At 69.7% G+C, this 85862-nt stretch carries 68 protein-coding genes, 2 rRNA genes and 1 pseudogene (1 of these 71 running past the window's edge); 21 read left to right on the forward strand and 50 right to left on the reverse strand.

The window, feature by feature from the left end; translation table 11 throughout:
• Positions 1 to 16: the 3' portion of a glycosyltransferase family 4 protein gene (locus IE302_RS35640; protein ID WP_191258928.1), read on the forward strand. 1217 nt of this gene lie to the left of the window's left edge; the window shows 16 of its 1233 coding nt (coding positions 1218–1233); the start codon falls outside the window, past its left edge; its stop codon occupies positions 14 to 16.
• A 925-nt stretch (positions 17 to 941) separates the two neighbouring features.
• On the opposite strand, the gene IE302_RS35650 is transcribed toward IE302_RS35640, so the two are convergent.
• Both IE302_RS35650 and IE302_RS35655 read right to left on the reverse strand, forming a co-directional pair.
• The gene (locus IE302_RS35650; RefSeq protein WP_191258847.1) at positions 942 to 1121 is read right to left on the reverse strand and encodes a hypothetical protein; all 180 of its coding nucleotides are present in this window, start codon (positions 1119 to 1121) and stop codon (positions 942 to 944) included.
• Between the two features lie 3 nt (positions 1122 to 1124).
• Positions 1125 to 2816 carry an MmpA family trehalose lipid delivery protein gene (locus IE302_RS35655; protein ID WP_191258848.1) on the reverse strand — a complete coding sequence of 564 codons (1692 nt, stop codon included), beginning with the start codon at positions 2814 to 2816 and terminating at the stop codon, positions 1125 to 1127.
• A 70-nt stretch (positions 2817 to 2886) separates the two neighbouring features.
• On the opposite strand from IE302_RS35655, the gene IE302_RS35660 reads away from it, so the two are divergent.
• Together IE302_RS35660 and IE302_RS35665 are read left to right on the forward strand one after the other, a co-directional pair.
• Positions 2887 to 4098 carry a lipopolysaccharide biosynthesis protein gene (locus IE302_RS35660; RefSeq protein ID WP_191258849.1) on the forward strand — a complete coding sequence of 404 codons (1212 nt, stop codon included), beginning with the start codon at positions 2887 to 2889 and terminating at the stop codon, positions 4096 to 4098.
• 114 nt (positions 4099 to 4212) lie between these two features.
• Positions 4213 to 5148 (forward strand): hypothetical protein, encoded by a 936-nt coding sequence (locus IE302_RS35665; protein WP_229908140.1) that lies wholly within the window; start codon positions 4213 to 4215, stop codon positions 5146 to 5148.
• Here IE302_RS35665 and IE302_RS35670 read toward each other — a convergent pair.
• A complete protein-coding gene (locus IE302_RS35670; RefSeq protein WP_191258850.1) occupies positions 5116 to 9108 on the reverse strand; it encodes an alpha-(1->3)-arabinofuranosyltransferase in 3993 nt (1330 codons plus the stop codon). The genes IE302_RS35665 and IE302_RS35670 overlap by 33 nt on opposite strands.
• 95 nt (positions 9109 to 9203) lie before the next feature.
• On the opposite strand from IE302_RS35670, the gene IE302_RS35675 reads away from it, so the two are divergent.
• Complete coding sequence (locus tag IE302_RS35675) at positions 9204 to 9908, forward strand: class I SAM-dependent methyltransferase (protein ID WP_191258851.1); 705 nt, start codon at positions 9204 to 9206, stop codon at positions 9906 to 9908.
• On the opposite strand, the gene IE302_RS35680 is transcribed toward IE302_RS35675, so the two are convergent.
• From IE302_RS35680 to IE302_RS35700, 5 genes are all read right to left on the reverse strand, one after another.
• Positions 9902 to 11647: a hypothetical protein gene (locus IE302_RS35680; protein ID WP_191258852.1), complete on the reverse strand. Its 1746-nt coding sequence runs from the start codon at positions 11645 to 11647 to the stop codon at positions 9902 to 9904. The genes IE302_RS35675 and IE302_RS35680 overlap by 7 nt on opposite strands.
• Positions 11648 to 11655: 8 nt before the next feature.
• The gene (locus IE302_RS35685; RefSeq protein WP_191258853.1) at positions 11656 to 13239 is read right to left on the reverse strand and encodes a substrate-binding and VWA domain-containing protein; all 1584 of its coding nucleotides are present in this window, start codon (positions 13237 to 13239) and stop codon (positions 11656 to 11658) included.
• Between the two features lie 102 nt (positions 13240 to 13341).
• Positions 13342 to 15456, reverse strand: coding sequence for a putative bifunctional diguanylate cyclase/phosphodiesterase (locus IE302_RS35690; protein ID WP_191258854.1), 2115 nt, complete (start codon positions 15454 to 15456; stop codon positions 13342 to 13344).
• A 105-nt stretch (positions 15457 to 15561) separates the two neighbouring features.
• On the reverse strand, positions 15562 to 16611 hold the full coding sequence (locus IE302_RS35695) for an alpha/beta hydrolase (RefSeq protein ID WP_191258855.1): 1050 nt from the start codon (positions 16609 to 16611) through the stop codon (positions 15562 to 15564).
• 76 nt (positions 16612 to 16687) lie between these two features.
• Positions 16688 to 18031, reverse strand: coding sequence for a cytochrome P450 (locus IE302_RS35700; RefSeq protein ID WP_191258930.1), 1344 nt, complete (start codon positions 18029 to 18031; stop codon positions 16688 to 16690).
• A gap of 172 nt (positions 18032 to 18203) precedes the next feature.
• Here IE302_RS35700 and IE302_RS35705 point away from each other — a divergent pair, with 172 nt between their 5' ends.
• On the forward strand, positions 18204 to 19019 hold the full coding sequence (locus IE302_RS35705) for an SAM-dependent methyltransferase (protein ID WP_191258856.1): 816 nt from the start codon (positions 18204 to 18206) through the stop codon (positions 19017 to 19019).
• A gap of 526 nt (positions 19020 to 19545) precedes the next feature.
• Here IE302_RS35705 and IE302_RS35710 read toward each other — a convergent pair.
• Positions 19546 to 20034: a hypothetical protein gene (locus IE302_RS35710; protein WP_191258857.1), complete on the reverse strand. Its 489-nt coding sequence runs from the start codon at positions 20032 to 20034 to the stop codon at positions 19546 to 19548.
• Between the two features lie 125 nt (positions 20035 to 20159).
• Between IE302_RS35710 and IE302_RS35715 the strand changes: the two genes are divergently transcribed.
• Positions 20160 to 22871 (forward strand): AfsR/SARP family transcriptional regulator, encoded by a 2712-nt coding sequence (locus tag IE302_RS35715; protein ID WP_191258858.1) that lies wholly within the window; start codon positions 20160 to 20162, stop codon positions 22869 to 22871.
• Here the strand turns inward: IE302_RS35715 and IE302_RS35720 are convergent.
• The 8 genes from IE302_RS35720 to IE302_RS35755 all read right to left on the reverse strand — a co-directional run bounded on the left by IE302_RS35720 (position 22864) and on the right by IE302_RS35755 (position 33807).
• The gene (locus IE302_RS35720) at positions 22864 to 23661 is read right to left on the reverse strand and encodes an alpha/beta fold hydrolase (protein WP_191258859.1); all 798 of its coding nucleotides are present in this window, start codon (positions 23659 to 23661) and stop codon (positions 22864 to 22866) included. The two genes, IE302_RS35715 and IE302_RS35720, sit on opposite strands and share 8 nt — an antisense overlap.
• A 69-nt stretch (positions 23662 to 23730) precedes the next feature.
• Positions 23731 to 24879 (reverse strand): epoxide hydrolase family protein, encoded by a 1149-nt coding sequence (locus IE302_RS35725; RefSeq protein ID WP_191258860.1) that lies wholly within the window; start codon positions 24877 to 24879, stop codon positions 23731 to 23733.
• Between the two features lie 71 nt (positions 24880 to 24950).
• Entirely contained in the window at positions 24951 to 27311 is a 2361-nt protein-coding gene (locus IE302_RS35730; protein ID WP_191258861.1) for a polysaccharide lyase 8 family protein, read from the reverse strand.
• Between the two features lie 107 nt (positions 27312 to 27418).
• Positions 27419 to 28876, reverse strand: coding sequence for an aldehyde dehydrogenase (NADP(+)) (locus IE302_RS35735; protein WP_191258862.1), 1458 nt, complete (start codon positions 28874 to 28876; stop codon positions 27419 to 27421).
• 15 nt (positions 28877 to 28891) lie between these two features.
• Complete coding sequence (locus tag IE302_RS35740) at positions 28892 to 30040, reverse strand: hypothetical protein (RefSeq protein ID WP_191258863.1); 1149 nt, start codon at positions 30038 to 30040, stop codon at positions 28892 to 28894.
• 4 nt (positions 30041 to 30044) lie between these two features.
• Positions 30045 to 31301 (reverse strand): glucarate dehydratase family protein, encoded by a 1257-nt coding sequence (locus IE302_RS35745; protein ID WP_191258864.1) that lies wholly within the window; start codon positions 31299 to 31301, stop codon positions 30045 to 30047.
• A gap of 2 nt (positions 31302 to 31303) precedes the next feature.
• Positions 31304 to 32248 (reverse strand): 5-dehydro-4-deoxyglucarate dehydratase, encoded by a 945-nt coding sequence (locus tag IE302_RS35750; protein WP_191258865.1) that lies wholly within the window; start codon positions 32246 to 32248, stop codon positions 31304 to 31306.
• Between the two features lie 47 nt (positions 32249 to 32295).
• Entirely contained in the window at positions 32296 to 33807 is a 1512-nt protein-coding gene (locus tag IE302_RS35755; RefSeq protein ID WP_191258866.1) for a sodium:solute symporter family protein, read from the reverse strand.
• Between the two features lie 154 nt (positions 33808 to 33961).
• Here IE302_RS35755 and IE302_RS35760 point away from each other — a divergent pair, with 154 nt between their 5' ends.
• From IE302_RS35760 to IE302_RS35780, 5 genes are all read left to right on the forward strand, one after another.
• Positions 33962 to 34780 (forward strand): IclR family transcriptional regulator, encoded by an 819-nt coding sequence (locus IE302_RS35760; RefSeq protein ID WP_191258867.1) that lies wholly within the window; start codon positions 33962 to 33964, stop codon positions 34778 to 34780.
• 35 nt (positions 34781 to 34815) lie between these two features.
• Positions 34816 to 35640 carry an NAD-dependent epimerase/dehydratase family protein gene (locus IE302_RS35765; protein WP_191258868.1) on the forward strand — a complete coding sequence of 275 codons (825 nt, stop codon included), beginning with the start codon at positions 34816 to 34818 and terminating at the stop codon, positions 35638 to 35640.
• A 39-nt stretch (positions 35641 to 35679) separates the two neighbouring features.
• Entirely contained in the window at positions 35680 to 36057 is a 378-nt protein-coding gene (locus IE302_RS35770; protein WP_191258869.1) for a hypothetical protein, read from the forward strand.
• Positions 36058 to 36146: 89 nt separating this feature from the next.
• The gene (locus IE302_RS35775) at positions 36147 to 36464 is read left to right on the forward strand and encodes a hypothetical protein (protein ID WP_191258870.1); all 318 of its coding nucleotides are present in this window, start codon (positions 36147 to 36149) and stop codon (positions 36462 to 36464) included.
• Between the two features lie 6 nt (positions 36465 to 36470).
• Positions 36471 to 37472, forward strand: a complete 1002-nt coding sequence (locus tag IE302_RS35780; protein ID WP_191258871.1) for a hypothetical protein — start codon at positions 36471 to 36473, stop codon at positions 37470 to 37472.
• Here the strand turns inward: IE302_RS35780 and mptB are convergent.
• A complete protein-coding gene (gene mptB / locus IE302_RS35785; RefSeq protein WP_191258872.1) occupies positions 37469 to 38878 on the reverse strand; it encodes a polyprenol phosphomannose-dependent alpha 1,6 mannosyltransferase MptB in 1410 nt (469 codons plus the stop codon). The genes IE302_RS35780 and mptB overlap by 4 nt on opposite strands.
• Before the next feature lie 100 nt (positions 38879 to 38978).
• On the opposite strand from mptB, the gene IE302_RS35790 reads away from it, so the two are divergent.
• Together IE302_RS35790 and IE302_RS35795 are read left to right on the forward strand one after the other, a co-directional pair.
• Entirely contained in the window at positions 38979 to 39638 is a 660-nt protein-coding gene (locus IE302_RS35790; protein ID WP_191258873.1) for a response regulator transcription factor, read from the forward strand.
• 17 nt (positions 39639 to 39655) lie between these two features.
• A complete protein-coding gene (locus IE302_RS35795; protein ID WP_191258874.1) occupies positions 39656 to 40684 on the forward strand; it encodes a sensor histidine kinase in 1029 nt (342 codons plus the stop codon).
• Between the two features lie 7 nt (positions 40685 to 40691).
• Here IE302_RS35795 and IE302_RS35800 read toward each other — a convergent pair whose 3' ends face one another.
• The gene (locus IE302_RS35800; protein ID WP_191258875.1) at positions 40692 to 41171 is read right to left on the reverse strand and encodes a MarR family winged helix-turn-helix transcriptional regulator; all 480 of its coding nucleotides are present in this window, start codon (positions 41169 to 41171) and stop codon (positions 40692 to 40694) included.
• Positions 41172 to 41225: 54 nt separating this feature from the next.
• Here IE302_RS35800 and IE302_RS35805 point away from each other — a divergent pair, with 54 nt between their 5' ends.
• Entirely contained in the window at positions 41226 to 42419 is a 1194-nt protein-coding gene (locus IE302_RS35805; RefSeq protein WP_191258876.1) for a multidrug effflux MFS transporter, read from the forward strand.
• A gap of 285 nt (positions 42420 to 42704) precedes the next feature.
• On the opposite strand, the gene IE302_RS35810 is transcribed toward IE302_RS35805, so the two are convergent.
• From IE302_RS35810 to cmk, 10 genes and pseudogenes are all read right to left on the reverse strand, one after another.
• Positions 42705 to 43691 carry a peptidylprolyl isomerase gene (locus tag IE302_RS35810; protein ID WP_191258877.1) on the reverse strand — a complete coding sequence of 329 codons (987 nt, stop codon included), beginning with the start codon at positions 43689 to 43691 and terminating at the stop codon, positions 42705 to 42707.
• A gap of 60 nt (positions 43692 to 43751) precedes the next feature.
• Positions 43752 to 46046 (reverse strand): glycosyl hydrolase family 95 catalytic domain-containing protein, encoded by a 2295-nt coding sequence (locus IE302_RS35815; protein ID WP_191258878.1) that lies wholly within the window; start codon positions 46044 to 46046, stop codon positions 43752 to 43754.
• Entirely contained in the window at positions 46043 to 48349 is a 2307-nt protein-coding gene (locus tag IE302_RS35820) for a glycosyl hydrolase family 95 catalytic domain-containing protein (RefSeq protein ID WP_191258879.1), read from the reverse strand. Before IE302_RS35820 ends, IE302_RS35815 begins: the two co-directional genes overlap by 4 nt.
• Before the next feature lie 127 nt (positions 48350 to 48476).
• Positions 48477 to 49283: a tyrosine-type recombinase/integrase gene (locus IE302_RS35825; protein ID WP_191258880.1), complete on the reverse strand. Its 807-nt coding sequence runs from the start codon at positions 49281 to 49283 to the stop codon at positions 48477 to 48479.
• Positions 49284 to 49356: 73 nt separating this feature from the next.
• Positions 49357 to 50301, reverse strand: coding sequence for a hypothetical protein (locus IE302_RS35830; RefSeq protein ID WP_191258881.1), 945 nt, complete (start codon positions 50299 to 50301; stop codon positions 49357 to 49359).
• Positions 50302 to 50460: 159 nt separating this feature from the next.
• Positions 50461 to 51876: a M1 family metallopeptidase gene (locus IE302_RS35835; protein ID WP_191258882.1), complete on the reverse strand. Its 1416-nt coding sequence runs from the start codon at positions 51874 to 51876 to the stop codon at positions 50461 to 50463.
• 198 nt (positions 51877 to 52074) lie between these two features.
• Positions 52075 to 55977: a Pls/PosA family non-ribosomal peptide synthetase gene (locus IE302_RS35840; protein WP_191258883.1), complete on the reverse strand. Its 3903-nt coding sequence runs from the start codon at positions 55975 to 55977 to the stop codon at positions 52075 to 52077.
• Positions 55978 to 56238: 261 nt separating this feature from the next.
• Positions 56239 to 57720: a ribosome biogenesis GTPase Der gene (der, locus tag IE302_RS35845; RefSeq protein ID WP_191258884.1), complete on the reverse strand. Its 1482-nt coding sequence runs from the start codon at positions 57718 to 57720 to the stop codon at positions 56239 to 56241.
• A gap of 3 nt (positions 57721 to 57723) precedes the next feature.
• Positions 57724 to 58399, reverse strand: a pseudogene (locus tag IE302_RS35850) (lysophospholipid acyltransferase family protein).
• Complete coding sequence (cmk, locus tag IE302_RS35855; RefSeq protein ID WP_191258885.1) at positions 58396 to 59100, reverse strand: (d)CMP kinase; 705 nt, start codon at positions 59098 to 59100, stop codon at positions 58396 to 58398. Before cmk ends, IE302_RS35850 begins: the two are co-directional and overlap by 4 nt.
• Here cmk and IE302_RS43120 point away from each other — a divergent pair.
• Genes IE302_RS43120 through IE302_RS35870 form a run of 3 tightly spaced genes read left to right on the forward strand, consistent with a single transcriptional unit; the run spans position 59060 to position 61144 of the window.
• Positions 59060 to 59443 (forward strand): DUF4267 domain-containing protein, encoded by a 384-nt coding sequence (locus tag IE302_RS43120; RefSeq protein ID WP_268246793.1) that lies wholly within the window; start codon positions 59060 to 59062, stop codon positions 59441 to 59443. The genes cmk and IE302_RS43120 overlap by 41 nt on opposite strands.
• Before the next feature lie 15 nt (positions 59444 to 59458).
• Positions 59459 to 59941 carry a cation:proton antiporter regulatory subunit gene (locus IE302_RS35865; RefSeq protein ID WP_005153480.1) on the forward strand — a complete coding sequence of 161 codons (483 nt, stop codon included), beginning with the start codon at positions 59459 to 59461 and terminating at the stop codon, positions 59939 to 59941.
• Between the two features lie 6 nt (positions 59942 to 59947).
• Entirely contained in the window at positions 59948 to 61144 is a 1197-nt protein-coding gene (locus tag IE302_RS35870) for a cation:proton antiporter (RefSeq protein WP_191258886.1), read from the forward strand.
• Between the two features lie 89 nt (positions 61145 to 61233).
• Here the strand turns inward: IE302_RS35870 and IE302_RS35875 are convergent, their stop codons facing one another.
• The 7 genes from IE302_RS35875 to xerD form a co-directional block, all read right to left on the reverse strand.
• The gene (locus IE302_RS35875; protein ID WP_191258931.1) at positions 61234 to 63102 is read right to left on the reverse strand and encodes a Xaa-Pro dipeptidyl-peptidase; all 1869 of its coding nucleotides are present in this window, start codon (positions 63100 to 63102) and stop codon (positions 61234 to 61236) included.
• A 97-nt stretch (positions 63103 to 63199) separates the two neighbouring features.
• A complete protein-coding gene (locus IE302_RS35880; RefSeq protein ID WP_005153474.1) occupies positions 63200 to 63952 on the reverse strand; it encodes a pseudouridine synthase in 753 nt (250 codons plus the stop codon).
• On the reverse strand, positions 63942 to 64631 hold the full coding sequence (scpB, locus tag IE302_RS35885) for an SMC-Scp complex subunit ScpB (RefSeq protein ID WP_191258887.1): 690 nt from the start codon (positions 64629 to 64631) through the stop codon (positions 63942 to 63944). Before scpB ends, IE302_RS35880 begins: the two co-directional genes overlap by 11 nt.
• Positions 64628 to 65563, reverse strand: a complete 936-nt coding sequence (locus IE302_RS35890; protein WP_191258888.1) for a segregation and condensation protein A — start codon at positions 65561 to 65563, stop codon at positions 64628 to 64630. Before IE302_RS35890 ends, scpB begins: the two co-directional genes overlap by 4 nt.
• Positions 65563 to 65988 carry a cobyrinic acid a,c-diamide synthase gene (locus IE302_RS35895; RefSeq protein WP_191258889.1) on the reverse strand — a complete coding sequence of 142 codons (426 nt, stop codon included), beginning with the start codon at positions 65986 to 65988 and terminating at the stop codon, positions 65563 to 65565. The genes IE302_RS35890 and IE302_RS35895 overlap by 1 nt, the downstream gene beginning before the upstream one ends.
• The gene (locus IE302_RS35900) at positions 65985 to 67010 is read right to left on the reverse strand and encodes a ParA family protein (protein ID WP_191258890.1); all 1026 of its coding nucleotides are present in this window, start codon (positions 67008 to 67010) and stop codon (positions 65985 to 65987) included. The genes IE302_RS35895 and IE302_RS35900 overlap by 4 nt, the downstream gene beginning before the upstream one ends.
• 92 nt (positions 67011 to 67102) lie before the next feature.
• Positions 67103 to 68005 carry a site-specific tyrosine recombinase XerD gene (xerD, locus tag IE302_RS35905; RefSeq protein WP_191258932.1) on the reverse strand — a complete coding sequence of 301 codons (903 nt, stop codon included), beginning with the start codon at positions 68003 to 68005 and terminating at the stop codon, positions 67103 to 67105.
• Between the two features lie 118 nt (positions 68006 to 68123).
• Between xerD and IE302_RS35910 the strand changes: the two genes are divergently transcribed.
• Complete coding sequence (locus IE302_RS35910) at positions 68124 to 68630, forward strand: DUF1707 domain-containing protein (protein ID WP_191258891.1); 507 nt, start codon at positions 68124 to 68126, stop codon at positions 68628 to 68630.
• Between the two features lie 80 nt (positions 68631 to 68710).
• On the opposite strand, the gene IE302_RS35915 is transcribed toward IE302_RS35910, so the two are convergent.
• Complete coding sequence (locus IE302_RS35915; protein WP_191258892.1) at positions 68711 to 69337, reverse strand: NUDIX domain-containing protein; 627 nt, start codon at positions 69335 to 69337, stop codon at positions 68711 to 68713.
• Positions 69334 to 71034, reverse strand: a complete 1701-nt coding sequence (gene pyrG / locus IE302_RS35920; protein ID WP_191258893.1) for a CTP synthase — start codon at positions 71032 to 71034, stop codon at positions 69334 to 69336. Before pyrG ends, IE302_RS35915 begins: the two co-directional genes overlap by 4 nt.
• 88 nt (positions 71035 to 71122) lie before the next feature.
• On the opposite strand from pyrG, the gene aroA reads away from it, so the two are divergent.
• The gene (aroA, locus tag IE302_RS35925) at positions 71123 to 72409 is read left to right on the forward strand and encodes a 3-phosphoshikimate 1-carboxyvinyltransferase (RefSeq protein WP_191258894.1); all 1287 of its coding nucleotides are present in this window, start codon (positions 71123 to 71125) and stop codon (positions 72407 to 72409) included.
• On the opposite strand, the gene IE302_RS35930 is transcribed toward aroA, so the two are convergent.
• The gene (locus tag IE302_RS35930) at positions 72406 to 73332 is read right to left on the reverse strand and encodes an aminoglycoside phosphotransferase/kinase family protein (protein WP_191258895.1); all 927 of its coding nucleotides are present in this window, start codon (positions 73330 to 73332) and stop codon (positions 72406 to 72408) included. The two genes, aroA and IE302_RS35930, sit on opposite strands and share 4 nt — an antisense overlap.
• A 23-nt stretch (positions 73333 to 73355) precedes the next feature.
• Complete coding sequence (locus IE302_RS35935) at positions 73356 to 74033, reverse strand: GntR family transcriptional regulator (protein ID WP_191258896.1); 678 nt, start codon at positions 74031 to 74033, stop codon at positions 73356 to 73358.
• A gap of 149 nt (positions 74034 to 74182) precedes the next feature.
• Between IE302_RS35935 and IE302_RS35940 the strand changes: the two genes are divergently transcribed.
• Together IE302_RS35940 and IE302_RS35945 are read left to right on the forward strand one after the other, a co-directional pair.
• Positions 74183 to 75625, forward strand: a complete 1443-nt coding sequence (locus IE302_RS35940; protein WP_191258897.1) for an NCS1 family nucleobase:cation symporter-1 — start codon at positions 74183 to 74185, stop codon at positions 75623 to 75625.
• Entirely contained in the window at positions 75625 to 76347 is a 723-nt protein-coding gene (locus IE302_RS35945; protein ID WP_191258898.1) for an aspartate/glutamate racemase family protein, read from the forward strand. The genes IE302_RS35940 and IE302_RS35945 overlap by 1 nt, the downstream gene beginning before the upstream one ends.
• Positions 76348 to 76410: 63 nt before the next feature.
• Here IE302_RS35945 and IE302_RS35950 read toward each other — a convergent pair whose 3' ends face one another.
• The 10 genes from IE302_RS35950 to IE302_RS35995 form a co-directional block, all read right to left on the reverse strand.
• A complete protein-coding gene (locus tag IE302_RS35950; protein WP_191258899.1) occupies positions 76411 to 77358 on the reverse strand; it encodes a copper transporter in 948 nt (315 codons plus the stop codon).
• On the reverse strand, positions 77355 to 78539 hold the full coding sequence (steA, locus tag IE302_RS35955) for a putative cytokinetic ring protein SteA (RefSeq protein ID WP_191258900.1): 1185 nt from the start codon (positions 78537 to 78539) through the stop codon (positions 77355 to 77357). Before steA ends, IE302_RS35950 begins: the two co-directional genes overlap by 4 nt.
• A 103-nt stretch (positions 78540 to 78642) precedes the next feature.
• On the reverse strand, positions 78643 to 80439 hold the full coding sequence (gene recN / locus IE302_RS35960; RefSeq protein ID WP_191258901.1) for a DNA repair protein RecN: 1797 nt from the start codon (positions 80437 to 80439) through the stop codon (positions 78643 to 78645).
• A gap of 104 nt (positions 80440 to 80543) precedes the next feature.
• Positions 80544 to 81455 (reverse strand): NAD kinase, encoded by a 912-nt coding sequence (locus IE302_RS35965; RefSeq protein WP_005153433.1) that lies wholly within the window; start codon positions 81453 to 81455, stop codon positions 80544 to 80546.
• Positions 81452 to 82267, reverse strand: coding sequence for a TlyA family RNA methyltransferase (locus IE302_RS35970; RefSeq protein WP_191258902.1), 816 nt, complete (start codon positions 82265 to 82267; stop codon positions 81452 to 81454). The genes IE302_RS35965 and IE302_RS35970 overlap by 4 nt, the downstream gene beginning before the upstream one ends.
• A 4-nt stretch (positions 82268 to 82271) precedes the next feature.
• A complete protein-coding gene (locus tag IE302_RS35975) occupies positions 82272 to 82451 on the reverse strand; it encodes a hypothetical protein (protein ID WP_038511536.1) in 180 nt (59 codons plus the stop codon).
• Positions 82452 to 82527: 76 nt separating this feature from the next.
• Entirely contained in the window at positions 82528 to 83517 is a 990-nt protein-coding gene (locus tag IE302_RS35980; protein ID WP_191258903.1) for an HAD-IIA family hydrolase, read from the reverse strand.
• Positions 83510 to 85306, reverse strand: a complete 1797-nt coding sequence (locus tag IE302_RS35985) for a hypothetical protein (RefSeq protein ID WP_191258904.1) — start codon at positions 85304 to 85306, stop codon at positions 83510 to 83512. The genes IE302_RS35980 and IE302_RS35985 overlap by 8 nt, the downstream gene beginning before the upstream one ends.
• A gap of 166 nt (positions 85307 to 85472) precedes the next feature.
• Positions 85473 to 85589, reverse strand: a 5S ribosomal RNA gene (rrf, locus tag IE302_RS35990).
• Positions 85590 to 85671: 82 nt separating this feature from the next.
• Positions 85672 to 85862 (reverse strand): 23S ribosomal RNA (locus IE302_RS35995); the annotation flags it as partial.

Below are 85862 nucleotides of genomic sequence, written 5' to 3' on the forward strand. Positions count from 1 at the left end.
CGAACGCCACGCCTGAGCGGCCGCTGGCGGCGGGAAAGAACGCGATCGAGGTGACCGCGTCCGCCGCCGAAACGACGCCGAGGTTGGAAACCAGGTAGGTCGAACCGAGCCTGCCCGCCAGCAGCCGCGTACCCAGCCTGGCGATCCTGCTGCTGCGGGCGGGGAAATCGGGTTCCGGCGGCTGTGTGGCGAGCAGTGCGCCGACTTCGGCGACGGCGGGATTCGCGCCGAGCCGCAGGCGGAAGAACGCGCTGTCGTGCACGGGTTCCGGTGCCGCGCCGCCTCGCCAGGAAGCACCCACCGCCGCCACCACCCGGGCGGTTTTCCTGCCGTGCCGGGCATTCCACGTCTCGGTCAGTTCGGCGGCCGCCGCCGCGAAGGCGGGCGACCCGAACCGCGAGCGAGGGAGGATCCTGGCGCTGAACACGTCCCCTGAGCCACTTTCGGCCCTGTCCGGGGTGATCCTCGCCGGAGGCGCGAAAAGCGCCTCAGCGAGCCGTTGGAAGGCGGACTTGAGAAAGGACCGGTCCGCCGTGCGCGCGCCGATCCCTTTGGCCGCGGACGAGACCGGGACGTCGAGGGCGAGTCCGAGGACGGCGAGCAGGCCGAGACCGTCGAGCGCGCCGTGGTGCGCGGCGATCAGCACGACGGGTTCGTCGATGCCGACGGCGACGCGGAGCAAGGGCGCGCCGCGTTCGTACGGCGCCTCGGTGAAGCGATCACGGATCGCCGCGAGTTCTTTCCCGGGAACGGCTTCGACGTCGGGGGCGGCCCCGAGCCACGGTCGTTCCCCGGCCGCGACCGCCAGCCGCATCCGCACCTTTTCCGGCGTCAGGACCGAAGAAAGCCTCGCCTCCAGGAGAATGCTCCAGGAAACGGTGGGGTCGCCATAAAGCCCGACGACCCGGCTGGCGTGGTCGGAGGCGAGCTGGGACACCGGCTCAGCGGTTGCCGTAAATGACGTACTCGGGGCTCGAGTTCGGGTTGTACTGTTCCTTGATCTTCGCCTGCACCTGGGGCGCGGCGTCCGGATCGGCGGAGTTCGTCAGCGCGTAACTCCCCCCTGCGGCCGTTGCGAGCCCGATGATGACGGCGGCGGCCGCGCCGATGAGGGTGCCCAAGACCTACTCCTTCCGCGACAGGGAATTCCTGCGTCGGCTCAATGTACGCACCGGTAACTTAAGGCACAACAGTGCGGCGGCGATCGACACCAGCGCTACTCCGTTTGCCAGCAGCACGGGGATCGGTGATCGCGTTCCGCTCATGACGGGCGCACCGGGAGTGCGGTAGAGCGTGAGCCACTCACCGGACCACACCGGTACCGCGCCGGTCAGCAACCGCGGATCGACCCGGCCCGGCGTGCCGTGTTCGACCAGGATCCAGCCGATTCCCGCCGCCGCCAGGTCTTCGGGCGACTTCGCGGCGCGGACACGGTCCATTCTGGAATCCTCGCCGCCGATCACCTCGCCGCCGACCCGCAAGGTGTCGTCGACGAGGACGGTCTCCGGCAGCGCCCGCGGCGCCGGGTCCAATTGGGTGCGGTGGTCGTTCCAGGCGAACCTGCGGAACGTGGACAGCGGCAGCGTGACGACGTCGCCGGGCCTGCCGTCTTCGGCGAGTACACGGTGGACGGCGTTCCAGTCCTCCGGGTACCGCACGGCCTCGATCTTCCCCCAACCGCCCCAGGCGAGATCGGGCATGGTGAGCAAGGGAAAGAGCGCGGCGGCCACGACGAGCGCCCCGCGCGCCGCCCCGGTCCTCAGCCGCGCGACGGCGGCCTCGACCGCGAGCGCGAATCCGAGCGCGACCGGAAGCGCCCACCAGGCGACCCATTTCTGCGCGTCCCGCAGCAAACCCGCGCCGGGTACGTGTCCCATGGCCCAGGACAGCGCGGGCTCTCCGAACGGCAGCGTCGCCAGCGCGGCGAGCACGACGCCGAGAACTCCCAGTAACAGCAACGCTCTCGCCGGCGGTGTCCCCCACCTTCGAGCCAAGGGACGAAGTCCGGCCAGCGCCACGGCGATCGTGACGAGGATCAGCACCGGCGCCATCGGCCCACTCCGGCTGCCGGGAACGACGTCGCCGTTCCAGATACCCCCGAGTCCGAGCACGCTCAGGATCGCCGGGCCCCAGCTTTCCGCGCGGGCGCTGAACGCGGCCACCCCGGCGGGATCGGACAGCGTGCCGCCGTCGTGCAGGAGTGTCGGCACGAGCCACGGCAGGTTGAGCACGACGGCGATACCGACGGTATGGCCGAGTTTCCGAGGTCCGGCCAGGACGATCGCGGTGAGCGCGGCCAGTACGCCGCCGGGTGGGGTGAGCACCGCGGGAGCGCAGGCGAGCACCAGCCGCGCGAGCGCCCTCGGCTCGCTTCCCCGCAGGGAAAGCGCGGCGCGCACGATCCACGGAAGGCAGGCGTAGGTGAGCAGAAGCGGCCAATGCCCGATGAAGAGCCGTTCCGCGAAATAGGCCGTCCACGCGTACCCGGTGGCGGCGACGATCCGCGTACCGAGTTGCTCCGTCGGGACCAGCCGCGCTGCGCCGTACGCCGCCCCGAAGAGCGAGAGGAACAAAACGATTTTCTGGACGAGATCGCCGGGAACGACCGTGGTCGCGAGCGCGATCACGGCGTCGGCGGGGACCGAACGCGGCAGCGCGGAACCGAGGCCGAGCGCGTCCGGGACGAGGGACTGGCGCTGGGCGAACACCATGTCGTAGCTCAGGACGAAGCCGCGTCCGAGCACCGGGAGGAACACCAGCAACGCCAGCCCCGCCGACACCGCGGCCAGGACGAGGCGTTCACGCCGTGCGTCCAATTGCTTCTTCCCTTCCCGCCTCGATCGCGGCTATGGTCGCGGAGATTACCCGCCGGTAATGGGAGCACCGTTGAGCGTAGACGTCGAGGTCGATCAGACCAGGACCGACAAGCGTGTCGCGGCAATCCTCGTTTCGCTCGCGCTGGCGGCCAACAACGCCGGCGCCTACGCGCTGAGCATCGTCGCCGCGCGGCTGCTCGCGCCGGGCGCGTTCGGTGAGCTGAGTTCGCTGCTGGCGGTGCTGGTGATCGGCGTCGTGCCCGCGATGGGCCTGCAGACCGTGGTCGCGCTGCGGGTCGCTCGGCTGCGTTCGGCAAAAGAGCCGCAGGACAGCGGGACGCTCCTGGCGCTCGGGCTCACGACGAGCGCCATCGTCGCGGCCATCGGCCTGATCCTGGCGCCGGTCCTGGTCTTCGTGCTGCACCTGGGTTCCGTGGTACCCGCGCTGCTGCTCGCCGTCACCCTGGGTCCGCTGACGCTGCTCGGTCTCTTCCACGGTCTGCTGCAGGGCAGCGGCCGGTTCGCGCTGCTGGCCGGGCTCATGTCGCTCGAAGGGGTGGGCAAGGTCGGCGGGTCGCTGATCGGGCTCGCCCTCGGCGGCGACGCCACCGGCGCGCTGGCCGGGACCGCGATCGGCTCGTACCTGGTGATCTTCTGCGGCTGGATCCTCTGTGGACGGCCACGACCGCGGAAGGCGGGCTGGCACGCGGGCGAAGTACTCCACGCGGCGCAGGCGATGCTGGCGCTCGTCCTGCTGGTGAATCTCGACCTGGTGCTGGCGCGCCACACCCTCCCCGCGAACGAGGCGGGCGAATACGCGCTCGGCGCCATCGTCACGAAAATCGCCTACTGGCTCCCTCAGGCCGTCGGTGTCCTGGTGCTCCCCCGGTTCGCGAACGGCGACGACCGGCGCCGCATCCTGCCCGCCGCCCTCGCCGTCTGCGCCGCCCTCGACGCCCTCGTCCTCCTAGTCTCGCTCGTCGTCGGCCCGCGTCTGCTCTCCTTCATCGGCGGCTCCGGCTACGCCGCCAGCACCATGCCCGTCTGGCCGTTCGCCCTCGCCGGCTCGATGCTCGCGCTGGTGCAGATCCTGCTGTTCTCCCGCCTCGCCGCGGGCGACCGGCGGGTGACCGTGCTGATGTGGACAACCGTCGTCGTCGAAACGGTGCTGGTGACCACTTGGCTGCACTCTTCGGCCACTCAGGTGGTGACCGTGGCTGCTTGCTGTGCCGGGGGTTTGGCTCTGTCCGGCGCCTTACTGGAGCTCCGGTCACGCCGGTGACCGTGTGGATTTTGTTGCGTTCAACGCTCCAAAATCCACACAGTCACGCATCAAAGGTCCGGTCACGCCACCGGTTCGTCGTGTTCTGTCGGTGATCGACTCCATGCTGCTTCGGTGCGACGAGGAGACTGGGCGCGCCACCCACTGATCACCACCGGTTCGCCGGTGGTCACGGCGAAGCAACTCGAAGCCATCGGCATGGCACGCAGCACGATCTCACGACGCTGCGAACCCGGCGGGCGGTGGCGGATACTGCTGCCCGGCGTCGTGCTGCTCGAGAACGGCGAGCCGACAAGTGAACAGAAGATCCTGGCCGCGCTCCTGCATGCCGGTGGGGGCTCGATCCTGACCGGCGTACACGCGTTGGCGCGCTACGGCCTGCACAACCTCCCGGCCACCGATGAGGTCCACGTTCTGGTCCCGGGGAACCGCTCGACCGCCAGCTCAGGCTTCGTCCACATCGAACGGTCACGCCGCCTGCCGAAACCCCGGGAGAGAGCCGGTGTCCCGACCGCTCCCGTGCCCCGGGCGGTGATCGACGCGGCTCGGAGAACACCGGACAAGGACGCGGTCACGGCGATGATGGCCGAGGCCGTCCAGCGGGGTTTCTGCCTGCCTCGATCGCTCGCCGACGAACTCGACGAAGCTCGCCGGGGAAGCAGCTTACGAAACGCGCTCCTCCCGATCCTGGGCGGCGCTCGTTCGGTCGCCGAAGCCGACGCCTGGCACCTGTGGCAACGGTCGGATCTGCCCGAGTGTCGTTGGAACGTCAAGATCTTCGACGCGAACGGCACCTACATCGCGCAGCCGGACGGCTGGTGCGACGAACTCGCTTTCGCATGGGAAATCGATTCCCTCGGTTACCACGCCGGGGACGCCGGCTTTCGCGACACACTCGCGCGCAACGCGCGTTATGCCGCGGCCGGGATCGTCGTCCTCCAGACGCTGCCTTCCCGGCTTCGCTCGGAGCCCGGCACGGTCGTCGCCGAACTCCGGGCAGCGCTGGAGACCGCGCGGCTACGTCCTCGTCCCACCCTCCGGCTCGGGTGACCGCCCCGCGAACCAAGGCACGCACATGGCCACCATCGCCGCCGCGGCCAGCAGCAGCGAAGCCTGTGTCACCGGACCGTAAGCCCACTCCTGGCCGTGCCCCAGCAGCCGCCCCGCCACCGCGACGAGCGTGCCCGCGACCATCCCGCCGAAAGCGAGGTACCGCGGCGCGCGTTCGCTGAACTGGCGGGCCAGCAGGACGGCGATCAGGAGCACGATCGGCAGCATCCCGCCCAGGACGGCCAGCAGTCCGATGAGCACGACCGGGACCACCCGCCCGGAACCCGCCTCGACGGACCCGCGCCTCCGCCGGATCGGCCACAGCACACCGATCAGCACCGCCAGGATCGCGACGGCGCCGATCAGCAGGCCGGACCGGTACTTCCGGTCCGGGGTGAACTCCAGCTGGACGACACCGCCCGAACCGGCGGGCAGGATCCACGCCTGCTGCCAGCCGTCGACGCGCGTTTTCGCCAGCGGGGTCCCGTTCAGCGAAGCGGTCCAGCCCGCGTTGGCGTTCTCCGGAACGGCCAGGATGGACTCATCGCCACCGCCGACGGTGACCGAGCGGGACGTCGCCTCCCAGGAGTCCACGGTGACGGTCCGGTGCCCGGCGGCTCCGAGAGCCTGCCCGACGGGTTTGAGCCAGAGGTTCTGGACCACGAAGGACTCGGCCCGGTCGGTGCGCAGTTCGTGCCCGCCCGCCGCCAGCTCGACACCGCCCTGCGAATCGGGACACGCGGACAGCGTCAGCGGCCGGTGCGCGGTGAAATCGGCGAGGGTGCCGCGCACGGACGTGTCGTAGTCGAGGCCGTTCAGATGGACGTTCGGCCCCGATCCGCACGGCAGCGTGAAATCCGCGGCCGGAGCGGGAAGTTCGGCGCCGGTCAGGGAAAGGCTTCCGATGCCCAGCGAGTTCCGGGTCCGCTGGTCGTCGTCGAGGCCCGCGAACGCGATCTTCAGCTGCGAAGTGTCCAAGGGCGGGAAGGTCGCCGCGCCGGACGAGTCGAGTTCGACGGAACGGCTCGCCGTCGGTGTCGTCAGTTCCAAACGCGAAGGCGCGCGCGGATCCGTGGCGACCCGGATCCCCGAGATCGTCTGCGGTTTCTCCCAGTCCAGGGTCATCGTCGGCCGCAGGTCGGTGACGTCGGGCTGCCAGGCCGTCGCGGGATTCCCGTCCACCGCGGCGAACGCGCTCGCCGACGGATCCCCGCCCAGTTGCGAAGTCGCCGACACCCGCACGCCGGGCAGGGCCACCGGAACGCGGCCGCCTGCGGCAGGCAGCACGGTGCCGCCGAACTCGTAGGCGCTCTGCGACGTCGTCGAGAACAACCGCCGGATCCCGTCCGGTTCCTCACCGTCGCGCGCGGCGGAAGCGTCGCACCGCACGTGCCCGGCGTCCGGCACGCACGCGTACCTCGGCTGCTGTCCCCGGGTGAACGCGAAACCCGGCGCGGTGCCCGGCCCCAGATCGGCCGGGACTTCGAGAGCACGTTGCGGTTCGGCGCCGGGGATCTTCAGCTCCGAGATGCCGACATTGCCGTCCTGCCTGCCGACCACGAGCGAGAGCAGCGTGATCCGCACCTTCCGCGTCACTCCCGCCGGCGCCGGGTAGGGGTGCGCCCCCTCGCCCCGGACGACCTGGTGATCGACGGAACCGTTGTCCGTGGTGATCCGGATCCGGGTCGGCGGCCAGCCGACGCGGATGTCGTCGACCATCGCCAGGTCGATCGAGTTCACCAGCCGCGGGGTGTCCAGTTCGACTTCGAGCCATTCCCCGATCGGACCGGTGAAACTCGAGGAATGCCAAGCGGTGCGCGGATCCCCGTCCAGCGCGGCGAACGGCTGGTGGCTCGGATCCGAACCGCCGAAAGCGTCCGCGAACGACGCCGCCGTCGACGCGGTCACCGAGCGGATCCCCCGGTACGCGGCCACGGTCTGGTGCTGCTCGCCCGGGAACGGCAGGACGTCCAGCGCGGCCCGCTGCTGTCTCGGCGACTCCCCCGCGGTCAGCGTCTGGCTCAGGTTGTCCCGCACCCCGCCGACGTTGCGTTCGGCGCGGCGCAGCCCGTCGGTGACCAGCCGCGGTCCGGTCGGCGAACCGCCGTCCCCGGTCAGCACCGTCGGCGTGCCGGGGTCGAGCTGTCCGGAACTCAGCAGCGGCAGCAGGTTCTCCGGGCCACCGCTCACCGTCGGGACGTCTTTCGCGGACGTCGCGGTGACCAGCGGCACCGGCTGTTGCACCTCGAAGATCTCCAGCGGCCCGAACTGGGCCGATTTCTCGATCCCCGGCGACCCGGCCAGCCCGGCGCGCAACGTCGTGAAGTCGGGGGCGCCGACCTTGGCGCGGTCGATGTCCCCGCGCAGCAGAAGGAACCGGTAGCCGGAACGCGCGAGCAGGGCGGCGAGCCCGGGATCGCCTCTGCCGTCGGCCAGCGCCGCGTCGATCGAGTCCATCAGGCGGGTGTTGCCCTCCGAGCCCAACGGGACCTGGTTGCGCACGGCCCACGGACTGTCCGCGATGGCCTGCGCCGGTTCGTCCACCGTGCGGCCCCAGTCGTATTCGCCGAACCCGGTCGCGGGCAGCAGCAGCGTGCGCGCCGTCGCGTCGGTCCTGGCGACGTGGCCCATCGCGTCGTACCAGTACCCGGGCACCTCGTCCCAGCCCGGACCCGGCCGCAGCGTCAGCAGCCACACCGGTGCGGCCATCGCCACCACCAGCAGGGCGCCCAGCGCGGGCCGCAGATTCCGCCGCACCGCCGGCGCGGCGCTCGTGATGCCGTGCACGAACGCCAGCATCAACGGCAGGCGCAGCACCGGCTCGAACTTGTGGACGTTGCGCAGCGGCGCGAGCGGGCCGTCGAGCAGGTGCCGCACGGGTTCCGCCAGCGGGCTGTCGAGCGTCCCGACATAGCCGACGGTCAGCAGCGTCAGCCCGGTCACGACGCCGAGCACCAGGAACCGCCGTTCGGGCAGGCCGCGCCGCGCGAGGCCGAACAGCCCGACCGCAGCCACCATCCCGGTCGCCGCCATCAGCACGGGATTGTCGATCAGCGCCCAGCCCGACGGCCACCACGGCGTGCCCTGGACGACGTAGGCGACCCACTGGTTCGTGCCGCGCAGCACTTCGAACAACGACATCGGCGCCGTGGTGTTCGTCGCGGATTCGATGTAGTCCAGGAACGGCAGGCTGTACTGGCCGAGCAGCACCAGCGGCAGGATCCACCACAGCATCACCCCGGCGACGAAGACGAACCACCAGATGACGAGTTCGACGTGCGTGCTCCGCCATTTCCGGGTCAGCAGCCACAATCCGGGCAGCACGAGCGCCATCACGACCATCGCGCCGTTGATCCCGCCCATGCACAGCACGGCGAGCGCGGACAACCCGGCGGCTCGGCGTGGCGAGCCGATGCGATCGGCGAGGATCAGCGGCAGCAGCACCCACGGCAGCAGGACGGCGGGCAGCATTTCCGAGGACAGCGAACCGATTTCGGTGACCATCCGCGGCGCGAGGGCGTAACCCACTGCTCCGATCAGCCGAGTCCGTTCGTTGCCCATTTTGAGCGCGCGGGCCACCAGCAGGGCGCCGCCGAACGCGACCGAGAGCAGGATCGCGCACCACAACCGCTGCGCGATCCACGCCGGGATCCCGGCGGCCTGGCAGACCGCGAAGAACGGTCCCATCGGGAACAGGTAGCCGTAGGCCTGGTTCTGCAGTTCCCCCGCCGTCGCCTGGGGATTCCACAGGTGCAGCGCCCTGCCGAGGAACGCCAGCGGATCCACGGCGAGGTCGAGTTTCGTGTCGAACGTCGTCCTGCCGGGACGCTGCAGAAAGGACAGCACGGTCAGCGCCAGCACGATCCATGTGCTCGGCTTCTTGACGAGCGTGCCCGGCGAAAACCGACGTCCGGATCGCCGCACCGTCTCGCGACCCGTTCGTTCGCCGGTGGTTACCATCCGGTAGATACTAGGCGGAAACGTGGCTACTATGCGCCTACCCATTCGTCCCCGCGGCCTAAGCAGGTGCTCCCATCACTCAGAGCCGGAGACCTTTGACAGACGGTTTCGAAGAAGCGTGGTCACTCGCCGAGCCCGTCAAGGGCTGGATGACGCGGGATCAGGGCCTCGCCTTGTGGAACGCGGCGTCCCGCCTGGAAAAGGGCGATCTCATCGTCGAAATCGGGAGCCACCAGGGCCGGTCGACGATCGTGCTCGCCAGTGCCGCCCGGACGGTCGGCGCACGAGTGGTCGCGGTCGACCCGTTCGTCGACGGGCGGCTGTTCGGCGGATCCCCGACGCGCAAACGATTCGAGGCGAACCTGCGGAAAGCGGGCGTCGAAGACGTCGTCGAACTCGTGGCGGAGTACAGCACGAAGCTGCGGCCGCGCTGGGACCGCCCGATCCAGCTGCTCTACATCGACGGCAAACACGACTACTGGACCTACACCGACGACCTGCGCTGGTCCACGAACCTGGACGACGGTAAGGAAATCCTGGTCCACGACTGCTTTTCCTCGATCGGTGTCACCCTGGGCACGATCGCGAAAGTCCTCTTCGGACGGCGCTACACCTATCTCGACCGCGCGACGTCGATGGCCCGGTTCCGGCTCACCCCGCCGTCGGCCAAGGACAGGCTGCGCGTGATCGCCCAGTTGCCCTGGTTCCTGCGCAACGTCGGGATCAAGATCTTGCTGCGGCTGCGTTTGGCGCCGGTGGCGAAGATCTTCGGCCACGACAGCCCGTACGACCCTTACTGAGTCAGCGGCCCGCCGACGTCGACCTTCGCGAGACAGACGGGAGCCCCCTTGGCGGACAACCGGAACCCGATCTTGTCGAACAGGCCTTCGATCGGCAGGTACATCGTGTGCAGGCCGGGCTGGAACCACACCGGCACGCGCGTCCCGTCGCGGTCCACGACACCTTCCCCGCCGTCCGCGGTGAAGTAGTCGATCCGCAGCAGGTGACGGCCGAGAACGGGCCTGTCCAACGGAACCCGGACCAGTTGCTCGCCGACGGCGTACCCGCATCCCGCCACCGGACCGGGCAGGCCCCGGGAAATCGATTCCACGCCGGTGATCGTCCTCGCGGTGCCCGAATCGTCCAACAGGGACATCCGGCCGGTCGGCTGGTCGAACCGGAATCCCGGGATCAGGCCCACCACCCGTGAGACACGGGCGTTCTCCCCGAACCAGCCGTGCAGGATGTCGTTCGGCACCGACGTGTCGTACAGGACGAGATCGGGGTCCCGCTCGATCGACGCGCGCGCGTTGGCGAGGAACTCCCGGGAGTGCTCGAACCGCAGGCCCGGCGCCAGGCGGGAGAAACCCACGGCGGAGCTCACGATCAGGACGAGACTCAACGCCAGGGCGATCGGGCGTTTCGCCTGGGACGGCGAGGGACCCGAAGGCCGGTCGAACGGTTTCGGTTCCAGGAAGGCGAAAGCGAGGCACAGCGCGACGACGAGCGTCAGATCGGCGACGTAGCGGGGATCGCTGCCCAGTCCTGGACCGACCTCGGTGAGCCGGGTGGCCGCCGAAAGACCGACGTCCGCCGCGAACACCAGGGCCGCCAGCACCCACGCCTTCCGGGCCCGCGGTCCACCCACGCGGATCCCGGCGACCAGCACCGCGACGGCCACGAGCAGCAGCAGGATCCGCACCACCACGGGGGAAGCGGCGAACGTCGCACCGGGTCCCGGTCCCGACCACGGCCCGCCCGCCAGCCCCGGTACCAGGGTGTCGCCGAGCATCCGGCCCGTCATGTCCGCGATCGTGCCGAGGTTGACCGGACCGCCGCCCTGCCCGACCTGGCTCGTCGTCAGAGCCAGGAAAACGGCGGCGTACCCGGCGAGGACGACGGTGAGAACACCCATGAGCACGAGGTGGCGGCGCAGGGAAACACCGAGCAGCACGGTGATCCCGGCGACCAGGACCGGGATGAAGACGGCTTTCTCGTAGAAGGCGAGCCCGAAGACGGTCCAGGCCACGGTGGCGATCGCCCAGCGACCGCCGTCGGCGAGATAGCGCACGTGCGCGTGCAAGGCGGCGGTGGCGGCCAGGAGCACGGGCGCCAACTGAAGGGCGTACGCCCACCACAACGTCGGGACGAGCAGCAAGGTCGACGTCGTGAACATCGTGAACGGGACCAGAATCCCCCAGCGGCGCCCGAAACAGCGCACCAGCACCGCCCACAACAGCACCGAAGACGCCGCCTGCATTATCAGGACCGGCGCCATCAGCACGGCGAAGTTCAGCGGGGCCCAGGCCGTCAGCAGGTCGGCGAGCAGGAATCCGCCCGGCGCGAGATGCCCGTGGTAGTCCTGGAAGTAGTAGCCGAAATCGAACGGGCCCGACTTCGCCGCGTGGTAGGTGATGACGAAGTCGTCTTGCGCGAGGCTGCCGCGTAGCGCCGCCCAGACGTGCAGAGCGAACGGGATCACGCCGGCGACGATCGCGGCGATCGTGACCGGCGAAGGTCTCTTCCCCCGGACAACCACGTCTTGCCTCAATTCTTGCAGGTCGGCGGCTGGCACATGATCTTGCTCAGCGCCTGGTAGAAGACGTCCGAGATCTTCCGCGGATCGGGGGTGGTGAACGAATCCCCGCCGGTGGCGGTGGAAACCTGCCGGAGCTCGGACGCGTCGATGTCCGGACCGATGCCGATCCCGATGACCGGCAACGGTTTCCGCGGGTCCTGAAGCTCGCCCAGCTCCTCCAGCAGCCGGGGCAGCCCGATCGTGTCGCTGTCCTCGTTGCGCCCGTCGGTGAGCACGACGACCAGGTTGATCCGGCCGGGTTTCCAGTTCTGCCTGGCGTTCTGGTACGCGGCGAGGATCGAATCGTAGAGGCCGGTCGCCCCGCCCGCCTTCGGCCGCACCGCCTGCAACCGCTCGACACCGCCCGAGGCCTTCTGCTCGGCGATCGTCTTCATCGGCAGCAGGACCCGGTGGTCCTTGTCACCGTCCAATTTGGTCGAGAACAGCCACAGCCCCAGTTCCGTGGTGGGTTTGAACAGCCCGAGGCCCTGCGTCGCGGCCTGCAGGGTGAGTTCCATCCGGCTCTTTCCCGTCCCCGGCACGGCGGCGGCCATCGAACCGGAGACGTCGAGCAGCACCTGGACCCGGGCGCTCAGGTTCGTCCCCGCCCAGGCCTGCAGGGCGGCGTACAAGTCCGTCACGGGCGGGGCACCCGGCGGACTCGGCGCCGGATCGGTCCGGGTGTCCCGCGCCCGCGGTACGGCGAACTGACCGTTCGGCGCCCGGAATCCCGCGTCGGCGAAGGTCGCGGCGGCCATCGGGTCGAGCAACAGCCGCAGGAAGCGTTCCGCGGCGCCCCTCGACGCCTCCGAAGCCTTGGGCAGCACGACATACGGGTAGTCGAACCCCTGCACCGGCACACCCGGGTACGCCGCCACGAGATTCCGGGCGAGGACGGCCTGTTCGGTCACCGGGAAAGCGGCCGTGGCCTGGCCGGGCGCCGGGTTCAGCTTCCGCATGGCGGCGGTGAAGGCGGCCGCGGGATCGGCCGCCTTCTCGGTCAGCTTCCGCAGGCCGAGCAGCGTGGCGACGCCCAGCGGATCCCGCGCCGGATCCGGCATCCCGACCGGGGAACCGTCGAGGATCTCTTGCCAGGCAGGGGTTTTCCCCGGCCAGCCGAGCCGTCGCGCGGTCTCGTCGGGAAGTCCCAGCACCACCGGGGAATTCGCCACCGACTGACCGGATTCCGGCAGGTTCCACGCGCCGGCGTCCCTGGCCTGCGACAGCATCGTGCTCGACTCGGGGATCCAGACGTCGGGCCCGCCGGAGGTGGTGGTCCCGAGCAGGTCGGCGGTCTCGGCCGACTCGCTCGCGGTCACGGTGACACTGAAGCATTCCGTTTGCGGCACGGTCGCCGCGAGCCGCGTGAGCACCGGGGCGATGTCGGGCGCGGCGGTGATCCCGACCGGCGTCAGTGCGTCACAGCCGTTGCCCGCCAACCGGGCCCGGAGATAGTCGACGCCCCACCAGGCGCCGAGCGCGATCACCAGCAACAGGCTCAAGACGACGACGGGCGCGGTGAACCGCCCACCACGCCTCGGGCCAACCTGCATGCGCGTGCCTCCGAGGTGCGGTACGGGATCTGGGATGTTGCCCAATCCGCCCGCGCACGTCAACCCTCCGGTAACTTAGCGCGCCTCGCTACGGCAAACGGCCTAACCGAAGTAGCGTCCGGCCCCGATGTGGGCACCGGCCGACTGCCACCAGCCCGCGTCGCCGGTCGAATCGATCCCGTCCGCGATCACGGTCGCGCCCGCGACGTTCGCGGTCTCGATCAGGTTCCGCAGCGAACGCTCCGCCAAGGGTTCCGTCCGCCGCTCCGCCAGCCGGGGAGCGATCCGGACCGTCCGTACGGGGACGTCCACCAGGCAGACGACGTCACCGGCCACGCCGAAGTCCTGCAGTTCGGCGTCCACCCCGATCTCGGCGAGGAGGTGCAGGTTGTCGACGGTCTCCCCGAGTTCGGCGAGCACGGCACCGGCGGGGAAGCCCAGCCTCAGCCGCGACGGCCCGAGCCCGGTCGAGGTGAGCACGGTCCGCACCGACCCGACGAGGTCGGGATCCGCGGCCTGATGCGGCGTCATGCCCACGACCATCGGGAGCCTGTCGTCCGATTCCTCGCACGCGGTGCGGATGAGCCATTCGCCGAGCGGCACGATGAGTCCGGTCTCGTCGGCGAAGCGGACACAGGTGTCGTGACCGATCCGGCCGTGGCGCGGATGGTTCCACGCGAGCCGCGCCTCGATGCCCGCGGGAGTGCTGTCCGCGAGCCACGTCAGCGGCCGGAAGCAGACCTCGATCTCGCCGGTCTCCCAGGCACCGGCCATCGAGGCGGCCAGGCCGAACTCGTGCCGGTCCCTGGTGTCGAGGGCGGAATCGGACAGCGCCCACTGCCGGTAGCCGTTGGCCTGAGCCCGGCGCAGCGTCATGTCGGAGACTCGCAGCAGTTCGTTCGGCGCGATGTCGCGGGGCGGCCGGTGGACGACCCCGACGCAGGCCGAAACCGCGACCCCGCTGCCGCCGTCGAGGTAGACGGGTTCGGACAGTTCCTGGTTGATCATGCCGATGACGGTGGCGACGTCCGGGCTGGTGGCGGTGTTCTGGATGAGGACGCCGAATTCGTCACCGCCGATCCTGGCAACCAGCGCGTCCTCGCCGCCCACGACGGCCCGCAGCTTCGCGGCGACGTTCTTCAGCAGGTCGTCGCTCTGTTTCTGCCCGAGACCGCCCGCGATCAGCGAGAATCCGTCGAGGTCGAGGTGGTAGACCGTGACGCCGAAGGCCGGGTCCGCGTGCCGCAGCGCCTTCTCCAGGCGGGTGCCGAAGAACTGCCGGTTCGGCAGGCCGGTCAGCGGATCGTGCAGGGCCTGACGGCTCAGCTGCCGCTGGAGCAGGGAGACGTCGGTGTCTCCGTCGACCAAGGTGATCAGCTGCTGGGCCTCGCCCGCCGGATCGCGTATGACGGCGCCGGTGAACCCGGCCCACGTCGGTTCCTCGTCGTCGGTGACGAGTCTTCGTGACAGTTCGAGCCGATGGCTCTCGCCGTCGAGCAGCTTCCGGTAGCCCTCGCGAAGGCCGTCGGCGTCTTCCGGATCGACCAGGTCGTAGAGGTTGAGCCCGGTCAGGTCGGCGACGGGCCGGTTGAGCATCTCGGCCAACGCCGGGTTCACTCGCTGGACGCGACCGTCCACCCTGGTGACGGCCACCCCGGTCTTCGAACCGGCGAACAACTGCTCGAAGCGCGCCTGTGTGAGGACCAGTTCGCGCCGGGTCTCGCGTTCGAGGGTGACCAGCGTGCGGCTCAGATCCTCTTGCTGCGTCTGGATGCTCTCGCGCAAGGCCTCGCCGTAGCCGGACGCGAGCGCGCCGAGCACCTGCAACACCCGTTCGGGGAGCGACTTCACGCTCCGCAACTCCGGTTCGTGCAAGAGCCCCTTGCCGAGTACATCCATCGTGCGACGCAGGCTGTCCGGCCCGACGCACCTGAGCGCGACGAGCCGCGCGCCCGCCTCGGCGGCCTGCGCGGGCTCGGCGTCGTCACTCAGCACCGCCGCGAAGACCTCGTCCAGCAGCGCGGAGAAATGCTCCTCGATCTGGGCATGGGTATACGGAAGGTACGCCGTACCGGTGACCAGGTACGCCCATTTGCGGGCGAGCGTGGCACGGGTCGGCGCGGCGTTCTTCCGCTTCGGGGATGCGGAGGATGAAGTTCTCTTCGGGGCGTCCGGCGATACGGAGAACTCATCGCCGTCCGGAAGTGGGGCAGTCACGTCCGCCGGTCCTGGGGTCGTTTTCGTATTCCGTGGTGGAGAAACATCCTCCACGATTTTCTGACCGTACTCACGGTTTACCGGTCACCCAATCGGGTGGTAACCCTACGGTACTGCAACACCGACCTTGTCCCTCAGCCATTCGCGCGTGGCGTCCCGGTACAGCGACGCGTTGCGGTGCAGCGCCAGCGAATGTCCGGCACCGGGCAGAACATACGTGGAAAGTTCGGCCTCGGGCCCGTAGTACGGCGCTTCCGCCGGACGCAGGCTCGCGCCGCTCGAACAGTCCCGGAGCGCGAACAACCCGCAGAACAGGATGTCCTTCTCCCCGACCGCCTGGAAAACGGGTACCCGGATCGCTTTCGTCGCGGGCAGGACGATGCCGAACACGGCGACGGTTCCCATTCCCGGGACCGAAACCTGATCCTTGGTCGCCTCGTCGGCGGCAATGACCTGCGGGTCGGTATTTTCCGTCGCGTAGAACAGTCCGGCGCGCGCTCCCGGTTTCGTCGTGAAATAGAGCGGATCACTGCCGAGCGAACCGAGCTGGCCGTCCACGAACGCGGGCTGCAGGCCGAAGAGCACACCGAAGGTCAAGGCGGGCACCGACGGCAGGTGCGTCATACCGCTGAGGATCACGCCGTCCACGTCCTGATACGTCGACGCCTCGGCCGCGACGATGCCCGAACCGACCGAATGCCCGACGATCACCACCTTCGCGAACGGCGTGCCGCCGACCCGGCCCGCGCGCAGATGCCCGACCACCTCGTGCATCGAGCGCGCCAGCGCCGGCAGCAGGAGCGGGAGGCTGGGCGGTTTGCTGCTCCCGCCCGAGCCGAGCTGATCCGCCGCGAAGGTCGCGTACCCGTGTTTGGCCATGTCGCGCTGATACGAATAGCGATCCGGGTCGTAGGGCAGGTCCCAGTAGGCACTGTTGTAGGTGCCGCCGTGCACCAGCAGCTGGACGGCCTCGGGCGCCGGGCCGTCAGGCAGGCAGAACCGGCCGTGCACCGTCGCCGGTCCACCGAGCGGGCCGGTGACCGGCAGATCCACGTCGGAACAACGGATCTCGACGGCGGCGGCCGGGGCGGCGACCAGGAAACCACCGAGGAGCGCGCAGCACGCGGCCACCGCGGTGGCCAATTTGAGCGGCATTCTCACAGAACCCTCTCCGGAATCGGAACGCTCGGAAGGAGCATGAACCCTACACCCGGTAACCGAACACTCACCGTCAGGCTGGCGTTCGCGGAATCACGGTCATCGGCAACCGGTTCGGCTGCATGGTCGCTTTGATCTTGGGAAAGACCTTCACCCCTGGTAGCGGCTCCAGCCGCCATCGCGCGCCGATCGTCGCCGCGACCAAAGCGATCTCCGTGGGAGCGAACTGATGCCCCGGGCACAGCCGGGCGCCGGCACCGAACGGGATGAAGGCGCCCTTCGGCACTTCGGCGGCGCGCTCCGGCTCCCAGCGATCCGGGTCGAACCGCTCGGGTTCGGGGAACCAGCGCGGATCGCGGTGCAGCGTGTGCTGGCTGACCGCGACCTCGGTACCGGCGGGAATCCGCACACCGCCGAGTTCGACGTCCTCCCGCGCGCGCCGCATCAGGATCACCGGCGGGGTCCGGCGGACGACCTCGTTGATGATCCGTTGCGTGTACTCCAGGCGCGGCAGGTGTTCGAACCGCGCGGGCCCGCCGTCGAGCACCTCGTCGACCTCGGCGTGGAACCTGCGTTCGATGTCCGGCCGCGCCCCGATCTCGTGGAAGAACCACGCCAGCGCGACGGCGGTGGTCTCGGCGCCGGTGGTGAGGATCGTGATGACCTCGTCCTCCACCTGGCGGTCGGTCATCTTCTCGCCGGTCTCGTCGTCCTTGGCCAGCAACAACATCGACAGCAGATCGCCTTGATCGCCACCCTTCTCACGTGCCTTCAGGACGGCGTCGCCGATGACCCGCCGGAGCCGCGCGGCCGCGGCGTCGAACTCGCGGTTGGCCGGGATCGGCAGCCGCTCGACGAACTTCGGCGAGAAGGCCCGGACCATGACGTACTTCAGCATGATCGGGATCGACCGCTGGATCTCGGCGAGCGCCTCGACACCGAGTTCGGTGGAGAACAGCGTGCGCCCGGAGATGGTCAGCGCGAGATCCTGCATCCGCCGGTCGAATTCGACCACCTCGCCGGGTTTCCACGAGCCGGCGAGGTCCACGGCGAGTTTCGTCATCGTCGTCTCGGCGTAGAGCGCGATGCGGCTTCGCTGGAAAGCGGGCAGCATCATCCGCCGTTGCCGCTGGTTGAAGGCGCCGTTGGAGGTGGCGAGCCCGTCCCCGAACAGCGGCCGCATCTTGTCGAACACGATGCCCTTGTCGAACTTCCCCGCGTCGACGGCGAGCAGCCGCCAAGCCAGTTCCGGGGTGGTGACGAGATAGACCGGCATCGGGCCGAAGTCGAGCCGGACGACGTCGCCGTGCGACCGCAGGGACGACAGCAGTTTCAGGGGGTCACGGAGCATCGGCACGGTATGCCCGAGCAGCGGCCAGCGGCCCGGTGCGACAGCGACGTCCGGAGGTGGTGCCATCGTGCTCGTCTCCCGTGCCTGGACGCTGAACCCGGTCACCTTAGGACCGCGCGACCGCGGACGGGAGTTCCGCGGCCGCACATCCACACGATCGGACGATGGCAGCCGGTTCCCCGATGCCGGATAGACTGCTGTGCCCCAACGGATTCCCCTACGAACGGCGGCGACGACGGTGACTTCGAACCTGAGCTGGGTACCTCCCGAGGTCGACACGACGGTGCCGAATCCCGCCCGGGTCTACGACTACTGGCTCAACGGCGACCACAACTTCCAGGCCGACCGTGACCTCGGCGAACAGATCCTGAAGATCATGCCGGGGATTCGCGACGCGGCCAGGCTCAACCGCGCCTTCCTGCGGCGTGCCGCGCTGCACATGATGGAGGCGGGGGTGCGGCAGTTCCTCGACATCGGCTCCGGGATCCCGACCGTCGGGAACCTCCACGAGATCGTCCAGCGGATCGACCCGTCCTGCCGGGTGGTCTACGTCGACCGCGAATCCGTCGCCGTCGCGCACGCCAAACTGCTGCTGCGCGGCAACGACCGGTGCGCGGCGATCCAGGCCGACCTCCGCGACGCCAACGACATCCTCGACGCGCCGGAAACCCGGGAGCTGCTGGATCTCGACCAGCCGATCGGGCTGTTCATGTTGCTGCTGCTGCATTTCGTGCCGGACTCCTGGGATCCGCACGCGATCCTGGCCCGGTACCGGGAACGCCTCGCCCCCGGCAGCTTCCTCGCCATCTCGCACGTCGCCGCCGACGCGGACTCGAGCGGCCTCGACGAAGCCATCGAGGCGTACAAGAGCACCCAGAACGACCCCATCCCCCGGACCCACGAGCAGGTGCTCTCGTTCTTCGAGGGCTTCGACGTCGTCGAGCCCGGCGTCGTCGGCTGCGCGATGTGGAACCCGCAGGGGGCGGGCGACATGTCCAACGACCCGGAGATCAACTCGCTGCCGTACGCGGGGGTGGGCCGGAAGCCTTCGTGAGTGGCGATTCGGGTTCTCTTGAGGAGAAGGTCGAAGGTGTCGTGTTCAGGCGAGTTGGGCGATCATGCGTGATCAGGCGGCGATGACCCGTGATCAGAGACGGATCTCGCGTGATCAGAGGACGTTCGCCGTGTTCGCCGTCTGATCACGCGAGTTCCGTTCCTGATCACGCGAGTTACGTCTTCGCGCCCGTGAGGCGTCGGTGCGGTTGGTCGTAGGTCACGGTGTGCGTGTCCCGAGCGCCACGCTGGGGACACTCACCGTCTCGAGCGTGGCGCTCGCGACGTACTGCCTTGACGTCCGGCACCGGATGTTCCCAATGTCGCATTCGAGACACTCAACGTCCCAAATGCGACATTGGGAACAAGGACCGAGAACAGGCGACCCGGCGATGTTGCGAAAGCTTCTTCCGCAACGTTGAAGGTTGTGAAAGCCACTTTCACAACATCCACGCAGGCACGCCCGCACGCGAACATGACACCTCTGCCCTACCCCTCATTTACCCGAATCGCCACTCACGACCCCCTCAAGGCAGCACGTCGGTCACGGTGTCCTTGATGACCTGCCACCTACCGTGCTCCCGCACCAGCGTCAGGCTGATCGTGTAGTGCCGGTCGACGTTCTGCGACGGCACCTTGTAGTAGGCGTCGAGGATCGCGAAGCCCATCTTGCAGTCCTCGACGACGGTGTGGGTCACCGTCCACGGCATGCTGTACTCGTACGGGAGCTTGAACTGCACGTCGACCACCGGCTGCACGTTGGCCTCGTAGCCGATGAACAACTGCCCCTTGCGCCCGACGGTCACCATGTTCTGGTGGATGATCGCCCGGTAGCGGGCCTCGTCGCGTTTGTTGTAGCTGTCCATGTCCTCCCAGACGGCGCGATCGAACGCGCGCCGGCAGGCCTGCCGTTCGCTCTCGGCCTGCTGCTCACCGGCCGCCGCCGCGGCCGGTACGCCGATCCCCGCCGCCGCCACGACCAGTCCGGCCAACGCCGCGTAGTACCGCTTGCGCATGGGGTTCTCCTCAATCACGTCCCGTACTTCTTCCACCGGCAGGTTCGCCGGACGGCGCATCACAGCTGCATCACTTCCGCACCGGCGCGGGCGCGGGGCCGGTTAACCTCGCGGGAGGGGGTGTGATGGAGTTCCGGATACTCGGGCCGGTGCAGTGCCGCAACGGCGCGCGGCCGGTGAAGCTCGCGGGCCCGCGGCAGGAACGCATCCTGGCCGCGCTGCTGCTCGGCGCCGATCGCGTCGTCTCGGTCTCCCGGCTGGTGGACGTCGTCTGGGACGAGGATCCGCCCGCCACGGCCGTCCGCCAGATCCGCAACCTCACCACCGCCCTGAAGCGCTCCCTCGTCGCCAAGGGCGCCGGCGAAGACGTCCTGGCCGCCGAGGGGCCCGGTTTCGTGCTGCGGCCGGGCACTTTCGACCTTCGCACGTTCGAGGAGCACGTCTCCCGCGGCGAGTTCCGTGAGGCGCTCGGCTGCTGGCGCGGACCGGCTCTGTCCGGTGTGGACAGTATGGCGCTGCGCGGCGCGGCCGACGAGCTCGACGAACGCCGTCTGTCCATTATGGAACGCTGTCTCGACGAGGAGATCGCCGCCGGCGAGGACACCGTCGCGGAGCTGACGGCACTGGTCGCCGAGCACCCGTTCCGCGAGGCGTTCACCGGGCTGCTCATGCGCGCGCTGCACCAGCGGGGCAGGCAGGCCGACGCGCTGAACGTCTACCGGCGGACGCGGACACGGCTGGTGGACGAACTCGGGATCGATCCCGGCCCGAAGCTGCGCGAGCTCTCCGAGCGGATCCTGCGCGACGAGCCGGAGTACGGCAAGGCCCGGTGCTTCCTCCCCTACGACGTCCCGGATTTCACCGGGCGGGAGGCGGAGATCGGCATGCTCCTGGACGCCGTCCGGCTCGGCCGCCCGGTGGCCGTCGACGGGATGGCCGGTGTCGGCAAGACCTCGCTCGCCGTCCACGCCGCGCACCGGCTCGCCGCCGATTTCCCCGACGGGCAACTGTTCGTGGACCTGCACGGTCATTCCCCTGCCCGCGAACCACTCGCGCCGGAGGCCGCGCTCGAAGCCCTGCTCGGGCAACTGGACATCCCGGCGAGCCGGCTCCCCGGCGGCGTGGACCGGCGGGCCGAACTGTGGCGGACCAGGACGGCGGGCCGGTCGCTGCTCGTGGTGCTCGACAACGCCGCGAGCGCGGAACAGTTACGACCGCTCCTGCCCGGTTCGGCCACGATCGCCCTCGTCGTCACGAGCAGGCGACGGCTGTCCGCCATCGACGGAGCCGCGTCGATCAGCCTCGAAGTCCTGCCGGACGAACAGGCAAGCGCCCTGTTCGCGACGGCGTCGGGACGACCGGACTCGGGGGTGGCCGCGTTGTGCGGGAACCTGCCGCTGGCGATCCGGATCGCGGCCGCCCGGCTGCAAAATCGTCCACAGTGGACCGTGGAAACCCTCGCCGAACGGCTGGGCTCGGAACACGACAGGCTGGCCGAGCTCAAGGTCGCCGGACGCGACGTGGCCGCGGCGTTCGCACTGTCCTATCGGGAACTCGACGCCGCGCGAAAGCGTATGTTCCGTTTACTGGGAAGGAATCCCGGTGCCGACATCGGTGTGCCCGCGGCGGCCGCGCTGGCAGGCACCGGCGAGCAGGAGGCCGAACGGCTGCTCGAAGATCTGCTCGACGCCCACTTGCTCAGGCAGCCCGCGCTGGGCCGGTACTCGTTCCACGACCTGATCGCCGAGCACGCGCGCGCCGTCGCTGACGACGGGGAAACCGCCCCGGCGCTGATCAGGCTGCTCGAACACTACAGCGGCGGAGGCGACTCCGGCTGGTACGAGGCGGAACGGGCCAACCTGGTCGCGGTCACCCGTCACGCCCTCGACGCCGGTCACGACGAGCACGCCTGGCGGATCGCCGCGGACACCGCGGACCATCTCCGCGAGAGCGGGCATCTCGACGAGCTGCTCGCCGTGGCACACACCGGCATCACCGCCGCCCGCCGGAACGGCGACCCGCACGCGATCCAGCTGAGCCTGGCGAGCCTGACCCTGGCGTTCTGGGAAAACGGGAGGCTCACCGAGGGAATCGGCTGCGCGCTGGAGCGTCTGGACGTCGTCCGCGCGTCCGGTGACCGGGTGGCCGAGGCGATCGCGCTGTCCAGGGCGGGCGCCCTGCACGGCATGCTCGGCCGCTACCCCGAGGCCATCCGGTTCTATCGCGACGGGCTCGCCATCGAGGACGAGACCGCCGGCTGCGAAACCACCGCCACGTTGTGGACCAATCTCAGCAACGCGCAAGAGGTCCTCGGCAGGCTGGACGAAGCGCTGGTCTCCGCCCGGAGAGCGGTGGTGCTGCGCGAGGATCCCCGCGGCATGATCCTGAGTTCGGCCCAGCTCGGCCTGGTCTTGGCGCGGCTCGGCCGGTTCGGCGAAGCGTACGACGTCATCGAACGCTCGATCACCGCCTCGCGGGACCTCGGCTACCTGTTCGGCGAAGCGTGGAGCCGGATCGACCACGCCGACGCCCTGCTCCTCGCCCACCGGCCCGGCGAAGCGCGGGAGCAGGCCGGACGCGCGTGCGAGATCCTCGCCCGGCTCAACCATCCGCTGCTGCTGGCCATGGCGGCCAACAGCCTGGGCACCGCCTGCCTCGCGCTCGGCGAGAGGCCGGCGGGGCTCCGGCAGCACCGCCTCGCGCTCGAAACGGCGAGACGGATCGGCTATCGGCTGCAAGAGGCCCGCGCGCTGGCCGGGATCGGGCAGTCCCGTGCCGCGCACGACCTCTACACCGCGATGGGCCTGCCCGCCGAACCGCTGAAGGTGGTCACCTGAGGAATTCGGTGAGCAGGCCGCGCAGGACGTCCGGCTGACGGAGGACGCCGTGGTCCTGTCCCTCGACCGTGGCGTGCCGCGCTCCGGGGACCGTATCCGCGACCGCGCGAGCGGCGGCCCGCATCCAGGCGTCGCTCTCCCCGCCGTCCAGCACCAGCGTGGGCACGGAGATCTTGGCCAGCCTGCCGGCGGGCAGCACGTTGCCGGGGCCGCACAGCGCGAGGTCGTAGGGCAGCGTGTGGGCGAGTCCGGCGAACCAGGCCCAGAACGCGTCTTCCCGCATCCCCTTGACGACCTCGGCCGGGGTGTCCGTCCCCTCGACGAGGAAGAGTTCCGCCGCGCCGTCGCGGTCGCCGTCGGCGATCAGTGCCCGGACGCGGTCGAAGAGGTCGGCCCCCGGCCTGGGACGGCTGTCGTCCACGACGTACGGCGGCTCGTACACGGCGAGGCTGGTCATGGCGACGCCCCGGGCGGCCGCCTCCAGTCCGAGGACGGCTCCCGACGAGTGCCCGAAGACCGCCGCGGAACCGCCGACGTGGTCGATCACCGCGGCGAGATCCTCGACCTCGCGCTCGACCGAGTAGACCGCGCCCGCGCCGCTGTCACCCCGCCCGCGCCGGTCGTAGGCGATCGCGGTGAAGTCCGGCGCCAGCGTCGCGGCCAGGCCGGCGAGGGTCGTCCGGTCGTTGAACGCGCCACCGGCCAGGATCACCGGCGTGCCCTCGCCTGTCCGCTCGAAGGCGATCGGGGTGCCGTCGGCCGAGGTCACGGTCTCGAACGAGGTGGTCATCAGGTCCTCCAGGGGGTCACTTGACTTTAGCTTCGTCCCCGGGTCGGAGCCGACGACCACCTCTCGACATCATTTCCGGAGATTTCCGAAGAATTCCCGGAGCTCGGTCACCACGTGGTCCGGGACGGCCATCGCGACCATGTGACTGGGACTTTCGTGATCGGCCCAGCGCACGATGTCGTTCTTGCGCGAGGCGATCTTGCGCAGGACGGACGGCCCGCCGTGCGAGACCCCGGTCGGCACCACCGTCTGGTCGATCGGCATCGCCGCCGCGCCCTCGTAGTACGGCCACAGCGAGGTGGCGCCGGTCCCGGTCAGCCAGTACAGCGTCGCGTTGGTGAGCAGCAGGTCGCGGTCGATCGGCTCGGCGGGCGCAGCGCCTTCGGGCCAGCCGTCGAACTCCTTGAACCGTTCGACCAGGTAGGCCAGCTGCGCGACCGGCGAATCGAGGAAGCCGTAACTCAGCGTCTGCGGCCTGTTCGTCAGGTACGGCGCGTAGCCGCTGCCGCCCGCGAAGCGTTCCATCAGTCCCGTCAGCTCGGCTTGGTCCTGTTCGGTGAGCCCTTCGAAATCGGCCGGGTCACCCATCGGGACACCGAGTCCGGACGTGATGTGCGAGCCGATGACGTGCTCCGGCGCGTGCACCGCCAGCTGGGGCGTCACGAGCGCGCCGGCGTCGTTCCCGTGCGCGCCATAGCGTTCGTAGCCGAGGCGGCTCATCAGCGTGGCCCACGTCCGCGCCACCCTCGCGATGTCCCACGGCCGGTCGTCGGCGGGTTCGGGGAACGGCGAGAAACCGAAACCCGGCAAGGACGGCGCGACGACGTGGAAGGCGCGCGAAGGGTCGAGACCGTGGGCTCGCGGATCGGTGAGCGGTCCGAGGACGTTCAGGAACTCGGCGATCGAGTTCGGCCAGCTGTGCGTCATGATCAGCGGGATCGCGTCCGGTTCCGGCGACCGGACGTGCAGGAAGTGCACGCGCTGGCCGTCGATCTCGGTGATGTACTGCGGAAACTCGTTGAGCTGCTTCTCGGACGCGCGCCAGTCGTAGCCGTCGCGCCAGTACTCGGCCAGGTCCTTGAGGTAGGCGACCGGGACGCCCCGGCTCCACTCGGCACCGGGCAGCGCCGACGGCCAGTGGGTGCGGGCCAGCCGGTCGGTCAGGTCGTCCAGATCGGACTGCGGGATGTCGATGCGGAACTGCTCGATGTCGGTCATGAAGAGACCGTAAGGGCCATTCAGGCCAGATCCTGACCTAAATGGCCCCTACTGGCCAGGCATTCAGTCCTCTAGATGCGGACGACCTGAGTCGCGCCGAAGGTGTCCTTCACCGGCACCTCCACGGTCTTACGCCGAACGGTCACGCGTACGACGTCCTGCCGCTGCGTCGGATCCGAAACGGTCAGCTGCCAGCCGTTCCCCGTCCGCCCCAGCGCCACCGACGCCGGTCCGGACACCGACACCTCGTCGACCGAGCCGGCGGCGAAGAAGTTCGCGAGCAGCGTCGCGTCCCACAGGCGGACCGCCTGCACGGTCGCGGTGTTGGACCGCACGCGCCACGACCAGGCCGAGGCGATCGTCTCCAGTACCGACGCGGTGGGCAGGACGGCGTAGGCGTAGCTCGCGCCCGAAGGAGCGGCCCCGTGCTCGATCACCAGCTTCTGGTAGCGCCGGGTGTAGGGCACCGTGGTGCCCTTGGTGTTGGCACCCTTGTCGACGTCGCGCCAGGTCCCCGTCCGGTCCTCGCGCAGCGCGGTCACCTCCGCGTCGTCGAGCAGGACGTACCCGCCGACCTTCTCCAGATGCAGCCAACGCTTGCGCCGCAAGGATTCCGACCCGTCGACGAGATGGCCGTCGGCGAGCAGGACCCCCGAGCCGTTCTCGCCGAGGTTGCGGTTCTCGATCGTGGTCCGGATCCGCTCGCCGGAGGCATCGGTGATCCCGGCACCGAGGCACACCACCCCCGACGGCGTGAAGAACCACGACTTCTTCGCGGTCAGCGTGCCGTCCTGCGAGACGAAGTCGAGGGCGTGCGCGCCGTGCCGCGCGTCCCAGCGGACCCCGCCGCAGTGATCCTTGCTGGTCAACGGCACCGACTCGAGTTTGGGGAGCGCCCCGCCCTTGGTGGTCGTGCCCGGCAGTAGTTGCGGATCGACGGTCGGCCAGTAGGCGTCGGTGAAGTGGTCCTTCGCCTTGGGCAGGAACAGATACAGCGCACCGTCGCCGACGTGCCAGCCGTGCAGGTTCATCGAGTTGATCGACTCGTACCGCGAGATCCGCGTCGAGGCGACACCGAGCGAGGCCGACCAGCCTTCGCTGATGTGCACCATCCGGTCCTGCTGGCCGAACACCCGGTGCGTCGCGACCGTCGGCGCCGGGCGGATCCCGGTCGCCAGCAGCTCCTGCGCGAACTCGACGCCGGGGATGCCGACGAGGTCGGGTCCCGGCGCGAACCGCTCGGGGTCGGGGATCTTCAGGTACGGCGCGAAGGTGTCCTCGGTGATCCACTTCGCGGCGAGCCCGCCGAGTTCCTCCTTGCGTTTCCCGCTCGCCGACCTCGCCAGCAGCACGACGGCGCCGGTGAGCTGGTGCCCGATGTCGTGCGCGGATTCCCCTTGCCGGGAAAGGAACCGGCCACGGACCGACTCCATCAGCGCGCCCGCGTGGACGAAGGGCGCGAACGTGTCGGAGACCAGCGCGTACGCCGCGTCGCGGACGTCGGCGGGCAGTTCGAACTCCGTGCCCTTGGTGACGTGGATGGCGGACGCGACGGCGGTGAGCAGGATGATCCCGTAGTGCCCGGGATACGGCACCGAATCGTGCTGGAGGAACGAGCCGTCGGTGTGGAAGCCGTCCCCGGCGGCGCGGTGGAGCTTGGCGATGACGCTCGCCGCTCCCCCGCCTTCGACGTCGGTGAACGCCCCGGCACCGCGCTTGATCCGTTCGGCGTCGCCGAGCATCGCGCCGGAGACGATCGAGATCGTCGACTTGTCCGCGCGGTTGGCGCCGGTCTCGACGACGCTCGGGTTGTTCGTGCGGAGGTTCGGGTTACCGGAGAACTTCAGCACCGGTTTGAGGTAATTGGCGAGTTCGTCCTGGGTCAGCTCGTCGGCGACCGTCGCGAGGATGTGGAGCAGATAGAGCGGGATGCCGATCTCGTAGGTGTACCAGTTGCCGATCTCGGCGGTCTTCTCGCTGTACTGATCGCTGGTGTACAGCAGATCCAGTGCCGCCTTGATCCGGCCGAGCACGCCCGCGTCGCCGGCCAGCGCGCCGCCCGGGGTGCCCCAGTTGACCGTGATCGCACGGAGCCGGGCGTACATCGACGTCGTGTAGTCGCTGCCCGGGCCGAGCGGGAGGTCTTTCCACAGTGGACCGCCGCCGACCGTCATGCTGTCGTGGTAGGACTTCGCGACCCTGTCCAGGTTCGCCAGCGCGGCGGTGCGTTCCGCCGACGGCCGGTTGATCCCGGTCTGGAGTTCGCGGTAGCCGGTGACGATCGAGGCCATACCGGCCGTCCCCGCCGCCACTGCGGACGCGGGCCGGGCTGACGAAGGGCTCGCGAGAGCGGTCGTGAGTGCGACCGAAGCGGCCGCTGCCGCGCCTCCCCGCAAGGCCGTTCTCCTGTCGACGTAACCGAATCCGGGCATGACGGAGCCTCCCAAAGGGTCGAAAGACAGCGATCAGGGGCGGCGGGTGGTGGGGCCTCGTGAGTGGCGATTCGGGTTGGAACCCGAATCGCCACTCACGACGGTTTCTAGCGTTTCCCGTCGGTCCTGCGGGGCAGGTCCCACGGGTTGTTCTCCTGCAACGGTTCCGGCAGCAGCGCGTCGGGGAAGCCCTGCCAGGCGATCGGTCGCAGGAACCGCTCGATCGCGGCGGTGCCGACCGAGGTGCTGGTCGGCGCGGTGGTCGCCGGGTAGGGACCACCGTGTTCCTGTGCCCAGGTGACCGTGACGCCGGTCGGCCAGTCGTTCCACAGCAGGCGGCCGGCGACGCGGGTTAGTGACGGGAGGACCGGGCGGATCCAGTCCACATCGGACTCTTCGCCCTGGATGGTCGCGGTGAGCCCGGGTTCCATCACGCCGAGCAGGCTGATCAGCTCGGCCTGGTCGGTGTAGGTGACGATCAGCGACGCCGGGCCGAAGCACTCCTCGCGGACCGTGTCGCCGTCGGCCAGGAAGTCCTTGGCGGTGGTGGCGAGCAGCGTCGCGCCGTGCGAGATCCCTTCGGCGCCACCGGACTCCGACAGCACCTCGACGCCCTCGACGTCGCTCAGCTTCGCCAGTCCGTCGGCGAAGCCCGCCGCGATGCGCTCGTTGAGCATCGGCTGCGCCGGGATCGCCGAGACGGCCTCGCGCAGCGTGTCCTCCAGGCCGTGTCCCTCGGGCAGGAACAGCAGTCCCGGCTTGGTGCAGAACTGCCCGGCGCCGAGGGTGAACGATCCGGCGTACGCCTTCGCGATCGCCTCGCCGCGCGCGTCGATGGCCGACCGCGTGACGACGACCGGGTTGACGCTGCCGAGCTCGCCGTAGAACGGGATCGGCGACGGCCGTGAGGTCGCGATGTCGAACAGCGCGCGCCCGCCAGGCACCGAACCGGTGAACGACGCCGCCTGGACCCGCGGGTCCTTCAGCGCGGTCACGCCGTTCTGCTGGCCGTGGATGACCGCGAAGATCCCCTCCGGCGCACCGGCCTCGACCAGCGCGTCACGCAGGATCTCGCCGGTGCGGGCGGACAGCTCCGGGTGCCCGGAGTGCGCCTTGAGCACGACCGGGCAACCGGCCGCCAGCGCCGACGCGGTGTCGCCACCCGCGACGCTGAACGCGAACGGGAAGTTGCTGGCGGCGAACACCAGCACCGGTCCGATCGGGGTGAGCAGCCGCCGGATGTCCGGCCGCGGCCCCATCGGCCACGCGGCGTCCGCGTGGTCGACGGTGGCGCCGAGGAACGACCCGTCGGCGAGCACCTCGCCGAACAGGCGCAGCTGGAACGTCGTGCGCTTCAGCTCGCCCTGCAGCCGGGGGGCGGCCGGGAGATGCGTCTCCTGATTGGCCAGCGCGATCAGTTCGTCGGCGGACGCGTCGAGGGCGTCCGCCGCCGCGTTCAGCCATCCGGCGCGCTGGGCTGGGGTCGCGGCCGCCGCCGTGCCTGCCGCATCGGCGGCGGCCGCGAGGATCTGTTCGAGCGTGGCGGGATCCGTTGCCTGGCTCATGGGTTCTGCTTTCTCCTAAACGAGTTCTTGCGCGGCGCTGACGGCGGCGATGAGATCCGCCCAGCGCCCCGGGCCGGCGAGGCCGAGGTGGTACAGGTGCAGTTCGGTGGCGCCTGCCTTGCCGAGTTCGGTGGTGTAGGCCTCGATGTCGGGCACCGGGCTCGCCGCCACCGCGGTGATGTAGCTGCCGACGGCGACCTTCTCCGGCAGCTTCGCCCGTGCCGTCGCGACGGCGCCCACGCTGGGGTGGCCGGGTACCCAGTTCTGCAGCACCACCGCGTCGACGTCGTCCGGGGCCGACGGCGTCAGCCCCGGCAGCGCGCCGGTGACCCACGGGTCCATCGCCCCGTGCAGCACGATCCGGGGCCCGGACGGGATCTTCGCGAGCACGTCGCGCCGCAGCGCGTCGGTCGCCTTCTGGCGGGTGTCGAGCAGGACCTGCCGCAACGTGGGCAGGATCTTGTCCTCGGTCGCGCGGAGGTCACCGCTGTCGATCAGCCGCCGGACCTCGGCCCGCAGCTTGCCCAGCGCCTTCGCCGGGTCCTGACCGGCCGCGGCCCAGGCGTCGAGACAGGCGTCGCAGCAGCAGATCGACAGCAGCCGCGCCACCGCGGGCGACCAGACGCCGTCGGTCTTCTCGTGCTGGTGCTGATGCACGGCGCCGAGTGGGCCGCACGCTTCGAGGACGACCGTGGCGAAATCGAGCCCGGCGAGACTTTCCGCCGTCACGTTCGCCGCGTACTCACGCACCTCCGGCTGGCCGGGGCACAGCGCCCACGGGTACCGCTCGCCGAAGCAGTTCCGCACGGTGAAATCCGGGAACTCCGTGCCCAGCAGCGAATTGTGGGTCAGCACGAGCCACGCCGCGGCCGGGATCCCCGCCTCGTTCAGCGCCCGGACGGCGTCGCCCGCGCTGTCGCGGCTCTCGACCCAGTCCGGCTCGGCGGGCTTCAGCTCGCCCCAGGCCTCGTCGCGCACCGGCCGGTACAGCGCCGCGTGGCGCGCGACGACCGACGTGCGCTCGGGCGACCAGGGTGTCGCCGCGCGGGCGCTGTGGTACGACACGGCGACGGCGACCTCGTCGACGCCGAGTTCCCGTACGCGCTCGACGAAACCGGGATCGTCGACGACGTCCCAGGGGTAGGCGTATCCGGTGACCTTCACCCCGTCACCACCGTGCCGTGTTCGGGTCGAAATTTCCGACGAACTTCCGCATATAGGTCACGTCATCCCGTTTGGTCTGTCCACTTCGGACATAGTCTTCATGGGCCCGCGCCAGCGCGTCGGGGTCGAGCTCGACCCCCAGCCCCGGCTTGTCGGGCACCGCGACCGCACCGTCGACGAACTCCAGCGCACCCGGGGCGATGACGTCGGCCGTCTTCCACGGCCAGTGGGTGTCGCAGGCGTAGGTCAGGTGCGGCGTCGCCGCGGCCACGTGCACCATAGCGGCCAGGCTGATCCCGAGATGACTGTTCGAATGCATGGAAAGGCCCACGTCGAAGCATTCCGCCGTGATGGAGAGGGCCTGGGTGTCCCGCAGACCGCCCCAGTAGTGATGGTCCGAAAGGATCACCCCGACCGCCCGCTGCCGGAAGGCAGGCTCGATGTCCGCGAAGCGCACGACGCACATGTTCGTGGCCAGCGGCATGTTCGCCTTCTCGGCGACCCGCGCCATGCCCTCGATGCCCGGCGTCGGGTCTTCGAGGTACTCCAGGACGCCGTCGAGCTCCTCGGCGACCCGGATCCCGGTTTCCGGCGTCCAGGCCGCGTTCGGGTCGATCCGGAGCGGGTGGTCCGGGAACGCCTCGGCGAGCGCGCGGATCCCGGCCATCTCCTGGTCGGGGTCGAAGGCGCCGCCCTTGAGCTTGATGGAGCCGAAGCCGTACTCGTCGACCATCCGCCGTGCCTCGCCGACGAGCGCCTCCGGCGTGGTCACCTCGCCCCACGAGTCCTCCTCGGCGCCGAGGTGGGCGCCGAACTTGTAGAACAGGTAGGCGGAGAAGTCGACGGCGTCGCGCGCCTTGCCGCCGAGCAGGTCCACCACCGGCCTGCCGAGGTAGTGGCCCTGCGCGTCGAGCGCGGCCACCTCGAACAGCGAGTACACGCTGGCGACGGTCTTGCTGACCGAGAACCCGCCGGTGAGCCCGTGAGCGTCGGCGAAGACGACCTCGCCCAGCGTGGTGGCGACCTTCCGGCGGAGGCCGGGCAGGTCGAACACGTCGTGCCCCTTGAGTTCCGGCAGCACCTTCCGGACCTGGTCCAGGAACGCGAGGTCACCGTAGGACTCGCCGAGGCCGACCACACCGTCCTCGCAGATCAGCTGGACGACACCGCGCAGCGCGAAGGGCTCGTGCACCCCCATCGCGTTGAGCAGCGGCGGGTCGGCGAAGGCGACCGGGGTCAGGACGACGTCGAGAACCTTCATCTTCAGGCACCGGCCTCGACGGACTTGAGGACGGAGAATCCGTCGTCGACGATCTTCTCCAGGCGGGCGACCTGGTCGGGGGTCGGCTCGACCAGCGGCGGCCGGACCGAGCCGACCTTGTCCCCGCGCGACCGGGCGGCGGCCTTGACCAGCGACACGGCGAAGCCCTGTCCCTCGTCTCGCAGCGCCACGAGCGGCAGATAGAACCCGGCGAGCAGGGCTTCCATGACCGCGTCGTCCTTCTCCGCGAGCGCGCGGTGGAAGCGGGCCGCGATCTCGGGGGCGAAGCAGTGCACGGCCGAGGAGTAGCGCGCCACGCCGATCGCGGCGTAGGCACGGGCGGAGACCTCGGCCGTCGGAAGACCGTTGAAGAACAGGAAATCCCGGGCGCGGTCGGTGCCGGCCGAGCGGATCGAGGTGATGATCCGGCTCATGAGCTCGACGTCGCCGAAGCCGTCCTTGAGACCGACCACCGACGGGATGTCGAGCAGTTCCACGGCGGAGTCCGGGGTGAAGACACCGGTGGAACGGTGGTAGACGATCACCGGGATCGAGGAATCCCCGACGGCGTACCGGACGTGGTCGACCAGCCCGGACGGCGGACCGGTCACCAGGTACGGCGGCAGGAGGAGGACGCCGTCCGCGCCGCCCGCCTCCGCCGCCGCGATCCCGGCACGGGCCGTCGCGGCACCGCCGCCCGCCCCGACCCACACCGGCACCCGACCGGCGACGACCTCACGAGCCTTGCGCAGGATCGCTGCGTGCTCGTCCGGGGACAGCGAGCTGAATTCGCCCGTACCGCAGGCGACGAACAGCGCGCCGGCCCCGGCGGCCACGTGGCTCTCGACGGTTTCCGCGAACGCGTCGAGGTTGAGTTCCAGCCCCTCGGTGAAGGGGGTCAAGGGGAACGCCAGTAGGCCGTCGAGCTCGATCTTGGTGGGTGCCATGGATTTCTCTTTCGTTCTTATCGGTTGATCCCGGGTTCGGGTCCCGGTCAGGCGGGCACGGTGGTGCCGTCCTGCGACTTGCGGGGTGCGACTTCGTCGTCACGGTCGATGGTGTCGATGATCTCGTCGGTGGAGGCCTTGCGCTCGGGCATGAGGTAGCCGAGCCCGATGAACAGCGCCAGCGAGACCAGGATCGGGGTGGACACGGTGACCGCGAGGGTGGCGTTGTAGCCGTAGTAGGCGATCGCGTAGGCGATGAGACCGCCGGCCCACGAGATCAGCGCGGCGCGGGAGCCGGAGCGGCGGAACGCCGGGAGCATGCCGAGCAGCAGCGGTACCGAGATCGGGCCCATCAGCGCCGCGACCCAGAGCACCACGATCCCGAGCACACCGCCGAGTTTCTCGGCCTGCGTGGCCACCACCATGGTCAGCACGACGAAGATCACCGTCGAGATCCGCGCGGCGAGCAGCCCCTGCGATTCGGTGAAGTTCCGGGCCTTCTTCCACAGCACCGGCATCATGTCGCGCGTGATGACCGCGGAGATCGCGTTGGCGTCGGAGGAGACCATCGCCATGGTGTGCGAAAAGATCCCGGCCAGCACCAGCCCGACCAGCCCCGGCGGGAGGAACGTCGTGGTCATGATCGCGTAGGCGTTGTTGGGGTTGGAGATGTTCGGGATCAGCAGCGGGGCGGCGAACATCGGGAACATCATCACCAGCGGCCACACCAGGTACAGGATCGAGGAGAGCCGCGCGCCGCGACGTGCTTCGTAGGTGTTCGGCGCGGCCATGTAGCGCTGCGCCAGGTTCCACATACCGCCGTTGTACTCCAGCGTCTTCACCAGCACGTAGACGAGCAACACCACGGTGGTGAACTTCGACGTGGTCGGGTTGAGGTGGGCGGGCGGGAGGTCCCCCCACACGGTCCACAGGCCCGAGACGCCGCCGAGCTTGTCCAGCACGACCCACAGCATCACGATCGCCGCGATGGCCTGGATGACGAACTGGCCGAAGTCGGTGAGCGCGTCGGCCCAGAGACCGCCGACGGTGCAGTAGATCAGCGTGATGGTGCCGGTGATGATGATGCCCCAGGTGTAGGGCACGCCCGCGAAGACGTTGAGGATCGTCGCGACCGCGAACCACTTGGCCGCGATGTCGAAGATCTTCAGGAGGCTGCCGCTCCAGGCCAGCGCTTGCTGGGTGGGCACGTTGAAGCGCTTCGCCAGGTACTCGAGCGGCGAGGCGACGCCGAGCTTCGAGCGCAGCCGGTTCCACCGCGAGGCGAACAGCCAGCTGCCGATGCCGACGCCGATACCGATGCTGGCCATGCCCCAGAAGTAGACGGTGATGCCGTCCGTGTAGGCGACGCCCGCGTACGCGACGAAGAGGACCGCGCTGTAGCCGGACATGTGATGGGAGATCCCGGCCAGCCACCACGGCATCTTCCCGCCGGCGGTGAAGAAGTCGCTGACCGTGTTGACCCGGCTGTGCGACCACAGCCCGATCACCACCATCAGCACGAAATACGCGGACACCATGATCCAGTCCAGCAAATGCACCGCTGACTCCTTTCCGCGTTCACGAAGGCCCAGCCCGACCTGTTCACATCCATGAACGGAGTCTGTTATAGTGATTATGTTCATCCATAAGAACGCTGTTCGGGACGCTAATATGGCCAGGGTCACAAGTCAACGGCCGGTTGGAGGAGTGCGGATGCCGCAGCAGGAAGCCCCCGCTGTCACGGTGGAGAACGGTGCGTCCGCCGCGCCCGAACCCGCCGGGGTCAAATCGGCCCGGCGGGCGATCGATCTCATCGAGACCTTCGCCGCGAACGACGTGTGGCTCTCCCTGTCGGATCTCCACGCGCGGACCGGTTTCCCCAGGTCCAGCCTGCACGGACTGCTCCGCACCCTGCTGGAAGCAGGCTGGCTGGAAGTCGACACCAACACCGCCCGCTACCGCCTCGGCGTCCGCGCGCTGATCTGCGGCACGGCGTACCTGGACCGCGACCCGGTCGTCCCGTACGCGACCGAGGCCTTGGAGCGGATCCGGGAGAAGACCGGTTTCACCGCGCACTTCGCGCGCCGCGAGGGCACCGACGTCGTCTACCTGGAGACACGCGAGTCACGGCACTCGACACATCTCGTGTCCCGCGTCGGCCGCACGCTGCCCACCCACGCGACCGCGCTGGGGAAGGCCTTGCTGGCCGAACTGACGCACGACGAGATCGACGGGCTCCTGAGCGGGGACCTGCGGGCCCTGACCCCGAACACCATCACCACTGCCGAGGCCCTGCACGCCGAATGCGCGAAGACCCGCGAACGCGGCTACGCGGCGGAAGTCGAAGAAGGCAGCCTCGGTGTCCGGTGCGTCGCGGCCGTGATCCCGTACCGCATCCCCGGCACGGACGCGATCAGCTGTTCCATGCCGGTCACCGAAGTCACCGACGCCGACGCCCAGCGCGTCGGCGAGCTCCTCGCCGAAATCACCGCGGAACTCGGCCAGCAACTGCGCCGCGCCGGCATCCGCTGATCATCCGTACTTTCCTTCACTGACAAGGGGTTCACATGGCAGACCAGCGCGTCCTGATCACCGGCTCGGCGGGCATCGTCGGCACTCTGATGCGGTCGAGGCTGCGCCGCTCCGGCCGGGTGCTGCGGCTGCTCGACCTGGCCGCACAGCCCGAGGCCGCGGGCGGCGAGGACGTCGAGCTGATCACCGCGTCGGTCACCGACCCGGAAGCGATGACGAAGGCGTGCGCGGGCGTCGACGCGGTGATCCACCTCGGCGGGCACAGCCGCGAGAGTTCGTGGGAAGCCACGCTCGACGTCAACATCAACGGCACCCACACCGTCCTCGAAGCCGCGCGGGCGGCCGGCGTGCCGCGCGTGATCCTGGCCTCCAGCAACCACTCCGTCGGGTTCCGCCGCAACGACGAGGCGGGCGAGAACGGTCTCCCCGCCGACTCCACGCCCCGGCCCGACACCTATTACGGCGTCAGCAAGGCTGCCATCGAAGCGCTCGGCAGCCTGTACCACTCGCGGTTCGGCATGGACGTCATCGTCATCCGGATCGGCTCGTGCTTCGAAAGCCCGCTCGTGCTCGGCCCGCGCGGCCTGACCACCTGGCTCTCCCCCGACGACGGTGCCCGCCTGTTCGAGGCCTGCCTCAGCTATCCCTCCCCCGGCTACCGGCTGATCTGGGGCGTCTCCGACAACACGCGCAGGATCTACTCGCTCGCCGAAGCCGAGGAACTGGGCTACAAGTCGCTCGACAACGCGGAGACCTACGCCGATCAGCTGGCGGACATGCCCGCGCCGACCGGGGTGGCCGCCGAGTACGTCGGCGGGCCGTTCTGCACCGCTCCGTTGGGGGCACACAACCCGCTCTGACTCACCGGACACGGCCTAAACTTCCGGCAGGGAGGTCTCATGGCTCTGGAACCCGCCTTCTCGGCGGACGTGTTCCGCGCGGCGGCGTCGCGGCAGGACGTGCCGCCACGCCTCGCTCGCGCGGCCGACGCCGTCCTCGAAGGGAAGTTCACCTGGGAGGACGTCGCCGCCGGGACCTGTGAGCACCCGCTGGCGCTCGCGCTCTTCACCCCCAAGGCCAAGAAGACGCTGTGGCCCGCGCTGACCGCGGTCGAGACCGAGCTCGCCACCGCGGAGCCGGGGGAAGAGCCCGCTCCTCCCCCGCCGCCGCCCCGCGCACGGCGGGCTCCCGTCGCGGACGACGACTTCAGCGACGTCACCTACCTGGAGGATCTCGCCGAGCCGCCCAGCCATCCCGGCTGGCCGCGCCGCCTCTGAAACGCACCCGGCCGGGTGTCCGAAAGCCACTCACCGGGGTCGCCGGTTCCGGTACCTTGACCGCACCTGGTGTGACATGGAGGGGCGAAATGACACATAGTCGAGGTTTCAGCGTCGAGGTCAGCGCACTGCGCCGCGTCGCGTCCGACACCGAGGACGGGCTGCCCGGGGTGTCGGCCAAAGTAGGCAACGCGTCGAAGTCGATGCGTGATCTGTACGTCCAGCCGCAGGCCGCGTTCGGCGGCGACTCGGCGGGCGTCGCCCTCGGGCAGAAGCGCAACGCCCTGCTCGCGGCGCTGATCACCGGCGGCATCGCGGTCTCGGACTCGGTGGGCCAGGCGGCGGAGCGTCTCGACGTGGTCGCCGACGCCTACGAGCGCATCGAGCGCGAAGTCACCGGGAAGTAGGCGGCCATGACACTCAACGACCTCGGCCCCGACGCGTTGCTCGCCCACTACAACCGGATCGCCGCGAAGATCCGCGAGGAGTGGCCGCACGACAACCCGGGCATGTCCAACGAGGAATCCGGTGTCCTGCTGGGCTTCAACGAATGGAAGAAGGTCGCCATCGACGGCGACGTGAGCGCCTTCGCCGACGCTCAGCGAGGGGCGGTCTTCGGCAAACGGCAAGCCTTCCTCAGCGCCCGATCCCGGGTCCAGACGATCCGGGACCACACCATGATGGACTGGAAGGGCGAAGCGGCCGACGACTTCAACTCGTATCTGAACACGGTCGACACCTACCTCGGCGATTTCGTCGGCGGGAACATCAAGGCCGGGGACCCTGAGGGGTACATCCCTCAGGTCTCCGCGGTGGTGGACATGGTCTTCGCGGTCCAGCTCGCGTTCAAGAGCGACCTGAAGGAGGTCGCCCTCGCCCTGGAAGCGGCGATCGACCGGATGGACGACGTCGGTGTCGACTACCGGCCGGCCGCGATCTTCGGGCTGAAGCTGGCGATGATCGTGGTCAAGCAGATCCCCAAGGCCGACCTCGTGCTGGAGGTCGCCGACCTGATGTGGGACACGGCGGGTATGCCCGATCTCAATCTCGAAAAGGCCGAGAAGAAGGAGATCACCGGGCACGAGATCATCGGGGTGCTACGGTCGTTCGACGCCGTGTTCCGCGACCTCGTCGCCAAGCACAGCGAAAGCGTCTCGGCGGTGTCCCGTCACGCGGACCAGCTGCTGTCCGATCTGGAGTCGAGCACCGAGCTGACCAAACTGGCCGCCGCGCTCAGCAAGGAGCTGCCGACCTGGAACGGCCACGACGGGAAGTCGCTGAAGGACCTGCTGTCGCTGGGCAACCAGCTGGAGACCCCCGCGATCAACGACCGCGCCGGCAAGGAGAAGGCGCCGGAAATGCCCAAGGAGAAAGAAGAAAAGCCGCACCCGCCCGGGCCACCGACCGGAACCTAGGCGCTCAGAGGAGCCTCGCCAGGGCGTCGGCCGAAGCGCTGCCGGGTTCCGGGTGAGAGACGATGATCACCTGGTCCCCGGCGGCTCAGCACACCGACACCCGCGGAGACCACCAGCAACACCCCGAATCCCCACGGCGGCAACAGGGTCGCCCCGTCGGGATGGGTGCTCACCACCAGCCACGTCGAGGCGGCGGCTGCGACCGCGACACACCAGCCAGGCCACGCGGCCGCCGCCCCGAGTACCAACGGCCAGGCGAAGTACCAAGGAAACGCCACCGGTGCCAGCACCACCGCCGCCAGCAACGCCACCGCCGCCCCACGGACCGCCGTCGCGCCACCCGCCCGCGAACGCCACCACAGCCACGTCACCAGACCGGCGAGAGCGACCCAGCCCGCGATCCGGCACACCGCGACGGCGTCCCCGAAGCCGGGCAGTACCGCCCGGACGATCTTCCCGAGCGCCGTCGGGATCGACAGCCACGGTTCCAGCCACGAATTCCCGCTCAGCGCCCGGATCCAGCCGAGGTCGACCCCGGCGACCACGGTGCACAGCCCGAACGTGAAGACCACAATGGACACTGCCGACGCGGACACGGACAAGAAGCCGCGCGTGCCTGGCCGCCGCGCCGCCCACACCCACACCAGGAACGGCAGCGCGACGGCCGCGGGGATCTTCACCGCGGCGGCCAGCGCGACCAAGGCGAACCCGGTCTTCGGCGCCTCGGTGAGCACGAGCGCCGTGCCGGCCGCGAGCAGCCCGATCATCAGCAAGTCGTTGTGCCCGCCGGAAACCACGCAGAGCACCAGCAGCGGATTCGCCACCGTCAGCCACAGCGCCTGTTCCGGCCGGGCACCGAGATACCGGCACAGGACAGGCAATGCGGCACAGAGCGACGCCAGCCCGGCCACCATCGCCAGCCGGGTCAGGAAAGTGCCGAGGACCAGGTTCTCACCGGTCACGGCGAGCACGCTCTTCACGATCAGGATGTGCAGCGGCCCGTACGGCGACGAGAGGTGCGACCAGCCGCCGGCAGCGTTGTCGGTGACCGGGCCGGGCACCTCGGCGGGCACGTGCGTGTACGGGTCGAGACCGGCGTGCGCCACCGCGCCCTGCGCGAGATAGGTGTACAGATCCGTGCTGAACAGCGGTGGCGCGCACAGCAGCGGGACGCACCACAGCCAGGCCGCTCGCACGACCTCGCGCGCGCTCGCCAACCGTCCTAACCGGACCCAAGCCGTCAGCATCAGGGCGAGCCCGAGGTAGAGCACGGCGGTGGCGAGCATCCGGCCGTGCCCGGACGGCACGGGACCGTGCCGCAGTGTCGCACCCGCCCCGAACGCCCCGAGCGAGACCAGAACGGATCCGCCCAGTCCCACGGCCGCGCTCTTTCCGATGAAGATCATGCGACAGGTCTAGGCGGTGGGTGATCCAGGGCCGTTAAGGTCGATTTTTATCGGCTCTTTATCCGTCCGGAGTTCTACTGAGGCACGTGGGGAATGGTTGATGCGGGTACTCGTGGCCGAAGACGAGCGGATGCTGGCGGACTCCGTCACCGAAGGCCTGCGGCACCTAGGCATGGCGGTGGACGTCTGCTACGACGGCGACGCGGCACTCGAACGCGTCATGGTCAACCGGTACGACGTCGTCCTGCTCGACCGCGACCTCCCCAAGGTGCACGGCGACGAGGTCTGCCGGAGGATCGCCGAAGGTGACGGCGAAACCCGCGTCCTGATGCTCACGGCGGCTGCGGGCATCCGGGACCGTGTCGACGGGCTCGGCCTCGGCGCGGACGACTACCTCACCAAGCCGTTCGCCTTCGCCGAACTCGTCGCCCGGGTGCACGCGCTGGCCAGGAGAGCCCGTCCGGCGCTGCCGCCGGTGCTGGATCGGGCCGGGGTCGAATTGGACCCGGCGAAACGGTTCGCGTCGCGGGACGGGCGGCCCTTGTCGTTGTCTCCCAAGGAGTTCGCTGTCCTGGAAGTATTGCTGCGGGCCGAGGGACGGGCCGTGAGCGCGGAAGAGCTGCTGGAGAAGGCATGGGACGAGCACGCCGACCCGTTCACGAACACGGTGCGGGTCACGGTGATGACGTTGCGGAAGAAGCTCGGGCCACCGCCGGTGATCCACACCGTGTCCGGCGCGGGTTACCGGCTGGGTACCTGAGGCGGTCGCGAGGGTCGGTGCGGGGCCGCGTCGAACTGGTCCTCGCCGGTGCGTTCCTCGCCCTCCTGCTGCTGCTCTACCCGCTCGCCAGGTCGGCGGGCATGGTGCTCGGGACCTTCGTGGACCGGGACTTCTGCCCGCGGGGCACCGGCTGCGCCGACACGGTGGGCGGGCTCGGGTGGGCTCTGCCGCTCATCGCGGCGATCGTGCTCGTGATCTTGATCAGGCGTCCAGTGGCATCGTGGGTGATGCGACCGTTGCCCGAGCTCACCGCCACCATCGAACAGCTGGGGCCGCAGAACCTGGGCCAGCGCATGCGGCTGGAACAGACCGACGGCGAAGTGCGAGAGCTGGCCGTCGCGGTGAACCGCATGCTCGACCGGGTCGCGGTCGGTTTCGAGGGGCAGCGCCGGTTCGCGGCGAACGCGTCGCACGAGCTGCGGACACCGCTCGCGGTGCAGCGGACACTCGCCGAAGTCGCGATGGTCACCGGTGGCGGCGAGGAGGTCCATCGGCTCGCGGCGCAGCTGCTCGTGGTCAACGACCGCAACGAGCGGCTGATCGAAGGGCTGCTCGTGCTGGCCGAAGCCGACCGGGGGCTGCCCGGCACGATCCCGGTGCGCCTGGACGAGCTGGTGGATTCGGTGCTCGCGAAGTTCGACGAGCGACTGGCGGAGAACGAGCTCACCGTGCGCCGCGAAATCGCCGAGCGCGCCGTGCCCGGCGACCCGCTCCTACTCGAACGGCTGATCGTCAACCTGGTGCACAACGCGATCAAGTACAACCACCCGCACGGCTGGATCGAGCTGATCGTCGGGGACGAGCCCGCGCTGAGCGTGCGCAACTCCGGCGAGCGCGTGCCCGCCGAAGCGGTCGACACGCTGTTCCAGCCGTTCCGCCGCCTCACCGCCGACCGCACGAACCACCGCGACGGAGCCGGGCTCGGACTGTCCATCGTGCGCTCGATCGCCCTCGCGCACCGCGGCCGGGTGTCCGCCGTTCCCGGCGAGGACGGCGGTCTGCGGGTCGACGTGATCCTGCCCTGACCTCGCGCTATCCGGATTTCCCGGTGGTGTCCGAAGTCGCCAGGGATTTCGCGGTCAGCTGCGTTTCGATCCGCCGGAGGACCGAGGTCACGGCCTCGATCTCGTCCGTATCGGACACGATCCCGTCGAGCAGGCCGCTCCAGATCTCGCGGAGCTGCCGCAGGTTCTCGTGCGCGCGGGCGGTGGGATAGAGCCGGATCCGCCGGGCGTCGTCCTGGTCGGTTTCGCGGTGCACGAGGCCCTTCTTCTCCAGCCCTCGTACCGCCCGGCTGAAGTTGCTGGAGATCAGCTGGGTGGCCTCCGCCGCGGCGCGGGCCGACGTGCCCGGGTTCCGGTCGATGAACCGCATCACGGCGCTCTCCAGCGGCGTCCACGGCTCGGACGCGAACTCTCTGCTCGCGAACTCCTTGGACGCGTGGATCTGACGGCCCACCGCCAGGATCAGGTCGGCGAGTTCGAACAACCGCGACGTTTGCTCATCGTCCACCGGGCAATGGTACATTTGCTGTCAGTTGATAGCTATCATCTGACAGGAGAATCGGTGGACACATCGGTGGACACTCAGTCCCGCGGCACCATCCCGGTCCCCCTGCTGCTCGTACTCGCCTTGCTGGCCAGCGTCGCCCCGTTCGGCATCGACCTCTACCTGTCGGCGTTCCCGCGGATGGCGGCCGACCTGGAAACCAGCGACACGGCCATCCAGCTGACCCTCACCACGTTCCTGCTCGGACTCGCGGCGGGGCAGCTGATCTTCGGTCCCGTGTCCGACCGGTGGGGCAGGCGCGGACCGCTGCTCGCCGGTTCGGCGGTGTTCGTCGTCGCGAGCCTCCTCGCGGCGACCGCGCCCACCATCACCGTTCTGCTGGCCGCGCGGCTCCTGCAAGGTCTGAGCGCCGCCGCGGGCATGGTCATCGGTCGCGCGGTCATCGCCGACCTCGCCACCGGCCGGGCCGCCGCCCGCGCGTTCAGCCTGATGATGATCGTCGGCGGGGTGGCGCCGGTGGTCGCACCGCTGCTGGGCAGCCTGCTGGTCGACGCGATCCACTGGCGCGGAGTCCTCGGCGTCCTGGTCGCGCTGGCCGTCGCGATGCTCGCCGGATCCGCCGCGATGGTGCGGGAAACCCTGCCTCGGGAACGGAGGGGCACCTCCGGCAATGGCGGATTCCGGGCGCTTCGCAGCCGCGCCTACCTGTCCCCCACGCTGACGCTCGTCTTCTCGTTCGGGGTACTGATGGCCTACATCTCCGCGTCGCCGTTCCTGTACCAGTCGGTCATCGGCATGAGCGCCGTCGGTTACGGCCTGATGTTCGCGCTCAACGCCCTCGACCTGGTGCTGAGCAGCGCGGCGGCGTCACGGTTGCTGCACCGCGCCGAACCGCGCCGCGTCCTCACCGGCGGCGTCGTCTGGCTCGTCGTCGCCTCCGCCGTACTGCTCGCCATGGCGGTGCTGCCGATCAGCGTCGCCCTGCTGCCTGTCCCGATCTTCTTCGCGGTCTCGGCACTGGGATTCATCCTCGGGCCCGCCACGGCGATCGCCCTCGACGCCGTACCCGGAGCCGCGGGAACCGGGTCGGCCGTCCTCGGCGCGACGCAGTTCGGGCTCGCGGCCGTCGTCTCCCCGCTCGTCAGCGTGGGCGACGGGCATTCCGCGGTGCCGATGGCGATCACCATCGCCGTACTCGCCGTCATCGCGGCGGTTCCCTGTCTGAACGTGAGGGAAAAGGTGAAGAAATGACGCTCATCGCGATCGAAGAGCACTGGATCCTGCCGGAGCTGACCGCCGCCCTCGAAGCCCTTCCGGCCGAAGACCGCGACGAAAGCCTCGTCTTCAACGATCTCGGAGACCACCAGGAGCGGCTGCGGGACCTGGCGCGGAGATCGACTCCTTCCTCGATGAGCTACCGTCCGATGTGGACCGTCGGAAGTTCGGCTCAGGCAACGCTTCGGCCTTGTTCGGCATGCTATGAAAGGTCCTTTCCTTGCCAAATTTGCAAGGAAAGGACCTTTCATAGCACTCGCCTCAGCCGATCTCGACCGACTGGAACTTCACCGGGATCCGCGGCGGGCCCGACCCGTCCCCGGCGCCCTGAGACTCGTCCAGCCCACCCCGCGCCACCTTGTCCAGCACCTGCAGGCCCGCGTCGGAGATGCTCCCGAACACCGTGTACTCCGGCGGCAGTTCCGCGACGCCGTACACCATGAAGAACTGGCTGCCGCCCGAGTTCGGCGCCTGGGTCTTCGCCATGGCGAGGATCCCGCGGCCGTACTTGATCTCCGGGAAGAGCTCGTCCGGGATCGTGTACCCCGGCCCGCCCATGCCGGTGCCCGCCGGGTCGCCGCACTGGAGCATCTGCAATCCCGACGTCGCCAGCCGGTGGCACGGCGTGTTGTCGTAGTACCCCTGCTGCGCCAGCGAAAGGAAGTTCGCCACGGTGCACGGCGCGAGCGCGCGGTCCAGGGTCAGTCCGATGTCGCCCGCGGTCGTCTTGAGCGTGACCGCCGACGTGCCGGACGCCGGGGTCGGGCCCGCGGCGGGCGGAGTGGCCTTCTTGGGCACCTCGCCACCGCCGGTGTCCGCCGGATACGCGCATTCGGCCGGATCCGCCAGCGGCGTGGTGCGCTTCGGCACCGGAATCCGGTCCCCGGGGATCCGCACCGGGCTCTGCGTCGTCGTTGCCTGCTCACTCGACGTCGGAGCGGACGACGGAGCCGACGACGACGCGACCGAGCCCTCGGTCTTCGAGTCCGACAGGAAGAACCCCGGCGCCACGAAACCGGTGATCGCCACGACCGCGACCACCACGACGAGTCCCAGCACCCCGAGCCCCACCCAGAGCGCAGTCTTGTTCGAGGGCGGCGGCTGCGGCGGTTGCTGCGGCGCGCCGTACCAGCCCTGCTGCTGGGGGTAAGGCTGCGGATACGGCTGCTGCTGGTACGGCTGCCCCTGCGGAGCCCCGGAACCAGGCACCTGACCTTCGGGTTCGCCCGGCTGCGGCGGCTGCGACATCTGTGCTCCTGTCATCCAGAGGAAGTACAGGCACCACTCTCGCGTATCACCACGGACGAGTCACGGCATCCCCCACGGCGTGGCGTCCCCATTGGCAGGAACAGGCCGGATCTCGAGATCGGGCCGGTCGCCCGCGCGGTGCACGACGGCTTCCTCGCCGCGCCGCAGGTCGAGCTGGACGTCGCCGTTCGGCAGCCGCCGCCAGCGTTTCGGCCTCCCCCACCGGTCGCGGACGGCCAGCTCTCCCTCCAGGTCCGTCCGCAGCACACAAGGCGCCCCCGCCTCGCTGGTGATCTTGACCCAGCGCGTCTTGCCGCGCTGCCGTGAGGCGCTGAGCAGGAACGCGCCCTGCGTCCGGAAGTCACGCAGCGCGGCGTCCGCCCACTTGGCGGGCACGGCCGGGAACAGCCGGATGACGCCGCCCCAGCTCTGGACGAGCATGTCGTGCAGCGACTGCGCGGCCGAGAGCGGTGTTTCGATGACCGGACCGGATTCCTTGTACATCGTGTTCGGCTGGATGTAGCGCCGCTGCAACTCTCCGAGGTAGAACTCCGCCTTCTCGCCGCGCAGCATCTGCGCCGACATCGACGCGGCACCGGTGAACGTGTAACCCTGCAACGCGCCCTCGAAGCCCACCCAGTGGTCGAGCGAGGTCTCGATGATCTGCCGGTACTCCGGCCGTTCCCAGGTGATCTCGTACAGCGGGTAGATCTGCAGCAGATGCGAGTAGTGCCGATGCGACTTCGCGAACGGCACTCCGGCGCCGATCATGTAGCCGTCGGCGTCGGCCGGATACGGGACCAGCGTGGCCAGGACCTCCCGCCACCGCCGGGCCAGCGGGTCGTCGATCCGCAGTTCGGCCGCCGATTCCAGCAACGTCCTGCAACCCCAGCGGATCAGCGCGAGGTCGTAGTTGCAGTCCGGCGCGTTGACGCCGTACTCCGGGGAGAACGTCGGCGGCAGGTGCAGTTTCCCGTCCGGGCCGGGCGCGAGGAAGTGGAGGTAGTAGTTGATCGCCTTGCGCAGCAGCGGGAACAGGGTGTCCCGCAGGAGCCGCCGGTCCATCGTGTGCCGATAGGACAGCCAGACGTTGTGCAGTGCCCAGGTGAGATTGCCGACCTCCGGCGTCGGCGTCTCCTCGCCGGGGATCCCGACCGGGAACCCGGAGTTCGTCCCGGCCACGCCGTTGAGCAGGGTCATGTCGGTCGTGCGCGGGATGCCGGCGGAATCGTGCTGATACGGCTCGGCGACCTGGCTCGTCAGATTCGCGCGGTACTCGCCCAGCGCGTGACTGACGGCGTCCAGCTCCAGGTGGTTCGAGCCGTGGATGAGCCAGTACTCCAGCTGGACGTTGAGATTCCACCACGTCGCGGGCCACGGGGTCGGCTCCAGCCACGGTCCGCAGGTCGCCATCACCGGCGCTTCCTTGCGCGCGGCCGAAGCGACCTTGTACAGCTGGATCCAGTGGAAACTCTGGAGCCGGGCGTCCGGAATGGACAGGAAGCTCCGGCGGTAGTAGTCGTGCCACCAGCGCCGATGCCCGGTCGCGAGGACGTCGAACGACTCGGCCCGCCGGACCGCCTTCAACGCTTCTCGCGCGGCTGTCTTTCTCGGATGGGACCACGCCACGGACGTGTACAGCGTGCGTTTCGATCCCCTGGCGACCTCGCGCCACGCCGTGACGTGCTCGCCGCCCGCCAGCAGGCTCTGCACGGAAAGCCTGGTGTCACCGCTGGTTTCCCGGGTCGCGGGCGGATTGGCGGTGTACCCGGCAGGCGGCGGCTTCCCGAACTTCGGATCCGTTCTCGGGCTCACCGCCTCGGCCGGGTGGAAGACCCACTCGAAGCCGCGCTCGCCCTCGGTCGGCTCGATGTCGACGGCGAGCAGCGACTGTCCAGTGTGGACGATCGCCCGTACCGAGAGGCTGCCCGCGGCCGTGGTGATCATGCCCCTGAGTTCGGCGTTCCAGAGATCCATCCGCCAGTCGATCCCGGTGATGGCACCGACCGGTTCGAGGGTGAAATGCCCGATCGGCAAGCGCGCGAGCCCGAACAGGGAACCGAATTCGGGCCGGTGATCCTGCACCTCGCTGTGCTGGACGTTGAACCGGACGGCGTTCCTGCCCGGTTCGGCGTAGATGCCCGAGCCGAGGAAACCGTTGCCGAGGAACGGGCCTTCGTACCAGGTCTTCGGCATCTTCCGCCACACCAGGTCCGCGGACGCCAGAAAGCCTTGCCAGTCGAGACCGCCGAGCGCGAAGTCGTTCTCCACCGCCGAAGCGGACGGCGTGAACCCGGCCGCCGCCACGCCGGCCAGCGCACCGCCGAGCATCGTCCGGCGAGTGATGTCCGTCATCGGACCTCCTGGTCGAGTCCCCATGCCGGGGTTTCGCGGTCGCCAGGCACGTCTCGCGGCTCCAGCTCGGGACGCGCGCCGCGCCGCGTGACGACGGCCGTCCCGCCACGGCCGAGCGGGACCGAGATCGTGCCCGGACCTTCGGCCCGCCAAGGAAGCCGCCGCCCACGCGCGTCACGGACGTCGATGTCGCCAGGGATCCCGTGCCGGAGGGTGAGCGGCTCCCCCGCTTCGCTGTGGACGCGGACCCATTCGGTCGCGCCGTTCCTGTGGGAGGCGTCGACGAGGAAGGCACCCTCCGCGCGCAGGCTCTCGAAGGACGCGTCCGGCCACGCCGACGAGACCGACGGGAAGACCTTGAGGACGCCGTGATCACCCTGAAGAAGCATGTCCACAATGGACTGTGCTGCGGTGATCGGACTTTCGATCGCGAGGTTCGCGCCTTCGCGGTACATCGTGTTCGGCGTCAGCTGAGTGTCGGCCACGACGGTCCCGTCGAGGAAGATCTTCAGGTAGCGCAACGCTTCCTCGGGCGCGTCCATCACCGAACTCATCGACGACGCGGCCGCGAAGCTGTAGCCGTGCCATTTGTCCTGGATACCGGACCAATGCGCGAAGGTGCGGCGCATGACGTCCCGGTCGCCGGGACGATCCCAGAGTTTCTCGCGCAGCGGGTAGAGCCAGAGCAGATGCGAGAAGTGCCGGTGTGACTCGGCGAGCGGGACACCGTCGCCGATCAGCACCCCCTGAACGGGATCCTGGTGGTACGGCACCAGTTTCTCGCCGATCTCGCGCCACGCGGGCACACGCGGATCGTCGATGCGCAGTTTGGCCGCGGATTCGACGAGGGTGCGCGCGGCCCAGCGGATGAGCGACAGGTCGTACGTGCAGTCGGCCGCGTCCGCGTACTCGGGTGACCGCGTCATCGGCAGGTGAAGCCGGCCGTCCGGCCCGGCGGCGAGGAAGTGGCGGTAGTAGTTGAGCGCCTTGGCGAGCGTGGGATACAGGACGTCGCGCAGGACGCGGACGTCCATGCTGTGCCGGTACGCGAGCCAGACGTTGTGCAGGCCCCAGATCAGATTGCCGGTCTGGTCGTTCTTCGTGGCCGGGCCGGGGATCCCGACCGCGCGGGTGCCGCCGGGCCGCAGCCGCCAGTCCCCCGGATGCGAAAGGGCGTACGTGTCGCCGTCCCGGTACGCGGGAGGCACCGAGAGTTCGAGGTTGGCGTGGTCTCGGCGGAAGGTCTCGGTGACGGCGTCGAGTTCGGGGGGGTTGCTGCTGTTGACGATCGGGTACGTGACCTGGACGTTGAGGTTCCACCACACCGCCGTCCAGCTGTTGCCGACCTCCGGGAACCACGGCCCCCACTCCGCGACGACCGGACCGTGCGCGCGGGTGGCGCAAGCTGTCTTGTACAGCTGGATCCAGTAGAACCGCTGGATCCGTTTGTCGGGAACGGACACGAAACTGCGCCGATAGAAGGCGTTCCACCAGCGCCGATGGCCGGCGACCAGCAGATCCGGGTTCGTCGCCGACGCCCGGTGGACCCGGCTGATCGCCTCGGCGGTATGGGTCGGCTCGGGAAACCCGTACGCGACCGTCGCCGCCAGGAGCCGTCGCGTGCCGATGGTCCGCTCACGCCAGGCCGTCGTGTACCCGCCGCCCGCGTGCAGTGGCTGCTCGCAGTACTCGACCGCGCCCGCACTGGCGAGCTTCGGATCGGGATTGGCCGTGTACTCGGGCGGTTTGCGGATCGTCCTGGTCGTCGCCGATTTGAGCGGCGTGAAGCCCCAGTCCGCGGCCGCTACTCCGCTGAGCGAGACGAGAAGGAGGTCCTGATCGTTGTGGACCAGCGCGGAGAAGCGCACCGAGCCCTGGGTGGTCGTGATCGTGCCGCCGAGTTCGGCGTTGTACAGGTCGAGACGCCAGTCCACCGCCGTGATCGCGCCCGCGAAGGTGAGGGTGAGGTAGCCGATCGGGAGCCGCGAGTACCCGATGCCCGCCTCCCACTGTCCGCGCTGGTCCTGGACCCGGGAGTGGCTGAGCATCACCTTGAGCACGTTCGGCCGCGTGCCCGCGTAGAACTGGACGCCGAGGAAGCCGTTGGCGAGGAACGGACCCTCCTGCCAGCTCTTCGGCATCCGTTTCCAGACCATGCGCGCGTCGTCGACGATCCGGCGGTGGATGTCGCCGGACGCGTGCGCCTGTGCCTGTGCCGGAGCGGCCCCCTGAGCCCACAGCCCACCGAGCGCGGCGGTCCCCGCGGCAGCCTTCAGCATCGATCGCCTGGACAACCCACCCATGGATCGCCTCCAGATTCATACTACGTTTACCGCAGATCAAGCCCTGGCGACCGGCATGTTTCCAGAAATGTCCCAGCTTTGACCAGTCCGCTCACCCGGAAAGCGGCAGAGACATCCGACCTATCGGTCAGGTGGCGACGTAGGCGCGGGTGGCGTCCGGCGACGCGTGACCAAGCATCTCGGCGACGTCGTCGAGCTCGGCCCCGGCCCGGAGAAGATTGACGGCGAAGGTCTTGCGCAGTGTTCGCGCCGACAACCCCGGCAGGCCGATCAAGACCCCGAACACGACCACGAGGCGGTTGACGGTGGCAGGTGGTACGGGACGGCCGCAGGTGCTGCCGAGGAAGAACGTCGGCCCCTCGTCGTCACGCTCCCGGAGGTAGGCGTCGAGCAGAGGACGGAGCTCGGGCGGGATCGGGACCGTGCGCCGCCGAGATCCACGGACGATGACCGCGTCGGCCGACACGTCCCGCAAGTCCAGCGCGGACAGCTCGATGGCGCGGAGACCCGTGTAGTACAGAAGATGAAGGATGGCCGCGTCCCTGAGCGGCAGAAGATGCACCGCGGCGGACAACATTTCGCGCAGTTCGTCGTCGCTCAACGGCGACAAGGTTTCCGCCTCGAACGACCGCCGCTGTTCCCTTCCGGCCAGCCTCAAGCCGACCATCACCCCGAGCGTGGCGCCAGGCCACTTCTGCCACCGCTGAGGCCGGACCTTCAGCAGGCTCTCCTCGGCGATTTCCGCACCCTCGACGTCCACTCCGCCACGGGCGCCGTTGAGAACCTGCTGCCCACGATGCCGGTTCGCCCGGTTCACACGCCGCTTGTGCCGCGGGATGTTCTTGCGGGAAGACTTGTCGTTATCGCCGTACGTTTCGCGGCGATCTTTGGCGTAGCTCAGCCGTTTCTTCTCCTGCGGGCTCTTCCGTCCCATCGCCCCTCCTTCGGCGTCGACAAGGGGACGGTAGCGAGATGTCTTGGTCGCGGACCACCGATTTACCGGAGGCTCAGGCGGCGTGCCGCCCGCGAGCCTCGGCAGCAAGGTACGCGGCGACCAACTCGGCGGCGACTTCCTTCGGTTCCGTCCGCAGCCGGCTGGGCAGCGTCTGAAGCACCGCGATTCCCGCAGCCGCGTACCTGCCGTTTCGAGCCAGTGTCGCGGCGTACTGCTTCTTGCCGAAGTGGAAGTCGTACGAGTCGACCTCCCAAGCCAGCTGAACTTTTCTGAAATAGCCGTCCGGAGTCCCGACGTAGCGACCGGCGGCATCCCTCAGCTCCTGATTCCACACCGGTTCCGGCAGGCCGGTCCGGCGCCAGACGGCCATCGCGTCGATCTCCGCGACCGACCTCGCGCCTCGCAGGACGTCACGGAGTACCTCGCGGGGCAGCGCGCTGCCCCGATCACTGCCGTCTTCGAGTTCTCTCCTGAGGGCCTCGGGATTCAGCCCTCCGCGCTGAACCGCTTCGGTCAGCAACGCCCGAATCGGATCCAGTGTGGTGAAACGACGACATTCGTCGAGGACCGCCCGGACCAGCGGAGCCATGGCCACTCCGTCCACGGTGACCGGCCGGGGCATCCGTGTGGTCCGCTCCACGAGCACGTATTCGGCGCTGCTGACCTGGCAACCGGCGGGCACCAGCAGATGAATCCGGTCGGTCGTGGTCTTCGGCCCCCGCAAGCCTTGCCGACGGCAGGCTTCCATTCCGGTGACGATCGCCTCCGACCCGCCGTAGAGCAGGGCGCCTTCGACCACTTGTCCGCGAGTCGGCCGTCCTGAGCGGAGCAGGATCACTCCGGGCAGCAGCCGCTGCCAGGGCTGCCCCGGCCGACAGCGCCGATAGCAGGTTCTCTTCGAGACGCCGAACTCCACCAGTCGCGCGACAGTGATCACCCCATCGCGGCTCAGCTTGTAAAGGGCCTCGTGATCGCGAGCCCACTCGCCAGTTCGCACCCCAAGATCATCGGCGGCTGCACCCACCCTCGACCAGCCCCGTCTTGCCCGCTGTGGACAACTCGCCACATCAGCCCCACTGTGGACAACTCAGACGTGCCCCCAAATGTGGCATTGGGGACACTCAACGTCCCCAATGCCACATTGGGGGCCCCGTACTTAAGGGAGGGTGGGGAGCGGAGGCAGCGCCGGAGCGTGCAGCCAGGCATCGAAGAAGGAGCTGAGCGAGCGGCCAGCGAAGCGTTCCGCGAGCGTGACGAAAGCAGCGGTGGTCACCAGACCGTGCCGGTTCTCCACCGCCCAGGCCTTCACCAGCGGGAAGAACACCGCGTCGCCGACGAGACAACGCAAGGCGTGCAACAGAAGGCCGCCGCGTTTGTACACCCGCTCGTCGAACATCCGTGATACCCCGGGGTCGGCGAGGCGCAGGTCCGCGGGCTTCGCCTTCATCCGCGCGTGCCAGGTCTTCGCCCACGCGTGCGCGGTCTGCCCGCCGGATTCCTCGGACCAGAGCCATTCCGCGTACGTCGCGAAGCCCTCGTTCAGCCAGATGTGCCGCCAGTCGGCGACGGTCAGGCTGTTGCCGAACCACTGGTGCGCCAGTTCGTGCACGACGAGCCGTTCGTGGGTGCGCCGCCCGTCGACGTGGTTGGCGCCGAAGATCGACATGCCCTGCGCTTCGATCGGGTCGTCGAGGTCGTCGTCGGTGACCACGATGACGTACTCGTCGAAGGGATACGGCCCGAACAGCCGCTGCAGCGAGTCCATGATCTTGCCCTGCCGCCCGAAATCGCGCGAAAAGGCCCGGCGCAGGCGCGGCGGCACGGCGGCCCGTTGCGGAACCGACGCGAGCACGGCGTCACCGTCGAGACTGATCCGGTACGCCGTGACCGAAGGCGGCGAGAGCCACCCCGGCTCCGGGCCGGAGACCAGTTCGACGTCGTCGTACCGTCCGATTTGGACACTCATCAGATACGTCGGGGTCGGCTCCAAGCGCTCGAAGACCCACCGGGTGGTACTGGCGCGCGAAAGCCGCGACACCAGGTTCCCGGTGACGGCCACGAGATACGGCGACGACGTCGTCAGCGCGACGCGGTAGGTCGCCTTGTCCGCCGGATGGTCGTTGCACGGGAACCACGACGGCGCCCCGACCGGCTGGCTCGCGACGAGCGAGCCGTCGGTCAGTTCGTCCCAGCCGATGTCGCCCCACAGCCCGGGCAGCGGCCGCGGGTTGCCGACGTAATACACCTCGACGCGGAATTCGCTACCGGCCGCCAGCGATTTCGCGGGCTTCACATTCAGCTTGTGCGCGCGCCGCGTGTACTTCGCCGGTTTCCCGTTGACCAGGACCCGGTTGATCCGGAACTCGCCGAAGTCCAGCGTGAACCGCGACAACGCCTGCGTCGCCTCCGCGGTGATGGCCGCGGAGGCGGACAGACGGTTGGGACCGATCTTGTAGTCCAGCTCCAGATCGTAATGCCGGACCCGGTAACCGCCGTTACCGTGATGGGGCAGATAGGAGTCGCCGGAGGTGTCCGCGCCGGGCGAGGGCTGCGCGGAGGCCTTCGAAATCACCCGCGAAAGACCCCGCTTCCCATTGTTTCCGTCAGTGAACCCGCGGCCGCGATCGACGTCGGCAGGGCGCTACCTGGCAGAAGACCGTCGCGGTGAGCGGACAGGGCGCCCTGCCACCGCGATAGCGGGGCCTTCGGCCGGGGCGGGTTCACCTTTGCGGTCACCATTCCGAACACACCTCAGCTCCGCCAACTGTCTCTACTTCGTCCAGGCCGAGATGGGATTGCCCAGCCAGCGCGAGTCTGCGGGGACCGCGTCGCCCCGGGTCACCAGAGACCCCGGTCCGACGGTCGTCCGCGCGCCGATGCTCGCGCCAGGCAGCACGATACCGTGCGGCCCGAGCGTCGCTCCCTCGTCCAGGGTCACCGGCGACATCGTCATGATCCGGTCGTGGAACAGATGCGTCTGCACGACACAGCCGCGGTTGATCGTCGCGCCGTCGCCGAGGCTCACCAGGTCCGACTCGGGCAGCCAGTACGTCTCCAGCCACACGCCGCGGCCGATCTTGACGCCCATGGTCCGCAGCCACGCCGGCAGCAGCGGCGTGCCGCCGAGCGAACCGATCAGCCACGGCACGGCGAGCGCCTCGACGAAGGTGTCGGCGAGTTCGTTGCGCCAGACGAACGAACTCCACAACGGGTGGTCGATCGCGCGGAACCGGCCGACCAGCAGCCACTTCATCGCGGTGGCGGTCAGCGCGGCGACGGCACCGGCGGCCAGCAGCAGCGGCCCGCCGAGCAGCACCGCGACCAGGAAACCGAACTCACCGGCGAGCGCGAAGATCCCGGCGGCCACCAGCACGGTCAGCGCGACACCGCACATCACCGGCACGATCCGGCACAGTTCGACGAGCGCGCGGGCCGCCTTCAGCCGCAACGGCGGCGTGTAAGTGCGGCTCGTGTCGGCCTCGCCGACCGACCGGCGGACCGGCAGCGGCGGCATCCCGAGGTACGAGGAGCCCTTCTTCGCCTTGAGCGGGGCCGACGACAGCACGCCGACCAGACCGCGCTTGGGCACCGAACGACCGGGCGCGGCCATCCCCGAGTTGCCGAGGAAAGCCTGCTTGCCGATGCGCGCCGGAGCGACGTGCAGCCAGCCGTGGCCGAGTTCGTAGGTGGCGACCATGGTGTCGTCCGCGAGGAACGCGCCGCTGTCGACCTGGGTCATCTTCGGCAGCGCGAGGACGGTGGACGCCTCGACGTTGCGGCCGACCTTCGCACCGAGCATCCGGAGCCACACCGGGGTGAACAGGCTGGCGTACAAGGGGAACAGCCCTTCACGCGCCATGCCCATCAGCCGTTCGGTCGCCCAGACCTGCCACGCGACGCGGCCGTGCACGGGGTGGTACCCCTCGACCATGCCGATGCTCAGCGAACGGACGCCGACGAGCACCAGCAGGGCGTACGTCAGGAAGTACGCGACGGTCGCGAGCGGCGTGAACAGCAGCGCCTGGCCGAGCGCGGCGCCCAGTGAAGCCGTGCCGTCGATCGCGTAGCCCAGAACCGCGACGGCGGGCAGGGCGGCGAGGGCGGGCAGCAGGCCCAGCGCGACCGAAGTCGCACCGTAGACCGACGCCCAGAAGCGCGAACGCGGCGGGCGGCTCGACGGCCACTTCAGCGCGTCCTTGCTGGCACGGGCGGCGGGGGCACCGGCCCAGCGCTGCCCGGCGGGCACGTTGCCGCGGACGGTCGACCCGGCCGCGATCTCCGCGCCCTTGCCGATCCGCGCGCCGGGGAACAGCGTGCTGCGCGCGCCGATCCGCGCGTCCGCGCCGATCCGGATCTTGCCGATGTGCACGAGATCGCCGTCCACCCAGTGCCCGGTCAGATCGACCTCGGGTTCGACGGCGGCACCGCGGCCGAGTTTCAGCATGCCGGTGACCGGCGGCGGCGAGTGCAGGTCGACGTCCTTCGCGATCCGCGCGCCGAGTGCCTTGGCGTACGTCGTCATCCAGGAAGCGCCCGCGACACTGTCCGCACCGCTGAACTCGGCGAGCTTCTCGGCCGTCCACAGTCGCAAGTGGACATTCCCGCCGCGCGGGTAGCTGCCGGGACGGACCCCGCGCAGCAGCAACCGCGAACCGGTCGCCGAGATCGCGATCCGGCCCGCCGGGCTGAACAGCGCGACCCACGCGACGGCGATCCACACCCAGTTCAGCGTCGGCGCCCAGGCGAAACCGGCCAGGGACAGCACGTTCGACAGCGTCGCGGCGATCGTCGTCCAGCGCAGGCCGACGAGGCCCATCAGCGGGATCATCAGCAGCGACTGGATGATCCCGGCCTTGCGCGGCGTCGGCGCGATGTCGCGGCGTTCGGTCTTCTCGCCGCTGAGCGCGTCCAGCATCGACGCGAGCGCGCCGAGCTTGGGGTTGGCGTAGATGTCGCTCACCGATACCTGCGGGTGGCGGGTGCGGATCCGCGCGATCAGCTGGGCAGCCGTCAGGCTGCCGCCGCCGTTGGTGAAGAAGTCGGCCTTCGGGTTGTCGACCGAGACACCCAGGATCTCCGCCCAGCCTTCGGCGAGCCAGCTCTCCGTCGGCGACAGACCGGACTTGGCGGCGTCCACAGTGGACAGCGGCCACGGCAGCGCGTTGCGGTCGACCTTGCCGGAGGTCCGCGTCGGCAGGTCTTCGATCAGCGCCAGCAGCGGGACGAGCGCGGCGGGCAGCTGCTCGCGCAGCCGGGTCGCGGCCTCGTCGTGGTCGAAGTCGACCCCTTCGGCGGGCACGACGTACCCGACGAGAACCTGGTTGCCGGCCTTGGTCCGGCGGATCGCGGCGGCGGCGCCCTGCACCCCGGGCAGCGCCTGGAGCGCGGCGTCGACCTCGCCGAGTTCGATGCGGCGGCCGCCGAGCTTGACCTGCTCGTCGAGCCGTCCGAGGAACAGCAGGCCCTCGGCCTCCGCGCGGACCATGTCACCGCTGCGGTACGCGCGGCGCCAGCCCAGCGAGGGCAGCGGCGCGAACTTCTCGGCGTCCTTCTCCGGGTCCAGGTAGCGGGCCAGGCCGACGCCGCCGATGACCAGCTCGCCGGTCTGCCCCATCGCGACCGGCTCGCCCGCCTCGTCGACGACGGCGAGCTGCCAGCCGACCAGCGGCAGGCCGATCCGGACGGGGCCCTCGCCGGTCATCTGCGCGGCGCAGGCGACGACGGTGGCCTCGGTCGGGCCGTAGGTGTTCCAGACTTCGCGGCCTTCGACGGCGACGCGCTCGGCCAGCTCCGGCGGGCAGGCTTCGCCGCCGAAGATCAGCAGGCGGACGTCTTCGAGCGCGTCGGCGGGCCACAGCGCGGCCAGCGTCGGGACGGTCGAGACGACGGTGATGCCCTGCGCGACCAGCCACGGGCCGAGATCGACACCGGTGCGCACGAGCGAACGCGGCGCCGGGACCAGGCAGGCGCCGTGCCGCCACGCGAGCCACATCTCTTCGCAGGACGCGTCGAACGCGACGGACAGGCCGGCGAGCACACGGTCGCCGGGGCCGATCGGCTCCTCGGTGAGGAACAGCTGAGCCTCGGCGTCGACGAAGGCGGCCGCGGACGCGTGCGAGACCGCGACGCCCTTCGGCTTACCGGTCGAACCGGACGTGAAGATGATCCAGGCGTCGTCGGTGGGCGCGGGGGTTCCTTCGATCCCACCCGGCGAACCGAGCACGGTGATCGCGCCGCCGTCGGTGAGGACGGCGGCGACGCCGGCCTCGCCGAAGACCAGTTCGGCGCGCTCGTCCGGGTCGTCCGCGTCGACCGGCACATAGGCGGCGCCGACGGACAGGATGGCGAGGATCGCGACGTAGAGCTCCGCGGTGCCGGAAGAGATCCGGACGCCGACGCGGTCGCCGACACCGACGCCGTTGGCGGTCAGCTTGCGGCCGTAGGCGTCGATCTCCTCGACGAGCTTGCGGTAGGACAGCGTGGTCTCGCCGTCGTCGATCGCGCCCGCGTTGGGGTGGCGGGCGGCGGTCTCGGCGAGGATGTCGATCAGGGTGCGCTCACCGGCGCCGAGACCGGACCAGAAAAGGGCACGGTCGGCGACGGGAGCCGGGGACGGGGCGACGGTGACGTCGGCGACACAGGCGATCGGCCGGGAGTCGGCGGTCAGTGTCATCGGGCGTTCACCGCGGGCAGGACATAGCTGGGCACAACAGACCCCTGGGCGCGCAAGCCCATCACACACCTTTCGCGAAGTGCGTCATTCGGGCTCGCTCTCCGAATGAGGCGCCCGCTAGCAGACCGACAACTTTACCGCAGGTGAACGGCATATCTCGGGAGGGTCTCGGCAGAGTGTCGAAGCTCACCGGTGGACACGCCGAAACCCGAGGTCATCGGCGTGTCCATCCAGTGAAATATTCACTTACATAGTGAGAATTCAGCGCTTCTTGGATGTCCCCGTCGGTTTCCCGGCCGCTTTACCACCGACCTTGGGCCTTTGCTTCTTTTCGCGCACCCGGACATTCACCCGGACGGGGCTGCCTTCGAAGCCGAATCGCTCACGGAACTTGCGTTCGATGAACCGGCGATAGCCCGCTTCGAGGAATCCGGTGGTGAACAGGACCAGCGTCGGCGGCCGAATGCCCGCCTGGGTCGCGAACAGCACCTTCGGCTGCTTGCCGCCACGCACCGGCGGCGGGGTCGCGGCGATGAGGTCGGCCAGCCAGCCGTTCAGCTGACCGGTGGGGACCCGCTGGTCCCAGGACTTCAGCGCGGTCCGCAGCGCGGGCGCGAGCTTGCGCACGGACCGGCCGGTGAGCGCCGAGATGTTGACCTTGTCCGCCCACGGCACCCGGACCAGGCCGCGGTCCAGTTCGCGGACCATGGCGTGACGGCGGTCCTCGTCGACGAGGTCCCACTTGTTGAAGGCGAGCACGCAGGCGCGACCGGCCTCGACGACCATCGTCAGCACCCGCAGGTCCTGCTCGGACAGCGGTTCGGCGGCGTCCAGCAGCACGATCGCGACCTCGGCCGCGTCGATCGCGGTCTTGGTCCGCAGCGACGCGTAGTACTCCGCGCCATTGGCGGAGTTGACGCGCTTGCGCAGACCCGCCGTGTCGACGAACCGCCAGGTCTCGCCGTCCAGCTCGACCAGCGAGTCGACCGGGTCGACGGTGGTGCCGGCGACCGAGTCCACCACGGACCGCTCCTCGCCGGAGAGCTTGTTCAGCAGGCTGGACTTGCCCACGTTCGGCTTGCCGACCAGCGCGACGCGGCGCGGGCCGGTGGTGGCGCGGTCGCCGTCACGCGGCATCGACGGCAGCGCCTTGACGATGGCGTCGAGCAGGTCGCCCGAGCTGCGCCCGTGCAGCGCGCTGACCGGGTACGGCTCGCCGAGGCCGAGCGACCACAGCGACGCGGTGTCGGCGAGCAGGCGGTCGTCGTCGACCTTGTTCGCGGCGAGCAGCACCGGCTTCTTCGAGCGGCGCAGGACCTTGGAGACGGCCTCGTCGGTGGCCGTCGCGCCGACGCTGGCGTCGATGACCAGCAGGACCGCGTCGGCGGTGGCCATCGCCATCTCGGCCTGCGCGGCGACGGACGCCTGCAGCCCGGTCGCGTCCGGCTCCCAGCCGCCCGTGTCGACCAGGGTGAACCGGCGGCCCGCCCAGAAGGCGTCGTAGGCGACCCTGTCCCTGGTCACGCCGGGGACGTCCTGCACGACCGCCTCGCGACGGCCGAGGATGCGGTTGACCAGGGTCGACTTGCCCACGTTCGGCCTGCCGACGACGGCGAGGACCGGCTGCGCGAGCTGCGCCTCCTCCTCGGCCTCGCCCGCGGCGATCTGCGCGTCCAGCGCGGTGAATTCGGACTCGTCGGACCAGGAGCCGTCGACCTCGCCGACTCCGTCAAGCTCTGTCATCAGTTACTTCACATTCTGTCGCGTGTCTTGGAGCCCGTGCTCCAAGCGCCATTCGTCCAGTGCCTTCACGAGGTCCGCGAGCGCGATGCGAAGCCGCTCGGTTCCCTCCTCCAGCCCTGTCCTTCCCTTCCCGATCTCGGGAGTGAAAGGTTCGCCGACCAGGATGTCGACGCGTGGCCGCCAACGCCTTCTGGCGCCGGCGGGTTTGTACGTCCCCCGAGTGGCGACCGGAACCACGGTCGCGTTCCCGGCGCGGACCAGGAAGGCCGCGCCGCGCTCGAAGTTTTCGGCGTCACCGAGGCCGCGGGTGCCTTCGGGGAAGATCCCGACCGCACCGCCGTCCTCGAGCACCTTGACCGCCGTCATCAGCGGTTTGCGGTCCACCGCGCCCCGTTTCACCGGGATCTGGCCCAGTTTGGGGAAGAACCAGCCGACGAACCCCCGGAAGAGTTCCTCCTTGACCAGGAACGCCGTGCGCCGCGACAACATTCCGAACAGCAGCTGCGGTTCCACCATCGAGCTGTGGTTGGCGATGAACACCACCGGCCCGGACGCGGGCACCCGGCTCGCCACCGTGGACCCGGACGCGGAACGCGGGCCGGACGATGAACTGCGAGATCCCCCTGCCGAAGGTGTGGATCGGGCCGCTCGCGCCCTCGGGCAGTCCCTTCGCGCTCACCTGGTGACCTCGGCGGGGCAGCCGTCGAGAAGGCCGCGGTGCAGCGCCAGTTCCGCCAGCGCGACGATCACCTGGTCGATGTTGAGCGCCGAAGTGTCCACCTCGACGGCGTCTTCGGCCGCGCGCAGGGGCGAAGCCGCCCGCGTGGAGTCGAGCCGGTCTCGCCGCTCCACCGCCGCCTTCGCGACGGCATGCGTGGACTCGCGGCCGGCGGCGGAATCCTGCGCGCTGCGACGCGCGGCACGGACTTCGGCCGAGGCGGTGAGGAAGATCTTGAGCGGCGCCTCCGGTGAGACGACGGTGCCGATGTCGCGGCCTTCGACCACGATGCCGCCGACCCGGTCGAGCACCTCGGCGATGATCTCGCGCTGCCGGGTGACCAGCAGTTCGCGAACCGCGGGGACGGCCGAGACCGGCGACACCGCGGTGGTGACGTCCGCGCCGCGGATCTCGGCGGAGACGTCCTCGCCCGCGAGGGTCACGGTCGCTTCGTCGGGGCTGGTCCCGATGCCGAACTCGGCCTTCCGGGCGACGTCCGCGATCGCGACCGCGTCGGCCAGGTCGGTTCCGGCGCGCAGGACGGCGAGGGTGACCATGCGGTACATCGCGCCCGTGTCGAGGTAGCCGGCGCCGAGCTTCGTCGCGAGCTTCCGCGAAACCGTGGATTTCCCGGTCCCGGACGGGCCGTCCATCGCGACCACACCACGCAGGGCTCCCGCCACCGGAACTCTCCTCAGCTCATTCGTCGCTCATCTGATCGACGACCATTCTGCCTGGTGGCGCACGACACGCCTCAGCCGCCCACGGGGAACCGGCCGGAGCCGATTTCTAGCGACGCTAGACAAACTGCTCCTGCTCCGGAACGTCCGCGCGGTGGGCTGGGCGCTCCTCGCGCTCGCGTTCATCCCGGTCGGCGACATGCTGATCGTGTTGACCCACAACGGTTCTCCCGGCGCCGCGTTCGGCATCCACGGCGCGACGGCGGCCGTGATGGTGCTGCTCTCGGCGATGTTCCTGATCCGCCCAGCGCAAAACGGACAGTGAGTTACTGTTGTTCACGTGAACGTCGAAGTGACCCCGCTCCCCGGAATAGGCGTCCGTAAGGACTTCGCCACCCGCCACGGCCGCCGTGTCGGTGTGGTCACCCATCGCGATGGACACGTCGAGCTGATCGTGTCCAAAACGGACGATCCCGACGCCTGCCTGGCCTCACTTCCGCTCACCACCGACGAAGCGGGCGCGCTGGCGAACCTGCTCGGCGCGCCCCAGCTGGTCGCACAGCTCACCGAAGAGCACCGGGACCTGCCTGGCATCAACACCAAGCAGCTGCCGATCAAGGCGTCGTCGCCGTTCGACGGGCGGACGCTGGGCGACACCGCCATGCGGACGCGGACGAGCGTCTCGGTCGTCGCGGTGATGCGGGCCGGCCAGGTCCACCCCTCCCCCAACCCGGACTTCAACCTCACCGCGGGCGACGTGCTCGTCGCGGTCGGGACGTCCGAAGGGCTGGAGGCCGCCGTCAAGATCTTGAAGTACGGCTGATCGCGGATGGATCACACCGCACTGTCCTTGATCGAACTCGGGGCGGTCTTCTTCGGGCTGGGCGCGTTGGGACGCCTCGCCGGGAAGATCGGGATGTCCCCGATCCCGCTGTACCTGATCGGTGGCCTGTGCTTCGGCCAGGGCGGGTTGATCCCGCTCGGCGACATCGGCGACTTCACCCACCTCGCCAGCGAGATCGGTGTCGTCCTGCTGCTGCTCCTGCTGGGCCTGGAGTACTCGGCGGCCGAACTGTTCACCGGGCTGAAACGCTCGTGGATGGCGGGCGTCGTGGACATCGTGCTGAACGCCGCGCCGGGCGCGATCGTCGCGCTCATCCTCGGCTGGGGACCGATCGGCGCGATCGTCATGGCGGGCGTCACGTACATCTCGTCGTCCGGGATCATCGCGAAGGTGCTCGGCGACCTCGGCCGGCTCGGTAACCGGGAAACGCCGGTGGTGCTGTCGATCCTGGTGTTCGAGGACCTGGTGATGGCGCTGTACCTGCCGATCCTCACCGCGGTCCTCGGCGGTGTGAGCTTCCTCGGCGGAATGAAGGCGGTCGGGATCTCGCTGCTGGTGATCACGGTCGTCCTGGTGATCGCGCTGAAGTTCGGCCGGTACGTCTCCGCCGCGGTGGACAGCCCGGACCGCGAGGTCTTCCTCCTCAAGGTCCTCGGCGCGGCACTGCTGGTCGCCGGTGTCGCCTCGGCGATGCAGGTGTCGGCGGCGGTCGGCGCGTTCCTGCTCGGCATCGCGATCTCGGGTTCGACGGCGGAGAACGCGACACACATGCTCGAACCGCTGCGTGATCTCTTCGCGGCCGTGTTCTTCGTCGTGTTCGGGCTCAACACCAACCCCGCGTCGATTCCGCCCGTGCTCGGCTGGGCGGTCGTCCTGGCGGTGGCGACCACGCTCACGAAGGTAGGCACCGGCTGGTGGGCCGCGCGAAGACAAGGCATCGGGAAAATGGGCCGGGCTCGTGCCGGAGCAGCGCTGGTCGCCCGAGGCGAGTTCTCGATCGTGATCGCCGGTTTGGCGGTGGCGGCGGGAGCCGTGACCGGCGAACTCGCGGCGCTCGCGACGGCGTACGTGCTCCTGATGGCGATCCTCGGCCCGACGGCCGCCCGGATCGTGGAACCGGTGGCTCGCGCTCTGCAGCGGAAGCCTTTCGGTTCGAAGAGCCCCGCCTCGCAGACCGGCTGACCCTTCCCTGCCAAGTGTCATGAAAGGGCCGTTCAGGACGTTTTCTGTCCTGAACGGCCCTTTCATGACATACGGGGAGCACCGGACCCCTACCCGCGCTCAAGCCCCGAAACGGCCGCCGGAGCGATCCCCGCCGGAGCCACCGGAAGCGCCGCCGGAACGGCCGACGGGCCCGAGCCCACGACGGGCAGCGCCAGCGAAGTCCGGCCGAGGTCCACCGTGATCTTCGGGTACTGCGACGGACCCGAGATGAACGAGCCGTCCGTCCCGCCGATGATCAGCGCGAGCTGATGTCCCTTCGGGACGACGTGATCCGTGCTCGCCAGCCGGAACGTCATCGTGTACGGCTGCCCCGGCGTCAGCGGCGACTCCTGGCTCGGCGAACGGTAGTTGGCCAGATCCGCCCAGCCGCGGCTGATGATGTTCAGTCCCACCGAGACCGAGTCGGTGCTCGTGTTGAGATAGCAGGCGTCGTTGCCCGTCGCGCTCGAACCCCAGCACGACTGGGTCAGCTCGTTCTTGATGCCTTCCTTGGATCCGGTGTAGTTCCGGATGGTCGCCGGACCGTAGTCCACCAGGATCGCCGAGAGCCGCGCGGTGGACGTCGACGGCGTCGCGGTCACGGTCAGCTTCGCCGTCCCGGAGACCTGGAGGTCCTTCTCGAGCGCGCCGGTGCTGAACAGCACGCGTCCGCTCGCGGTCTCCGTCGGCCGAGCGGCCCAACCGTTCGACGTCTGGCCGGACGAGTCCGTGAACGACGCCGTACCCGTTCCCGCGGTCGTGCCGAGCGTGCCGACGCCCGGAGTGCCGCCGGACGCGGGACGCAGGGTGACCGCGCTCCCCGCGGGCCACGCGGGCTGGTCGACCCAGACGTCGGGCTCGCGTTCCACGCTCGCGCCCGGCGTCTTCTCGATGCCGTTGTCGACGCCGAGCAGGTAGTGGTCGAACCACTTGTGCAGGGTGTCGACCCACGCCGAACGCCGGTAGTCGAACGGGTCGACGTGGCCTGCCTGCGTCAGCCAGATCTTGCGCTCGACGTTCAGCGCTTCCCACCACTGCCCGAAGTTGATCGTCTTGACGTTGAGGTCGCCCAGGCCGTGCGAAGCGAGCACGCTGGCCTTCACCTTCGAAGCGCTCTGGACGTAGTCCCGGTCGAGCCAGAACGCGTTGTAGTCGCCGTTCGAGGTCGCGCCCGCGGTGAGCTTCTGGTTCGCCGCGCCGCAGTTCTGCCCGCCGTTGCGCTGGGACACCGTCTGCGCCAGCCCCGCCGGGCTGCCCTGGCGCAGGCTCGCGCCGTCGGAACGGTAGTAGTCGTACCAGGAGCTGATGGCGCCGATCGGCACGATGGTCTTGAGCCCGTCGACACCGGTCGCGGCGACGCCGTTGGCGACCGTGCCGTCGTAGGACTTCCCGATCATGCCGACCGCGCCCGTCGACCACGACGCGGTCGTCTTGGTCGATCCGGTCGCCGTCGTGAACCCGTTCGCCCGGCCGTTGAGCCAGTCGACGACCTTGCGCGCCGAGTTGACGTCCGAAGGCCCGCCGATGTCGGTGCAGCCGCGGGACTTGTTGGTACCGGCCAGATCCACCAGGACCACGGCGTACCCGCGGGGCACGAAGAAATTGTCGTAGTAGAGCGGGAACCCGACCGGCCTGCCCGCCGAGTCGTAGGTCTTGAGCTCGCTCTCGTTGCCGCGCCCGCAGCACGAGTAGTACGGGCTCGCGTCCATGATGACCGGGACCTTCTTGCCCTGCGCCGCGGGTTCCTTCGGCCGGATGATGTCGGCGGCGACCCGGTCCGAGCGGCCGTCGCCGTCCCCGTCGAGGCCGATGTCGACCCAGGCCGTCTCGCGGACGGCCTGGGCGAAGTCGTAGACCGGTTCGCTGCCCCGCGGTTTCGCGGCGGACTGCGGCGCCGCGACCACTGCCGCGGCGACCGCCAAAATCCCTGCCAGCACAACTGTTTTCACGGTTGAGCCCTTCCCCGTCGGCTGAAAGCCCATCAGGAAGAGCTAAACGCGAAGATCGCCCGCGCAGTAGAGCGGAAAGTCTTGGTTACAGATCGACGGCGCGGTAGAGCGAGCCGACCTCGCCCCGGTTCAGCCGCCGGATCGAGCCCGACCGCTGCGCGCCGAGCTGGACGTCGCCGAGCGCGGTCCGGACCAGTTTGCGCACCGGGTGCCCGGTGGCCGCCATCAGCCGCCGCACGATGTGCTTGCGGCCCTCGTGGATGACCAGTTCGATCTGGGTCCGCCCGGCCAGCATGTCCTTGACCCGGAACTGGTCGACCTTCACGATGCCGTCCGGCAGCTCGAAGCCCGCCCGCAGCTCCTTGCCGAGCCCGCGCGGGACGATGCCCTCGACCTCGGCGAAGTAGGTCTTCAGTACCCGGAACGACGGGTGCATCAGCCGGTGGCCGAGGTCGCCGTCGTTGGTGAGCAGCAAGAGCCCTTCGGTGTTCTCGTCGAGCCTGCCGACGTGCACGATGCCGGGCGTCTCCTCGTACCGGCCGCGCAGGTAGTCGCCGACGCACGGGCGGCCGCGGTCGTCGCTCATCGTGCTGTGCACGCCCTTGGGCTTGTTCAGCAGGAGGTAGACGAGGTCCTCGCGGACCTGGACGCGGGTGCCGTCGACGTGGATCACGGAGTTGTCCGGATCGACCCGGCGGCCGAGTTCGGTGACCACCTTGCCGTCCACGCTCACGCGACCGCGCACGATCAGGTCCTCGGCCGCGCGCCGCGAGGCGACGCCTGCCTGCGAAAGGACCTTCTGCAGCCGAATGCCGTCGGGATGCGGGTCAGATGTCATCGATGGTGTCCACTTCGGGTAGCAACGGAGCGATGGGCGGAAGGTCGGCCAGGGACGACAGGCCCAGTCGCTCCAGGAACAGCTCGGTCGTCACGTACAGCGTGCCAGTGGTTTCGGGGTCGGTCCCCATCTCCTCGATCAGGCCGCGCGCCAGCAGCGTCCTGATCACCCCGTCCACGTTCACCCCTCGGACGGCGGCGACCCTGGCCCTGGTCACCGGCTGCCGATAGGCGATCACGGCGAGGCTCTCCAGTGCGGCTCGCGTCAGCTTGGAACGCTGGCCGTCGAGCAGAAGCTTCTCCACGAACGGGGCATAGACGTCCCTAGTGTAGAACCGCCACCCTTCACCGACTCGGCGCAGGTCGATTCCGCTGGACCGGTCGGTGAACTTCTGCGCCATCGTGCGCAGCGCCACGGTCACCCGCGACACGGGCTGGCCGACGGTCTCGGCGAGCGATTCCTCGTTGATCGGCGAGTCCACGACCAGGAGCAACGCCTCGAGGGCCGATTCGAGCGCCTCGTCGGAGGTGACGTCGGGGTAGTCGCCGTCACCGGCCGCGACGAGCCCCTCGTCGGCGGGCGGCTCCGCTTCGGGCTCCGCCGCCACGTCCGGTTCGGACCCGGGTTCCGGTGTCTCTTCGGTCTTCTCGGTGTCTTCGGTGTTCTCTTCGGGACTCACCCGTACTCCTCGTCCTCGACGGCGGCGCGGTCCTGTTCGGCCGCCGCCGACGCCTCCGCCACGGACCCGCCGGTCCAGCGCACGTGTAGTTCGGCGAGCGCCTCCAGCTGCTCGAACTGGACCGAGGACTCCCGGTACAGCTCCAGCAGCGCGAGGAACCGCGCCACGATCTCGACGGTGTGCTCGCAGTCCTCGACAAGCTCACCGAAGGTCGCTTCGCCTCTTTCCGCGAGCTTGAGCCGCAGCAGCGCGGCGTGCTCGCGCACCGAGACCCGGCCCATGTGGATATGCGCGATCGACACCGTCGGCGGCGGTTTCGGCCGGAAGACCGCGACCGCGATCTCGGCGAACTTCGCCGGGTCGACGCCGATCATCACTTCGGGCAGCAGCCCCATGAACCGGTCTTCGAGCGCGACCGACCGCGGGTAGCGCCGCAGCGCGCCGGCCTCCAGCTCGCCGAACAGGGCCGCGACCTGCTTGTACGCCCGGTACTGCAGGACGCGCGCGAACAGCAGGTCCCGGGCTTCGAGCAGGGCGAGGTCGTCTTCGCTCTCCACCTCGGCGGCGGGCAGCAACCGCGCCGCCTTGAGGTCGAGCAGGGTGGCCGCGATGACCAGGAACTCGGTCGTCTCGTCCAGGTTCCAGTCCGTGCCGAGCGCGCGGGTGTAGGCGATGAAATCGTCCGTGACCCGATGCAGCGCGACCTCGGTGACGTCGAGCTGGTGCTGCGAGATCAGCTGGAGCAGCAGGTCGAAGGGCCCCTCGAAGTTCTCCAGGTGCACTTTGAACTTGGACGTGCTCAGCTCTTCACTGGCCAGTCCTTCGGGGACCATCCCGCCGTGCACGGTCTCGTGCACGACAGGGGTCTCTTCTGCTTCTGTCCGCTCGACCGGCTCCGGGCCGCTGGGAGCAGCCGCGGCCGGGTCGTCCATCAGTTCTCGGTCTCTTTCCCGTCCTCGGCACCCGCCCGCAATCGCTGGACGAGTACCGACTCCTCGCCCGCCGCGTCGAAGTCGGCGAGCAGGACGGCCACCGCCTCGCGGACCAGCCTGCCGCGATCGAGCACGAGCCCGTGCTTCGCCCGGAGGTTCAGCCTGGCCTGCTCCATCGCCAGCAGTTCGTCGCCGGAGACGTAGACGGTGATCTTCGCGTCGTGCTTGGTCCGCCCCGAACCGCTGCGCGCGGCACGGGTCAGCCGGTCCTTGTGCGCGTGCCCGTCATCGTCCCCGGAACCGTTCCCGTTGCCGTTCCCCGTCGAGGGTGCGGGCTGCGCGGGCGCGGGCGGGAGATCGAGGGCCGGGCTGGAGGTGATCCTGAAGAGTTCGGACGCTCCGGGCAGGGAAGCTCGCCTGCTCACCGAGCGATCACCTCGCGTGCCAGCGCGCGATACGCCGCCGCGCCGGCTGATTTGGGAGCCCACGTCGTGATCGGCTCGCCCGCGACCGTCGTCTCGGGGAACCGCACGGTGCGGTTGATCACCGTGTCGAACACGGTGTCGCCGAATGCCTCCACCACTCTCGCCATGACCTCCTTCGAGTGCAGGGTTCTCGGGTCGTACATGGTGGCGAGAATCCCGGTGATGTCCAGTTTGGGGTTGAGGCGTTCCTGCACCTTCTCGATCGTGTCGATCAGGAGCGCTACGCCTCGCAGACTGAAGAACTCGCACTCCAGCGGGATGATCACACCGTCCGCGGCGGTCAGTGCGTTCACCGTCAGCAGGCCTAGCGAGGGCTGGCAGTCGACAAGAACATAGTCGTAGTCGTTCATGACCGGACGAAGGACCCGTAACAAAGTGTGTTCGCGCCCTACCTCTGCGACCAACTGGACCTCGGCCGCGGACAGGTCGATGTTGCTCGGCAGCAGGTCGACGCCGTCCACCCGGGTCTTCCGGATGACGTCGGTGATGCTGACCGAGCGCTCCATGATGACGTTGTAGACCGTCTGGTCCAGCTCGTGCGGCTGAATGCCGAGGCCGACCGAAAGCGCGCCCTGGGGATCGAAGTCGACCAGCAGTACCCGGCGGCCGCATTCGGCCAGCGCCGCGCCCAGGTTGATGGTCGAGGTGGTCTTGCCGACGCCGCCCTTCTGGTTGCACATGGCCATCACCAGTGCGGGGCCGTGCCGTTCCAGCGGCGGCGGGTCGGGGATCTCGCGATACGGACGGCCGGTCGGGCCGATGCCGTCGTTGTCGCGTTCTTGCTGCTTGGCGTCTTTGGCATCTTTGGCGCGCTTGGCCTTGCGGCCGCGGGAAGAGATCGTGTCCTCCGACGGTTCGTCGCCGTCGTGTTCGGCGGGGGTTGCGATGGTCACCTGGCTGAGGCTCGCGGCAGCCGAACCGGCGGACGCGGACGGCTTCGCCGGCTCGTTCGGTGTCGACATAACGCGAAAGCTCCTCTTCGGCAGGATCCTCGGCAGCCTATGCGCGATTCACGAGTCGAGCCAACGAGGCACGCCGGGATCGACCGGGTCGTTTAGCCGAGTGCGCGGGGGTGTGCTGTGGCGTAGACCTCGCGGAGCGTGTTGACCGTGACCAGCGTGTACACCTGGGTGGTGGTCACCGACGCGTGACCGAGCAGTTCCTGGACGACGCGGACGTCGGCGCCGCCTTCGAGAAGATGCGTCGCGAAGGAATGGCGCAACGTATGCGGGGAGACGCCCGCCGTGATGCCCGCGGATTCCGCGGTGTCCTTGAGGACCTGCCACGCGCTCTGCCGGGAAAGCCGGGAGCCGCGGGCGTTCAGGAACATCGCCGGGGTGCCTCGGCCGTGGACGGCGAGCGCCGGCCGCGCGCGGACGAGGTACGCGTGCACCGCTTCGAGCGCGGGACGGCCGATCGGCACGATGCGCTGTTTGCCGCCCTTGCCGTCGAGCAGGACGGTCCGCTCGGCGTCGTCGATGTCGTCGACGTCGAGTCCGACGGCCTCGGAGATCCGCGCGCCGGTGGAGTAGAGCAGTTCCAGCAGCGCCCGGTCCCGCAGCGGCCGTTCACCCTCGGGCGGCGGGGTTTCCAGCAGTTTCAGCACGTCGGCGACCGGCAGCGCCTTGGGCAGCCGTTTGGCCGCCGCGGGCGGGCGGACCTCGCGGGCCGGGTCGTTCTCGGTGATGCCGTCGGCGTGCGCGAACTTGTGCAGTCCCCGGACCGCGACCAGCGCACGGGCCGCCGAGGACGCGGCCAGCGGCTGATGTTCCTCATCGCCTTCGCGCAGCGCGGCGCCGAACGAGGTGATGTGCGCCGAGGTGACGTCGGTGAAGCGTTCGACGTCCGCGCCGCCGAGGTACGCGGTGTACCGGCGCAGATCGCGGGAGTAGCTGTCGAGGGTGTTCCTCGCGGTTCCGCGCTCGACCACCAGATGGTCGAGGTAAGCGGCGACCACCTGGGCGACTCCGGCACCGCCAGCCCGTGACACACGGACACTCTAGAGCCCACCGGGAACTTCTCGGTGGCAAGCGCGCGTACCGCGTCGCGGGGGTGAAACCGGCTACCTTGTGAGCATGTCCCAGGCACCGGACCCGGAGGAGATGCGCGTCGGCACCGCCGAGCGCGAAGAAGCGGCGCGCCTGCTCGCCGACCACTACAGCCAGGGGAGGATCACCCCGGACGAATACGAGGGCCGTGTCCTCGCCGCGTACGAGGCCGTGACGCTCGGCGAACTCCGGCCGCTGTTCCAGGACCTGCCTGCGCCGCATCCCGTGTACCTAGCGCCGCCGCCGCGGTTCGAGCAGCCACCGTTCGAGCCGCCGCCGTTCGTGCCCGTCTACCAGCAGCCTGCCGCGATCCTGCCGTACTCGCCGAAGTCGAAGGTCGCCGCCGGGGTGCTCCAGATCGTGCTGCCGTTCGGGATCGGGCGCTTCTACACCGGCCATGTCGGGATCGCGCTCGGCCAGCTGGCGGTCGTGGTGTTCACCTGCGGCATCGGGGTGGTCTGGCCGATCGTCGACGGGATCGTGCTGCTGGCGAACGGTGGCACCGATGCCCAAGGTCGCCGTCTCCGCGACTGACCGCCCCGGAACTGACATGAAAGGCCCCTTCATTGCGAAATTTGCAATGAAGGGGCCTTTCATGTCACGCGCGAAGGGCGTCAGAGACCGCGCGAAGCGAACTTCGTCGGCCGGGTCTCCCAAGGAGCGTCCGCGGGCCGCGACGAAGCCGCCCCCGAAAGCACCGCGTGCGCGGCCAGCACGCCGCCGACGGTCGCCCCGTTCACCAGCTCACCCGCCAGCGCCATCCGGACCGCCTCGTCGAGCGGGAACTTCCGCATGACGAGGTCTGCCTCCTCCTCGCCGAGGACCTCCCTGTCCACTTCGGACAGTTCTCGGGCGAGATAGACACGGACGACCTCGTCGGTGAAGCCGGGCGACGCCGCGACGTCGACCAGGGTCTCCCATCGCTCCGCCCTGAGCCCGACCTCCTCGACCAGCTCGCGTTCGGCCGCGCCGACGGGGTCCTCCCCCGCCTTGTCGATCAGCCCGGCGGGCAGTTCCCACAGCCGCCGGCCGACCGGATGGCGGTACTGGTGGATCAGCGTCACCGCGCCGTCCGCGTCCAGCGCGACGACGGCGACCGCGCCGAGGTGCTCGACGACCTCGCGGCGGGCGGTCCCGCCGCCGGGCATCACGACCTCGTCGACCCGCAGCCCCACGACGCGTCCGATGTGGACGTCCCTTGTGGACGCGACGGTGAACTCGTGCTTACCGGGCTCGGTCACCGGGCTCCCGTCTGAGCCGCCTCGGGCAGCTCGACCGGCAGCCGCTCGGCGACCTTGCGGTCCACGACGGCCTTCACGAACGCGCTGAACAGCGGGTGCGGACGGGTCGGGCGGCTCTTGAGCTCCGGATGTGCCTGGGTGCCGACGAAGAACGGGTGCTTGTCGGCGGGCAGCTCGACGAACTCGACCAGGTGGTCGTCGGGCGAGGTGCCCGAGAACACCAGACCGGCGTCGGAAAGGCGCTTGCGGTAGGCGTTGTTGACCTCGTAGCGGTGACGGTGCCGCTCGGAGACCTCGGTGCTGCCGTACGCCTTCGCGACCTGCGAGCCCGGCTTGAGCTTCGCGATGTAGGCGCCGAGCCGCATCGTGCCGCCCATGTCGCGCTCACCCGCGACGACGTCACGCTGGTCGGCCATCGTGGAGATGACCGGGTTCGGGCCGTCCTCGAACTCGGCCGAGTTCGCGTCCTTGATGCCAGCCAGGTTCCGCGCCGCGTCGATCACCATGCACTGCAGGCCGAGGCACAGGCCCAGCAGCGGCAGCCCGTGCGTCCGGGCGTAGGCGATGGCGCCGACCTTTCCCTCGATGCCGCGGACACCGAATCCGCCGGGCACCAGCACACCGTCCACATCGGACAGCGCGGCGGCAGCACCGGCCGGGGTCTCACAGGAATCCGAGGGGACCCACGAGATCTGGACCTTGGCACGGTGGGCGAACCCGCCCGCGCGCAGCGCCTCGGTCACCGACAGGTACGCGTCCGGCAGGTCGATGTACTTGCCGACGAGCGCGACCCGCACCGTCTCCGACGGGTTGTGCACGCGGTCGAGCAGGTCGCCCCACACGGTCCAGTCGACGTCGCGGAACGGCAGCCCGAGACGGCGCACCACGTAGGCGTCGAGCGCCTCACGGTGCAGCACCTTCGGGATGTCGTAGATCGACGGAGCGTCGGGGCAGGCGATGACGGCCTCGGTGTCGACGTCGCACATCAGGCCGATCTTGCGCTTGAGGTCCTCCGGCAGCTCCCGGTCGGCGCGGCAGACGAGCGCGTCGGGCTGGATGCCGATGTTGCGCAGCGCGGCGACCGAGTGCTGGGTCGGCTTGGTCTTCAGCTCGCCCGACGGGGCGAGGTACGGGACCAGCGAGACGTGGAGGAAAAAGCACTGGTCGCGGCCGACGTCGTGGCGGACCTGACGGCAGGCCTCCAGGAACGGCAGCGACTCGATGTCGCCGACCGTGCCGCCGACCTCGGTGATCACGACGTCCGGGCTGTTCCCGTCCTCGTCCTCGCCCGCCGCGGCGGTGATCCTGGCCTTGATCTCGTCGGTGATGTGCGGGATGACCTGCACGGTGTCGCCGAGGTACTCACCGCGGCGCTCCTTGGCGATCACCTCGGAGTACACCTGCCCGGTGGTGACGTTGGCCTTGCCGTCGAGAGCCCGGTCGAGGAAACGCTCGTAGTGCCCGATGTCCAGATCGGTTTCGGCGCCGTCGTCCGTGACGAACACCTCACCGTGCTGGAACGGGTTCATGGTGCCCGGATCGACGTTGAGGTACGGATCCAGCTTCTGCATCGTGACCCGGAGCCCACGTGCGGTAAGGAGCTGACCCAGGCTGGAAGCCGTGAGTCCCTTACCCAGAGAGGAGGCAACGCCTCCGGTGACAAAGACATACTTGGTAGCCCGCGACTGAAGTCCCACGGGCTTCCACCTTATCGCACGCCCGCCGAAGCGCTCACCGGCCACGCCGCAAGCGTCCGATGGAGTGGAAAACCGCTACCCTCGCGAGGTGACAGACGCGCACGACACCTGGACCGCACCCGTCGCGGAAGGCCCGCTGGACGCCGACATCCGCGTCCCCGGTTCGAAGTCGATCACCAACCGGGCCTACGTCCTCGCCGCGCTCGCCAGCGCGCCGACGCGGGTGCGAACCCCGCTCGACTCCCGGGACGCGCGACTGATGCTCGGCGCCATCTACGCCCTCGGCGCCCATTCGCAGGGCAGTATCGGCGGCTACCTAGTGCACCCGCTCGGCCCCGGCCGCGTCCACCCCGAGGAAACCGTCCGGGTCGAGCTCGGCAACGCGGGCACGGTCGCCCGGTTCACTCCCGCCCTCGCCGCGCTGGGCACCGGCCCGGCGCTGTTCGACGGCGACGAGGCCATCCGCCGCCGCCCCATCGGACCGCTGCTGAAGGCGTTGCGCGGCCTCGGTGCCCGCATCGACGACGACCGTCGCGAGGCGCCGCCGTTCACCGTCCACGGCGAAGGCGGCCTGCGGGGTGGCAAGGTCGACCTCGATTCCTCGGCGTCGAGCCAGTTCCTGTCCGCGCTGCTGCTCGCGGGACCGTCGTTCCAGCAGGGCGTCACCGTGCGCCTGGTCGGCGGCGCGGTGCCGAGCGAACCGCATATCGCGATGACCGCGGAGATGCTCCGCCGCTTCGGGGCCACTGTGGACCGCGAGGGCGCCGAGTTCCACGTCGCCCCGACAAGGCTTTCCTGCCCCGAGTACATCGTCGAGCCGGATCTCTCGACGGCGGCGCCGTTCGTCGCCGCCGCGGTCGCGACCGGCGGCACGGTACGGATCGCGGGCTGGCCGCAGCGCACGACCCAGCCCGGCGACTGGCTTCGCAGCCTGATGCCCGTCCTCGGCGCGACGGCCGAACTCGACGCGGGCGGCCTGACGGTCACCGGAAGCGGCACGATCCCCGGCGTCGAACTGGATCTGCACGACGTCGGCGAACTGACCCCGGTGATCGCGGCGCTGCTGTGCTTCGCCGAGGGACCGTCGATCATCTCCGGGGTGGCGCATCTGCGCGGCCACGAGACCGATCGCCTGACCGCGCTGGCCACCGAACTCTCGTCACTCGGCGCCGACGTCCGCGAGACCGAGGACGGGCTCCGCATCACTCCGGCGCCGCTGCACGGCGGGAAGTTCCGCACCTACGACGACCACCGCCTGGTGATGGCGGCGGCCGTCCTGGGGCTACGCGTCGAAGGCGTCGAGGTGGAGAACCCGGGGACGGTCGGGAAGACCTTCCCCGGATTCGCCGAAGCCTGGACCTCGATGCTCGGCTAACCTTCGAACGGCGAAGCGCGCCACAGATCGATCATCGGTTTCATGCCTTCCACCAGCATCGGCAGTTCGGGCGCCATCGAGAGGCAGGCGACCATCTGCAGCCGTCCCGCGGCCTCGATCGTCTTCAGCACGGTTTCGTCGACCTCGCGCAGGCCCAGTTCCTCGGCGGCGGCGTTGTAGGCCTCGATGCCTTCGGGGCCGTTGAAGGCGAGGTCACTTTCGATCGGACCACGCTTGACCAGCTCGAAGTCGGAGTAGAGATCGCCTTCGGTGGTGACGATCAGGTTGTAGCCCGGCGAGTCGCCGTGGATCGGCTGCACGGTGACGCCGGGGAACGCCTTCGCGAACGCCTCCTCCGATTCCAGCAGCGGCCGGAGTGTCTCCCATTCGCGGCGGGCGCGGTCGAGGTCGGCGGGGTCGAGCAGGTCCGGCCGGCCTTCGAGCTGGGCGAGACCGTCGGGGATGAACGGGTCGAGGCCGTTCAGGAACGCCAGCTCGCCTGGATAGTCGCGGAGCGCGGCGTGCAGCTTCGCGACGAGCTTCGCCGTGTACCCCACGGCCAGGTTCGCGTCCTCGACGAACTCGACGAGTTCCCAGAACGTCATGGAGAACCCGTCGCGCCGCACGGGTTCCGCCGGGACCAGCGGGCTCGGTTTGACGACCGGGAGCCCCTTCTCGCCGAGCCAGGCGGCGACGGCGAGCTCGCGCCGCTGGTCGGTCAGTTGCGCCTCCGGCGTGGTCGTGCGCGGCAGCACGGTCGGCACGCGCACGACGACCGGCGAGGGCGCCAGCCGCACGATGACGGAGAAGACGTCGTACAGGACCTCGGGTTCGGTGACGGCGATGCCGAGGTCACGGCCCGCGGAGACCGCGGCGGCCACCGCCCGCGCGGTGCGGGCGGCCCGTTGTTCGTCGGTGATCATGCCGGAAGTCTGACATGTCCGCTTCAGCCCGCGGAGCGTTCTCCGTCGTCCTCGGGGAACAGCGTCTTCAGGGTGACCTGCCGGTTGACCCGCACATGCTCGACGGCGTGGGCCCGCGCGCGGTCCGCGTCGCCCGAAGCGATCGCGTCATAGAGACGGCGGTGCTCGTCGAGCAGTTCGCCCCAGTGCTCGTTCTGGCTGGTGAGCCAGCGCAGCCTGCCTTCGAGCGGACGGAGGATCTCGTGCAGCAGGCCGTTGCCCGCCAGCGCGACGATCTGGTCGTGGAAGCGGGTGTTGAGCGAGGTGATGCGGGCCGGGTCGCCGCTTTCGGTGGCGCGAGCGGCGTCGGAGAGAAGGCGTTCGAGCGCGCGGAGTTCCGCTTTGCCCGCCCGTTCGGCGGCCAGCCCGGCGGCGAGCCCTTCGAGCGCTTCCCGGACGTCGAACAGCTCCTCGACGTCGGCCTTGGCCAGCCGGCGCACGACGATGCGCCGGGGTGACTGGACGGCGAGGAATCCTTCCGCCTCCAGGCTGCGGATGGCCTCGCGCACCGGGACCCGCGAGACGCCGAGATCCTCGGCGAGCTCGCGTTCGACCAGCCGGTCCCCCGGCTTCAGCCGTCCGGTGAGGATCCGTTCGCGCAGCTCGTCCCGGACCCGCTGCCGGGTCGCGGCCAGCGGCTGCCGCGGTCCTTCCTCGGCCACTCGCCCCCCTCTCTCAACACTGCCGTAACAGCCCGTAACCCGAGTTTATCGGCAGAAACCTTGACGGCGGGCCACCGCGGGGTGATATTTGGGATGCCAAATTTTGGGATACCAAATCGGCCGGAGTTCCCCGTCGATCGGAGGCCCGCATGACCGCCGCCCCAGCCGCCCGGACCCGAACATCCGCCGCTGACCAGCCAGATCCCCGGCTTTGGAACGAGGATCTCGCCCCGGCGAAGGAACGCCGCTGGAAGGTCTACGACATCTTCGCGCTGTGGATGTCGGACGTGCACAACCTCGGCAACTACACGTTCGCGGCGGGCCTGTTCGTGCTCGGCCTCTCGGCCTGGCAGGTGTTCACCGCGCTGCTGACCGGCTTCGTACTCATCTACTTCGGCATGAACCTGATGGGCCGCATCGGGCAGAAGACCGGCGTCCCCTTCCCCGTTGTCGCCCGCATCAGTTTCGGCACCTTCGGCGCGAACCTGCCCGCGCTGATCCGCGCGATCATCGCGATCTTCTGGTACGGCATCCAGACCTACCTCGCCTCCGTGGCCATCACGCTCCTCGTACTCGCGATCGATCCCGGGCTGAAACCGTTGACGGAGGTGGGTTTCCTCGGCCTGCACGCCCTCGGCTGGATCTGCTTCATCGCGCTGTGGCTCGCGCAGGCGCTGGTGCTCACCCGCGGCATGGAGGCGGTGCGCAAGTTCCAGGACTGGTGCGGTCCTGGCATCTGGGTCGTGATGATCGCGCTCGCGGTGTGGGTACTGGCCGCCGCCGACTGGAACATCTCCTTGACCAGCAACCCGAAGGCACTGTCCACAGGGGAGCAAGTACGGCAGTGGTTCGGCGCGGTGGGCCTGATCCTGTCGATCTACGGCACCCTGATGCTCAACTTCTGCGATTTCTCCCGGTTCGCCCCGAACCAGAAAACGGTGCGGCGCGGCAACTTCTGGGGCCTGCCGATCAACTCGACGGCGTTCGCCCTGCTGTCCGTGCTCGTCACCGCCGGCAGCCTGCAGGTGTTCGGCGACGCCATCACCGACCCGGCCGAACTGCTGGCCCGCATCGACAACACGCCGGTGCTGATCATCGGCGCGCTGACCTTCGCGATCGCCACCATGGGCGTGAACATCGTCGCGAACTTCGTCTCCCCCGCCTACGACCTGGCCAACATCTGGCCGAAACGGATCACCTTCACCATCGGCGGGATGATCAGCGCGGTCGCGGCGCTGTGCGTGCTGCCGTGGAAGCTGTACTCCTCCCCCGCGGTGGTCAACTACTTCCTCGGCGGCCTCGGCGCCTTCCTCGGTCCGCTGTTCGGCATCATGATCGTGGACTACTACCTGGTGAAGCGCGGCCGGATCGACGTCGGCAAGCTGTTCGTGGCCGGGCCCGATTCGCCGTACCACTACAAACGCGGGTTCAACCCGCGGGCGATGGTCACGTTCCTGCCGACGGCGGCGTTGTCCGCGGTCATCGCCCTCGTGCCGCTCTTCGCCCCCGCCGCGCCGTACTCGTGGTTCATCGGCACCGCTTCCGCGGCCGCGCTGTACTTCGCCGTTTCCCGGAAGCAGCGGGTCGCGTGATGCGGATCCTGGTCACCAACTGCAACACCACCGAGGCGATGACCAAGGAGATCGAGGCGGGCGCCCGTGCCGCGGCGAGCCCCGGCACCGAAATCCTGGCCAGAACGCCGTCGTGGGGCCCGGAATCCGCGGAAGGCTGGCTGGACAGCTTCCTGAGCGCCGCGGCCGTCCTCGACCTCCTCAACGGGCTGGACGAACCGTTCGACGCGCTCGTGATGGCCGGTTTCGGCGAGCACGGACGGGAAGGCGCCAGGGAACTGCTCGACGTCCCCGTCGTCGACATCACCGAGGCGGCCGCACATCTGGCCTGTCTGCTGGGAAGACGCTACGGCGTCGTGACCACATTGGACAGAACCTGCGGGCTGATCGAAGACAGCCTGCACGCGTCCGGCGTCGCGCGGAACTGTGTCGGCGTCCTCGGTGCCGGGCTCGGCGTCCTCGAACTGACCGACGAACGTCGGACGGAATCGGCGCTCCTGACCGCCGGACGCCGGGCCAGGGACGCGGGTGCGGAGGTCCTCGTCCTCGGCTGCGCCGGGATGACCGGACTGGACCGGCGGATCTCCGCGATGCTCGACATCCCGGTGATCGACGGCGTCGCCGCGGCGGTCCGGCTGGCCGAATCCCTGGTGGCCCTCGGCCTCAAGACCAGCCGGGCCGGTTCCTACGCCCGCCCGCTCCCGAAAACCCGCACCTGGCCCACGCCCCACCCACGCAATTAGTCCTCTGGATGCGGTCCTTGCACACGCAAGTACCGCATCCAGAGGACGAAATGCGAAAGGGGGTCAGTTGCCGGCGGCGGCGATTCCGGGGGCGGGAGCCTGGGCGTTGCCCGCGATGCCGTAGCGCCCCGCGCCGCCCTCGAGCTGCTCACGCAGCGCCATGATCGTGGTGACCCGGCCCGCCGCGGTCTCCGCGTTGTCCACAGTGGACAGAATCGAGGTCGACGAGGTGTCGGCGCGGACGACGCCGATCGCGCCCGTGCCGTCGGCGGATCCCGCGTCCCCCGCCAGGACGGTACCCGCGCCGGAACGGTCGAGCTGCGCGGCGAAGCGCGCGACGGTCGAGGCGCGGTCACCGGCGCCGTCGCCGGTGTACTTCGAACCGGTGAGCACGATCGCGAGCTGCGCGGGCTTCACGTCCCCGCCGGTCTTGAGGAAACCGCCGTCGGTGAGCCCGCCGAGCGCGGCCGCCAGTTCCACCGGCGTGGACTGCGGCTGCGCGTTGTCCTTGTTCAGCAACGCCACCGAACCGAGCAGGGCACCGGCGAGGGTGCCCGGGTCGCCCGCGGTCGGGAACTGGACGCCTGCGGGCTGCAGACGCGTCACGACGTCACGCAGCTGATCGGACCGCATCGGATCGGAGAACGCCTCGGTCAGCTGGATCTCGCCGGTGACGGCGGCGCCCGCCTGCCCGACGAGCTGCTTGAGCGCGTCGCGGTCCGCGGGCTTCGCGTCCTCTGTCGTCACCAGCACCACGGAACGCTTGTCCAGCTGACCGGCGACGACCTTCGGCCCCATCGCGCCGGCGAACGCGTCCGCGTCGCTGAGCCTGGCGTTGAGGGAATTACGCTGCGCCTCCAGATCCGCGACCTGGGAGCCCAGATCCTCCTTCTGGCTGGCGAGACCCGAGAGCAGCGAACCGTTCAGCGCCGTGGACCCAAGCACCACCCCGAGCGCGAGCGCCAGGAAGCAGGCGGCGATGGAAACGATGTGGTACCGCAGTGAAATCACTTGAAAAGTCCCTTGCCCCAGGCGATGAACGAGTTCCAGGTCTCGCGGATCCAGTCGAGATAGACCGAACCCACGTCGGAGACCAGCAGCGCGGCCGCGACGGCCACCAGGGTCGCCACCACCAGCAGGACGACGGCGCCGATGGACACCCGGCTGCGGTGCAGCGTCGCGACGGCCTTGCCGTCGACCAGTTTCGTGCCGAGCTTGAGCCTGGTGAGGAACGTCGACGGGTTCGACCCGGACCGGCCGTGGTCGAGGAATTCCCGCAGCGTCGCCTGGAAACCGACGGTGACCACCAGGCTCGCCTCGTGGGCGTCGGCCAGCAGCAGCGCCAGGTCCTCGGCGTTGCCCGTCGCGGGGAAGGTGACCGCGCCGATCCCGAGGTCCTGGATGCGCTCGACACCGGGCGCGTGCCCGTCCGGCTGCGCCGGGACCACGACCTCGCCGCCGCTGCGCAGCGTTTCCGCGCCGATCCCGTGCGGGTCGCCGACGATGACGTCCGGCTGGTAGCCCTGCGCGCGCAGGGTGTCGGCCCCGGCGTCGACGCCGATCAGCACCGGCCGGTGCTCGGAGATGTACTTCTTCAGCTTCTTGAGGTCTTCGGCGTGCCCGTTGCCACCCGCGACCACGAGCGCGTGCCGGTCCCGCAGCGGGACCCGGATCTCCGGGACGCCGACGCCGTCGAGGATGAGGCTGCGTTCCCGGCGCAGGAATTCGATCGTGTTCGCGGAGAACGCCTCCAGCTGGGTGGACATCCCGGCCTTGGCTTCGATCATCTGGTCCGCGACGCTCTCGCGCGTCTGCTGGATCCCCGAGCCGATCTGCCGCTCACCGATGTAGACGACGCCCTCGTGCACGCGGAGTTTCGTGCCGTCCTTCACCTTGCGCAGCAGTTCGCCGCCGACCGAATCGACCAGCGGGATACCCGCTTCGAGCAGGATCTCCGGGCCCAGGTTGGGGAACCGGCCGGAGATCGACGGCGAAGCGTTCACCACCGCGGCGACTTCGGCCTCCACCAAGGCATCGGCCGTCGAACGGTCGAGATCCAGCTGGTCGAGGACGACGATGTCACCGGGGCTCAGCCGGCGGAGCAGCTCACGCGTGCGCCTGTCGACCCTGGCGACGCCCATGATCCCGGGGAGGGTCTCTTGGTTACGCGTGAGCAAGCCGGTGAGCTTCATGCGACCGATAGTGACAAATCCGCGCGGCCTTCTGCGTCCGCCACGCCGAAGCGAACACGCCGATTAACCCACACCGGATCGGGTCACACGGTCGTGTCCGGTGCTACTTCGACTTCTTTCGCTTTCCGCCGCGACGGGTCTTGGGCTTGTCCGGCACGCTCTTGTCGGCCTCGGCGACGGCGAGCAATTCCTCCGCGTGCGCGCGGCCGGTCTCGGTGCTTTCCATTCCGGCGAGCATCCGGGCGAGTTCGACGACACGCTCCGATTGCTTGAGCACGCGCACGCCGCTGCGGGTCACCCCGCCGCTGGTGCCCTTGTCCACCACCAGATGCTGATCGGCGAACGCGGCCACCTGCGGCAGGTGCGTGACCACCAGGACCTGGTGGCTGCGCGCCAGCCGCGCGAGCCGCCTGCCGATCTCGACCGCGGCGCGGCCGCCGACCCCGGCGTCGACCTCGTCGAACACCAGTGTCTGCACGGTGTCCGCGTGCGCGAGGACGACCTCGATCGCCAGCATCACGCGGGAAAGCTCACCGCCGGAAGCGGCCTTGTGCACCGGGAGCGGCGGGGCGCCGTTGTGCGCCCGCAGCAGCAGTTCGACGTCGTCGACCCCGTCGGGGCCGGCGTGCACGAGCCTGCCTTCGACCTTCACCGCGTGCGCGTCGCTCTCGTCCACGGTGCGGCGCTCGACGGTGATCTCGATCTCCGCCTGCCCCATGGCGAGCCCGGACATCTCGGCGGTGATCGCCTCGGCCAGTTCGGCGGCGGCCTCGATCCGCGCCTCCGACAGGCGGAGGGCGTGTCCGGCGAGGGTGACGGCGAGTTCGTCGCGGCGCTTGGCCAGTTCGGCCAGCGCTTCCTCCGAGGTGTCCATCGTGGACATCCGGCGGCGGGCGTCGTCGGCCCACGCGAGCACACCGTCCACATCGGCCGCGTACTTGCGCGTGAGCCGTTTCAGGTCGGCCTGCCGCGCGAGCACCTTCTCCAGCAGCGCCGGGTCGGCGTCGAGCGTTTCGAGGTAGCTGCCCAGCTCGGCGCCCACTTCGGACAGCAGCACCGAGGCCTCGTCCAGCCGGGGCCCGAGTTCACGCAGCACGGCGTCCTCGGAACCGGAAAGCTGCCGCGTGGCCTCGCCGATCAGCCCGACCGCGCCGGGGGCGTCCGGATCGCCGTCGGGCGAACCCGAGACGGCGGCCTGCGCGGCGCTCGCGGCGGCGCGCAGTTCGTCGACCGCGGCGAGCCGCTTGATCTGCTCGGTGAGCTCGGTGTCCTCGCCGGGTTCGGGCGCGACGGCGTCGATCTCGGTGAGCCCGTGACGCAGCAGGTCCGCCTGCTGGGCCATCTCACGGGAGCGGGTGGAGCGCTCGGTCAGTTCGGCGACGACGGCGAGCCATTCGTCCCGCACCGCGCGGTACAGCTCGAGCGGTTCGGTGACGGCCTCGCCGGCGAACCGGTCGATCACCGCGCGCTGCTCGGCGGGCCGCAGCAGCCGCAGCTGATCGTTCTGCCCGTGGACCGCGATCAGCTGCTCGGACAGGTCGGCGAGCACGCCGACCGGCACCGAACGGCCACCGAGGTGGGCGCGGGACCGGCCGTCGACCGAGACCGCGCGCAGCGCGATGACGCTGCCGTCCTCGTCGACCTCCGCCCCGGCGTCGGTGACGATCCGGGTGGCGCCCTCGGCGCCGCCCAGCTCGAACCGGCCTTCCACGAAGGCCTTCAGCATTCCCGTCCGCACCTTGGACACTTCGGCTCGGCCGCCGGAGAGCAGGTGCAACCCGCTGACGACCATCGTCTTGCCCGCACCCGTCTCACCGGTGACCACGGTGAAGCCCGCGTGCAGTTCCAGCAGGGCGTCCTCGATGACTCCGAGGCCCTGGATGCGCATCTCGGCCAGCACGACGCCCACCGTAGCGGCCCACCCCGACCATTCCCGCACCCGGCACGTCATGAAAGGGCCGTTCAAGACAGAAATTGTCCTGAACGGCCCTTTCATGACATCCGTCAGCGGGCGTGTCGCTCCCGCCAGCCCTTGATCGGCAACGAGAACTTGTGCACCAGCCGGTCGGTGAACGGGCCTTCCCACAACCGGATCAGGCGCACCGGCACCCGGCCGCAGGTGACCCGCACGGCCGCTCCGGCGGGAAGATCGAAGGTCCGCGATCCGTCGCAGGTCAGGACGGCGGGCGAACCGTCCGGATCGATGGCGACGGTGATCTCCGAGTCGCGCGAGACGACCAGCGGCCGGGAGAACATCGCGTGCGCGTTGCTCGGGACCACCAGCAGCGCCTGGACGTCCGGCCAGATGATCGGCCCGCCCGCGGAGAACGCGTACGCCGTCGAACCGGTCGGGGTGGCGCATAGGACGCCGTCGCAGCCGAAGGACGACACGGGCCTGCCGTCGACCTCGATCAGCGCGTCCAGCACGCGCTCACGCGAGCTCTTCTCGACGCTGGCCTCGTTGAGCGCCCACGTCCTGACGGTCTCCTCGCCGTCGACACTGACCACGACGTCGACGGTCATCCGCTCTTCGACCTGGTAATCACCGTCCACAGCGCGCTGGACGGTGTCGGCGAGCTTGTCCGAATCGGCCTCGGCGAGGAAGCCGACCCGGCCCAGGTTCACGCCGAGGACCGGGACGCCGTTCGGCCTGGCCAGTTCCGCGGCCCGGAGCAGCGTGCCGTCGCCGCCGAGCACGAACACCAGCTCGGTGCCGGCGGCCGGGTCCTGCTCCGGCGCCATGACCGTGCAGGGCGCGCCGATCCCGCCGTCCGCCTCCAGCATCTCCCGGACGTCCTCGTCGAGCACCCGCAACCGCACCCCGGCCTTGGCGAACCGGGCCGACACCTCGCGTGCCGCGTCCCGGGTCGCGTCCCGGTCCGGGTGCACGACCAGCAGCACCTCGCGATCGCTCATGGGGGTCCCTCCAGGACTGCGGTCCGGACGAGCCGCTCGGCGTCGGTGCCGAGGGTCTCCCCCGTCCCGCGGGTAAGCCAGACGAAGTATTCGACGTTCCCGGACGGCCCGGGAAGCGGGCTCGCCACGACGCCGCGCAGGCGCAGGTCCAGCTTCTCGGCCTCGGCGAGCACGCCCAGCACCGATTCGGCCCGCAGCTCCGGGTCGCGGACGACGCCGCCGCTGCCGAGCCGGTCCTTGCCCACCTCGAACTGCGGTTTCACCATCGGCACCAGGTCGGCGCCTTCCCGCGCGCAGGCGGCCAGCGCGGGCAGCACGAGTTTGAGCGAGATGAACGAGAGATCGCCGACCACGAGGTCGACCTGGCCGCCGAGGTCCTCCGGGGTCAGGTTGCGGACGTTCGTCTTGTCGAGGACGACCACGCGGTCGTCGGTGCGCAGGCGCCAGTCCAGCAGGCCGCGGCCGACGTCGGCGGCGATCACCGTGGCGGCGCCGTTGCGCAGCAGGACATCGGTGAAGCCACCGGTCGAGGCGCCCGCGTCGAGGCAGCGCTTTCCCTCGGTGGAAAGTCCTTGCGGGGTGAAGGCTTCGAGCGCACCGAGCAGTTTGTGCGCGCCGCGGGAGGCCCAGCCGGGATCGTCGCTGTCACGCACCACGATCGGCGCGCCGGACTCGACCCCCGTCGCGGGTTTGGTGGCCACCATCCCGCGCACGGTGACCTTGCCCTCGGCGATCAGCGCGGACGCCTGCTCGCGGGAGCGGGCGAGACCCCGCCGGACGAGCTCCGCGTCCAGGCGGGCGCGTTTGGGCACGCGGTCAGACCTTGTCGATGGTGGACAGCGCCACCGTCAGTTCGGTGTGCACGGCTTCGAAACGGTCGACGTGCTCCGAGAGCGGAAGCGCGGCGAGGTCGTCGAGACCCGCCACGGCTTCGTCGATCCCGGCGCGGGGATCCGTGTCCTGCTGCGCGAACTGGTCAGGCGGCGGCCCCGGCACCGGCGGCGGGCCGGGAACCGGGGGTCGCGGAACGGGGTGGAAGTGGTCTTGCACCCCACCAAGTTAGCAGCGCTGGTCAGGCGAGGCGCAGCTCGCCGAGCGCGGCGCGGGCGGTGTCGCCCACACCGCGGACCTCGGTGGTCCCGGACTCCCAGGCCACCGCGCACAACGCGCGCAACAGGTCCAGGGAGTCGCCTTCACCGTCGGCTTCGAGCACATCACTCTGCGCGGTGACCCGCCAGCCGTCCTTGGGCCCGATTTCGAGCAGCTCCGCCCGGCTGCTCAGCCCGGACAGGTCGGCCGCGAGGTAGCGGGGACGCTCCTCGGGCCTCGCCTTGATCAAGGACGCGGCGTCGGCCACACCGGTGAGGACGCAGAGCGCGTCGATCCCGGCCGCGACCGCTCCTTCGATGTCGGTGTCCAGCCGGTCACCCACGACGAGCGAGCGTTCCGCACCCGCGTCCCGCGCCGCCGTGGTGAACAGCAGCGGCGCCGGCTTGCCCGCCACCAGCGGTTCGACGCCGGTGGCGGTGCGCAGAGCAGCCACCATCGACCCGTTGCCCGGTAACAGGCCTCGTTCGGTCGGCAGGGTCGCGTCGACATTGGTCGCCACCCACAGCGCGCCCGCGCGGATGGCGAGACACGCCTCCGCGAGAGCGGCCCAGGTGTTCTCCGGGGAGTGTCCCTGCACGACGGCCGCCACGTCCGGACCGGCTTCCCGGACCGTCCGCAGTCCCACTGACTCGATCTGGGCGGCCAGGGACTCCGTGCCCACGACGAGGACCACGGCGCCCTGAGGCAGCCGCTCACCCAGCAGGGCGGCGGCGGCCTGAGAGCTCGTGTGGACCTCGTCGGGGGTCGCGGGGAGTCCGAGTGCCTCCAGGTGGGCGGAGACCTCCGCGGGCGCCTTGGAGGCGTTGTTCGTCACCCAGCGGACGGCGGTGCCGTGGTCCCGGAGCGCCCGGAGCGCTTCCGGTGCGCCCGGGACCACCTTGCTGCCGTGATAGACCGTGCCGTCGAGGTCGAACAGGACCGCGTCGTACCCGGCCGACAGAGCGTCAGCCATTCGTGAGCTCCGCGGCGCGCTCGGCGGCGTCGGTCTCGTCCTCCTCGTCGGCCTCTGCCGCGTTCAGGAACCAGCGGATCGCCTCGTCCTTGCGGTCGGCGGCGGCGAGGTTGTCGGCGTAGGCGTAGAACAGCCGGGCGCTCCACGGATCGCGCTTCTCCGCCTTGAGGTCGTCGCCCTGCAGGGAGACGACGGCGGCGTCCAGCTGACCGAGGTCGCGCCGCGCGCCGGCCGCGACGATCGCGAGTTCGATCTGAGTCGCCTTGGACAGGCGCTCCTTGTCGACCTCCTTCGCGAGGTCGAGTGCCCGCTCGGGACGGCCGATGGCGCGCTCCGCGTCGGCGATGATCGCGATGTGGTCGTCGGTCCGGGTCATCCGGCGGACGGCCCGCAGCTCGGACAGCGCCTCGGACCAGTTGCCCGCGTGGTAGGCGACCAGGCCGAGCGCCTCACGGACGATCGGGACCCGCGACGCCTTGGCCTTCGCGTACTTGGCGTGCTCCATGGCGGCTTCGGGGTCTTCGTCCACGAGGCCACCGGCCGCGACTAGGTGCTTGCCGACGGTCTCCGCGAGCGCCTTGGGCAGGGTGCGGAGTTCCCGGCGGACCTCCTCGTCGAGGTCGGAGAACTCGATGCCCTCGGGAAGCTCCGGGGCCTCGAGCAGCTCGCGCGCCAAGGTCTCGTCGTCGACCGGCTTGTCCTCGGTGCGCGGCGAGGAGCGGAAGTCCTTGCGGCCCTCGGAGCGGTCGCGCTGGGGACGGTCGTCGCGCTTGCGCTCGAACCGGCCTTCGCCGCCACGGGAGTCGCTGCGACGGCTGTCCCTGTTGTCACGGTCGCTGCGGTTGTCGCGGTCGCCGTAGGACTTGCGCTCGTAGCCACCGCTGCTCGGGCGGCGGTCACCGGAGGACGGACCACGCCTGTCGTCGCGGCGGTCGCTGTTGTAGCCGCCGGAACGGGAACCGCCGCGATCGTCGCGGTAGGACGGACGCCGGTCGCCGCCGCCACGGTTGTCCCGGCTGTCACGGTCGCCGTAGGACTTGCCCTGGGGGCGTCCTTCGTAGCGGTTGCCGGAGGGGCGGTCGTCGGACCGGCCGCGGTGGTCCGAGCCGTAGCCGGACCGGGCCGGGCGGCTGTCGGAGCGCTTCTCGTACCGGCCCTCGGAACGGTTGTCCGAGCGGCTGTCGGAGCGGCTGTCGTAGCGACGCTCGGGACGGTCTCCGGAGGAGCGGTACCCGCCGCGGTCGCCACCACGGCTGTCTCGGCTGTCACGGTTGTCGGAGCGATAACCGCCGCGGTCACCACCGCGATTGTCGCGGCTGTCGGACCGGTAGCCACCGCGGTCGCCGCCCCGGTTGTCCCGGCGATCGTCCGAGCGGTAGCCGCCCCTGCTCTCGCGGTTGTCGCGGCTGTCACGACGGTCGTCGGACCGGTAACCGCCGCCACGGTTGTCCCGGCTGTCGCGGCCGCCCGACCGGTCGTCGTTGTAGCGCGGGCGGCTGTCGTCGCGTCCCTGACCGCCGAAGCGACCGCCGGACCGCTGGTCACGAGAGCCTTCGCCGCTGCGGGCGGGCTTGCCGGGGTAACTGCCGGAACCGCGGGCACCGCGGTCGTCACGGCGCGGGCGGCCCTGGTAGCCGCCGTCGCGGCCGCCCCGGTCCTGCCTGCCGCCGGCGGAACCACGCCGGTCACCTCGCTGCGCGTCAGACCGGCCTCCGCGGGGACTGTCGTCCCGGCGACCCGACCGGCCGGACGCGCCATCATCTGAGTCACGTCGACCGAACTCGGACACCTGGCCTCCTGCCACTATTGAAAAAGTTTTCGACACTTGCGCCCACCCGTCGGGTGAGCCAACGGACCATTCTAGTCCGTCCATGGACATGAAAAGAGACAGGGCCCTGACCGGGGAGAACCTGTTAGGGGTTCTCGACCCTGGTCAGGACCCTGTCCTGAAGTTAGTCCGGCGGTGTCCTACTCTCCCACAACCCTTCGGTTGCAGTACAATCGGCGCTGTCAGGCTTAGCTTCCGGGTTCGGAATGGGACCGGGCGTTTCCCTGACGCTATAACCACCGAAACACTACGAAACAACACACATCGTTTGCTTCACACAAACAGTGTGGTGTTTCAGAGCTGTAGAGTGGATGCGTAACATCTTTGTGGGCAAGTCCTCGGCCTATTAGTACCAGTCAACTCGACAACACATTACTGTGCTTCCATTTCTGGCCTATCAACCCAATGGTCTGTTGGGGGCCTTAACCCACATGGGGTGGGATACCTCATCTTGGAACAGGCTTCCCGCTTAGATGCCTTCAGCGGTTATCCCTTCCGAACGTGGCCAACCAGCCAT

The organism is Amycolatopsis oliviviridis (assembly GCF_014654365.1).
In the GTDB taxonomy this organism is placed as follows: domain Bacteria; phylum Actinomycetota; class Actinomycetes; order Mycobacteriales; family Pseudonocardiaceae; genus Amycolatopsis; species Amycolatopsis oliviviridis.

Bases quoted from the DNA above. Each gene is read 5' to 3' on its own strand.
- IE302_RS35670 (WP_191258850.1), bottom strand. From the start codon at position 9,108: ATGGTAACCACCGGCGAACGAACGGGTCGCGAGACGGTGCGGCGATCC.
- IE302_RS35685 (WP_191258853.1), bottom strand. From the start codon at position 13,239: ATGCAGGTTGGCCCGAGGCGTGGTGGGCGGTTCACCGCGCCCGTCGTC.
- IE302_RS35695 (WP_191258855.1), bottom strand. From the start codon at position 16,611: ATGCCGCTCAAATTGGCCACCGCGGTGGCCGCGTGCTGCGCGCTCCTC.
- IE302_RS35700 (WP_191258930.1), bottom strand. From the start codon at position 18,031: ATGGCACCACCTCCGGACGTCGCTGTCGCACCGGGCCGCTGGCCGCTG.
- IE302_RS35710 (WP_191258857.1), bottom strand. From the start codon at position 20,034: ATGCGCAAGCGGTACTACGCGGCGTTGGCCGGACTGGTCGTGGCGGCG.
- IE302_RS35715 (WP_191258858.1), top strand. From the start codon at position 20,160: ATGGAGTTCCGGATACTCGGGCCGGTGCAGTGCCGCAACGGCGCGCGG.
- IE302_RS35720 (WP_191258859.1), bottom strand. From the start codon at position 23,661: ATGACCACCTCGTTCGAGACCGTGACCTCGGCCGACGGCACCCCGATC.
- IE302_RS35725 (WP_191258860.1), bottom strand. From the start codon at position 24,879: ATGACCGACATCGAGCAGTTCCGCATCGACATCCCGCAGTCCGATCTG.
- IE302_RS35730 (WP_191258861.1), bottom strand. From the start codon at position 27,311: ATGCCCGGATTCGGTTACGTCGACAGGAGAACGGCCTTGCGGGGAGGC.
- IE302_RS35735 (WP_191258862.1), bottom strand. From the start codon at position 28,876: ATGAGCCAGGCAACGGATCCCGCCACGCTCGAACAGATCCTCGCGGCC.
- IE302_RS35745 (WP_191258864.1), bottom strand. From the start codon at position 31,301: ATGAAGGTTCTCGACGTCGTCCTGACCCCGGTCGCCTTCGCCGACCCG.
- IE302_RS35750 (WP_191258865.1), bottom strand. From the start codon at position 32,248: ATGGCACCCACCAAGATCGAGCTCGACGGCCTACTGGCGTTCCCCTTG.
- IE302_RS35760 (WP_191258867.1), top strand. From the start codon at position 33,962: ATGCCGCAGCAGGAAGCCCCCGCTGTCACGGTGGAGAACGGTGCGTCC.
- IE302_RS35765 (WP_191258868.1), top strand. From the start codon at position 34,816: ATGGCAGACCAGCGCGTCCTGATCACCGGCTCGGCGGGCATCGTCGGC.
- IE302_RS35770 (WP_191258869.1), top strand. From the start codon at position 35,680: ATGGCTCTGGAACCCGCCTTCTCGGCGGACGTGTTCCGCGCGGCGGCG.
- IE302_RS35775 (WP_191258870.1), top strand. From the start codon at position 36,147: ATGACACATAGTCGAGGTTTCAGCGTCGAGGTCAGCGCACTGCGCCGC.
- IE302_RS35780 (WP_191258871.1), top strand. From the start codon at position 36,471: ATGACACTCAACGACCTCGGCCCCGACGCGTTGCTCGCCCACTACAAC.
- mptB (WP_191258872.1), bottom strand. From the start codon at position 38,878: ATGATCTTCATCGGAAAGAGCGCGGCCGTGGGACTGGGCGGATCCGTT.
- IE302_RS35790 (WP_191258873.1), top strand. From the start codon at position 38,979: ATGCGGGTACTCGTGGCCGAAGACGAGCGGATGCTGGCGGACTCCGTC.
- IE302_RS35810 (WP_191258877.1), bottom strand. From the start codon at position 43,691: ATGTCGCAGCCGCCGCAGCCGGGCGAACCCGAAGGTCAGGTGCCTGGT.
- IE302_RS35815 (WP_191258878.1), bottom strand. From the start codon at position 46,046: ATGACGGACATCACTCGCCGGACGATGCTCGGCGGTGCGCTGGCCGGC.
- IE302_RS35820 (WP_191258879.1), bottom strand. From the start codon at position 48,349: ATGGGTGGGTTGTCCAGGCGATCGATGCTGAAGGCTGCCGCGGGGACC.
- IE302_RS35825 (WP_191258880.1), bottom strand. From the start codon at position 49,283: ATGGGACGGAAGAGCCCGCAGGAGAAGAAACGGCTGAGCTACGCCAAA.
- IE302_RS35840 (WP_191258883.1), bottom strand. From the start codon at position 55,977: ATGACACTGACCGCCGACTCCCGGCCGATCGCCTGTGTCGCCGACGTC.
- der (WP_191258884.1), bottom strand. From the start codon at position 57,720: ATGACAGAGCTTGACGGAGTCGGCGAGGTCGACGGCTCCTGGTCCGAC.
- IE302_RS35870 (WP_191258886.1), top strand. From the start codon at position 59,948: ATGGATCACACCGCACTGTCCTTGATCGAACTCGGGGCGGTCTTCTTC.
- IE302_RS35880 (WP_005153474.1), bottom strand. From the start codon at position 63,952: ATGACATCTGACCCGCATCCCGACGGCATTCGGCTGCAGAAGGTCCTT.
- IE302_RS35890 (WP_191258888.1), bottom strand. From the start codon at position 65,563: ATGGACGACCCGGCCGCGGCTGCTCCCAGCGGCCCGGAGCCGGTCGAG.
- IE302_RS35900 (WP_191258890.1), bottom strand. From the start codon at position 67,010: ATGTCGACACCGAACGAGCCGGCGAAGCCGTCCGCGTCCGCCGGTTCG.
- IE302_RS35910 (WP_191258891.1), top strand. From the start codon at position 68,124: ATGTCCCAGGCACCGGACCCGGAGGAGATGCGCGTCGGCACCGCCGAG.
- IE302_RS35930 (WP_191258895.1), bottom strand. From the start codon at position 73,332: ATGATCACCGACGAACAACGGGCCGCCCGCACCGCGCGGGCGGTGGCC.
- IE302_RS35940 (WP_191258897.1), top strand. From the start codon at position 74,183: ATGACCGCCGCCCCAGCCGCCCGGACCCGAACATCCGCCGCTGACCAG.
- IE302_RS35945 (WP_191258898.1), top strand. From the start codon at position 75,625: ATGCGGATCCTGGTCACCAACTGCAACACCACCGAGGCGATGACCAAG.
- steA (WP_191258900.1), bottom strand. From the start codon at position 78,539: ATGAAGCTCACCGGCTTGCTCACGCGTAACCAAGAGACCCTCCCCGGG.
- IE302_RS35965 (WP_005153433.1), bottom strand. From the start codon at position 81,455: ATGAGCGATCGCGAGGTGCTGCTGGTCGTGCACCCGGACCGGGACGCG.
- IE302_RS35980 (WP_191258903.1), bottom strand. From the start codon at position 83,517: ATGGCTGACGCTCTGTCGGCCGGGTACGACGCGGTCCTGTTCGACCTC.